The organism is Mycobacterium sp. SMC-17 (assembly GCF_045310915.1).
Lineage (GTDB): Bacteria > Actinomycetota > Actinomycetes > Mycobacteriales > Mycobacteriaceae > Mycobacterium.
Window position 1 is genome coordinate 1 of the sequence record NZ_JBJIAK010000019.1, and the last position, 105,192, is coordinate 105,192.

The following is a 105,192-nucleotide window of genomic DNA, read 5'->3' on the forward strand; positions in this document are numbered from 1 at the left end:
ACACCCCAGCCCAACGCCTAGCCGCGCTCTTGAACCAAGCCGCCTAGCCACGTTGCACTAATCGATTGACTTTGAGCGTCGGTTGATGGCTGACATTTCTCTGTCGGGTGATGCCTGACAGTGTTTCGGCTGATGCTTTACTCCTGCTTCGGTTGATCCTTGACACTCCCTGAATGAGGGAGTTGAGCGTGGCTGAGCAGCGGTATCAGACGGTGCTGGCAGTGATCAGTGATGGGTTGTCGGTGACGCAGGCGGCCGAGAAGGCGGGGGTGTCGCGTCAGACGGTGCATGCCTGGTTGGCCCGGTATGAGGCCGAGGGTTTGGACGGGTTGGTTGATCGGTCGCATCGGCCGGTGTCGTGTCCGCATCAGATGTCAGCCGAGGTTGAAGCGGCGGTGCTGGAGTTGCGGCGCTCACGTCCGTATTGGGGGCCGCGGCGGTTGGTGTTCGAGCTGACCAAACGCAAGGTGTCACCGGTGCCCTCGGAGTCGGCGGTGTACCGGGCGTTGGTGCGGTCGGGGTTGATCGATCCGCGGTTGCGCGACCGGCGGGCCCGCAAGTGGAAACGCTGGGAGCGGGGCGCGCCGATGGAGTTGTGGCAGATGGATGTCGTCGGTGGGTTCCCGCTGGCCGACGGGACCAGCGCCAAGGCCTTGACCGGGATCGACGACCACTCCCGGATGTGCGTGTGCGCCCGGCTGATGACTCGCGAGCGCACCCGCGCGGTGTGCGATGGACTGCGCGGTGCGTTGGCGACCTACGGCTCACCAGAACAGATCCTGACCGACAACGGCAAGGTGTTCACCGGCCGGTTCAACCATCCACCGGTGGAGGTGCTCTTTGATGCGATCTGCCGCGAGCACGGCATCGAGCACTTGTTGACCCAGCCGCGCTCGCCGACCACTACAGGCAAGATCGAGCGGTTTCACCGGAGTCTGCGCGCGGAATTCCTTTCTACCGCAGCACCTTTCCCCAATTTGAAGGCGGCGCAGCAGGCGCTCGATGAGTGGGTGATCGAGTACAACACCGCCCGGCCGCACCAGTCCCTGAAGATGGACACCCCAGCTCAGCGGTTCACCGCATCAGCGCCGGCGGCGGCGCCCTCGAACTCCACGGCTGCGCGCGAGCACCAGCGCCAGGGCTCAGATTGGGTCTCGCGGCGGGTCACCACCAACGGGGTGGTGTGCGTGTCGTGGCAGCAGGTCAGTATCGGCAGGCACTGGGCCGGGCAACGCTGCGACGTTCATGTCGACGGGGACCTGCTGAGGTTCTGGGTCGGTGAGCAATTGGTCAAAACCGCAGCCCGCAACAGCACCGGGGCGGTACGAAACAAGAAGGCCTGCCGCACCCGCGAACAGGCCTGACCACCAACACGAGTGTCAAGGATCAACCGAAACAGATCCGTCACCCATCAACCGAAGTCCGACATGGGGTCGCTGCGTCGAACGTGTGGCTTGCCGAGATTCCGTCTCGCGTGTCGCCTCGTCAGCCGCCACGCTCGACGTAGGACGCTAGCCCGGCAGGTAGATCAGCCGGGCCATCACCACCGTGATCACCATGGTCAGCGCCAGCAGCGGCACGCCGACCTTCGCGTAATCCGAGAACCGGTAGCCGCCCGGCTCCATCACCAGCATGTTGGTCGGCGACGACACCGGCGTCACGAACGCGGCCGAACAGGCGATGGCGACCGTCATCGCGAATCCCTGCGGCGAGACGTGCAATGCCTGCGCCGCTTCGATGGCCACGGGCGCGATCAGCACGGCGGTCGCCGAGTTCGAGATGAACAAGGCGACCACCGCCGTCACCAGGAACACCACCGCGAGCATGCCGGTCGGACCGAGGCTGCCCAACGTGTCGACCAGGTGACCGGCGATCAGCGTCGTCGTCCCGGTCTTGGCCAGCGCCGTGGCCAACGGCAGCATCCCGGCGATCAGGACGAGCGTGCTCCAGCTGATCAACCGGTAGATGCTGTCGACGCGAACGCAGCCCGCCCCGACCATGGCCAGTGCCCCGAGCAGCGCCGCATCGGCGCTGGGCAGCCAGCCGAACGCCATGCACGTGACCATCGCGATGAGGATGACCACTGCGGCACGACCCCGGCCCGGCGCCACCAACCGCTGCTGATACTCGGCGGGCAGGTTCAACAGGATGAAGTTCCGGCGCGAATCGCTGAGCCGCTCGATGTCGTCCCAGTTGCCGCCCACCAACATCGCGTCACCGAAGTCAAGGGTGCGGCCCGACAGGTCCGCGGTGATGCTCTGGCCGCGGTGCCGGACCGCCAGGACCGTCACGTTATGGGCAGCGGCCAGATCGAGCTCGCCGAGCGTCATGCCGATCGACTTCGACTCGGGTGCCAGCATCACCTCGGCCACCCCGACGTTCTGCAGCACTTCGCGGCGCTCGTCTTCGGCACGCGGGCCGGTGACCTGACAGCGCAGGTCGGCCGCCACCGCGGCGGTCTGCTGTTCATCGACGAGCGTGAAGACCAGATCGCCTGCCTCGAAGACGGTTTCCGGCCGCGCCGACAGGTATTGCGCCGGGCCGCGGGTGTGCTTCTCGAAGCCGAGAAGATCGAGGCCGTAACGCTCGCGCAGCGGTTGGCGTTGCGCCGCAACCGATTGCCCCACCAGTGGTGAGTCAGCGGATACGTGCAGCAGGTGCCAGCGGGGCCGCAGCCCGTAGGACGCGATGACGTCGAAGGTGGAGGGTTGCTGTGCGTCGGCCACTCCGGTCCGGTTGCGGCTCAAGAGGTTACGCCCGACCAGGAGCATGAAAACAAGACTGACCGCGAGCGTGACGACACCGAACGGCGTGAAGCCGAAGAAGCCGAGCGTCGGCGTGATGCCGCGCTGACTGAGGATGCCCTCGATGATGATGTTCGGCGACGACGCGATCGACGTCATCATGCCGCTGATCATGACGGCGACGCACAAGGGCATGAGCATGCGTTTGCGGTTCAAACCCGTTGCGGCCGTGACGGTCAGCACCACGGGGATCAGCATCGAGACGATCGCCGACGAGTTCATGACCGACCCGATACCGGCCGACAGGACCATGATCAGCGCGACCAGCCGCGACTCGCTGCGGCCGCCGACCTTGACGACGAACTCACCGAGCCGCTGGGTGATCCCGGTGTTGACCAAGCCCGCGCTGACGATGAATATGCCGGCCAACAGAATCACCACGGGCGAACCGAAGCCGGCCAGCGCCTCGGTCGGCGTCAGCACGCCGGTGCTCATCAACGCGACGACGACCAGTACTCCGACGATGTCGGCGCGCGGACGGCCCCACACGAACAGGCCGATGGCGCCGGCCAGGATGCCGACAACGATCCACATCTGATGAGTCACTGGCGAACCTGAACGACGCCGACCGATACGAACACCCTTGATCAATAACATTCGCCGCCACGGATCGGTCGGAGATGCCCCGAATCCGGAGCGCACGTCGCCGCCACGCTATTGCCCCAGCACGCATTCGACCGTCGAAAAACTACGCATTGTTCAGGAATTTCCGCAGTCGTACAGTCAAGCTGGCAACCACATTTCTGGAGGTCCAGACATGCCTGTGGACGAAGACAAGCTGAACCAATTTCTCGGCATGGCGATCGGCGACATGGGTGCCGCGATCAGTGCCGGCCTGGTCCTGATCGGGGACCGGCTCGGGCTGTACAAGGCCCTGGCGACTGGGCCGCTCACGGCCACGCAGCTGGCCGAGAAGACCGGCACCGTGGAGCGGTACGTGCGCGAGTGGCTGGCCAACCAGGCCGCCGGCGGCTACGTCCAGTTCGATCCGGGCAGCGGCATGTGGTCGATGAGCGCGGAGCAGGCCGCCTGCCTCGCCGACCCGAACGGCCCCGTCGATATCCCCGGCGCCTACAACATCGTCGAAGCGGTGTTCCACGTCCTCGACCGCACGACCGAGAACTTCAAAACCGGCGCCGGCCTGGAATGGGGCGAGCACCATCCGTGCCTGTTCGCCGGCACCGAGCGGTTCTTCCGCGCCGGCTACAACGCCGAACTCGTCGGCTCCTGGCTGCCGGCACTGGACGGCGCGATCGAACGCCTCGAGTCCGGGGCCAAGGCAGCCGACGTCGGCTGCGGCCACGGCGTCAGCACGATCCTGATGGCGAAGACGTACCCGAACTCGACGTTCATCGGCTACGACTACCACCCCGAGTCGATACACGTCGCGACCGAACGCGCGGCGGAAGCCGGGGTGACGAACGCGCGCTTCGAGGTCGCCGATGCAACAAGCTACGCGGACAACGGTTTTGACCTGATCGCGTTCTTCGACTGCCTGCACGACATGGGCGATCCGGTCGGCGCCATGCGGCACACCCGGGCCGCGCTCAACGACGACGGCATCTCGATGATCGTCGAGCCGTTCGCCGGGGATCACGTGCAGGACAACATGAATCCGATCGGCCGCATGATGTACGGCGCGTCATCGCAGATCTGTGTACCGGTGTCACTCGCCCGCAACGGGCCGGCGCTCGGCGCGCAGGCCGGCGAGGCCAGGCTGCGCGACGTCGTCGTCGACAAGAGCGGCTTCACGCGGTTCCGGCGCGCCACCGAGACGCCGTTCAACCTCGTCTTCGAAGCACGGCCGTAACGGCGTCAGGGAATCAGGATGTAGCTCATCCCGGGGATGTGCTGGGTGTCGCGGGTCCACCAGGCGAACGGCCCGCCGTGGGACTCGTTGTTCATCTCGGTGATGTTGATCCAGCGGCCGGACACCGAATTCACCCAGGCCACGTGGCCGTACTGGCTCACCCCGGGCAGTTCGGCGGGGTACACCGCGATGGACCGGGCCTGCGGTTCGTCCACGACCGTCCAGCCGCGGGACCGTGCCGCGTCCGCCCAGACCTTGGCGTTGCCGTGGATGTCCGGGTAGTAGCCCACGTTCTGGAAGGCCATCTGCAGCGCACCCCACGTGCACTGACCCGGCCAGCCGGAGTTCGAGGCCTGTACCGCGCCCATGGTCCGCGCGGGGCCGGCGTACTGCTGGCCGGCGGGCTGACCGGTCTGCTGACCGTAGGACATGGGGTCGACGTACGACGCCGAGTCGGCGTTGCTCGGGGGCGCCGCCGCCACCCCCGCGCCCGCGATCAGAGCGGCCGCGAGCATGACACCCGCATACGACTTGAAGCTCATTGCGTACATCCGTCCCCCCGATCAAGCGAACGAACCGATGCTTGGATCAAATCACAATTCGGTCACGATTAGACACGAATTCAAAAACATTGCTTGGCAAACTGTCAAGTTTTGCTCAAGACATGCTGATCAGGGGGCCGGAAGAAGTTACCGGTTCAGGCGGAATTGCAGGTTGTTGCGCACCGCGGGCCATTCGACATCGAGGATCGAATACACCACGGTGTCCCGGCGGGAGCCGTCACTGAGCAACTGATGTGAGCGCAGTACCCCGTCGAGCTTGGCTCCGAGCCGCTCAATTGCCGCGCGACTCGCCGAGTTGAAGAAGTGGGTTCGCAGCTCCACTGCTATACAGTCGAGCGCTTCAAAAGCGTGCCAGAGCAGCAGCAGCTTGGCTTCGGTGTTCACCCCGGTCCGGCGAACCGACTCCACGTACCAGGTGGCGCCGATCTCCAGGCGGCGGTTGGGACCGTCCACATTGAGATAGCTGGACGACCCGATGAGCCGGCCGTCGAGCGCGCGCACGACGAACGTCAGCCCGGTGTCTGGATGCTGCACCGCCAACCGTGCCTGCACCCATTCCGCTGCCGTCGCCGGCGAGGGCGCGGACGTGAACCACAACCGGCCCAGGTCTTCATCGGCGGCGGCCGCGGCGATCTCGGGGATGTGATCGGTGGTGAGCGGCTCCAGCGTCACCCACCGCTGCCCCGTCAGCACGACGGGCTCGACGAACCCCATCACGACCGCCAGGCGACGACGGAGGCCAGCACCGACAGCACGATCGCCAGCACCGCCGACACCAGACCGATGTACAGCCCGTACGACGCGACCACCGGGCTGTGCACGTACAGCACGTGATACCAGACCCCGAGCGCCGTCAGCCCGGCCGAAAGCACCAGGGCCACAACGGAAGCCGCGCGCGACGAGAGCCGGCGCGCGGCCATCGTGGCCGCCACGAGCAGGCATGAGGACAACAGGACCATCAGCTGCCCGACACCGAAACCCGGTGGCGGCACAGTGATGTGCCCGACCTTCCCGCCGATGGCGTTCGCGTGCCCCGCCGGGCTCGACAGCCACGGCAACCAGGCACTGACCAACAGCACCAACGCGCACAGCGCGACGATCCAGGCGGGCCGCAACCGTTCCATGACAAGAGCGTATCGACCGTCCGGCGGGCCGACGCAGCTGATCAGCCGTAGCCTCAAGTGCCATGACCGATCTCCCCGATTGGGCGCGGCAGCTCGACCTGTCGCCGCATCCGGAAGGCGGCTGGTACCGCGAGACCTGGCGCAGCGACCTGACCGTCCCCCGATCCGCGCTGCCCGCGCAGTATTCCGGCCCGCGCAGCGCCGGGACCGCGATCCTGTTCCTGCTGATGCCCGGACAGCAATCCGCCTGGCACACCGTGCACAGCGCCGAGCTGTGGCTGTTCCACCGCGGCAGTCCGCTGCTGCTGGAGGTCGGGCCGGAGCAGGCGACCGCGGACACCGTGCTGCTCGGGGCGGACATTGCGGCGGGCGAACGGCCGCAGGCGCTGGTCCCGCCGGGGCACTGGCAGCGGGCACGCCCCCGTGACGACGAACCCACGCTGGTGAGCTGTGTCGTGGTGCCCGGCTTCGACTTCGCCGACTTCGCGCTGGTTGGTCAGTAGGCCACATGCAGGGGCACGTCATCGTCTGCGGCACCGACGCGCTGGCCAACCGGATCGCCGAGGGTCTGCAGGCGGCGGGTGCCACCGTCGTGACGATCCACGAACCCGCCGGCCTCAAGGCGGCCATCGTCACCAGCGCCGCCGCCATCGTGTGCGCCGGCGACGACGACGCCGTCAACCTCGAAATCGCGCTGCTGGCAAGGGAACTCAACCCCACAGTCCGGGTGGTGACCCGGCTGGCCAACAGCGTGCTGCGCGCAGCGGTGGCGCAGGACAACGGACCGGGCGCAGTTCTCGACGTCGCCGACCTGGCCGCGCCGTCGGTCGTCGAGGCCTGCCTGGCCCGCACGACCCACACCATCTCGGTGGCCGGCGTGGACTACGTCATCTCCGGCACCGACGCCCCGCGCGACGCCACACTGCGGGAGATGTTCGGTGACCTGGCGCCCGTGGCCGTCGTCCGCGGGGAGAACTCGGGCGCACCTGGCGAGGTGACGCCTTGTCCCGGTAGGGATTTCGAGGTGCGCGCCGGCGACTGGACCGCCATGATCGGCACCGCCGACGAACTCGCGGACGCCGGCATCACGGTGCCGCGCCCGCTGAGCAACCGAACCCACCGCCCATGGCCGCGCCGCGTGATCGACACCCTGCGCGTCCTGCGCGACGACATCAACCCCATCTTCTGGTGGGCCCTGGGCACATCGATGTCCCTGCTGCTCGGGTCGACCGTGCTGCTGCGTTTCGCCTATCACAACCCGGCCGGCATGAGCTGGATCGATGCGCTGTACTTCTCCACCGAGACCATCGCGACGGTCGGCTACGGCGATTTCAGCTTCATGCATCAACCAACCTGGTTGCGGCTGTGGGGCATTGGGCTCATGTTCGCCGGCGTCACCACCACCGCGATCCTGGTCGCGTTCGTCGCCGACGCGCTGCTGTCCCGTCGGCTCGGCAACTCGTCGGGGCGCCGGCGGGTGCAGCACCTGCGCAACCACATCGTCGTGGTGGGCCTCGGCTCCTTCGGTATCCGGGTGGTCAGCGACCTGGTTGCGGCCGGCTACGACGTCGCCGTCATCGAACGGGACGAGACCAACCGGTTCCTGGCGCAGGCCGCCCAACTGGATGTCCCGGTGATCTTCGGCGACGCGACCCTGCGCCAGACGCTCGAGCTCGCCCGCCTGGACCGGGCGCGCGCCATCGCGGTGCTGACGCAGGACGACATGGTCAACATCGAGACCGGCATCGTGCTGCGCGAGATGCTCAGTCCCCGGGTGCTGCCGGAAATCGACCGGCCCGACGTCCCACTGGTGCTGCGGATCTACGACCGCACCCTCGGAGCGGCGGTGGCGGGGCGCTTCGGCTTCGCGCACGTCCGGTCGACGGTCGAGCTGGCGGCCCCGTGGTTCGTCGGCGCGGCGATGGGACTACAGGTCTTGGGCACCTTCTCGGTGGGCCAGCAGTCGTTCATGGTGGGCGGCGTCCACATCGACGCGGGCAGCGCGCTCGACGGGATGCGGATGGCGGAGGTGCCGACGCAGATTCGGGTCATCGCCATCGCGCGGGCGGGCACCACGCTGCAGCGGCCGCGGCGCGACGCCCAACTGTGCGCCGGCGACACCGCGTATCTGGTCGGTCCGTACCGCGAACTGATCGAGACGCTGCTGACCGGCCAGCGGACGCCGTAGCGCCACGTCAGGCCGCGATCATCAGATCGATGGACAGCTGGTCGCAGATGGCGTGGGTGGTGGGCCAGTCACCACGCTGCGTCGCGCGGGCCAGTTCCTCGGTCAATGGGCTCTGCACATCCAGTTCGGCGAGCCAGCCCGCGACCGTCGCCGCCAAGCGGTCCGCCGTGACGCCTACGGCGTGGCGATCGTGGAGCTGGTCGACGATCTCGTAGGTCGACCCATCGGTGATGGTCGCGGGGTGCTGGTGCCGCCAGTGGATGTTCATATCGGTAGGAGCACCGAGCGGGCCGGATCGGGACAGTTTTTTGCGCCGAAAATGAGCTTGTGTCCGAGAATCCGTGGGATCTTCGGACACAAGCTCAGGCTCGCCGGTCAGTCCTTCAGCGACGACAGGTTGAACGCCGCGCCCGTCGGGTCGGTGACGGCCGCCAGCCGGCCGTACGGGGTGTCCTCGGCGGCGCGCACCACGGAGCCGCCGTTGGCGGTGATCAGTTCGATGGTCTTGTCGACGTCGTCGCTGCCGAGGAAGACGTTCCACGTGGAACGGTCCAGGCCGGGAATGACGGAGCCGTCCATGACGCCGATCAGCGGCTCGCCATCGAAGATGGCGTTGCTGTATCGGAACTCGGGGCTGTCGGCCTCGACCTGCAGCTCCCAGCCGAACACCGTCGTGTAGAACTCGGTGGCCTTGGCGAAGTCGGTCGTGGTCAGCTGGAACCACACCGGGGCGCCGGCCTCCTCGTACGCCTCGAAGCCCTGGTGCCCGGTCGGCTGCCACAGGCCGAAGAAGGCGCCCGTCGGGTCGGTCAGCATGGCCATCCAGCCCTTCTCGGGCACCTCCATGGCCGGGATGCAGTTGGTGGCGCCGGCGGCGACGGCAGCGTCGATGGTGGCCTGGATGTCAGCGGTGTGCAGGTACACGGTCCACGCGTCGGGGGCGTTCCACGCCGGGTCGCTCGCCATCATGCCGCCGACGTAGCGGCCGTCGCGCCGGGCGTTGATGTAGCCGCCGTAGTCGGGTCCCGGGTTTTCGTAGTCCCAGCCCAGCACGGTGCGGTAAAACCCCTGGGCGCCAGCCACATCCGAGGTGGCGAGGTCGATCCAGATGGGCGCGCCCAGTGGGGTCGCGGTACGAGTGGCCATGGTGTTCTCCCTAGACGAGTGACGGAGTGGTCACCGATACAGACAAGCACCCCGCGGAAAACTCATCGCGGCGGCGTCGACAAGAAAAAGGTGGCGAGAATTCGAGAATTCTCGCCACCTTCGTCTGACGGGCCTACACCGACGCGAACAGCGCCTTGAACTTCTCCAGTGACTGGTGGATGTCGGACCGCAGTGCAGCCGCCACCACCATGCCGATGGGGCCGAACAGGGCCGGGCCACCGAGGTGGATGTCGAAGGCCACCTTGGAACCGTCGCCGGCCGGCGTGATCTTGGCCATCAACTTGACCCTGACCCCACCCTTGCCGATGCCGTTGAGCGTGAGCGACGCCGGCGGGTTGTAATGCACGATGGTCCAGTCGACCCGGTTCAGCATGCCCTTGACCTCGACGACGGACGAGATCTGCGTGCCCTTGCCCAAGGTCTCGGGCAAGGGGCTGCGCCACAGCCGGTGGATCGACAGCCAGTCGTCGTAACGGGAGAGGTCCGACGCTGCCTCCCAGGCCTTTTCGGGCGACAGCGGTACTTCGATGGAACTTGAGAGCTTTGCCATGACTACTGCTGTTCTTGCGTCCCCTCGGCAGGAGCCTCAGCAGCAGGCTGGTCTCCTGCGACGGCCTTCTTCGCCGCTTCCTGGGCGCTGTCGACCGCGCCCTTGAACTTGCCTTCGGTCTTCTCGTCGACGATGTCGCCGACCTTCTCGATAGCGGCCTCGACCTTGTCGGCGTTCTGCGCCGCCAGGTCCTTCACCTTGTCCAGAAATCCCATGATTCCCACCCTATCTATTGCCGGATTGTCCGGTGAACGTGCTCATTCTTCATTGCTCTTCGGTTCGCCACAACCGTCGCGGCTCGCCCAGCCAGCGGCCCTGCAGCCACCACAACACCTCGATCGCACCGGCGCCCACCAGCCCGATTCCGACGGCCGCCGAGGTCAGCGCCAGGTTCGACGGATCGAGCATGAACTGTTGCTGCGCCCAGGGAATCGAAAAAATCACCACATATGCCAACGCCGACGCGGCGACCAGCGCGACGCGCCACCACTGGTACGGCCGTGCCACCACAGCCAGCACCCACACCGCCGACACCAGCAGCGTGATCAGCGCCGCGGTGGACGCCTGGTTCTGCTCGACCGCGTCCGCGTACTTCCCGTGATAGGCCAGCAGGTAGGAGGCGAACGTCGCGGCACCCACCACCAGGCCCGACGGCAGCGCGGCCGTCATCACCCGGCGCACGAAACCGTGGTGTGCGCGTTCATTGTTCGGAGCCAGCGACAGGATGAACGCCGGAATGCCGATGGTGAACCACGCCGCGATGGTGACGTGAATGGGCTGGAACGGATACAGCACCGGCTCGGTGCCGAAGAACCTGGCCGACAGGCCCGCCAGACCCACCAGAACCGCCAACAGCACCGAGTAGACCGTCTTGGTGAGGAACAGGTTCGAGACGCGCTCGATGTTGCCGATCACCCGGCGGCCCTCCCCCACCACATACGGCAGGGTGGCGAACTTGTTGTCCAGCAAGACGATCTGCGCGACGGCCCGCGTCGCCGAGCTGCCCGATCCCATCGCGACACCGATGTCGGCGTCCTTGAGGGCCAGCACGTCGTTGACGCCGTCGCCGGTCATCGCGACGGTGTGGCCACGCGATTGCAGGGCATGCACCATGGCGCGCTTCTGGTCCGGCCGGACCCGGCCGAACGTGGTGTATTCGCTGACGGTTTCGGCCAACTGCTCCGGATCGTCCGGGAGCCGGCGGGCGTCGAGGGTCTCGCCGTCCAGTCCCAGCGAACGGGCCACCGCACCCACCGACACCGCATTGTCGCCGGAGATCACCTTGACCGAGACATGTTGCTGCGCAAAGTAGTCCAGCGTCTCACCGGCATCGGGACGGACACGCTGCTCCAGCGTCACCAGCGCCGCGGGAGTCACGGCACCGGGCGCGTCGGGTGCGTCGACGGGGCGGTCCGAGGAGCCGAGCAGCAACACCCGCAGGCCCTGGGCGCCGATCTGTTCGGCCTGCTCGGCTTCGGGGGAACCGGCCTCGAGCAGGACGTCGGGCGCGCCGAGCACCCAGTTGCCGTGCTCGCCGTAGGACACCCCGCTCCATTTGGTCGCCGATTTGAACGGCGCGCTGGCGGTCTGCGTCCAGCCCGGCGGCAGTTTGTATGCCTCGGCGATGGCGGCCATGCTGGCATTCGGCCGGACGTCGTCGGCCGCCATCTGCGCGAGTACGGACGCGGCGTCGTCCGCGGTGAAGGTGCTGAGATCGCTGACCCGCATACCGTTTTCGGTCAGGGTCCCGGTCTTGTCGGCGCACACCACGTCGACGCGGGCCAGACCTTCGATGGCCGGCAGCTCCTGCACCAGGCACTGCCGCCGGCCCAGGCGGACCACGCCGACGGCGAACGCCAGCGACGTCATCAGCACCAGACCTTCGGGCACCATCGGCACCAGGGCACCGACCGTCCGCAGTACCGATTCCTTCCAGCCGACGCCGGTGACGGTGAACAGCTGGGTGTAGATGATCAGCGCACCGGCCGGCCAGAGCAGGTAGGTGATGAACCGCAGAATGGTGTTGATACCGCTGCGCAGCTCGGACTTCACCAGGGTGAATTTGCTTGCCTCGGCGGCCAATTGGGCGGCGTATGCCGCGCGCCCGACTTTGGTGGCGCGGTAGGAACCGCTACCGGCGACCACGAAGCTGCCCGACATGACGGTGTCGCCGGCGCTCTTGTCGATGGCGTCGGCCTCACCGGTGAGCAGTGACTCGTCGACCTCGAGGTTGGCCGCTTCCAGCACGACGCCGTCGACCACGATCTGATCGCCGGGGCCGAGTTCGATGACGTCGTCGAGCACGACCTCGCCGGCGGGGCGTTCCTGAGTGCCGGACTGCCTGCGCACCACCGGTTTTGCCTGGCCGACGATGGCCAGCCGGTCGAGGGTCTGCTTGGCCCGCAGCTCCTGGATGATGCCGATGGCACTGTTGGCGACGATCAGCAGCCCGAACAGCCCGTTGATGACCGAGCCCGTCGCCAGGACGATCAGGAACAGCGTGCCGAGAATCGCGTTGATCCGCGTGAAGACGTTGGCGCGGATGATCTCCGAGACACTGCGGGCCGCCCGCGTCGGGACGTCGTTGGTCTGGCCGGCGGCGACGCGCTGGGCGACGTCGGCATCCGACAGACCGGCGAGATCCGTCGTGACGCTGCGTTCCGGATCGTCGACAGTCACCCGTCATCCCCCTTTTACGTCGGGATTTGTGCACGAAAATCCGCGGCAGGCGCGGAAAATCGTGCACAAATCGCTATTGAGACGGCCGCCACCACTCGTCGAGCCCCGGTAACCGCGCCGGCTCCACCCGTTGGCCCGGCATCGGGACGGCCACATCCACCGATTCGTCACGGGCGGCGATGATCATCCGCTCGACCGGCTCGGACCACGGGTGTGGCGCCAGGCGGAACGTCGCCCAGTGGATCGGCACCAGCAGGCCACTGTCGGTCACGTCACGATGCGCCCGCACCGCGAACTCGGGATTCATGTGGATGTCCGGCCAGCCCGGGTGGTACGCGCCGATGGGCATGAGGGTCAGGTCGAACGGCCCGTAGTCGGCGCCGATGTCCCCGAAGCTCTTGGTGTAGCCGGTGTCGCCGCCGAAGAACGCCCGGTGCTGCGGGCCGATCAACGCCCACGACGCCCACAGGGTGGTGTTGCGCGTCAGGAACCGTCCCGAGAAGTGCCGGGCCGGGGTGCAGACCAGGGTCAGCTCGCCGAGCGTGGCGCTCTGGTTCCAGTCGAGTTCGACGATGCGCTCGGCCGGGATGCCCCAGAACCGCAGGTGCGCGCCGATCCCCAGCGGCACGAAGAACTTGGCCCGCTGCATGCCGGCCAGCTGCGTGACGGTGTCGATATCGAGGTGGTCGTAGTGGTCGTGGCTGATGATCACCGCGTCCACGGCCGGCAGTGCCTCCAGCGGCGCCGGCACCTCGTGGAGTCGCTGCGGACCCACCCGGCGCGACGGCGAGCACCGTCGGCTCCACACCGGGTCCGCCAGCACGCGGTAGCCGTCGATCTCGATCAGCGCCGAGGAGTGCCCGTACCAGGTGACCGCGAGGTCCCCGGCGGGGAGCCCGGGATCGGGCACCACCAGCGGGATGGGCATCGGCGGACGCTGGACCGCGCTGCTGGTCAGCAGTTCACGGACCAGGCCGGCCTGCTGTTCGCGCGTCAGCTCGGTACCGGACGGCGGCTCGAGGTTGACGAACACCCCGTCGTGATAGTTGGGCGAATCGGCGGCCACCGCGTTGATGTCCGCGGGGCCGGCACCGAGTGCGGCGGGCGTGCCGTTGAGCGCCCGCAAGACCCAGCCACCGGCTGCCAGCGCCGCCGTTCCCCACATCAGCCGCAGTGCCCGTCGCAGCATCAGGCGCCCTGGAACCGCGGCGCCCGCTTCTCGAACCGGGCCACCTGCGCCTCGATCACGTCGGGGCTGGCCCAGGCCTTGTTGAACATGCGGGTGTGTTCGCCGCGCACGTTGTCGTAGGCACCGTCGTCGTTGAGCACGCGCTTGGAGTGCGCCAGCGACAGCGGCGCGTAGCCGGCGATCTCGGCGGCCCAGGCCTGGGCGTCGGCCAGCGTGCCGGTGCGGTTGACCATGCCGGTCTGCAGCGCGGTCTCCAGCTCGAGACGCTCGGCCGCGAGCAGCATGGCGCGGGCGCGGCCGTGGCCGACCAGGGACGTCAGCCGGCGGATGCTCCAGTTGTCCAGGGCCAGACCGTATTTGGCGATGGGGAACTGGAAGAACACGCCCGGCGCGGCAACCCGCAGGTCGCAGATCATGGCGAGGATGACGCCGGCGCCGATCGCGGGGCCGTTGAGCGCCGCGATGATCGGGATCGGGCTCGCGTCGATCGCCAGGTTCAGGGCCAGGGCCTTGTCCGGCAGTTCCTTGGCCACTCCCTCGGCGTCGGACAGGTCGGCGCCCGCGCTGAACACGGTGCCCTGCCCGGTCAGCACGATCGCGCGGGTGTCCGACGGCGAGGCCTTCTCGATTTCTTCGCGGACGCCGTCGACGAGCGCGGCGTTCAGCGCGTTGCGCCGCTCCGGGCGCTGCATTTCCAGGGTCAGGACATTGCCGTCCCGCGTCACTCCGATCATTGGGCCAGCCTAGGCGGTGCCACGATCGAGCGCCGAGCCGCGTTGCGGAGTGCCGCCGGTGTTCAGGTGCGACGATGGGGCGCGTGCCGCCCACTGCGCCCGAACAACCCAGGGCGAATCAGTTCGCTCATCTGTTGACGCTCGTCGCGGCCAACGCGATTCCCGCGGTCGGCTGGTTCACGCAGGAGTGGTCCGCGGCGACGACGTTGATCGTCTATTGGTTCGAGACCGTCGCCGGGTTGCTGTTCATCTACGCCCGCGGCGTTCTCCAGCAGCGGTGGAACCCGCGCCGCGGCCATTTCCGGTACGAAGCGCCGCAGTCGAAGGGGCCGGTGCGGACGCGAGGAGCAATCGAGTCACGAGCCAAGCCCGGTTCCTTCATCAAGGGGTTCTTCTTCATCAACGCGGTGTTCTGTGCGGCGCACGGCGTCTTCATCGCGGTGATCCTGTTGATCCTCACGCACAACGGGAACGCCGAGCTGGTGGGCCTCGACTGGCGCAGCGCGGGCATCGGCTGCCTGCAGATGCTCGTCATCGTCGCGGTCGATTTCCTCGTGGATGTGCCGTACCTGCGCCGCTGGTCGTTCGGACTGCTCGAGCAGACCGCCAACCGGAGCTTCGGGCGGGTCGGCGTGGTGCATCTCGCGCTGATCTTCGGCATCTTCGCCGCCGCGGTGACCAACTCCCCCGCCCGGATGTTCGGGGTGTTCGTCGTGCTGAAGACGCTGTACTCCCTGGCCTCGGCGCTGCCGATGTACGAGCCGGCCACCCCGCCGAAGTGGCTGAGCGGGGCGATGAACCGGATCCGGCGCGAGCCCGAGGGACAGCGGTTCGAAGACATGTGGGTGAAGGATCAGGCCGCCGAGGTCAGGCGCCGGACACGAAACGACGAAGTGTGGACCGGGGCCGGACGGTAGCCGACTAGCCTGACCCGGGTGAGTCGGACCGGAGCCCGTCAGTTCTTCGACGCCATCCTCGACGACGGATCGTTCCGCAGCTGGGACGGACCGCCCCTGGAGGTGGCCGTCACCGACGATTACCGCGCCGAACTGGCCGACGCGACGCTGCGCACCGGACTGGACGAGTCCGTCCTGACCGGCGAGGGCACCGTCTCCGGCCGGCGGGTGGCCGTGGTGGCCTGCGAATTCGACTTCCTGGCCGGCTCGATCGGGGTGGCCGCGGCCGAGCGGATCACCGCTTCCGTGCAGCGCGCGACGGCGCTCGGATTGCCGCTGATCGCCTCGCCGTCATCGGGCGGGACGCGCATGCAGGAAGGCACCGTCGCATTCCTGCAGATGGTGAAGATCGCCGCGGCCGTCGAGCTGCACAAGAAAGCGCACCTGCCGTACCTGGTGTATCTGCGGCACCCGACGACCGGCGGAGTGTTCGCGTCCTGGGGATCGCTCGGGCACCTCACCGCGGCCGAACCGGGCGCGCTGATCGGGTTCCTCGGTCCGCGGGTGTACGAGCACCTCTACGGCGAGCCGTTCCCTGACGGCGTGCAGACCGCCGAGCACCTGTTCGCCCATGGCGTGATCGACAGCGTCGTCCCGCTCGACAAGCTGCGCGGCGTCGTGAATCGGGTTTTGACGGTGGTCGCGGACCCGCCCGACCCAGGGATTTGTGCACGAAAATCCGCGGTGGGCGCGGAAAATCGTGCACAAATCGCTGAGGTGCCGGCGTGGGAGTCGGTGGAGGCGTCGCGGCGCGCGGACCGGCCGGGCGTGGACTACCTGCTGGCGCACGGGGCGACCGACCGGGTGCTGCTGTCCGGGACCGGGCGCGGCGAATCGGGGACGACGCTGCTGGCGCTGGCCCGGTTCGGCGGGCAGCCCGCGGTGGTGGTCGGTCAGCGGCGGGTGATCGGTGGTCTCGTCGGGCCGCGCGCGCTGCGGGAGGCCCGCCGCGGCATGGCACTTGCGGCCGGCTTGCAGCTGCCGCTGGTGCTGGTGATCGACACCGCCGGGCCCGCGCTGTCTCGGCAGGCCGAGGAGGACGGGCTGGCCGGCGAGATCGCGTTGTGCCTCGCCGAACTCGTCACGCTCGATACGCCGACGGTGTCGGTGCTGCTGGGTCAGGGCAGCGGTGGGCCGGCCCTGGCGATGGTCCCGGCCGACCGGGTGCTCGCCGCGCAGAATGGCTGGCTGGCTCCGCTGCCGCCGGAAGGCGCGAGCGCCATCGTCTACCGCGACGTCGACCATGCCCCGGAACTTGCTGCCGCGCAAGGTGTTCGGTCCGCGGATCTGTTGACGGCCGGCATCGTCGACGTGATCGTGCCCGAGGAAACCGACGCCGCCGACGACCCGGCCGGGTTCACCGCGCGGATGTCTGCCGCCATCGCTGCCGAGCTGCACGCGCTGCACACCGTGCCCGCCGCACAGCGGCTCGGGGTGCGGCTGCAGCGCTACCGGCGGATCGGCGTCCCCGACAGCTGATCAGGCCTCGTCGAGATAGCGCTGCAGCGTCGGCGCGAGCCAGTGGACGAGGTCGCCGTCGCTCATCGCGACGATGGGCGGCAGCTTGAGCACGAACCGGCACATCGCCATCCCGAGCACCTGAGTGGCGATCAGCCCGGCGCAGCGTGCGGGATCGGTGGGTTCGAGCCGCGCGATGGCGGGCCGCAGCTGGTCGGCGAAGATGCTCTGCATGCGCTGCGCCGCATCGGCATTCGTGGTCGACGAGCGCAGCAGTACGATCAGCCCCTCGTCCTGCGTCCAGCGGTCGAGGAAATGCGTGACCAGCGCAGCGCCGAGTTCGGCCTTCGGGACGCCTGACAGGTCGGGGAAGCGCAGGTCGAATTCGGCTGCCGCGGCGAACAATTGGTCCTTGTTGCCGAAGTACCGCATCACCATCGACGGGTCGATGTGCGCGTCCGCGGCGATGGCCCTGATGGTGGCCGCCTGGTAGCCGGTCGTCGCGAACCGCTCCCGGGCGGCGGCGAGGATCACGGCCTTGGTCTCTTCTGACGATCTACGCATGCCAACAACTGTATGCCAACACTTGTTGACTTCAGCGCCGAAAGGCGCAACCATTGTTATGCCAACAACTGTTGGCATACGCGGAAGGAGACGCAGATGACCGACACCGATGTCCTGATCGTCGGAGCAGGCCCCACCGGATTGGCCCTCGCCGCCGCGCTACAGGCCCGCGGTGTCGACGCCCTGGTGGTCGACCGCCTGGCCGCGGGCGCCAACACGTCACGCGCCGCAGTGGCGAACGCCCGCACGCTGGAGGTGCTCGAAGAACTGGCCGTCTCCGAACGCCTGGTTGAGCTGGGCATTCCGGCTCCGCGGTTCACCATCCGCGATGGCCACCGGACCCTGATCCCGGTCGACTTCAGCACGCTGCCGACCCGCTACCCCTACAGCCTGATGGTGCCGCAGTGCACCACCGAGCAGGTGCTGCTCGACCGCCTGGCCGAGCTCGGCGGCAAGGTGATCCGGCCGAAGACGCTGACCGGCGTGACGCAGGACGCCCGCGGCGTCACGGCGCAGTTCGAGGACGGCGACGTCATCCGGGCGCGGTACCTCGTCGGCGCCGACGGCATGCACAGCGTCGTGCGGGAGCAGGCTGGAATCGGGTTCAGCGGCGGGCAGTACGGGCAGTCGTTCGCCCTGGCCGACGTCCGCCTCAGCGGCGACGTCACCGACGACGAGGTGATCCTGTTCTGGGCGTCCACCGGGCTGACGGTCGTCGCGCCGCTACCCGGCGGCACGTACCGGATCGTGGCGCCCGTCGACTCGGCGCCCGAGGAACCGTCGGTCGCCTTCGTCCAGAACCTGCTCGACACCCGCGCCTTCGGGCCCGGCCGGGTGACGGTGACCGGCGTCGAGTGGGGCTCCCGGTTCCGGGTGCACCACCGGGTCGCCGACAGCTACCGGGCCGGCCGGGTACTGCTCGCCGGCGACGCCGCCCACGTGCACAGCCCCGCCGGCGGCCAGGGCATGAACCTGGGTATCCAGGACGCCCTCGCGTTGAGTCAGGCACTGGCAACGGCTTTGGCGACGGGACGCGACGCGGTACTTGACGAGTACAGCGCGGCCCGACGCCCCCTCGCGCAGCAAGTCGTGACACTGACCGACCGCCTGACCCGGCTGGCCACCTTGCCCGCACCGGTCCGCCCGATCCGGAACCTGGCGATCGGGCTGGCGGGCCGTGTTCCTGCCGTGCGAAATCAGTTGGCGTGGCGGCTCTCCGGGCTCTCCAACCGCTGAGCGGTCCCCGACAGCGGAAAGCCGGGCCTGGTCTTCGGGGGTGACCAGGCCCGGCAGCTCATTTCCCGCTCAGCCGTTGCAGCAGTGCGACTTCTTCGGCGACGGCGGCACATTCAGCGCCGGATTGCGATCGAAGAAGCTGACCGGCTTGAGCTTGAATCCGGCGTAGTCCACCGGCATCACGGGCCAGTCCTCGGGCCGCGGGAAGTGCGTCAGCCCGAAGGTGTGCCACACCACGATGTCCTCGCCCTCGATGTTGCGGTCCTGCGCGACGTACGACGGCAGGCCGGCATCGCCCGGATGCTGGTTGACGAACTGACCGGCCGGATACCGCTCTGCCGGATCGTATTTCGTCACCCACAGGTGCTTGGTCGCGAAGGCCGCGCGCTTGGCGATGGAGCTCGACGGATCGGCCAGCAACGTGGGCTGCCCCTCGGGATGCAGCGCATAGCCGACGTTCTGGCCCAATCGGTTCTGCTTGGTCGGGTTCGTGATGTGCCAGACCCGGGCCTTGAGGTTGTCGGCGGTGCGCATGGCTTCGAGCTCGTGCGTCAGTTTGGTCTTCTGCGGGCGGAAGGCGTTGCCCCACGGGTTCTCCGGTCCCATCGGGACACCGATGGCGTCGACTTCCTCGACGGTGTTGGTGAGCCCGTCGACCGCCATGTCCAGCCGCGCCGAGAACATGTGCTGATGGAACGGCGCGCCCAGGCCCGGTGCCATCTCGGTGGAAAAGCCTTCCGGCCCACGGTAAGCCGATGCGAACACGATGCCGGTGGCCTTGGCCTCCAGCTCGATGGTGCCGTCGAGGTAGAGGTACCAGTAGAAGCCGTAGTCGTAGTTGCCGATGGTGAGGAAGAACGAGATCACCAGACGCCGCGACCGCCGGACCTCGGCCATGCCGTTGAACATGTCGGTGTGCTTCCACAGCACGCCGTAGTCCTCCTCGTGCAGGCAGATCGCATTCTTCATCAGTTTGGGCTCGCCGTTCTCGTCGGCGATGGTGACGTCGAAGTACTTGATCTCGCCGAGGCAGTCGCAGCCCAGTTCGAGGGCATTGGTGTAGCGGCCGAACAGGTACTCCCCCTGGTCGAAGTAGTTCTGCCAGTAGCGGACCGGTGACGGATCGGCATACGGCACCACCATCTCGGCGATGGACGCGCGGTACACCACCGGCCGCCCGTCGATCGACAGCTGGTGCAGCGTCAGGCCCTCACGGACGTCGAAGCCGAAGCGGAAAGACCAATCGGCCCAAGTGATCTGGTTGCCGTCGACGGTGAAGCTCGCACCCTCGGGCTGGGTGATCTCGATGGGCTTGAGGTCGGTGCGGGCCGGGACGGCATGCGGCGCGGCATCCCACTCGCCGCGTTCGGTGGGCAGCGGCAGCTCGATCTCGTCGATCACCTTGACGACCTTGCGGCCCGTGAGGTCCACGTAGGCGACGACGCCGTCGATGGGGTGCGCCCACGGCAGGTCGGCGGCGTCGTACTGGTAGAACGCCAGCACCCGGACGATGCGCCGGCCGACCTCGTCCTCGTGACCGAAGACGCCGGCCGACAGCGGAACCGCCCGCACGTCAGTCGGATTCAGCTCGCGCTTGGTCATGGCCTCGATCCATTCGGGACAGTCGAGCAGGAACGACTCGATGTCCTCGAACTCCTGGTCCAGGATCGGCACATGGCCGTCACAGGTGCTGTCGATCGCCACCTCACTGACGACGCGGCCCTCGGTCACCGACACCACCAGATCGGAGCCCTGGCCGGTGGCGCGGTCCAGCAGCAGCACCCGGGCCCGACGGTCCATGGCGGCACCGGGGCGGAAGGCCAGCACCTCGCTCTTGTGCGGCTCCTCCAGTGCGACGAACACGAAGCGGACGCTGTCGCCGAGCAGGCCGTGCGCGTCGACGATGCGGCGTGCGGCGCGGATCTCGTCGGCGCTCAGCGGGGTGAGCGGGTGGTCGGGAACTGTGGTCACCTGAGGTTCAATAGTGGCAGTCATCGTGCGATCTCCTTTGCGATATCAGGGTTTTCGTTGTTTTGAGTTCCGGCGTGCGGTCGCATCACCGCGACCGCGATGCCGCCGGCGAAGGCACCGACCAGTAGGACGCCGATGATCGCGGCCAAGGTTCCGGAGCCACCGACCAGCAGCGGCAGGTTGACGGCGGTCATCACCGACAGCACTGCCAGACCGGCGAAGCCGAGGCTCGGCGCGATGACGGTGTGCCACGGCCGGGTGTCGAGTCGGGTGCGGCGGAAGTAGACGACGACGGCCGCGGATGTCAGCGTCATCAGCACGACGATGCCCACCGACGCGGCGCCGACGAACCACGTGAACACCTGGGTCACCGGGTCCAGGCCGGCCAGGACCGAGGCCGCGACCAGCACCAGCGCCGAGAGGGTCTGGGCGAACGAGGCGACGTGCGGGGAGTCGTGCCGCGGGTGGGAGCGGCCGCAGCGCCCGGGCAGTGCCCGGCTGTTGCCGAGCGAGAAGATGTAGCGGGCCAGCACGTTGTGGAAGGACAGCAGCGCCGCGAAAAGGCTTGTGATCAAGAAGATCTGGACCAGGTCGCCGGCCACCGCACCGACGTAGTGGGTCGCGGTCTCGGTGAGCATGGTCGCGGGGTTCTTCGTCGCCTCGTCGACCGCGCCGGCGTCACCCCACGCGCTGACCAGCGCCCAGCTGCTGAGCGCGTAGAAGCCACCGATCAGCAGCAGCGCGGCGTACGTCGCCCGCGGGATGGTCCGCACCGGGTCACGGGCCTCGTCGCGGAACACCGCCGTCGCCTCGAAACCGATGTAGCCCGCCAGCGCGAAGATCAGGGCGATGCCCGGCGCCCCGGAGAAGAAGTTCCCCGAATGCAGCACGGCCGTCGAAAGCCCTTGTGCGCCGCCATGTCCGATGACCGCGGCGTTGATCACCAGCACGATGCCGACCTCGCAGACCAGCAGGACACCGAGCACCTTGCCCGACAGCTCGATGTGCCGGTAACCCAGGAATCCGGTGACCGCCATCATCAGCAGCGCGTAGAGATACCACGGCACGGCGGGTCCGCCGTGGGCGGTGACGAGCTCGTTGATGGACGCACCGATGTAGCCGTACACCCCGACCTGGACCGCGGTGTAGGACAGCAGCGCCAGGAACGCGGCACCGAGCCCGGCATGCCGGCCGAAGCCGTGCGCGATGTAGGTGTAGAACGCGCCGGCGCCCGTGATGTGGCGGGCCATGGCGGTGAAACCGACCGCGAACAGCAGCAGCACCGCGGTGCAGACGACGTACGAACCCGGGTAGGCCGCCCCGTTGCCGGCGGCGATGCCGATCGGGAAGGTGCCGGCGACGACGGTCAGCGGAGCGGCGGCGGCGACGACCATGAACACGATCGCCACCGGGCCGAGCCGGCCCGTCAATCGATTGGGCTGAGCGCCGGTGCTTCGACCGGCATCGAGAACTGCGTCAGTTGTCATGACAGCACCTTCGCTGGAATTGAATGTAAATTGGTTGCGGTGCGGTAAGGCTTGAGTGAGTTCAAATGAGAATTGCCGAATGGGCGAATTCTCATTTGACGCCCGAATTCACAGCGCGATGTTGATGGCTTTCGTCTGGGTGTATTCGGCGATGGCGCCCTCACCGAGTTCACGGCCCCAGCCCGATTGTTTGTAGCCGCCGAACGGCAGCGCGGTATCGAACGCGTTGTGGCAGTTGACCCACACCGTGCCGGCCTTGATCTGCTGCGCCACCCGGTGCGCGGTCGAGACGTCGCGCGTCCACACGCTGGCGGCCAGCCCGTAGGGGGTGTCGTTGGCGGCTTCGCGCACGCCGCGGTCGCGGTTGAAGGGCACGGCCACGGCGACCGGCCCGAAGATCTCCTCCTGGTAGACGTTGAAGTCGCGGTGCACGTCGACCAGCAGCGTGGGCTGCACGTAGAAGCCGCTCTCGCCGTGCCGGCCGCCGCCGGCCAGGGCCCGTGCGCCCTGCGCGATGCCGTCGTCGAGGTAGCCGGTGACCTTGGTGAGCTGCTCGCGCGAGACCAGCGGGCCGATGTCGTTGGTGGGGTCCAGCCCGGGCCCGATCCGCAGGCCGGCCGCGTGCTCGGCGACGCCCTGGGTGAACTCGTCGAAGATGGCGTCCTCGACCAGCAGCCGGGTGCCGGCCGTGCAGGTCTGGCCGTGGTTGAACAGGAAGCCGCCGGCCACGCCGGGAATCGCGGCTTCGAGATCGGCGTCGGCGAACACCACCTGCGGGCTCTTGCCGCCCAGTTCCAGCGAGACCTTCTTGAGATTGCCCGATGCGGCGTTGACGATCTTCTTGCCCACCTCGGTGGAGCCGGTGAAGGCCACCTTGTCGACGCCGTCGTGTGCCGAGAGTGCCGCGCCGACGTCACCGAAGCCGGTCAGCAGGTTGAACACCCCGGCCGGGACGCCGGCCTCGGCGATGACCTCGGCGAGCAGCACCGCGGTCAGCGGCGTCTGCTCAGCGGGCTTGAGGATGACGGTGTTCCCGCAGGCCAGGGCCGGTGCGACTTTGAACGCGGCCATGACCAGCGGGAAGTTCCACGGGGTGATCTGGGCGCAGACACCGACGGGCTCACGCAGCGTGAAGGCGTGGAACTTGGCGCCCGGCGCCCACGGCACCGATACCGGCACGGTGCGGCCCTCGATCTTGGTGGCCCAGCCGGCGTAGTAGTAGAAGATCTCCGCGGCCCAGGTGACATCGACGGCCTTGGCGACGGCGACGGACTTGCCGTTGTCGATGCTCTCGAGTTCGGCGAACTGATCGGCCCGGGCCGTGATGCCCTCGGCGATGCGCCAGATCATGCGCTGCCGCTCGGCGGGCGTCATGGTCGGCCACGGGCCGTCCTCGAAAGCCCGGCGTGCCGCCCGCACTGCCCGCTCGACGTCTTCGGCGTCGCTGTGCGGGACCGTCGTGATGACCTGCTCGGTGGCGGGGTCGACGGTGTCGAACCGCCGGCCGGACGCCGATTCGACCCACTGTCCGTCGACGTACATCTGCTGCGGACGGGAAATGAAATCGGCGGTCCGCGGGTCCAGATCGGTACTGAGCGTGGCTGTCATGGAAATCATGTTTACGCACTGATGTGGTGCGCGTCACCACTAATTCCGAATGGGTATTTCGCGAATTCGGATTCTCATTTGAAATGGCTCCGGCATTCTCATTCGGGCCGCTCGATAATCGCAGTTCGTGTCGATTTCCGGACCCGCAGTCGGCCGCACCGAGGCCGGCCGGGTCTCCGATTCTCATTTGAAGATTTTCGATGTTTACCCGACAACGCTGCCGAGGCCGGCGGCCATCGGCTACCTTCCGACAAATGGGCCCCACCCGAACCATCCGGAGCCGCTCGCCGGTCGCCGGGCTTCAGCGCGCGCAGCTGACGTTCACCCAGGTTCTCGGGCAGTCGGTGTCGGCGGTGGCGCCGTCGGCCGTGATGGTCACGCTGCCCGCGCTGGTCCTGCCGGCGGCCGGCCACACCACGATCGCGGTGTTCATCCTGACCGCGCTCATGATGACCGCGGTCGGGTACTGCATCACGCAGTTCTCCACGCGCATGGTCGCGGTGAGCGGGCTGTACAGCTACACCGTCAAGGGCCTCGGCCCGGTTCCCGGTGTCGCGGCGGGCTGGTCGCTGGTCGTCGGCTATGCCGCCGCCGCGATGGCGAGCGCGCTCGGCGCGGCCGGCTACCTGGCGACGCTCTTGGGCCGCGTCGGGGTGCCGGCAGGCAAACCCGTCATCGCCGGCCTGACCGTACTGGTCGGCGCCGCCGCACTGATCCTCATGGTGCGGGGCATCAGGCTGTCGGCGCGCATCTCGCTCGCCGTCGAGCTGTTCGCGATCGTGGTGGCCGGGGTGGTGTTGATGATTGCCTTCGGCGGGGCCGTGACCGGCAGTGCCGCATCACCGAAAACCGTTGCGGAAGCGCCACATTCCGCGCTGGGTTTCGCGCTGTTGCTCGCGATCACCTCATACGTGGGCTTCGAGAGCGCCAGTACCGTGGCCCGCGAGGCGCAGCGCCCGTTCGTCACCGTCAGCCGGGCCATCCGCTGGACGCCGCTGGCGCTGGGGGCGCTGTACACGTTCGCCGCCGTCCTGCAGACCACCGGCACGATCCAGACCCGCACCGGTTCGACGCCCATCGTGCTCTCCCTCCCCGACTCGGCCGACACCTTGGCCGGCGCGCTGTCCGTCGCGATGGAGGTCGGCATCACCGCGTCGTGGATCGCATGCGTGATCGGCTCCACCACCGCGCTGTCCCGGACGCTGTTCGCGATGGGACGCGAGGGCCTGCTGCCGGACGCCCTCGGCCACGCCCACCCCCGCTATCGCACGCCGCACGTCGCACTCACCGTCGCGATGCCGGTGATCGTCGCGGTGCCGGTCGCCTACCTGTTCGCCGCGGAGTCCAGCCGCGACGTCCTCGTCGGGCTGCTGGCGGTGTCGGCCCACGGTTACATCGTGGCGTATCTGCTGGTGTGTCTGGCCACTCCGGCATTTCTGCGCCGGATCGGCGAGCTCACCACCGTGCCACTGATCGTCGGACTGGCCACCGCCGCCATCATGATCGCGATCATCGTCTGGGCCGCGCTGACCGTGGCATCGCCGGTGTGGATCGCCACCGCCGTCTACTCCGCGCTGCTGGCACTGGGTTTGGCGGCATTCCTGGCCCGCCGACGGCAGATTCCCGACCTCGCCGAACGGGTCGGGGTGTTCGACGAAACGGTCGCCGGTGACGTCTTCGCCGACTACAACCCGTGGGAGGTGCGCCGGTGAGCCCCGCCGACGGTGCGCTGTCGGGTCGCCAGCCCAAGGCCGTCCAGAGCGCCCTTCAGGTGCTCGAAGCCGTGGCCCTGGCGGGCACCGGGGTCACCGCGAAAGACATCGCCGAGCACCTGTCCATGCCGTCGGCCACCACCTACCGGCTGCTGAATCTCCTTGTCGCCGACGGTTACATCGTGCGGCTGCCGGATCTGTCGGGCTTCGCGCTGGGCCCGCGGATGGGCCTGCTGATCGATGCCGCGGTCTCCCCCACCGTGTGCACCAAGGCCCGCGAGACGTTGGCCGAGCTGCGGCTGTCGGTGCGCTTCGGGGTGCACCTGTTCTACTTCACGAACACCTCGGTGCGCCTCGCCGACGCCGACGGCGAATACCCGCCGCCCGCAGACGAATCGGTGCTCAACCGGCACCTGCACGCCAGTGCCGTCGGCAAGCTGCTGCTCGCCGAGAAGCACGATGCCGAGACGCTGCTCGCCCTCAACCCGGCGACGCTCACCGACCGCACCATCGCCTCGAAATCCGCTCTGGCCGAACAGCTCGCCGAGGTCCGGGAGCGCGGCTACGCCGTCCAGACCGGGGAGCTGCGGGCCGATTCGGCGTGTGTCGCGGTGCCGGTCCGGTCGGCCACCGCCACCTTGGTGGCCGCGGTGGCCATGTCGGGACGGGCCGAGCAGGAGCAGCTCCTGCGGAAGCAGATTCCGGTGTTGCAGGACTGCGCAACCCAATTGGCGCCGCTGCTGGCGTGAGGCCGATCAGAAAGGGATCGAGGCGATCATCGCCCCGGCCCCGGTGACCAGGCTGTCCTTCTTCAGCGTCGTGCCGAAGTACTTCGCGTGCGGGTCGACCACCACCCGCTGGTCGTCGTGATGCAGCGCCAGCACCTCCCGGGCCATCCGGGAGAACGGGATCTTCTCTGGTCCACCGATATTGATCACATGGTTGCGCGGCGGCTCGATCGAGACCTCGGCCAGGTAGGCCGCCACCTCGTCGGCCGCGATCGGTTGAATCAGCGCATCCGGCACCCGCACATCGTGCTCGTCGCCCTCATCGGTGTCGATCTCGACGACCATCGACTCGACGATCGCCTTCGCGAACTCATGGAACTGCGTGGCCCGCACGATCGTGTAGGGCAACCCGGACGCCTCGATGATCTGCTCTTGCGCGACCTTCGCCCGCATGTAGCCACTGTCCGGCAGGGCGTCGACGCCCACGATCGACAGTGCGACATAGTGGCCGACCCCGGCCGCCTGTGCCGCGGCCACCAGATTGGTGGTCGACCGGACGAAGAAATCCATCACATCCTCGTCGGCGAAGGACGGCGAGTTCGTGACGTCGACGAGGGCCTCGGCGCCCGCCAAGGCCTTGGCGAGGCCCGCCCCGCTGAGCACATCGACACCGGAGCGCCGGGACACGGCGACCACGTCCTCGCCTTCCCGCGTCAGGAGATCGACGAGCAGGGTCCCGATGAGGCCACTGGCCCCGATCACTGTCACCTTCACTGTGCCAACACCTTTCGCCGTCGCCACGCCGACACGGGAGCCGGACCTGTCAGCCTACGTCGCACGCCGCGCCGCAGGTTGCGAAACCGGCATCCGGGGACATCTCGGCGGCCTGCGCGCTCGGCCCGGCGCGGATCCGCCACCGCTGCGGCCGACTCCCGTATTGCGGAACGACGCAACACAATTGATGCCCCGCTCACGTGACGGTGCCCGGCACCGGCTGCGAGTCCCGCACCTGAGCGTTTGCGGTATTGACGCGTGCGTCGCTACTGTGCGACAGTCGGCGAGGACGAATCGGGATACGCACAGCAATGCAATGCATCGGACGGTCAGCGTGGTAAATCGGCTGTTTACAGTGCATCAATTGGTCGTTCTGCTGCAGTCCGCAAATCAAGTCGAGTTGCTGCTCACCGCGGCGGCGGGGACGGCGTCGATCGTCACGGCGGTACGCGGCCCGGCGGACGATGTTGCTGGCATCGGACCGGAGCGTCGGCACACTGCCTTGTGTACCTGCAAGGACGGCGACACCTCGCACTGCCCCGCACGCGATTCACTGTGAGCCGTAGGTGGGCGCGGCACCACCGGCACCGCGCCCACTTCCGTCAGCCGCTGATCGCCTCGGCGACCTTCACCCCGACCAGCACCACAGCCACCAGCAGGTAACCGCGCAATGCGACCATGCCGGCCACCCGCAGCGGCGACCAGGCGGGCCGGTCCAGGGTGTCCAGCGCGGGCGTGCGGAAGCTGTCCCGCTCCTGGTTCCGCAGCGCCTTCCGGACGGTGCGGTCGTCGGGTTGGTCGTCCAGATCCTCCACCTGCTCCGGGTCCAGGCCGCCCAGCTCCGCGGCCACGTCGACAGCGGCCTGCTTCCGTTGCCGGTGCCGCGATCGCGCCGTCGCACCGGCGATGACTCCGCCGCCGAGCATGCCGACGCCGACTCCGACCCCGAAGCCCCACTCGAGTTGCGCGGCAGTCAGATTCGGGAAGAACGTCGCCGCCGTCAGGGCCAGCGACAGCAGCACCAGCGCCCACACGATCACGCCGGCCATGATGTTCTGCCGCATGGTGTTGACCCACGGGCCCAGCACCGCCTTGTCGTTGCACAGCAGCACCAGGAACACCGTCGCAGAGGGCAGCAGCACCCCGGCCAGCGCCTGCACACCCTGGGTCAGCAGGCCCAGCACGTGATCCGGGCTGAACGACACCGCGGCCGCCACCGCGAGCAGTGCCGCGTAGCCCAGGTAGAAGGCGGGCGCCTCGCTGACTTTCCAGTGCAGCGAGTGCCGCTTGCCCATGGTGTCGCCCAGAGCGTAGGTGGTGGCGAGGCCGACGGCGTTGGCCCCGATGAGCGAGGCGTCCAGCAGCAGGATGGCGAAAAGCGCACCCGCGGTGGGCGACACGTGCCGGCCCAGCTGAGTTGCCACGTCACCGGCGTCGGTGAAGTTGCCGGCCGCGGCACTGCCGCCGAGCCCGAACGCGGCGGCGGCCATGATCGCGACCGCACCCACCATCACCACGACGATGCCGATCCACAGATCGACCCGCTCGTAACGAATCCACTTGGGGGTCAACCGCTTGTCGACGATGTTGGACTGCTGGAAGAACAGCTGCCACGGCGCGACGGTGGTGCCGACGATCGCCACGATCAGCAGCAAGAGCGTCGAGTTGAGGCCGCCCGGGAATGACGGGATCAGGCCCTTCGCGGTTTCGGTCGCGGACGGGTGCACGATGAACGCCAGCGGGAAGATCACGATGTTGACCGCGATCAGCGCGAAAATGAAACGCTCCCAACGGCGGAACGAACCACCGGCCACCACGGCAAACAGCAGCACGGCCGCGAGCGGCACCGAGATCGCCTTGGGCAGCCCGAAGTAGTTCAACGCCATGGACACCCCGACGAATTCTGTGACGATGGTCAACGCGTTGACGATGAACAGGTCGCCGACGCTGAAGGCGCCCCAGAACTTGCCGAACCGCGCGAAGATCAGGCGGGCGTGCCCCACCCCGGCGACGGCACCGAGCCGGACCACCATCTCCTGGTTGACGTACAGCACCGGAATCAGCAGTGCCAGTGTCCACATGAGCGCCATGCCGTAGTTCTGGCCGGCCTGGGCGTAGGTCGCGACGCCGCCGGCGTCGTTGTCCCCGACCATGACGATGAGGCCGGGTCCCATCACCACGAGCAGCATCTTCAACCGCTGCAGGCGGCTGCGACCGGTGGCGGTCTCGTCGGTGCGGATGGTGCCGAGGGCGCCGACGATGTCGCCGACGTGCGCGGTGTCGAGCACCGGGGTGCTCGGTGAATCACGTTGCCGCGCTGACGTTTCGCCGGCGGGCCGCGGGGTACGGGCAAACAGGGCCATGTCGAGATTCCTCCCGGGAAAATGGCAGCACAACAGGGGTCCGCCCACCGGAATCGGTGGGCGGACCGTGCGGCCGAACGGATCAGAAGTTGGGGTGCGCCCCGAGAGACGCCGAGATCACCGCGAGCGGCGTGTGCGACAACTGCAGGTTGTGCCGTTCCTGCGGGGTCAGGTGCGTGCGGCTGTGCACCAGCCGGGCAATGCGGCGGACGGTGCGGTTGCGAAATACGGTCATGACAGAGCTCCTGTCGGGATCGGACTCCCGTGGCCTGTCGGTCAGGCGGAACCGGCCGGTCGGCAGGATAACGGGAGTGCTCGGATGCTGGTGTCTACGTGGTGTTTTCGTCCCAAACTGGAACTGTCGCCATCGCCAGATCTCACGTCGTACCTCACCTCCTAGCCGTCGGGCCCACCTCGGGGCAGCTATCCCATGACAACACAAAAGGGAGATGGCAGCGAACCCATACCCATTAAAAGGCTGTTAAAACCATGCGCTGCCGCACCCCTCTCGTCAGAGCTTCGGCACTGGACGACGTAATCCACCGCGGTGGATAGCCACTTTGGGTAACCCCTTAATCCGGGGAGACCTGTCCTGACCCTGGGCGTCTCTCGACGTCGTCGGATCAGTGGCTTCTGTTCGTCCAGGAGCCTCGCCTAGCGAGGTGCTGACGTAGCCAAGGTAACCCGGGCGCGTAGACCCGTCAACTCGATTGTCCGGAACATTCCCCGCGAGCGTGCCAAGAGATCGCGATTTCGTCGAGAACAGGGCCTGCCTGCACATTCGCGGCGAGAAAACCTCGCGCTATGGCTGCTCGAGACCGAAGATGCGGATGCTCTCGGCGCGCATGTCGACCTTGCGGACCTTGCCGGTGATGGTCATCGGGAACTCGTCGACGATGTGTACGTAGCGCGGAATCTTGAAGTGCGCCAGCCGATCCGCGGTGAATTCGCGGATGGCGGCGGCGTCCAGCGGCGCCGCGCCGGGCCGCAGCCGCAGCCACGCGCAGATCTCCTCGCCGTAGCGGGCGTCGGGCACGCCGATCACCTGGGCATCCTCGATGTCCGGGTGGGTGTACAGGAACTCCTCGATCTCGCGCGGGTACACGTTCTCGCCGCCGCGGATCACCATGTCCTTGGTACGGCCGACGATGGCGCAGTAGCCGTCGGCCCGCATCACCGCGAGATCACCGGTGTGCATCCAGCCCTCGGAATCGATGGCCTCCCGGGTCTTTTCGTCGTTGTTCCAGTAGCCCAGCATGACCGAATAACCGCGCGTGCAGAACTCCCCCGGTTCGCCGCGCTCCACCGTCTCGCCGGTTTCCGGGTTGACGACCTTGACCTCGAGATGCGGATGCGCCCGGCCGATAGTCGCGGTGCGGCGGTCCAGGTCGTCGTCGATCAGCGTCTGGCACGACACCGGCGACGTCTCCGTCATGCCGTAGCAGATCGCGACCTCGGCCATGTGCATGTCGGAGACGCAGTGCTTCATCACCTCGACGGGGCATACCGAGCCGGCCATGATGCCGGTACGCAGGCTCGACAGGTCCCGCCCGGTGAACGACGGATGGTTCTGCATCGCGATGAACATCGTCGGCACGCCGTAGACGCCGGCGCACTGCTCGGCCTCGATGGCATCGAGGGTGGCCGCCGGGTCGAACCCGGGGGCCGGGATCACCACGGACGCACCATGACTCATGCAGCCGAGCACACCCATCACCATGCCGAAGCAGTGGTAGAACGGCACCGGGATACACAACCGCTCCCCCGCCCGGAGGTTGATCCCTTCAGTCGTGAAGTAGCCGTTGTTCAGGATGTTGCGGTGCGACAGCGTCGCACCTTTCGGGAACCCGGTTGTGCCCGAGGTGTATTGGATGTTGATCGGGTCGGTGTTGGACAGGGAGGCATGCCGGGCCGCCAAGGCGTCGGCGCCGACCGCCGCGCTGTCGGCACGCAACCGCTCCCAGTCCGGGCCGTCCAGGAAGACGACGTCCGTCAGGTCCGGAACCTGGGGACGGACCTCGTCGATCATCGCCACGTAGTCCGACGTCTTGAACGACGTCGCCGAGATCAGCATCCGCATCCCGGATTGGTTGAGCGCGTAGGCAAGTTCGTGCACCCGGTATGCCGGATTCACGTTGACCAGGATGGCGCCGATCTTGGCCGTCGCCAGCTGCGTCACGATCCACTGCGCGCAGTTCGGCGACCAGACACCGACGCGGTCCCCCTTCTCGATGCCGCGGGCCATCAGGCCGCGGGCGATCAGGTCGACCTCGACGTTGAGTTCGGCATACGTGTACCGCAGTCCCTGTCCGCGGTCGACCAACGCGAGCGTGTCCGGATGGGCCGCGACGGTGCGCTCGAAGTTGGTCCCGATGGTCTCCTCCAGGATCGGGGTGTCGGTGGGGCCCGCGTCGTAGCTCAGCATCAGTTCACCAAATCCTCATAGCGGTATTCCGATGCGATCGGGGTGCCGGCCGCATGCGCTTGATCTTCGCGCTTGCGCAGGTCAACGCGCCGGATCTTGCCGGAAATCGTCTTGGGCAGATCGAAGAATTCCACCCGCCGAACCTTGAGGTACGGCGCCAGGTGGTCCCGCGCGAATTCCATGATCGCCCGCGCGGTGTCCGCATCGGCACTCCAGCCGTCTGCCAGGCAGACGTACGCCTTCGGCACGGCGAGCCGGGTGTCGTCGGGCTGCGGCACCACCGCGGCTTCCACCACCGCGGGATGCTCGATGAGCACGCTCTCCAATTCGAAGGGCGACACCTTGTAGTCCGACGACTTGAACACGTCATCGGTGCGGCCGATGTACGTGATGTAGCCGTCGTCGTCGCGGGAGGCCACGTCGCCGGTGTGGTAGTAACCGCCGGCCATGACGGCCGCATTGCGTTGCGGGTCAGCGAGATAACCCGTCATCAGATTGAGCGGCCGCGCGCCCAGCTCGAGGCAGATCTCGCCCTCGTCGGCCGGCTCGCCGGTCACCGGGTCGACCAGCACCACGGGCACACCCGGCATCGGCCGGCCCATCGATCCGGCCTTGACAGGCTGGCCCGGGGTGTTGCCGACCAGCAGGGTGGTCTCGGTCTGGCCGAAGCCGTCCCGGATGGTCAGGCCCCAGGCATCCTGCACCTTGGCGATGACATCGGGGTTCAGCGGTTCACCGGCGCCCAGAATCTCGCGCAGCCCTTCGGGTTTGGCGCCGAGGTCGGCCTGGATCAACATCCGCCACACGGTCGGCGGCGCGCAGAAGGTGTTGACGCCGGCGCGGCGCAGCTGTGCCATGAGCGCGGCGGCGTCGAAGCGGCTGTAGTTGTAGACGAAGATCGTCGCCTCGGCGATCCACGGCGCGAACACACAACTCCAGGCGTGCTTGGCCCAGCCCGGCGAGCTGATCGCCAGATGGATGTCACCGGGCGTCACCCCGATCCAGGCCATCGTGGACAGGTGGCCGACGGGATACGAAATCTGCGAGTGCTCAACGAGTTTGGGCTTGCTGGTGGTGCCCGAGGTGAAGTAGACCAGCAGCGGGTCGTCGACGTCGGTGACGGCGCGGAACGGACCGGCCGAAACCGCTTGGTACGCATCGACGTAGCGGTGCCAGCCGGGCACCGAATCCCCGACGACGATGCCGGTGTACTGCCCGTCGACGGACGCGAACTTGTCCGCGTCCGCGGCATTGGTCACCACGAAGCCCGCGCCGCCGCGGGTGATCCGGTCGGCCAGGTCGGCCGGGCCCAGTGCCCCGGTCGTCGGCATCACCACCGCGCCGAGCTTGGCCACCGCGAGCATCGACTCCCACAGCTCGACCTGGTTGCCCAGCATGACGATGACGCGGTCGCCCTTGCCCACGCCCAGCGACTGCAGCCAGGTCGCGACCTGGTCGGACCGGTCGGCCATCTCGGCGAAGGTGTAGCGCTGCTCGTCACCGCCTTCTTCGGTGATCCAGAGCGCCGTCTGCCCGGCCCGTTCGGGGCAGCGGGCGATCACGTCGAACCAGTCGGTGGCCCAGTTGAACGTGCCGGTCAGCCGCGGCCAGCTGAACGAATCGACGGCCTGCGAGTAGTCGCCGATCGACACCACGAGCCGGTCCCGGGCCGCTCGATACTGCTCGGTGTTGGTCGTGATCACAGCCTCTGTCGCCATGAACGTAGGATCTACGTCACACCCATCCGCCCGCTACCCCCGAAAGAGGGTACTGACCGTGACGACCGGCCCGTCCCTGCTGCGCCCGCGCGATACCGACGCGGTCCGCGCTGAGCTGCGGCGTCTCGGCTCCGAGGGCGCGGTGCCGGTGATGTTCGGCGGCGAGGTGCACGACGACGCGCTGCTGATCACGGAGTTCTACGGCACCCGCGGCGGCGGTCTCCGCGGGTTGACGGTGCGCTCGATGTGCGGGCTCGGCGGGGCCAGCATGGTCTCGGGTCAGCCGCTCGCGGTGGCCGACTACCGGCACGCACCGTCCATCACCCACGACTACGACATGCCCGTGCTGTCGGAGGGCATCCGGTCGGTGCTGGCGGTACCGGTCGTGGTCGATGGCCGGGCCCGGGCGGTGCTCTACGGCGCCTACCGGTCCAGCGCACCTTTCGGCGGGCGGACCGTCGACCTGATCATGGCGTCGGCGCAGCGCCTGTCGGACGAACTGACGATCCGCGACGAAGTGGACCGCCGGCTGCGGCTGCAGCAGGCCCCGGCCGCCGACACGGCGGTCAACACCGAACACATCCGCCAGGTGCACGCCGAGCTGCGACGGCTGGCGGCCGGAAACGCGCCCGTCGCACCGAGCGATCTCGGCGGCCTCGCCGACCGGCTGGCCGAGGCCCTGGCCGGTGGGCCCGCACCGGCCGGTCCGCTCAGCCCGCGTGAACTCGACGTGCTGGCGCAGATCGCACTGGGCTGCACCAATACCGAAGCCGCCCAGCGGCTTTCCCTCAAACCCGAGACCGTCAAGAGCTATCTGCGCAGTGCCGCGACGAAACTCGGCACCCACAGCCGGCACGAGGCGGTCTCGAAGGCGCGGCAGCTGCGGCTGATTCCCTGACCGGTCAGGCCAGCGAGTCGATCCAGGCGCGGTGCAGCGCCGCGTACCGGCCGTTCTGGGCGACCAGGTCGTCGGGCGCACCGTCTTCGACGATGCGGCCGCCGTCGAGGACCAGGACCCGGTCCGCGGACTGCACGGTGGAGAGCCGGTGCGCGATCACGAGCGCGGTCCGCCCGGCCAGCACGGTCGCCAGCGCGCGCTGCACCAGCCGCTCGGTCGGGATGTCCAGCGACGACGTCGCCTCGTCGAGGATCAGCACCTTGGGGTCGGCCAGGAACGCGCGGGCGAACGCGACCAACTGGCGCTGCCCCGCCGACAGCCGCCCGCCCCGATTGGCGACGTCGGTGTCGTAACCGTCCGGCAGATTGTCGATGAACCGGTCCGCGCCAACGGCTTCCGCGGCCGCGCGGACCTCGGCGTCGGTGGCGTCGGGGCGCCCGAACCGGATGTTGTCGGCGACGGTGCCGGCGAACATGAAGTTCTCCTGCGTCACCATCACGACGTGCTGACGCAGCTCGGTCTGGGCGATGGACCGCAGGTCGATGCCGTCGAGGGTGACGGTGCCGGTCACCGGATCGTAGAAACGCGCGATGAGCTTGGCGATGGTGGTCTTGCCCGCGCCGGTGGCACCGACGAGGGCGACGGTCTGCCCGGCGGGCACCGTCAGATTCAGTTCGGGCAGCACCGGCCGCTGCGGGGTGTAGCCGAAGCTGACGCCCCGAAAAGCGATGTCGCCCTTGACCGTCGTCAGCGGCACGGGGTCGGCGGGGTCCATGATGGCCGGCTGCTGCGCGAGCACCCCGGCCAGCTTCTCGAGCGCCGACGCCGCCGACTGGAAGGTGTTGAAGAACTGCGAAATCTCCTGCATCGGTTCGAAGAACATGCGCAGGTACAGCAGGAAGGCCGTCAGCGTGCCGATCGTCATGCGGCCGTGCAGCACCAGGTAGCCGCCGTACAGCAGCACCACCGAGGTGGTGACGTTGCCGATGAGTTTGACCGCGGGCATGAACACCGCGAGCAGGGTCATGGTGCGTTCGTTGATGACGCGGTAGTCGTCGACGACGTCGTCGAAGATCTCCTGGTTGCGCGGCTCGCGCCGGTAGGCCTGCACCGCTTTGATGCCCGTCATGGTTTCGACGAACTGGACGATCACCAGCGCCGCGCGTTCCCGGACGGTGCGGTACGTCTTCGATGATTCGCGCCGGAACCAGGCGACCAGCAGCACCAGGAGCGGGAAGGCACCCAGGCACATCAGGCCCAGCCGCACGTCGAGCGTGACGAGCAGGACCGCGGTGCCGCCCAGGGTGAGTACGGCGGTGATGAGGCTGTCGAAACCCGTCGACAGCATGGTCTGGATGGCTTCGATGTCGTTGGTGGAACGGCTCACCACGCGGCCCGAGGTGTAGCGGTCGTGGAAGGCGACGTCGAGGCGCTGGAACTGCCGGAACACCCGGCGCCGCAGCTCCAGCAGCACCTTCTGCCCGATGCGGCCCGACCTGTTCAGGAAGAACAGCCGGAACGTGGCCTGCAGCACCACGACGCCACACAGGGCCGCGACGATCTGCAGCAGTTCACGGGCCGGCCCGCCCTGCAGGATCGGCGGGATGCCGTGGTCGATGCCGCGCTGCACGAGCAGCGGAACCGACAGGCGCGCACCGTTTTCGACGACGACGACCAGCGCCAGTAGTAGGACCGCGAACCGGTACGGCTTCAGCAACGATCCCAGCAGGGACCGCGCCTCACGACGCCGCGAGACGTTCTCGTCGATGGGCAGGTTCTCGACCTTGTCGACCGTCTGGCCGCGCCAGCTCTCGGTGCTCATCGCCGCCGTACCTCTTCGGACTCATCCGTCTGCTCCAGATACAGCTGCTCGAGCCGCTCGCGTTCGGCGTCCTGCTCCCAATCGCAGCTGCGCTCGCAACCGTCGTCGAGCTCGTCGTCGGCGGACAGCAGGTACCGGTATTCCGGTGCCTGCTCGAGCAATTCGGCGTGGGTACCGATGCGGGTGATGGTGCCGTCCTGCAGCAGCGCCACCCGGTCGGCCAGCAGCACGGTGGACGCACGGTGCGCCACTACGATGCCCGTCACCGACGTCAGCACCCGCCGCAGTGCGACGGTGACCTCCGCTTCGGTGTGCATGTCCAGGGCCGACAGGGTGTCGTCGAGCACCAGCAGCGAGGGCGCGGCCAGGATGGCCCGGGCCAGCGAAAGACGTTGCCGCTGACCACCGGACAGGCTCATGCCCTGCTCACCGATGCGGGTGTCGAGCCCGAACGGCAGGTCGTAGACGAATTGGGCGGCGGCGATGTCGATGGCCTCGCGAATCTCGGCGTCGGTCGCCGGGTTGTCGGCGCCGCGACCGAGGGTGAGGTTCTCGACGACCGACATCGAGAACAGCGTCGGGTCCTCGAAGGCGGTGGCCACGGCGGTCCGCAGGGCGGGCAGCGACAGTTCGCGGATGTCTCGTCCGTCGAGCAGGATCGCGCCCTCGGTGACGTCGTACAGCCGTGAGAACAGTGCGGCGAGAACCGATTTGCCGGAGCCGGTGGCGCCGACGAGCGCCAGCGTCTGCCCCGGCTCGACCGTCACCGACACGTGGCGCAGCGCCCAGTCGTCAGGTTCGGCGTCGGGGAAACGGAAGCCGACGTCACGCAGTTCCAGGTGCCCGCCGCGCGGCACGGTGGTGACCGGTCCGTCGCTGATATCCACTGGCGCGTCGAAGATCTCGGCGACCCGATTGGCGGCCGTCATGGACTCCTGCATCATCGACAGCAGGAAGCCCAGCGACGCGATGGGCCACACCAGCGACAGCATCATGGTGATGAACGCGACGAGCGTGCCCATCGTGACCTGACCGTGGCCGGCCGCGTACGCACCGAACCCGAGCACGAAGATCAGCGTCAGGTTGGGGATGACCTCGAGCAGCGTCCAGAAGCGCGCCGACACCGCCACCTTGCCGACCTCGGCGTCGTACAGGGCCGTCGCCCGCTCGTCGAACCGCTGGTAGACGTAGTCCTCGCGGCCGAACGACTTGATCACCCGCAGGCCCAGGGCCGACTCTTCGACATGCGTTGCGACATGGCCGGATTGGTCCTGCGCCTGCCGCGACAGCACGGTGAACTGCCGCTCGAACCGGAAGATCGTGACGGACACCGGCAGCACCGACGCCAGCACCACCACACCCAGCGGCCAGTACATGGTCAGCAGGATGCCGGTCACCACGATGATCTGAATCGTGTTGAGCACCAAGAACAGCAGGCCGAAGCCGAGGAATTGGCGAATGGTGCCAAGGTCGTTCATCACCCGCGACAGCAATTGCCCGGACTGCCACTGCCGGTGGAACGACATGGGCAGGATCTGCAGGCGCGCGTACAACTCCTTGCGGATGTCGGCCTCGACGCCCATGGTCGCGCGGGCCCCGAGCCAGCGCCGGATGAACCACAGCACCGCCTCGACGAGCCCCAATGTGAGCGCGGCCGAACCGAGCACCCACAGGCCCGGCTGGTCCTGGTGCCGCACCGGGCCGTCGATCACGGCCTTGGTCACCAATGGGATGGACACCGTCACGCCCAGACCGGCGAACGCCGTGAGCAGCATGGCGGCCCAGCGTCCGCGGTACGGCCGCAGATACGGCAGCAGGCGCAGCAGGTCCGCCGACGCACGTCGACGCTGCGGCACCGGAGCGATCGCCGGAGCCGAATGCAGGGGCTGGGCTACATCAGACACAACAACTTCCATGCTCGCACGTGCCACCGACATACCCGGTGCGCGGCGCCACGACCAGGTCAGATGAAACCCAGGTACCCGACCAGACCGGCCGCGGCGACCACGATCAGCGGATTCAGCTTGGTGCGCATGAAGATCACGGTGCACACCGCGGTGACGGTGTAGGCGCGCCAGTCATGGTCGGCGGCACGGCTCATGACCAGCGACGCCGCCAGGATGAGGCCGACCGTGAGCGGGGCGAAACCCTTCTCGACCGCGCGGCGCAGTTTGGAGCGTTCGGCCTTCTGCCAGATCAACGTGATGATGTAGACGAAACCGGCGGCCGGCACCACCATCGCGACCATCGAGACGACACCGCCGATGATCGCGCCGGGAATCCCGCCCTCTTTCAGGCCGGCGCCGTAGCCGACCATCGACACGATCAGGATGCTCGGGCCCGGCGCGGTCTGCGAGATGGAGAACAGGTCGGCGAACTGGTTGTCGGTCAGCCAGTGCCTGCCGTTGACGGCGTTGATGTGCATTTCCGGCAGCACGACGTTGCCGCCGCCGATGGACAGCAGCGACAGCATGCCGAACAGCCCGATGAGCTGGATGTAGGTGGAAAGCGCCGCGGTACTCATCGTGGGGTGCTCATGCTGCTGTGGCGCGATCCCGCGGCCCTGGGTCGTTGCCGCGCTCCCGCGGCCACGCCCAGATCAGACTGAGCGGGGCCAGGATCGCGAGCGTCCCCAGCAGTGGGAACCGCAGCACGCCGTTCAGCACGAAGGCGCCGGCGAACAGCAGCACCGGCACGACGCCCGTCAGGCACTTCTGGCCCGTCTTGAGCACCATCGTCAGGGTCAGGGCCACCGCGGCCGCCGACGCGCCGTGCAACACGCCCTTGACCGCGGGCACTTCCTTGAACCGGAAGTAGGCGAACGACAGCACCAGCACGATGACCAGAGGCATGGCGCACAAGCCGAATACCGCGGCGGCGGCACCGGGAAAGCCACGCATCTTGGTGCCGGCGAACACCGCCATGTTCACCTGGTTGGCGCCGGGCAGGATGCGGCACATCGTTGTGGCCGAGAGGAACTCGGCGTCCCCGAGCCAGCCCTTCTCGACGACCAGCACCTCGCGCGACCAGGCCGACAGCCCGCCGCCGAACGACGCCAGCGCGATGTGGTTGAACGTCAGGACCAACTCGAACAACGAAACCCGTTGGGCCGTCGAGTCGATCTGCTCACTCATGGACGAGCTCGGGGTCGTGCGGGAAGTCGTCTTCGCGGTGCTGCGACGAATCCAGCGGATCCGGCGGCTCGTAGTGGTGCGAGGTCTCCCAGTCGGCGTCGAACACCTGCGACAGCTGCGCGACGGCGTCCGGGTCCTTGACCATCACGCCCAGTTCGCGGCGCAGGTCGAAAGCGCTGCGGTCGATGTTCATCGAGCCCACGAGGGCCTCATGGTCATCGACGATGACCAGCTTGGCGTGCACCCGCAGGTTCTTCTGCTTGCGCACCTTCGCGCCGAACCGGCGCAGGGTCCGCAGCGAGGCGAACGTGTCGAGGATGTCCCAGTCGCTGATGCCGTGCTTGCCACCGCACAGCACATGGACATTCACGCCCCGGCCCACCGCCGCCGCGATGTGGTCGAGGATGACGGCGTCGACGTACTTCGGGTGCTGGATGCGCAGCCGGTGTTCGGCGGTGTCGATGAATTTCGCCATGTGGTAGCGGGAATTCGAATTGCTCCACAGCAGCCCGTGATACTGCGACGGCTCCCAGTCGGTGTGGGACCAGTCGGCGTCGAACACCTCGACGATCTGCGCGACGTGGTCCGGCTCGGTGGTGATGAAGCCGTAGTCCCGGGTAAGGGTGAAGTACTTCTCGCACAGGTTGAACGTCGCCACGAGCGCCGCCGTCTCGTCGACCACGATCGACTTCTCGTGCGTCACGTAGAACGTCGGATTGGACCACTGGACGTTGACACCGGCAGCCGAGAATTGTTCGAACGTCTCGTCATTGGCGCGGTCCCCGCCCGAGCGGGCCGGGTTCAGCATGACGCGCACCGCGACACCCGCCTGATGCCGCTCGATCACGGCCGCCACGAGGGACGGCTCGGTGAACGTGAATTGCTTGATGAGCAACGACTTCTGCGCCGATGCGAGGAAATCCCGCACCGGCTGCACGCCATCATCGGGTTGGACGATGACTCGCGGCGACACAGGCCCCATAAGCGCCGGATGCTAGCACCGAATAGTGGCTGCCAGACGTGCCTCCGTCAATAACAGTGGGCCATCGGGCAAGATGAGGCACATGGATAGCGGAAGCGCCTCCCCCCGCCTGCTCGTAGTCGACGACGACCCGGACGTGCTGGCCTCATTGGAGCGTGGCCTGCGGCTGTCCGGCTTCGAGGTGTCGACCGCCGTCGACGGCGCCGAAGCCCTGCGCAGTGCCACCGAATTCCGGCCGGACGCCATCATTCTGGACATCAACATGCCGGTGCTCGACGGCGTCAGCGTCGTCACCGCGCTGCGCGCCATGGACAACGACGTGCCGGTGTGTGTGCTCTCGGCCCGCAGCTCGGTCGACGACCGGGTGGCGGGGCTGGAAGCCGGCGCCGACGACTACCTGGTCAAGCCGTTCGTGCTGGCCGAGCTCGTGGCGCGCGTCAAGGCGCTGCTGCGCCGCCGCGGTGCGACGGCGACGTTCTCGTCGGAGACCATCTCGGTCGGGCCGCTCGAGGTCGACATCCCGGGCCGGCGGGCCCGCGTCAACGGCGCCGATGTCGACCTGACCAAGCGCGAGTTCGACCTGCTGGCCGTGCTGGCCGAGCACAAGACCGCCGTGCTGTCCCGCGCCCAGCTGCTGGAGCTGGTGTGGGGCTATGACTTCGCCGCCGACACCAACGTCGTCGACGTGTTCATCGGCTACCTGCGCCGCAAGCTGGAGGCCAACGGTGCGCCGCGACTGTTGCACACGGTCCGCGGCGTGGGGTTCGTGCTCAGGCAGCAGTGATGAGCGCCTGCGCGAAGAACAGAGTGCACTGATGAGCGCCTGCGCGAAGAACCGAGTGCGCTGATGAGCGCCTGCGCGAAGAACCGGCAGCGGTAGGCCGTGAACATCCTGGCGCGCGTCTTCCGTCGCACTCCGTCGCTGCAGTCGCGCGTCGCGTTCGCCACCGGTATCGCCGCGGCCATCGTGGTCGGGATCGTCGGCACCATCGTGTGGATCGGCATCACCAACGACCGCAAGGAACGCCTGGACCGGCGCCTCGACGAGGCCGCGGGGTTCGCGATCCCGTTCCTGCCGCGCGGGCTCGACGAGATTCCGCGGCCACCGCACGACGAGAACGTCGTCATCACCGCACGCCGGAACGGCCAGGTCAGTTCGAACTCGAATGTCGTGCTGCCCGAGCTGCCCGTCGGCTACGCCGATACCCAGGTCAACGGGGTCCGGTACCGGGTGCGGACGGTGCAGATCCACATGCCGGACCCGATGCTGGTGGCGGTCGGCGCCACGTACGACGCGACGATCGTCGACACCAACAATCTGCACCGCCGGGTGATCGCGTTGTGCGCGTTCGCCATTGGCGCGGCCGCCGTCGCGGGCTGGGCGCTGGCCGCGTTCGCGGTGCGTCCCCTCAAACGGCTGGCGCAGCAGACGCGCGACATCGATCCGGAGGGCCAGGACGGGCAGGCCCCGCACATCGACGTCCGCGGCGCCACCGAGGCCGTCGAAATCGCTGACGCCGTCAAGGGTCTGGTGGACCGCGTGTGGGAGGAGAAGGGCCGGACGAAGGCCGCGCTGGCGTCGGCGCGGGACTTCGCGGCGGTGTCGGCGCACGAGCTGCGCACCCCGCTCACCGCGATGCGTACCAACGTCGAAATCCTGAGCACGCTCGACCTGCCCGACGAGCAGCGCAAGGAAGTACTGAGCGACATCGTGCGCACGCAGTCGCGCATCGAGACCACACTGTGGGCGCTGGAGCGGCTGGCACAGGGCGAGCTGTCCACCGTCGATGACCATGTGCCCGTGGACATCACCGAACTCCTGGACCGCGCCGCGCACGACGCCATGCGCGTGTACCCGGACCTGGAGGTGTCGCTGGTACCGGCGCCGACGATCATCATTGTGGGACTGCCTGCCGGACTGCGGCTTTCGGTCGACAACGCGATCGCCAACGCCGTCAAGCACGGCGGTGCGTCGAAAGTTCAGCTGTCGGCGGTCAGTTCGCGCGCCGGGGTCGAGATCGCCGTCGACGACGACGGCTGCGGCGTGCCCGAAGAGGAACGCCTGAAGGTCTTCGGACGGTTCAACCGGGGTTCCACGGCGTCGCACTCGGGCTCCGGGCTGGGCCTGGCGCTCGTGGCCCAGCAGGCTGAATTGCACGGCGGCACGGCGACATTGGAGACCAGTCCACTCGGCGGGACGCGGCTGCTGCTACGGCTGCCCGGGCATCACTAGCCCGCCGCGAATGTGCAGCCGGCTCGCAATCTCCGACAATTGCCGATCTGTGTGCACGCTCGCGGCGCGGTGAACGCGGGCCTGCTCAGCCGACGGTGATCTCGACCCGCCGGTTCTTCGCGCGGCCTTCTTCGGTGCCGTTGTCAGCGATCGGGTTGGCGGAGCCGGCGCCGCGGGCCGTCATCTTCGCCGCCAGCACACCGTTCGAAACCAGCGCGGCGGCAACGGCTTTGGCCCGGGTGTCACTCAGCTTGAGGTTGACGGCGTCGCTGCCCTGGTTGTCGGTGTAGCCGATCACGGTGACCGCACCGTTCGGGCAGCCGGCCCGGATCTTGTCGGCGACCTGCACCAGCAGCCGGCGGGACTCCCCCGTCATCTGCGATCCGCCGGTGACGAAACTGATCGGGGTGCGCAGCAGTTCGGTGACGTCGGCCTGCACCTTCGCGCACGGGCCACCGGCCGGGGCCGGGGCGGGGGCGGACGTGGGCGCGGGAGCCGACGAGGGCGCCTGCGCAGGCGGCGCCACTGGACCACCCGGCGCCGGGATCTGAATGTTGTTGGCCAGCTTCGCGCCGGGGAACGACAGCGCTGCGGCGCTCTGCACCTCGCCGGCGACGTCGAGGTTGGGCGCCGTCCCCATCAGCGTGATGGTGGCGCCGTCGATGGACAGCCCGAAATCGGCGATGGCATCGGCCGCGGAGAGCACGTTGCCGATGGCCGCCATGTCCGGGGTCCCGGCGCCGTCGACGACGGTCGTCTTGTCGTTGAAGGTGGCGTTCAGCCACTGCGCTTTCACCGCGGCGGCCAGTTCGGACTTCGACCGGGTGTTGGCGAGGCTGCCCGTCAGCGTGACGGTGTTGCCGTCGCGGGTCAGCGCGAACGGCGCGGAGGTCAATTCGGGCTGCTGTGCCGGTGTCGGTACCGCCGAGGCCGCGATGGAACTCGGGGCCCGGTGCTCGTCGGAGGTGCCGAACACCACCCAGCCGACGGCGGCGACGACGGCCACCACCACAGCCAGCGCCGCCACCCTGCCGCGCGTGCCGAGGCGACGGACGCTGCCGGACGGCTCGATGACGTCAGCTGTTTCCGGCATTGCAAAACCCTCCCTGAAACACGTTCGAGCCTAGAGCCCGACAGCTGTGGGGACGGCACGTTGCCGCCATGACACGCCACAACCGCCGGGCTCTAAGCCCGACAGCAAGTCGATCAGGTCAGCGGACGCCGACGAGGTCGATGACGAAGATCAGCGTCTTGCCGGACAGGCGGTGCCCACCACCGGCGGGGCCGTAGGCCTGTGCGGGCGGGATGGTCAGCTTGCGCCGGCCGCCCACGCGCATCCCGGGGATGCCGTCCTGCCAGCCCTGGATCAGGCCGCGCAGGGGGAATTCGATGGTCTCGCCGCGGTTCCAGGAGCTGTCGAACTCCTCACCGGTGTCGTACTCGACGCCCACGTAGTGGACCGTGACGTTGCCGCCGGGCACCGCCTCGGCACCGTCGCCGACGATGACGTCCTCGATCACCAACGTCTCAGGTGCCGGGCCGTCCGGGAATTCGATCTCAGGTTTGGTGTTTGCCACGGGACCACCGTAGTCGGGCACCTGCCGCGGGTGGACAGGAACCGCACCCCTAGTGGCGGCGCAGCCGGCTCAGCAGGTCACGGAGCGTAGCGAGCTCGTCGGCGTCCAACGTGGCAAAGACGGGCGGCGCCGGGTCATCGATCTGGCCGATGCCGCGCAGCACCGCGCCACCGGCGTCCGTCAGCGACACCAGTTTGCAGCGCCGGTTCTCCGGATCCGGTTGGCGCACAACCAGTCCGCGCTCTTCGAGATCATTGATCGCGACGGTGGTGGCCGGCGCGTCCATGCCGGTCGCGGCGGCGATCTCTTTGGCCGTCATGGCCTTGGCATCCAGCCGGCGCAGAATCCGGGCCCGGCTGAAGGGCAGTCCGGTCTGCTCGACCACCGCGCGTTTCCAGCTGTCGCGGTTCTCGACCACGACGGCGGCCATGGTCTGCCAGACCTCGTCGGCCAGCGGATCAGTGGACACCGGCCGGCTCCGGCTCACGCGATCCCTCGATCAGTGGCGCCAGCCGCTCCGCGGAGCGCAGGGCACGCGGCGAGGTCGAGAAGAAGCCGAGGACGGCGACCGCGACGCCGATCGCGACGCACATCCACCACAACGGCCGGGCCTGCGTGGCGAAGTCGACGCCGCTGCCGGCCAGGGCCGAGCCGGCGATCGAACCGCACAGTGCCACACCGATACTCACGCCCACCTGGCGGCTGGTGGACGTCACCGCAGCCGCGGCGCCGGCGCGCTCCACCGGCATGCCGCTCACCGCGGCGTTGGTCACTGGCGCGTTCATCATCGCGAACCCTATGCCGTACACCGCGAAAATGACGACCACTCGCCACATGGGCGTCGTCGCCGTCAGCGTCGTCAGCATGAGGGCGGCCGAGGCCATCAGGACACCGGCGACCATCAGTGACGGCCGGGCACCGTAGCGGCCGACGATCCGTCCCGACAACGGCGAAAAAACCAGGGCACCAATGGCGATGGGCAGATAGATGATGCCGGTGTGCATGGCCGAGTAGTGCCGTTCGTTCTGCAGGTAGAACGACATCATGAACAGGAACGCGCCCCAGCCGGTCAGCGCCATCACGGCCGTGACGGTGGCGCCGGCGAACGGGATGCTGCGGAAGAAGCGCAGATCGATGAACGGGTCGTGGCGCCGGCGCTCGTAGCGCAGGAAGCCGACGAGGGCGACCGCGGCCAGCACCGCGATGGCCACGGTGCGGGGGTGGCCCCAGCCCATCCCCGGCCCCTCGATGAGGGTGAAGACCAGGCTGAACAGGAACACCACCGCGAGCCCCTGGCCGATCGGGTCGACATCGCGCATGGTGCCCGACTTGCTCTCGGGGACGAAGATCGCGGTCAGCACGATGGCGGCCAGACAGATCGGCAGGTTGATCCAGAACACCGACCGCCAGCCGACGGCGTGGATCAGCAGGCCACCGACGGTCGGGCCCAGCGCCATCGAGATGCCGACGACCGCGCCCCAGAAACCGAGTGCCCGGGCCCGTTCCACCCTGTCGGTGAAGACCTGCGAAATGATCGAGAGGGCAACAGGATTGAGCATCGAGCCGCCGATGCCCTGTACCAGGCGGGCGGCGATCAACGCGTCCGCGGTCGGCGCGAGGCTGCACAGCAGTGAACCGCACGCGAAGATCGTCAGGCCGATCTGGAACACCCGCCGCCGGCCGAACCGGTCACCGGCGGCGCCGGAGAGCATCAGCAGCGACGCCAGCACCAGCGTGTAGACGTCGACGACCCACTGCATCTGGGCGGCGCTCGCGCCGAGGTCGCGGCGGATCGACGGGATGGCGACGTTCACGATGGTGGAGTCCATCGACACGATCAGCAGACTCAGGCAGCAGGAGATCAGGATGATCGTCTTGCGCCGTGAGGTGAGCGCGTCGATAGTTGTATTCACACAACCATTGTGAAACTACAACCGTTGCCGAGGCAATGGAGTTTCGGCGTGACATTGGCGACATGGGCAGGACGCGCACGCTCGGCGCCCGCGAGCGGCCTCGAACTGCGCGCAAAAGGCGGCGTGTTGCCGTACAAACACGGCCGCTCGCGGGAAAAGAGAACGCGGCAAGCTCGCGGGAAAAGAGCGGGAAAAAGAGAAAGCCCCTCGCGCACTGTGCGCGAGGGGCCGTCTCGGTGAAACTCAGTGGTTGGGGTAGTCCCGCTCGGTGTAGCCGGTGTAAATCTGGCGCGGGCGGCCGATCTTGGTGCCCGGGTCGGCGCTCATCTCGCGCCAGTGCGCGATCCAGCCCGGCAGGCGGCCGAGCGCGAACAGCACGGTGAACATGCGGGTCGGGAAGCCCATGGCCCGGTAGATCACGCCGGTGTAGTAGTCGACGTTCGGGTAGAGCTTGCGCTCGACGAAGAAGTCGTCGGTGAGGGCGATCTCCTCCAGCGACTTGGCGATGTCCAGCAGCTCGTCGTCGCCGCCCAGCTTGCCGAGGATCTTGTCGGCCTGCTCCTTGACGATGCGCGCCCGCGGGTCGTAGTTCTTGTAGACCCGGTGGCCGAAGCCCATGAGCTTGACGCCGTCTTCGCGGTTCTTGACCTTCTTGACGAAGTCGCGGACGTCGCCGTGCTCGCTGCGGATCTTCTCCAGCATCTCCAGCACCGCCTGGTTGGCGCCGCCGTGCAGCGGGCCCCACAGCGCGTTGATGCCGCCGGAGATCGAGGTGAACAGGTTGGCCTGCGACGAGCCGACCAGGCGCACCGTCGACGTCGAGCAGTTCTGCTCGTGGTCGGCGTGCAGGATGAACAGCATGTCCAGGGCGCGGACCAGCTCCGGGTCCACCTGGTACGGCTCGGCCGGCAGGCCGAACGTCATGCGCAGGAAGTTCTCGACCAGGTTCAGCGAGTTGTCCGGGTACAGGAACGGCTGACCGACCGACTTCTTGTAGGCGTAGGCCGCGATGGTCGGCAGCTTGGCCAGCAGGCGGATGGTCGACAGCTCGACCTGCTCGGGATCCTTCGGATCGAGCGAGTCCTGGTAGTAGGCGCTCAGCGCGTTGGCCGCCGACGACAGCACCGGCATCGGGTGCGCGTTGCGCGGGAAGCCGTCGAAGAACCGCTTGAGGTCCTCGTGCAGCAGGGTGTGCCGCTGGATCTTGGTGGTGAACGCCTCGAGTTCGGCGGCCGTCGGCAGCTCCCCGTAGATCAGCAGGTAGCTGACCTCGATGAAGTTCGACTTCTCGGCGAGCTGCTCGATCGGGTACCCGCGGTAGCGCAGGATGCCGGCGTCACCGTCGATGTAGGTGATGGCGCTCTTGGTGGCCGAGGTATTGACGAAACCACCGTCGTACGTGGTGTAGCCGGTCTTGGACAGCAGCGAGCCGAGCTCGATGCCGTCCGATCCCTCGGTGGCGCGCACGATCTTGAGATCGACCTCGCCCCCGGGATACCGGAGGTTGGCTACGTCGTCAGAGCTGGAGGTGTCGGCCACTTGAACCCCTTTTGCGGTGTCGACTTGCAGTGTCGGCAGGTGAAACGTCCGGGACTAGACGGTAGTCGTTAAGAGAACTATGTGCTTGCTCGGGTCGCCATAACCCCGCTGTCAAGCATCAGTTGCGAGCCACCGAATAGCGCACGAACGCCGGCACCACCACGACCGAGATGATGACGCCGACCACCACCAGGACGCCGCCACCGGTCGCGGCCACCATGGTCCCCACCACCGCGGCGGCCGCGCCGTGCACCGCGTCAGCAATCCGCGGACCGCCCGCGACCACCACGGTGAAGACGCCCTGCAAACGGCCCCGCAGCTCGTCGGAGGCGGCTTCCTGCAGGATCGTGCTCCGGAACACCGCCGAGACCATGTCCGCGGCACCGCCGACGGCCAGCAGCACCAGGGCGATCCAGAGGAAGCCGTCCGGCCGGCCGGTCGCGTGGCCGACCGCCAGCCCGAAACCGGCCATCGCCGCGCCCCACACGACGATCGAGACGACCACCGCCAGGCCCTGCCTACGGACCCGGGGCAGCCACCCCGAGAAGACTCCGCCGGCAACCGCGCCGACCGCCATGGCCGCCGACAACAGCGCCATCGCGGTTCCGCCGGCGACCGGCCCGCCGAAGTTCTCGTGGGCCATCTGCGGGAACAGCGCCCGCGGCATGCCGAGGATCATCGCGATGAGATCGACCACGAAAGACATCAGGACGACGCGGTTGCCCGACAGGTAGCGGAAACCGTCGAGCACGGCGGCGAAGCCCCAGCGTGAAGTGTCGTCGTCGGGCGAGTGCTCCGGTGGCATCGGCGTGAGCCGGAACGTGGCCCAGATCGGCGCGATCGTGGTGAGGGCGTCGATGAAGTACAGCGTCGACAGGTCCACCCAGCGCAGCAGCACGCCGGCCAGCAGCGGGCCGATGATCGCGCCCGCCTGGAAAACCGTCATGTTGAGCGAGTTGGCGGCCGGCAGCTGCTCGGCCGGCAGCATCCGCGGGATGGCGGCCGAGCGGGTCGGTGAGTTGATGGCATAGAACGCCTGCTGCACCGACAGCAGGCACAGCACCAGCCAGACGTTGTTCAGCCCGGCGGCGGCCTGCACCCACAACAGCACCGACGCGACCGCCAGCCCGCAGGACGCGATGATCAGCAGCCGCCGGCGGTCCATCGCGTCGGCCCAGGCGCCGCCCCACAGGCCGAACACGATCAGCGGCACCACGCTGAACACGCCCGCCAGGCCGACGTACGCCGAGTTCTGCGTCAGCGCGTACAGCTGGACGGGCACCGCGAAGATCGTCAGGTTGGCGCCGATCACCGTGACGACGCTGGACCCCCACAGGCGGCGGTAGTCGGGGTTGCGCAGTGGTGTGGTGTCGGCGATCAGACCTTTCAGGGCTGGAGCCGTTCGATCCGGTCGCCGGTGATGCGAATTCTGTTGTGCACGCGGTTCTCTCGACCCTGCCAGAACTCGATCACTTCCGGGGCGATGAGGTAGCCGCCCCAGTTCGGCGGCACCGGCACCTCCGGCACGTCGGCGAATCGCTCGGTCACGTCACGCAACTGTTCCAGCAGCGCCGCCCGCGAGGCAATCGATTTTGACTGGTGCGACGCCCACGCGCCCAGCTGCGAACCACGCGGCCGCTTCGACCAGTACTCGGCGGTGTGCGCCGCGTCGACCTTCGTCACCGGACCACGGATGTGGATCTGACGGCCCAGCAGGTACCAGGGGAACGTCGCCGACGCGTAGGGCACCGCCGCCAGCTGCTCGCCCTTGTCGGAGTCGTAGTTGGTGTAGAAGGAGATGCCCGTCTCTTCGATCGATTTGCACAGCACCGACCTGGTGACGGGGTGGCCCTGCGCATCGACGGTGCCCAGCACCATCGCGTTGGGTTCGGAGACCCCGGCCTGCACCGCGTCGGACATCCAGTCGCGGAACAACGCCAGCCAGCCCCGGTCCAGCCAGTCGACGTCGAGGTCGACGCTGCCGTCCTTCTCTGTCGAGCCGTATTCGACCCGCATCCGGGCCAGATGATCTGCCGACTGCTCCACGTGATCGGATGCCATGATCGGCGACGGTACGCCCATGCGGTGACACAATGCAGACATGGCGCCCGACGCACCCCCGGACCATTCAGTATTCGTCTCGGCGGCAACAGCTTTCGCGGACCTGGTGGCACAGATCCCGGCCACGGCGTGGGACGGTCCGGGACTCGGTGACTGGGACCTGCGGGCGCTGGTCGGGCACACCTCACGGTCACTGATCACCGTCAGCACCTACCTGCGCACACCCGCCGACCGGGAGGATGTGACCGGACCGGCGCACTACTACGCGCTGATGCGCGCCTACGCCGCCGGCAGCCCCGACATCGTCGAACGCGGGCGGGAGGCCGGGCGCAATCTTGGGACGGATCCCGCGGCCACAGTCGCCGACCTGCTGGCCCAGGTGCGGACCGACCTGGACACGGCGGGCGACCCCCTGATCGCCGTGATCGGCGGCCTGGGCATCCGGCTCAGCAACTACCTGCCGACCCGGGTGTTCGAGCTGACGGTGCACAGCCTCGACATCACGCGGGCCACCGGCATCGATTTCACGCTGCCCGACGAGGCACTGCGCGACGCCACCGTGCTGGCGGCGCAGATCGCGGCGCTGACCGGTCAGGCCGCCGCAGTGCTGCCCGCGCTCACCGGACGCGGCGCTCTACCTGCCGGTTTCTCCGTCGTCTGACCGTTTGTTACCGGCCGGTAGCCATCGGTCCACGGGCTAGTGGAACAATTTCGGCATGACAGAGGCAACGTCAGTGTCGACGCCGCAGATCCCCGAGAACTTCGTCGCCGGCCTGGAAGGCGTCGTCGCCTTCACGACCGAGATCGCCGAACCGGACAAGGACGGCGGCGCCCTGCGCTACCGCGGCGTCGACATCGAGGATCTGGTGAGCCACCGCGTCACCTTCGGTGACGTCTGGGCGCTGCTGGTCGACGGTGAGTTCGGCCGGGGCCTGCCGGCCGCCGAGCCCTTCCCGCTGCACGTGCACTCGGGCGACGTCCGCGTCGACGTCCAGGCCGCGCTGCCCACCCTCGCCCCGCTGTGGGGCTTCCAGCCGCTGCTCGACATCGACGATGACACCGCCCGCGAGCAGCTGGCGCTGACGTCGGTGACGGCGCTGTCGTTCGTCGCGCAGTCGGCCCGCGGCATCTACCAGCCCGCGGTGCCGCAGCGCATCGTCGACGAATGCCCCACGGTGACAGCACGTTTCATGACCCGCTGGCAGGGCGAGCCGGATCCGCGGCACATCGAGGCCATCGACGCCTACTGGGTCAGTGCCGCCGAGCACGGCATGAATGCGTCCACGTTCACCGCGCGCGTCATCGCGTCCACCGGGGCCGACGTGCCCGCGTCACTGTCGGGCGCGATCGGCGCCATGAGCGGCCCGCTGCACGGCGGCGCCCCCGCCCGCGTGCTGCCGATGATCGAGGAGACCGAGCGCACCGGCGACGCCCGGGCCGTGGTCAAGGGCATCCTGGACCGCAAGGAAAAGCTGATGGGCTTCGGGCACCGGGTGTACCGCGCCGAGGACCCGCGGGCCCGCGTGCTGCGCGCCACGGCCAAGCGCCTGGACGCACCGCGCTTCGAGGCCGCCGCCGCGCTGGAGCAGGCCGCCCTCGCCGAGCTGCGTGAGCGCCGTCCCGACCGGGCCATCGAGACCAACGTCGAGTTCTGGGCCGCGGTGATCCTGGACTTCGCCCAGGTGCCCAGCGCGATGATGCCCGCCATGTTCACCTGCGGCCGCACCGCGGGCTGGTGCGCCCACATCCTGGAGCAGAAGCGGCTGGGCAAGCTGGTCCGTCCCGCGGCCATCTATGTCGGCCCGCAGCCGCGCCCCGCGGACTCGGTGGCCGGCTGGGACAGCATCGCGCACAGCTGACACTTCAGACCCGTTTTCTTGTCACCGATGAGAAGTAGCGTTGGAGATGGTCATAACGAATGACCCCAATCCACGCAGTACCGCTCTGAGGAGAACACGATGACCGAGTCCCAGACCTTCCTCGCCCCGCACCTCGTCGTCGGCGACGGCGCCGCTGCAATCGACTTCTACGTCAAGGCTTTTGGCGCCACCGAGCTCGGCCGGGTGCCCGGGCCCGACGGCAAGCTCATGCACGCCGCACTGACCATCAACGGGTCGAACGTCTACCTCAACGACGACTTCCCGGAAATGTGTGGCGGCAAGTCGCAGACCCCGACGGCCTTCGGCGGCACGCCCGTCACCATCCACCTGCAGGTGCCCGACGTCGACGCGGCCTACCAGCGCGCCATCGACGCCGGCGCACGCGAACTGATGGCCCCGCAGGACATGTTCTGGGGTGACCGCTACAGCCAGGTGGAGGACCCGTTCGGCCACCACTGGTCGCTGGCGCAGACCGTGCGCGTCGTCAGCCCGGAGGAGATCGCCGAGGCGATGGCGGCCCAGCAGGGCTAGCGACCAGTGATTTGTGCACGATTTTCCGCGGTGACCGCGGAAAATCGTGCACAAACCACTCAGGAGAACGCGCTGAGGAGCCGCTGACGCAGCGTCGGCTTGGGCGCGTTGGCGGCTGCGGCCAGCATGTCGGACACGTCGATGAACTTGTCCCTCGGCCGGTCGGCACCGCCGCGCGCGATCTCGGCCGCGTCGATGGCCCGCCACCCCGCCATGTCGACCACGTCGGGCCGGCGGTCGCGGATGAGCTGTTGCAGCGCAACGGTTTTCGCGGTCGGCTCACTGAGGCGGCTGGCGTTGTAGTCGGCGACCAACCGGTCGACGGTGTGCGCGGCGCACGACTTGTTGGTGCCGATGAAGCCCGTCGGCCCACGCTTGATCCAGCCCGCGACATAGCTGCCGCGGACCGGCTTGCCGGTGGCCGGATCGATGACGCGGCCCTCGTCGTTGGGGACCACGCCAGCGGCATCGTCGAACGGCAGACCACGAATTGCCTTGCCGTGGTAGCCGATTGACGTCAGCACCAGGCCGGCGTCGAGCTGCCGGACCTCGTCGGTGCCGGTCACGGTGAACTCGATGCCGGTGACCTTGTCCGAGCCGAGCACGCGGGCCGGGGTCAGTTCGTAGGCCAGCCGGATGCGCGGGCGGGTCGCCGGCGCGGAGCTGTCGGGCAGCTTGGTGAGGATCTCGAGCTTGTGGCGCGTCAGTGCGTCCGTCTCGGCTTCGAGATCGCGGCGGACCAGCTCGTGGTCGGCGGCGTCGAGCACCACGTCGCACGTCGACGTCAGGCCGATCAGCTCCGGCAGCGTGAACGCCGAATGGATCGGGCCACGACGGGCCACGATGACGACCTCACGCACCTTCGAGTCACGCAGTGCGGCCAGGGCATGGTCCGAAATGTCGTTGCGCGCCAACGCATCCGGATCGGTGGTCAGGATGCGGGCCACGTCGAACGCGACGTTGCCGTTACCGATGATCACCGCCCGCTCGTGGCTCAGGTCGACAGGCAGATGCGAGAACTCGGGGTGCCCGTTGTACCAGGCCACCACCTCGGTCGCGGTTCCGGTTCCGGGCAGCTCCATGCCCTCGATGTCGAGGCGCTTGTCGTTGGGCGCACCGACCGCGTACAGCACGGCGTGGTGGTGCTCCAGCAGCTCGGCGTGCGTGACGTCCCGACCCACCTCGACGTTGAGGTAGAAGTCGAGCCCGCGGCGCTTCGTGATCTGGTCGAACAACCGCGTCACGCCCTTGGTGCTCTGGTGGTCGGGGGCGACCCCGGCACGCACCAGCCCGTAGGGCGTCGGCAGCTTCTCGAAGATGTTGACCCGGACCCCGCGCTGGGTCAGCAACTCGTCAGCGGCATACATGGCGGCCGGGCCGGAGCCCACGATCGCGACGCGCAGCGGACCGTGCGGCCGCTGATCGACCGCCGGGGCGTCGGGCACCGGCGCCAGCTTGGACGTCGGCGGCAGCTTGCCCTCGTACTTCGGGTAGAAGGACGCGTTGAGCTCGATGAACGGCAGCTGCGCTTCGGTCAGCTTGGTGTCCGGCTTGATCGCGCCGACCGGGCAGGCCGTGATGCAGGCACCACAGTCCACGCAGGCGGCGGGATCGATGAACAGCATTTCGGCGGTAGCGAAACCCGGCTCGTCCGGGGACGGGTGAATACAGTTCACCGGGCATGCGAAGACGCATGAACCATCGCTACAGCACGACTGAGTGATGACGTGCGGCATGAGTTACCTAAATGCTCAGGCGGCGACCACGACGTGCTGACGCTGCGGCTCGCTGCGGTACCGGCTCGGCGGGCCGTCGATCTTGCAGATCTTCCACATCAGCTTGGCCAGCGGGTTCATCAGACCGGTGTCGTACGCCAGCATGCGGACGTCGGAGAACATGTTGCGCAGGAACATGCGCGACTCGGGAGCATCGAAGAACAGTTCGTCGCGCACCGAGCGCGGGATGTCGAAGGTCTTCCAGAAGACCCGCGGCGGCACGATGATCGCCGAGCACAGGATGCGCATGGTCAGCGGCACGAACAGCGACAGCCAGAACTTCTTCCAGCGGCTCAGCTCCGGAACGCGCTTGTGCAGGTACTCGTGGGCGAACGAGATGTGCCGGGCTTCCTCGGCCACGTGGATGGCCATGACCCGCTCCATGATCGGGTGCAGCTCAGAGCCCTCACGCAGGATGTTCTTCTGGGTGTGGTCGATGGGCTCCTCGCCGGCGAGCACGCCGAAGAAGAACGGGATGGGCGCCGGGCCGGCGGCCAGCGGGATCAGCGGCTGAATCCACTTGAGCAGCTTGGGCATGCCCGGGACGTCAACCCCCATGTGGTTGACCATCTCCTGGAACATCAGGGTGTGGTTGCCCTCTTCGATGGCCTCGTGGGTGCAGTAGCGGAACTCCGGCGACCCGTTCGGAACCCAGAACGCGTACTCCATCAGGCCGCGGATCAGGATGTTCTCGAAGTGCAGGCCGACCTTGGCGACGTTGGCCTGACGCCACATGCCGATCTCGATCTTGCGTTCCTGCGACTGCGCCTGGTACCACGGGTGGCCACCGAGCGGATCGGTGTCGGGGAGGATCCAGCGCTCGTCGTTGGGCACGACCGCGAACTCGGGAGAGTCCCAGGCGATGTCCTGATACGGGTTGAAGTTGCGCCGCACCGACCCCTCGGACAGCGTGGCAAGCTTCTCCACGTAGACAGTGTCATCCAGCACGTCCATGTTCCGGCGCCAACGACGGATCATCCGGGTACGAGCCATTTTCGAGCCTCCCAAGGCTTTTCTGCCAGCTTTACATTCGGCTGCCTTGTGTCGAACGGTACCGGAGGTACCACCTAAAAACTAGTGCCCGCCGTCACACATCTGGACACCTATTGTGACCGTCATCACACCTGCATGCGGATCTGCCGGGCGAGCAGCCGGATCCCCACGTCACCGGCCGTCGACCTGCAACTACGCTGAGGGTCATGGCTGAGCTCACCATCCCCGCCGACATCAAGCCCGCCGACGGACGCTTCGGCTGCGGCCCGTCCAAGGTTCGCCCCGAGCAGCTGACCGCGCTGGCGGCCGCCGGCGACCTGTTCGGCACCTCGCACCGCCAGGCCCCGGTCAAGAACCTGGTCGGGCGCGTGCGCGACGGCATCAAGCAACTGTTCTCCACCCCCGACGGCTACGAGGTCATCCTCGGCAACGGCGGCTCGACCGCGTTCTGGGACGCCGCCGCGTTCGGCCTGATCGACAAGCGCTCGCTGCACCTCACCTACGGCGAGTTCAGCAGCAAGTTCGCGTCGTGCGTCGCCAAGAACCCGTTTGTCGGCGACCCGATCATCATCAAGGCCGACGCCGGCAGCGCGCCAGCCGTGCAGTCGGACCCCGATGTCGACGTCGTGGCGTGGGCCCACAACGAGACCTCGACGGGTGTCGCGGTGCCGATCCAGCGTCCCGCCGGTGACGCTCTCGTCGCGATCGACGCCACCTCGGCCGCCGGCGGCCTGCCGGTCAACATCGCCGACACCGACGCCTACTACTTCGCGCCGCAGAAGAACTTCGCCTCCGACGGCGGCCTCTGGATCGCCGTGATGAGCCCCGCCGCGCTGGCCCGCGTCGAGCAGATCGCCGCCACCGACCGCTGGGTGCCCGACTTCCTGTCGCTGCCCATCGCGGTCGAGAACAGCCTCAAGAACCAGACCTACAACACCCCGGCGATCGCGACGCTGATCCTGCTCGCCGAGCAACTGGATTGGCTCAACGGCAACGGCGGTCTGGACTGGGCCGTGAAGCGCACCGCCGACTCGTCGCAGCGCCTGTACTCGTGGGCCGAGTCGCGTCCGTTCACCACGCCGTTCGTCGCCGACCCGGCGCTGCGGTCGCAGGTCGTCGGCACCATCGACTTCAACGACGACGTCGACGCCGCCGCGGTCGCAAAGGTGTTGCGCGCCAACGGGATCGTCGACACCGAGCCGTACCGCAAGCTGGGCCGCAACCAGCTGCGCGTGGCCATGTTCCCGGCCGTCGACCCCGACGACATCAGCGCCCTGACGGCGTGCGTCGACTGGGTTGTGGAACGCCTCTGAGCACCACCTGACACGTAACCGAGGCGCGTAGTCCATGAAGGGCTGCGCGCCTCGGTGTGTCAGCACGGTTACGAGTCGATAACGCGCTAGGGTGAGCCGTTAAGCCGCGTCCTAGGAGGTCACCAATGAGGGAACTCAAGGTCGTCGGACTCGACGCCGACGGCAAGCGCATCATCTGCGAAGCCCCCAACGGTTCGGCCACCGCAGACAAGTTTGTCTTGCGCGTCGACAATCGACTGAAGGCCGCCGTCCGCGGCGACCGGGCCGCCATCAATCAGACGGAGATCGAAGTCGAGGTCGAGGTGCCCAACTCCCTGCGCCCCCGTGACATCCAGTCCCGCATCCGGGCCGGCGCCTCCGTCGAGCAGCTCGCCGCAGCCGCGGGCGTGAGCCCGGAGCGCATCATGCGCTTCGCCCACCCGGTGCTGCTGGAGCGCTCCCGCGCCGCCGAACTCGCCAGCGCGTCGCACCCGATCCTGCCCGACGGCCCGTCGGTGCTGACCCTGCTCGAGACGGTGACCGGAGCCCTGATCTCCCGCGGCCTCGACCCCGAAGCCACCAAGTGGGACGCCTGGCGCAACGAGGACAGCCGCTGGACCGTGCAGTTCGGCTGGAAGGCCGGGCGTTCCGACAACGTCGCACACTTCCGGTTCAGCCCCGGCGCCCACGGCGGCACCACGACGGCGTTCGACGACGCCGCGACCGAGCTGATCGACCCGAACTACACCCGCCCGGCCCTGCGGTCGGTCGCACCGCTCGCACAGCTACATTTCGAGGAATCGGTCGCCGAGATCCCGATGCCCGCACATCAGCCGGAACCCGCGCCTGCGCCGGAGCCCGCGCCCGCCCCCGTCGTCGTCATGACGCCGCCCCCGGCCGCTCCCCCGGTGCCCGCCGCGCCGGTGGCCCCGCCGGCACCCGAGCCCATCCCGGCGCCGGAGCCGGCGGCCGTCGTCGAGACCCCCGAGCCGGCCGCTCCCGCCGCGCGTCCGCGCAAGAAGAAGCCCGAAATTCCGGCGTGGGAAGACGTCCTGCTCGGCGTGCGGGCCAACGGCCAGCGCTGACGCTGCGCTTCTCACGTTGACCCTGTACTGAGGGTCCCCCTACTCGCACTTCTGCGCCGTAGTTACAGAATCACGGCGGGGCGGGGCTAACGGCCCAGGGCGATCGCGAGCGTCGCGATCCAGCCCAGCGCCACACCGGCACCGGCACCCCAGACGAACCAGCGCCACACCGGGCGCACGCGCCAGGCCCACACCGTCGGGGCCAGGCCACCGACCGCGACGGCGTTCAAACCGACCGCGAGCAGCGGGTGCACCCGCAGCAGCCCCAGCGACAGGACGATGATGGCGGCGGCCGTCACGGCAGCGACGAACGCCGACACCGTCAGTCCGGTGCCCCACGGCGTCTGCGACGGTGTCGTCATCTGAGCCAATCTAGCCCGCCGTTCGGGCGCGCTCGTAGAACGCCAGCGCGGCGGCCGTGGCGACATTCAGCGAATCGGTGCCCCGCGACATCGGGATGCGCGCCCGCACCTCGCAGGCCCGCATGGTGTGTTCGGTCAGCCCCGGGCCTTCGGCCCCGACGAGCACCCCGACCTTCTCCCCGGCCAGCGGCGCCAGGGCGTCGGCCAGCGGCACGGAGCCCTCCCCCGGCGTCATGGCGATCAGGTGAAAGCCGTTGTCCTGCATTAATTTCAGATCGCCGGGCCAGGACTCCGCGCGGGCGTAGGGCACCAGCAGGGCATGGCCCATCGACACCCGGACCGCGCGGCGGTACAACGGATCGGCGCACCCGGCGCCGAACACCACCGCGTCGACGTCGAGGCCGGCGGCGTTGCGGAAGATCGAGCCCAGGTTCTCGTGGTCGTTGACACCCTCGAGGACCGCGACGGTCCGGGCATCCCGCAGCACGTCGGGCACCGTCAGCTCGACGGGCCGGGGCGCCGCGGCGAGTACGCCGCGGTTGAGGTGGAAGCCGACGACCTCGGCCATCACCTCGGCGCTGGCGCGGTAGTAGGGCACGCCGCAGCCGGCCAGGTCGCCGGACAGTTCGCGGAGCCGGCGATCGGTGCCGAGGAACGCGCGCGGGCTGAACCGCGACGCCAGCATGCGCTGCGCCACCAACACGCCCTCGGCGATCACCAGCCCCTTGCCCGACGGCAGGTCGGGCCGGCGGTCCACGCTGTTGAGGTCGCGGAAATCGTCGAGCCGCGGATCGGCGGGATCGGTGACGTCGACAACGATGATGTCGTCCATCGCGTCGAGGTCTGCGGCAGCGCTCACTGGGCTTCGTCGATGATCGCGAACATCAGGTCAGCGGCGGCCAGCAGGATGCCGCGGTCCTGGCCGGACAGCTTCTCGAGCCGGCCTTGCAGCCATTCCATGCCGGCCCGGCGCTCGGCCTCGAACAGTTCCTCACCGGCCGGGGACACCGCGACCAGCACCTGACGCCGATCGTCGGGATGAGAACTGCGTTCGACCAGCCCGAGTTCGACCAGCGAGGCGATGACGCGCGTCATCGACGGCGGCCGCACGCGCTCCCGGGTGGCCAGCGCGCCCGGCGTCATCGGGCCGTCCTTCGCGAGCGTGGCCAGGGCCGACAACTGTGTCAGGGAAACCGGGGAATCGGGACGACGGAATCGCAACTGCCGCGCCAGCCGCACGACGGCCAGCGACAGGTCATTGGCCAAGCGGTCATCGGCGTCCGTCACGAGCAGATAGCGTACCGATCGATCGACTAGCGTTAGAGGAGATGGCCACGCCCGCGCACGAACATCCGGCGGAACCCGTTCCGCCGGCTCTCCCCGACCGCCTCCTCGACCCGGTTCCGGTGATCGTGGTGATCGCGGCCGGCTGGCTGGTGGCAGTGGTGCTGGCCTTCACCGTCGCGGCGCTGCACGGCTGGCGGCCGGTGACCGTCGCAGGCCTCGGTGTCGGCGTATTGGGGACCTCTATATTTCTGTGGCAACGCAGCGCGGCCCGGCGCGGCGCACGAGGTGCCCAACGCGGCCTGCGCTGACATTCACATCTCGACAAGGGAGAGTCCGATGGCTGGAGAAACACCTCTGCTGCAGGCAGACATCACCATCAACGCGCCGGTGGCCAAGGTCTGGGCTTTGATCTCCGATCTCGACAACATGCCCAAATGGAGCCCGCAGTGTCGGGTGATGAAGGCTGTCGGCGCCGTCAAGGTCGGTACCAAGACCGTCAACCTCAACCGTCGGGGCGCGCTCTTCTGGCCGACGACCTCGACGATCACCGCGGTCGACCCGCAGAAGAAGCTGTCGTTCCGGGTCAACACCAACAACACCCAGTGGACCTACGACCTCGAGCCCGCGGGCACCGGCACCAAGCTGACCGTGAGCCGGCGCGCGGAAGCCGTCAAGCCGATCTCGAGCACGCTGATCAACCGCTTCATGGGCGGCGTGCCCAACTTCGAGGTGGAACTGGTCGAGGGCATGAAGACCTCGCTCGGCCGGATCAAGGCCGCGGCCGAAGGCGCTTAGCCGAGGTCGAGCACGCCGTCGTCGAAAGGCTCGAAGGCCGGTGAGCCGATGGGCTCCGGCGGCGGCGTGTCCGAGTGCGCGCCACAGCCGTACTCCGCGGACACCACACGTCCGTCGGCGGACAGTTCATTGGCGCACACGCCGAACACCAGGCCGAGTGACCCGGACAGCGGCACGTAGAAACCGCAGCCACGGCAGGTCCGGCGGGTGGCCCGGGCCATGGCGGCGTTCGGCCCGTAGTCGCCGTCCTGCCAGCGCTGCGCGGCATCCGTCCGGCCCCAGTCGCTGAGCACCTGCTTGCGGCCGAAACCGACCTCGGCAGCCACCTCGTCCCACTCGGGGTCACCGGAGGCCAGGTAACCGGGCACCAGCCGGGGATCGTTGGGCGGCGGCGCCAGCAGATCGCCCGGGCTCAGATCGCCCGGCTGCACGCGCTCGTTCCACGGCACCCACTGCGGGGCCAGCAGCGCATCAGGTCCCGGCACCAGGACCACTTCGCTGACGGTGGTGTGGTCGGCGCCCGGGTAGGTCGCCAGCACCACTGCCCACTGCCAGCCGTGGTAGCCGGACATCGACGCGAGGAATCGATGGGTCACCGACGCCGGGTCGTCGAAGCTGGCGCCCAGGTAGTCACCGACGACGCCCTCGCCACTGAACTCGATGATCGCGGCGCGGGCCTGGTCGACCGCGCCCATCAGGATCGGGGTCAGGTCGGGCAGCTCGGCCTCTTCTTCGACAGCCGCCGCGGCCTCGGGGGCCGCTTCGGTCGCGGGCGCGTCAGCGGTCTCCGCAACCGGGGCCTCGTCGACGACAGCGTCGGCGGCCGGGGACTCGTCGGCGGCCTGCGGCTCATCGACGGTCTCGGGCACTTCGGCCGATTCCGGTGCCTCGGCGGGAGCTTCGACGGCGTCGACGGATTCCACGGCGGCTTCAGGGGTCGGCACCTCGACCGGCGCCTCGGGCGGCGTCGACTCGTCCGGCGTCACGGCTGCCGATTCGGTGTCATTGGGCATGTCCATCGTGATCAATACTGCCTGACCACCCAGGACAAGGCCACACCGCCTGCCTGCGCGCCGCCGTCGGCAGCATGGGGAACAATCGTGCTCATGAGTGGACCGCGGGATGCCGGGAGGTCGGGGGATCCCCGTTACTACCCGCCGCGCCCACCGCGCCGCGATGACGAAGAGCATCCGGGCATGGCCAATTACCCGAGCGATCCTGGTCAGGCCCGCCGACGGCCGCCGCCGCGGGGGTCGTCGTCGCACAGCGACAACCGCTGGCTGCCGCCGCTCGACGACGATCACCACGACGGCCATGGCTACGACCGTGGATACGACGACGGCTACGACGACCGGCGCCGCGATGACGACGACCGGCGCCGCGGCCCCGCGGGCGGCGAGAAGATCACCGTCACCCGGGCCGCCGCGCAGCGCAGCCGTGAGATGGGCACCAAGGTGTATGGCCTGGTGCACCGGGCCGCGACGGCCGACGGCGCCGACAAATCCGGTCTGACGGCGCTGACGTGGCCCGTCGTCGCGAACAACGCGCTCGACGCGGCGATGGGCATCGCGCTCGCCAACACGCTGTTCTTCGCGGCGGCCTCAGGTGAGTCCAAGAGCAAGGTGGCCCTGTACCTGCTCATCACCATCGCGCCGTTCGCGGTGATCGCCCCGCTCATCGGGCCGGCGCTGGACCGCGTGCAGCACGGCCGGCGCGTCGCCCTTGCGGTGTCGTTCGCGCTGCGCGTGGTGCTGGCGCTGGTGCTGATCGGCAACTACGACGGCGCCACGGGCAGCTATCCCCCGTGGGTGCTCTACCCGTGCGCGCTGGGGATGATGGTGCTGTCCAAGTCGTTCAGCGTGCTGCGCAGCGCCGTGACGCCACGTGTGCTGCCACCGACGATCGACCTGGTCCGGGTCAATTCCCGGCTCACCATGTTCGGGCTGCTCGGTGGCACCGGTCTGGGCGGTGGCGTCGCAGCCGCGTTCGAGTACACCTTCGGCCTGATGCATCTGCCGGGCGCGCTCTACGTCGTCGCCGTCGTGGCGGTCGCGGGCGCCGTCCTGACGATGCGCATCCCCAAGTGGGTCGAGGTCACCGAGGGTGAGGTGCCGGCGACGCTGTCGTATCACGCGCCGACCGAGCAGCTGCGACATCCGCATCACGACAAGTCCCCGCGACAGCCGTTGGGCCGCAACATCATCACGTCACTGTGGGGCAACTGCACCATCAAGGTGCTCGTCGGCTTTCTGTTCCTCTACCCCGCGTTCGTCGCCAAGTCGCACGACGCGGGTGCGTGGGAACAGCTGAAGATCCTCGGCCTCATCGGCGCCGCCGCCGGCATCGGGAACTTCGCCGGCAACATCGCCAGTGCCCGCCTCAAATTGGGGCATCCCGCGCAGGTGGTCGTGCGCGCAACTGTCATCGTCACTGCTGCGGCAATCGCCGCCGCGGTGGCCGGCAACCTGATGGTGGCCGCGGCCGCCGCGCTGATCACCTCGGCCGCCACGGCGATCTCCAAGGCGTCGCTGGACGCCTCGCTGCAGCACGACCTGCCCGAGGCGTCCCGGGCGTCGGCCTTCGGCCGGTCCGAGTCGGTGCTGCAGTTGGCCTGGGTGGTCGGCGGCGCCGTCGGTGTGCTGATCTATACCGACCTCTGGGTCGGGTTCACCGCGGTCAGCGCCCTGCTGATCCCCGGGCTCGCCCAGACCCTCGTGAGCTACAACGGTGGCTCACTGATCCCGGGCTTCGGCGGCAACCGGCCCGTACTCGCCGAGCAGGAAGGACCACGGCCCGATCCCGCGGCAATGCCCGGGGCGCGTCAAGGATGGATATGAAACGAGTTCTCGCGCTGTTGGCAGTGGTCGCGGTGCTGTCGGCGACGGCCACAGGTGTCCTGGTCTGGCGGCTGACGCGGCACCAGGGTCCCGACTTCCCCGAGATCAGCGCCTTCACCGATGGCCAGCTGACGCGCATCGGGCCGTACCGCTACTGCGACGTCCACCTGAAGGCGTGCGACGTCCCCGCGACGACGGGCGAACTGCACGTCACGGCGCGGCACCCCATTCAGCTGTCCGTGCCGCAGCCCGTGGCGCGGGCGCCGTGGGTGCTGCTGCTCGCCTACGAGGACGACGGTTCCACCGTCAGCGAGTTCCGGCCGAACCAGCGGCTGGCCGTGACCATCCCGACCGTCGACCCGCATCACGGCAAGCTGCTCGGGCTCGCCGTCCAACTGCCCACTCTGGCAAGGGATTCCGACGGCAACGAGTTCCCCCTGCCGCACGCCGAATGGTCCGTGCGGACCGTCTGGCCCTGACCTACCCAGCGCCGTGGCCGGCCGGCACCTGTTCACCGTCGCGAACCGGCCCGGGCGGCGTGCCGTCACCGAAAGGCCTGCCGCCCAACGCTTCCCGGCCGTGCGGCGTCAGCCAATTTGCCAGATCGGGACCTTTCGGCACGATCTGCGTCGGATTGATGTCGGCGTGCACGATGTAGTAGTGCTGCTTGATCTGCACGAAGTCGACGGTGTCGCCGAAGCCGGGGGTCTGGAACAGGTCCCGGGCGTACGCCCACAGCACCGGCATCTCGGCGAGCTTGGACCGATTGCACTTGAAGTGCCCGTGATAGACCGGGTCGAACCGGGCCAGCGTGGTGAACAGCCGCACGTCGGCCTCGGTGATGGTGTCCCCCACGAGATACCTTTGGCCGCTGAGCCTTTCGCTCAGCCAGTCCAGCGCGGTGAACAGCCGGTCGTAGGCGGCGTCGTACGCCTCCTGTGATCCCGCGAACCCGCAGCGGTAGACGCCGTTGTTGACCTCGGTGTAGACGCGCTTGGCGACGCTGTCGATCTCGTCGCGCAGATGCTCGGGGTACAGCTGCGGCGCACCGTCGCGGTGGTACGCCGTCCATTCGGTGGACAGGTCCAGCGTCATTTGCGCGAAGTCGTTGGTCACGACGGCACCGGTGGGCACGTCGACGATCGCGGGCACCGTGATGCCCTTGGGGTAGTCCGGGTCGCGCTTGAAGTAGGCGTCCTGCAGCCGCGGGATTTTCAGCACCGGGTCGACGCCGCCGGGATCCAGGTCGAATGTCCAGCTACGCTGATCGTGCGTCGGACCGCAAAAGCCAATGGAGAGAACATCTTCCAGGCCCAGCAGCCGACGGACGATGATGGCGCGGTTGGCCCAGGGACAGGCCCTGGCGACGATCAGCCGATACCGCCCGGGTTCGACGGGGTACCCGTCACGACCGTCGGCCGTGATCCGGGTGCTGATGTAGTTGGTGTCGCGGGTGAACTCAGAACCGGGGTTGACGTAGGTCACATCCCCAGTCTGCCCGCCCAAAGTTGGCTTGTGTGCGAGAAATCAGCCGACTCTCGAACACAAGCCAACCTTCGGCGTGTGAATCAGGCGTCGAGCTCGCGGGCGACGGCCTTGACCACCTCGGACACCTTGCGGGCCGTCTTGCGGTCGGGGTAACGCCCCCGGCGCAGCTCGGACTGAACGACGTCCTCGAGGAGGGTGATCATGTCCGACACCATGCCGTGCAGCTCGTCGGGCGTGTGCTTGTGCTCGGGGGCCGCGGCCTCGCGACGGGTGCGCGACAGGCTCGGCGGCGGGTCGATCAGCTTGAGGCTCAGCGCCTGCGGACCGCGACGCCCGGCCGCGACACCGAACTCGACGCGCTGACCGGCCTTGAGACCTTCAACCCCGGCGGGCAGCGCCGAAGACCGGACGTAGACGTCCTCGCCCTCTTCCTGGGAGAGGAAGCCGAAGCCCTTCTCCGTGTCGTACCACTTAACCCGGCCGCTTGGCACTGGTCTCACCTGCTCGTTCTCAACATACGGTTACATAACGAAAGCGCCCCACCTCCGCAGGACGCGTTGCCGTTGATCCTACTCGGCCACCTCAGATCGCAGCATCCCCATTACTCGGTAGGCTGAAGGTTCTATGTAGAGGAGGTGACATGCGCCTGATCCTGAACATCATCTGGCTGGTTTTCGGCGGCTTCTGGCTGGCGCTCGGCTACTTCCTCGCAGCCCTGATCTGCTTCGTCCTCATCGTCACCATCCCGTTCGGCGTCGCGGCGGCCCGCATCGGCGTCTACGCCCTGTGGCCGTTCGGCCAGACGGTCGTCGACAAGCCCGGACCGCGCCCGGGGGCGCTGGTCGGCAACGTGATCTGGCTGGTGCTGTGCGGCTGGTGGCTGGTGCTCGGCCATATCGCCACCGCCATCGCGCAAGCCATCACCATCGTCGGTATCCCGCTGGCGCTGGCCAACCTCAAGCTGATCCCGGTGTCGCTGCTGCCGCTGGGCAAGCAGATCGTCCCGGTCGACCAGACCCACCCCGCACCAGCCTGGCAGCAATGACACTCACGCCACTCGGCCTCCCGACCATCGCGCGCCCTGTCGGTCCGGCCCCGGCATCCGGGCCGCTGATCGACACGTACGGCCGTGTCGCCGCCGATCTGCGGGTGTCGCTCACCGACCGCTGCAATCTGCGTTGTACCTATTGCATGCCGGCCGAGGGCCTGGACTGGCTGCCCGGCGCCGACCTGCTCACTCCCGAAGAGCTCACCCGGCTGATCCGGGTGGCCGTGACGCGGTTGGGCATCACGGGTGTGCGGTTCACCGGCGGTGAGCCGCTGCTGGTTCCACATCTGGAGGAAGTGGTCGCGGCGACCGCCGCGTTGCAGCCGCGGCCGGCCATGGCCGTGACGACCAACGGCATCGGACTCGCCAAGCGCGCGGCAGCGCTCAAGAAGGCCGGCCTGAATCGCGTCAACGTCTCGCTCGACACCCTGGACCCGGACCGCTTCGCGGCCATCACGCGGCGTCGGCGACTGCCCGAGGTGCTCGACGGCCTGGCCGCCGCAAAGGCGGCGGGGCTGAGTCCGGTCAAGGTCAACGCTGTGCTCGACCCGGAAACCGGCTTGGACGACGCCCCGGCGCTGTTGCGCTTCTGCCTCGAGCACGGGTACCAGCTGCGCATCATCGAGCAGATGCCACTCGACGCCGGGCATCACTGGCAGCGGGGTTCGGTCCTGCAGGCCGACCAGATTCTGGCGGCGCTGCGCCGCGAATTCAGCCTGCGCCCGGACCCGGCGCCGCGGGGTTCCGCCCCGGCCGAGCTGTGGCAGGTGCACGACGACGGCGCGGTGCTCGGCACCGTCGGCGTCATCGCGTCCGTCTCGGCCGCGTTCTGCGGCACGTGCGACCGCACCCGGCTCACGGCCGACGGTCAGGTGCGCAGCTGTCTGTTCTCACAGCAGGAGACGGATCTGCGGGCGTTGCTGCGCGGCGGCGCGGACGACGATGCGGTGGAGGCCGCCTGGCGGGCCGCGATGTGGGCCAAGCCGGCGGGCCATGGAATAAACGATCCGGGTTTCGTCCAGCCGGACCGCCCGATGAGCGCGATCGGCGGCTGACGGTGGCGGATTTGGTGGTGACGGTGCGCTATTTCGCCGCCGCGAAGGCCGCAACCGGAATCGAGACCGAAACGTTGCAGCTCAATGAGGGTGTAACCGTCCGCGATCTGGTGAACTCCATTGGTACACGTGGGGCAGATGTGGCAAAAGTGCTCTCACGCTGCTCATTTCTGCGCGACGGCGTCGCCGTGCGCGATCTGGACACCGCGCTCGCCACGGGCGGGACGCTCGATGTCCTACCCCCCTTCGCCGGCGGCTAATTGTGAAATGCCTCACATAACGAAACGGTAACGACCTGGCTGCGGCGCCCCTGACCGGCATCGATACCTGCGAAAACGCCGAATCAGCCAGCGGCTTTAAAGTCCTCTCATAATTTGCTCGGGCCCGAAACGCCCGAAATCGGTCGAGGTGACGGAACCCACCTGACCCGATACCGTCGTCTCTCAAGCCAGAGCGACCCTTTGGCACCCGCACTTGAAACGCCTAGCTCCATCCATCAGGTGCGGCCGACGACAACCCGTGGATGGAGGCGGGGGACCCAACCGGTCCACCGAGGAAATCAGGACCAGGAGCCTCGGCTCCTTGGGGTGAAGCCTGCTCTGCAGGCCGGGCAACCTCTCCAGCCCGAACCCGACAGCTGACCTCGTAGGCGTTGACGAGAGGACTGCTTTTCCTATGAGTGGACGCCACCGTAAACCCACCACGTCCAGTGTCAGCGTTGCGAAGATCGCCTTCACCGGTGCCGTTCTCGGCGGCGGCAGCATCGCCCTCGCCGCGCAGGCCACCGCCGCAACCGACGGCGAATGGGACCAGGTAGCCCGCTGCGAATCCGGCGGCAACTGGGCCATCAACACCGGCAACGGCTACCAGGGCGGCCTGCAGTTCTCGCCCAGCACCTGGAGCGCCCACGGCGGCGGTGAGTACGCCCCGGCCGCCAACATGGCCAGCAAGGACCAGCAGATCGCGGTTGCCGAGCGCGTGCTGGCCAGCCAGGGCCGCGGCGCATGGCCGGTCTGCGGCACGGGCCTGTCCCGTTCCACCCCGCGCAACGCGGTGAGCACCCCGAAGCCGGCCCCTGCCGTCACGCTGGACAACCCCGAGCTCAACACCCCGGCCGATCCGGCTCCGGTGCAGGACGCCGCCGCTCCGCTGGACGCGCCCGCTCCCGCCCCCGAGGCGCCGGTCATCGTCAACGTCGCGAACGAGGTCCCCGCCCCCGAGGCGCCGGTCCTGGACGTGCCCGAGGCTCCCGCCCCGGCCCCTGAAGCCCCCGTCGTCGAGGCACCGCCCGTCGAAGCTCCCATTGTCGAGGCCTCCGTCGTCGAGGCCCCTGCCCCGGAGGCCCCGGTCGAGGCCGCTCCCGTGATCCAGGCCGCCAACTGGGACACCACCGAAGCTCCCGCCCAGCCCGGTGTCTGGGCCCTGCACGGCAAGCAGGACCTGCCGGTCGATCCGGCTGTCCCGGTTCCGGCCCCGGCTCCGGTTGCTGACGCCGCGGCTCCCGCCCCGGCAGCGCCCGTCGCGCTGCAGACCCCGCCGAACGGCACGCCGCACCTCGCGAGCCCGACCAACCTGCCCCCGGGTTCGACCATGGAGCCGACCGACACGGGCGAGAGCGCCAACATGAGCTACCTGCGGCAGCTCTGGCACGCGGTCCAGAACAACGACATCTCCGGTCGTGACGCCCTGCTAGCCGTCGCCTCGACGCGGACCGGCGGCCCGGAAGCCAGCATCCCGGCCCCGCCGAACGCTCCGGCGCCCGGCCCGGCCCCGATCGTCGACGCCCCTCCGGCTCCGTAATACATACAAAGAGAAATCGCCCCGGTCATCGACCGGGGCGATTCTCGTTTCCGTTGACCCTGTATCCAGGGCGGACAAGCTCGAGTGCGCCGCGCCGTCAGCGCAGGCTCAACACGAAACCGACCGTGACAGCCGTTCACCCTGTATCCAGGGCGGAAAAGCTCGAGTAGGCAGCGCCGTCGGCGCAGGCTCAACTGAGGAGTTCAGGCGGAGCCGACCCACTCTTCGGTGCCGTCGGTGAAGAACTGGTGCTTCCAGACCGGCAGCCGCTCCTTGACGGTGTCGACCAGCAGCGCGCACGTGCGGAAGGCCGCGGCGCGGTGATCGGCCGAAACCGCCGCCACAAGAGCCGCATCCCCGATCTGCAGCACGCCGATCCGGTGACTCACGGCGATGGCCCGCACGCCTTCGGACGCGGCGGCGACGTCGGCGGCCACCTCGGCGAGTACCTGCGCGGCCGACGGGTGCGCCGAGTACTCCAGCCGCGTCACCCCGCGGCCACCGTCGTGGTTGCGTACGACACCGGCGAAGCTCACGACGGCGCCCGCGGCGCTGTGGTCGACCAGCGCCTCGTGGGATGCGACATCGATCGGCGATTCACTGAGGTCGGCGCGCAGCACGATCACCCGGCATGGTCCTTTCCACTGAGCTGGTCGAGCGCGTGGTCCAGAACCCCGGCCAGCACGCCCAGCCCGTCCTTCACTCCCCCGGACGAGCCCGGCAGGTTGACGATCAGCGTCCGGCCGGCGACACCACAGACGCCGCGGGACAGCACCGACGTCGGGACGTGCGGCAGGCCGGACTGCCGGATCGCGTCGGCCAGCCCGGGGATCTGGTAGTCGAGGACCTCGGCGGTGGCCTGCGGGGTGGCATCGGTCGGGGAGATGCCCGTGCCGCCGGAGGTGAGGACGACGTCGACGTCGTCGGCGATGGCGCGGCGCAATTCGGCTCCGACCGGGGCACCGTCGGTGACGACGACCGGCGGGGGCACGTCGAAACCGCGCTCAGCGAGCCAGGCGACGATCAGCGGGCCGGTGCGGTCCTCGTACACGCCGGCGGCGGCCCGGGTGGAGGCGATGACGACACGGGCGGTGCGCCTCATGCTCGTTCCCAGAGGCCGGTCTTCCCGCCCTCCTTGCGCAACACCCGGATGTCGTCGATGCGCGCGGCCGGGTCGACGGCCTTGATCATGTCGTACAGCGTCAGCGCCGCGACGCTGACGGCGGTGAGCGCCTCCATCTCAACGCCGGTGCGATCGGTGGTGCGCACGGTCGCGGTGATACCGATGGCGTCACCGCCCGCGCCGGTTTCAAAAGCCACCTCGACCTTGGTCAGCGCCAGCTGGTGGCACAGCGGGATCAGGTCGCTGGTGCGCTTGGCCGCCATGATTCCGGCGACGCGGGCCGTCGCGAGCGCGTCACCTTTGGGCAGGCCACCGCTGGTGATGAGGTCGACGACGTCGGCGCGGGTGTGCAGGACGCCCGCCGCGACGGCGGTGCGCCGGGTGGCGTCCTTGGCGGACACGTCCACCATGTGGGCCGCACCCGATTCGTCCAGGTGCGAGAGCTCCACGGCTACTTGTTGACGACGGTGACCGGGTGCGTGTACGGCAGCGTCTCGGCCGGCAGCGGGAACTCCAATTCGCCGAAAGGCGACAGCGCGCCGGTGCGGTCCGTTGCGAGCTCGCTCACGGCGTGGTCGTCACCGGACACCTCGGGCCAGCCGTTGTCGACGTACTGGTTCTTCTTCTTCTCAGCCACGCAGACATTGTGGCAGGCGCTGCGCCCGCTGGCGAGGCCGGGCGTCCCGGACGCGAGGAGGACAAAGTCACCTGCTTTACGCTGGTCAGCAATGATCGACGAATCCCCGGGTGTGCCGCTGGGCTCCTGGCTGGCCGACATGTCAGACGCACAGCTGGTGCAGCTGCTCAGCGCCCGACCCGACCTCACCCAGCCGCCACCGGCAACCCTGTCGGCGCTGGCGGCCCGGGCCCAGTCCCGGCAATCGGTCAAGGCCGCGACCGACGATCTCGATTTTCTGCAGCTCGCGGTGCTCGACGCCCTGCTGACGCTGCAGGCCACCAGCATCGCCGTGCCGACCGGCGCGCTGTTCAAACTGCTGGCCGGGCGGGCCACCAAGAAGGTCGTCACCTCGGCGCTCGACGAGCTGCGGGCCCGCGGCCTGGTGTGGGGCGCCAATTCGGTGCGGGTGGTCTCGGAGGCGGCGTCGGTGCTGCCGTGGTACCCGGGCCAGGTCACGGTGGAAGACCCCGACGGCGACGGCATCGCCGGGAAGCTGGCCGGCATCGACGCGCCGCAGCGGGAACTGCTGGAGCGGCTGGCCGACGGATCACCGGTCGGCCGTACCAAGGACGCAGCCCCCGGCACTCCGGCCGACCGCCCGGTGCCACAACTCATCGCGGCCGGGCTGCTGCGCCGGATCGATGACGAGACGGTGATCCTGCCGCGGCTGGTCGCGCAGGTGCTGCGGGGCCAGGCGCCTGGGCCGACGACGTTGACGCCGCCGACACCGTCGACTCCCGTGCTGGAGGAGAAGGACGTCGACGCGGCCGCCGCGGGCTCGGCCATCGACCTGCTGCGTGAGGTCGAGCTGGTCCTCGAAACCCTTTCGGCCACACCCGTTCCCGAATTGCGCAGCGGCGGCCTCGGGGTGCGCGATGCCAAGCGGCTGACCAAGGTCACCGGCATCGACGAAGGTCGGCTGTCCCTGATCCTGGAGCTCTGCTCGGCCGCCACACTCATCGCGTCGGGCATGCCCGATTCCGACGACTACGACGACGGCCCCTACTGGGCGCCGACCGTGGGCGCGGACCGCTTCATCGAATCGAGCGCCGCGACGCGGTGGTACCTGCTCGCCAGCACCTGGCTGGACCTGCCGTGCCGGCCCGGCCTGGTCGGCAAACGCGGACCCGACGGCAAACCCTATGCCGCCCTGACCAATTCGCTGTATTCGTCGGCGGCGCCACTGGACCGGCGGCTGCTGCTGACGGTGCTCGCCGAGCTACCACCGGGCACCACCATGGACACCGCCACCGCGTCGGCCGCGATGCTGTGGCGCCGGCCGCGCTGGACCGCACGGCTGCAGCCCGAGCCCACCGACGAATTGCTCACCGAAGCACATGCTTTGGGCATGGTCGGTCGCGGCGCCATTGCCGGACCCATCCGGCTGCTGCTGGCGGGTGCGCCCGAAGAAGAGGTCACGGCCGCGATGGCGGCGGCGCTGCCCGACCCCATCGACCATTTCCTGTTGCAGGCCGACCTGACGGTCGTCGTCCCCGGGCCGCTGGAACGCGACCTCGCCGACCAGCTGGCGACCGTCGCCGACATCGAATCCGCCGGCGCGGCAACGGTCTACCGCATCAGCGAGCAGTCCATCCGGCGCGCCCTGGACACCGGCAAGACCGCCAGCGAGATCCACACCCTGTTCGCCCGGCACTCCAAAACGCCTGTGCCGCAGGGGCTCACCTACCTGATCGACGACGTGGCGCGGCGGCACGGGCAGTTGCGGGTCGGCATGGCGTCGTCGTTCATCCGGTGTGAAGACCCGGCTCTGTTGGCGCAGGCACTTGCCTCCCCCACTCTGGAGCAGTTGAGCCTGCGGGCCCTGGCCCCCACGGTCGCGGTTTCCCCAGCACCGATCGCCGACGTGCTGGCCGGCCTGCGCACTGCGGGCTTCGCCCCGGCCGCCGAGGATTGGTCGGGCACCATCGTCGACCTGCGCCCACTCGGTGCCCGCGTCTCCACGCCCATTCACCGGCGCACGTTCCGGCACCCGCAGGCGCCCAACGAGAAGACGCTCGGCGCCATCGTCGCCGTCCTGCGGCAGACCGGCCGCGGCGGCAACGGCGAGCGACTAGACCCGGCGGCCGCCATCTCACTGCTGACCGACGCCGCGCTGACGCAGTCGTCGGTGGTCATCGGGTACGTCGACGCCGCGGGAGTGGCCACGCAGCGGGTGGTGGCGCCGGTCAACGTCCGCGGCGGCCAGCTGACGGCCTACGACCCGGCCGCCGGGCGGGTCCGCGAATTCGCGATCCACCGGGTGACCTCGGTGGTTGCGCCGGAATAACGCGCGCCGTGGTCCCGTTGCTCTCGCGGGTGGGCGGCCCGGCTCGCGGGGAAATGGACAACTCGCGCGCGTCTGGATAATGGATCGGATGGCTTGCGAGCAATTGATGGAGTGGATGGCGCATGACTGACGGACCCCTGATCGTCCAGTCGGACAAGACCGTGCTGCTCGAGGTCGACCACGAGCAGGCCGGGGCGGCGCGGGCGGCGATCGCGCCGTTCGCCGAGCTGGAGCGTGCGCCCGAGCACGTGCACACCTACCGGATCACGCCGCTGGCGCTGTGGAACGCGCGCGCCGCGGGCCACGATGCCGAGCAGGTCGTCGATGCGCTGGTCAGCTTCTCCCGGTATGCGGTGCCGCAGCCGCTACTGGTCGACATCGTCGACACCATGGGCCGCTACGGGCGCCTGCAGCTGGTGAAGCACCCGGCGCACGGGCTGACGCTGGTAAGCCTGGACCGGGCCGTGCTCGCCGAGGTGCTGCGCAACAAGAAGATCACCCCGATGCTCGGGGCCCAGATCGACGACGACACTGTCATCGTCCACCCGTCCGAGCGCGGCCGGGTCAAGCAGATGCTGCTCAAGATCGGCTGGCCCGCAGAGGATTTGGCAGGCTACGTCAACGGCGAGGCGCACCCGATCGCGCTGGAGCAGGACGGCTGGAAACTGCGTGACTACCAAGAGTTGGCCGCGGATTCGTTCTGGTCGGGCGGCTCGGGGGTCGTGGTCCTGCCGTGTGGCGCGGGCAAGACGATGGTCGGTGCGGCCGCCATGGCGAAGGCCGGCGCGACGACGCTGATCCTGGTCACCAACACCGTCGCGGGCCGGCAGTGGAAGCGCGAGCTGATCGCGCGCACGTCGCTGACCGAGGAGGAGATCGGCGAGTACTCCGGCGAGCGCAAGGAGATTCGGCCCGTCACCATCGCGACGTATCAGGTGATCACGCGCCGCACGAAGGGCGAGTACAAGCACCTCGAGCTGTTCGACAGCCGCGACTGGGGTCTGATCATCTACGACGAGGTGCACCTGCTGCCCGCGCCGGTGTTCCGGATGACGGCAGATCTGCAGTCCCGGCGCCGACTCGGCCTGACCGCCACCTTGATTCGCGAAGACGGCCGTGAGGGCGACGTGTTCTCGCTGATCGGCCCGAAGCGGTACGACGCCCCGTGGAAGGACATCGAGGCGCAGGGCTGGATCGCGCCGGCCGAGTGCGTCGAGGTCCGGGTCACCATGACCGAGAACGAGCGGATGACGTACGCGACGGCCGAGCCCGAGGAGCGCTACAAGCTGTGCTCGACGGCGCACACCAAGATCGCGGTGGTGAAGTCGATCCTGGCCCGGCATCCCGACGAGCCGACCCTGGTGATCGGCGCGTATCTGGACCAGCTGGAGGAACTCGGGCAGGAGTTGGACGCCCCGGTGATCCAGGGCTCGACCAAGAACGCCGAGCGTGAGGCCCTGTTCGACCAGTTCCGGTCGGGCGAGATCCGCACGCTGGTGGTGTCGAAGGTGGCCAACTTCTCCATCGACCTGCCGGAAGCGTCTGTGGCCGTTCAGGTTTCGGGCACGTTCGGGTCACGGCAGGAGGAGGCCCAGCGCCTGGGCCGGCTGCTGCGCCCCAAGGCTGACGGCGGCGGCGCGGTTTTCTACTCGGTGGTCTCGCGCGACAGCCTCGACGCCGAGTACGCCGCACACCGTCAGCGCTTCCTCGCCGAACAGGGCTACGGCTACGTCATCAAGGACGCCGACGACCTGCTGGGACCGGCTATCTAGCCAGTCCCAGCAATCAGGTGCGGCCGTGACCGCCGGGGACTACGCTCGTCGCAGTTCGCCCCACCCGCGGAGGTCACGGATGACGTACGACTACGACTGGCTGGTCATCGGATCCGGTTTCGGCGGCAGCGTCTCGGCGCTGCGGCTGGCCGAAAAGGGTTATCGCGTAGCGATTCTCGAATGCGGCCGCCGCTTCGAGGACGCCGACTTCGCGAACGAGACCAAGGACGCCAAGAACTACTACTGGGCACCGCAGGTCGGGATGCGCGGCATCCTCCGGCTGACACTGTTCAAGGACATCTTCATCGGCTCCGGCTGCGGCGTCGGCGGCGGCAGCCTGGGGTACGCGAACACGCTCTACCGGGCGTTCCCGAATTTCTACGAGAGCCCGCAGTGGAAAGGGCTGGCCGACTGGGAGTCCGAACTCGCGCCGCACTACGACGAGGCGGAGCGCATGCTCGGTGTCGTCGAGTACGACGACGACGGACCGGCGGACCTGCTGTTGAAGGAGTACGGCGAGGCGATCGGCGTCGGCGACACGTACCGGCGGGCACATGTCGGGGTGTTCCTGGGGCAGCCGGGAAAGACGGTGCCGGACCCGTACTTCGGTGGCGACGGCCCCGACCGCACGGGGTGCATCAAGTGTGGTTCGTGCATGGTCGGCTGCCGCCACGGCGCCAAGAACACCTTGCGGAAGAACTATCTGTGGTTCGCCGAGAAACTCGGCGTGCAGATTTTCAGCGAGCGCGCGGTGACCGACATCAAGCCGCTCGACGCCGACGGTTCGGCGGGATACGAAGTGACACACCAGAAGAGCGGCGCGTGGGGCAAGCGCACTGCCGAGAAGCTGCGCGCCCGTGGCGTCGTCGTCGCAGCCGGCGCGCTGGGCACCAACCGCCTCCTGCAGCGCTGCAAGCTCAGCGGTTCACTGCCCAACATCTCCGATCGGCTCGGCTATGTGGTGCGTACCAACAGTGAATCGATCATGGCGGTGATGGCGCCCAAGGACTACCCCGACGACTTCACGCACTCGATCGCGATCACCTCGAGCATCTACACCGACCCGTCCACGCACATCGAGGTCGTCACCTACGGCAAGGGCGGCGACACCCAGTCGCTGCTGTTCAATCTGATGATCGAGGCGGGCAAGCGGGGCACCCGGCCGCTGCACTTCCTGGCCGCCGCCGCGAAGAACCCGAAAGCGGCGCTGGCGGCCTGGAAGATCAAGGACACGTCGCGGCGCGTGATCATCCTGCTGGTCATGCAGTCCATCGACAACGCGATGCGCCTCAAGGTGAAGATGCGCCTCCCCAACGGCAACGTCGCCCTGACGACCGAGCAGGACCCCGACAACCCCAATCCCGACTTCGTGCCGGCCGCCTACGACGCGGCAAAATGGTTTGCCCGCCGCATGGGCGGCGTCGCGTATTCCGGTGTGACAGAAGGCATTTTCGCGATCCCGTCGACAGCGCACATCCTCGGCGGCGCGGTGATCGGCGAGTCCCCCGAGACCGGTGTCGTCGACAGCCGCAACCACGTCTTCGGCTACGAGAACCTGCTGGTCACCGACGGTGCGGCCGTCCCGGCGAATGTGGGCGCCAATCCGAGCCTGACGATCACCGCGCTCGCCGAGCGCGCGATGACGTTCATCCCGGCTAACGCGCCGGCTGTTTGACGACGGTCAGCAGCACCACCGAGTCGGCGAGCGCCTTCAGGCTGTGCCGGGTGGACGGGATGATGAGATGGTCGCCGGCCATGCCGTCCCAACTGGCCTGTTCGGCGACGAGGCGCACCCGGCCCTGCAGCACCTGAAGCGTGGCCTCGCCGGGGCTCTCGTGCTCGCCCAACTCGTTGCCGTCGGCGAGAGCGATCAGCGTCTGCCGCAATGCATGCTCGTGGCCGCCGAAGACCGTGTGAGCGCTGCGCCCGCCATTTCCATCGCGCGCGATGTCCAGATGCCGGCGGGCCAGCGCGGTCAGCGAGATTTTCTCCATGCCTCAAATATCCGCTTCAGCAATGCCCGCCGGAACCGTTTGACGGTTTAAATCACGCGCAGCGAATCCCCCTCGCCCGGGAAGCGACGACGCAGTGCGTCGAGCATCCGCTGCACCTCCAGCACCCTCCGGCGCAGGGCCAGCAGAGCGTCCGTCGGGGACTCCACTGCCGCCTGCGCGGTGGCTTGCGCGCGCCGCGATCGCCGCTCCAACACCGTCATCTGGTCTTCCAGATCAGCGATCTCGTCGAGCAGCAGTGCCGCGAACAGGCGCGATTGAGCCAGGTCCGCGCGGTGGGCGGGCCGGGCCTCGGCATCGAACCGCGACCGCCCACCCACGGCGCCGGGGCGCACCGTGCGCCGGGTGGCCGTGGCATTGGAAGGGATCGGCACCGGGGCGGCTCGGCGTCCGGTTTCGCGCATCGTCGGCAACATGGCGCAATGATCACCGAGACTGCACCTTTGCGCTACCAGCCGTTCATCTTCCGGACCGCAATCGGACACCTTCGAGGAAAGGCTCAGCGGAGCGCGGTGGGCCGCCCGAAGCGGGCCGGCACGCCCGGTGAGAACAACGCGCGCAACGGCGGTCCCACCGGCACCACACCGCTGGCGGGCACCAGATCGTCGGTCAGCTCGACCACCTCGGCCTGGCGCAGCGGCCAGGTGGGATGTTCGTTGGGCACCCACCAGGTCCGGCCGGCCTTGCGGGTGTGCGCGCCCCACCGCGCGGTCAGCCACACCTCCAACGGCGTGGGGTCGACGGGTGCGCCGATGGCCAGCTCCGCCAGGGTCCGCAGGCCGCGCTCCGGCCACCGGCGCGTGCCCGCGTAGGTGATCCGGTCAGCGGTGCGGGTGACGCGCAATTTGGCCCAGGTGTACGGCACGCCCATACCGAGCCGCGTCGCCCCGACGACCGCGAGCCGCGTCGTCTCCAGCGACCGGAACAGCACCCCGTGCCGGCCTGCAGCGTCCACCGAATAGAGCCGCACGTTGGTTTCGGCGAAGGTCCCGAAGTACGGCAGCGGCACACCGCCGGCCACCGCCGACCGGTGCATGACGAACGGCACCAGGCCGACGTACGTCAGCCCGTCGGAGAAGATGTCCGGCGCGGTGCCGGGCGGGTACAGGTGCGCGACGCTCGCCGGATCGACGGGCCAGTGCAGGAACGTGAGGTCACCCCAGAACTGTTCGACCCACACCGGCGGCCGCAGCGGCGGTGCGTCGACCAGAAACCGGTCCATGCTCGCTAGTCACTGAGTGCGGGGATGACGTCGCGTTCGAACGCCTCGATGCTCGACCTGTCGTAGGCGGCCTCCGGGAAGTACACGATGGCGTACTCGCTGCCGAGATCCTTGATCTTCCGCAGCGTCTCGATGACCTGTTCGGTTGTGCCGCAAGCGGAGTCGGGCGAGGTCAGGTTCTTGACCATCGCGTCGACGGCTGCTTCGTGCGCGACGGTGACCTGGCGGTCCCGGATCCGGGCGATGCGCGCGGCGACGTCGGCCTCGGACTCCCCGATCACCACGTTGAAGTTGGCCGAGCGGACGATGCCGTCGTAGTCGGTGCCGACCTCACGGCAATGCTGTTGCAGGACTTCGGATTTGTGCGCGAAGCCATCGGGCTCGGAGGTGAAGTTGGTGTACTGCGCGTACTTCGCGGCGATCTTGAGTGTCACCTTCTCACCGCCGCCCGCAATCCACAGCGGAATGCCCTTGTCCTGCAACGGCTTGGGCTGCACGATGGCGCCGTCGACCTGGTAATGCCTGCCGTCGAAGCTCACGACGCCGTCACGCCAGGCGGTGCGCATGATCTGCACGCCTTCGCCGAGCCGGGCGAGTCGCACACCGGCCGACGGGAAGCCGTAACCGTAAGCGCGCCATTCGTGTTCGTACCAGCCGCCACCGATGCCCATCTGCACCCGGCCGCCGGAGATGATGTCGGTGGTCGCCGCCACCTTCGCCAGATACGCCGGGTTGCGGTAGCTGATCGCCGTACACATCTGGCCCAGCTTGATCCGCGAGGTCGTGGCGGCGTATGCCGCCATCAGCGTCCACGCCTCGTGCGTGGCCTCTGCCGTCGGCATCGGCACGGTGTGGAAATGGTCGTAGACCCACAGCGAATCCCAGGGTCCGGCGTCGGCGTAGGTGGCGAGGTCACGCATCACCTGCCATTGGTCCTGTGGCGCGATCCCCACCAGATCGAGTCGCCAACCTTGCGGGATGAACAATCCGAAGCGCATGGTCCCGACTTTATGCAATACGTGCGGGCCGCTCCACGAAACGGCGTCGGGAACCCTCACGGCCCGGGCTTAGGCTGAAGACCATGGCACCCGAATTGCGCGTCGATCCGCAGGTTCTGACGGCCGCGGCGAGCACCATGGCGTCGTGCGGCTCCGCGGTCGGCGGAGCCAAGCCGGGAGAATCGCTGAATTCGGCCGCGGCCGGCATGTCCGGGCTCGCCTCCGGCGCCGCCTGTCAGCGTGTCGGCCCGGTGCTGAACACCGATTGCGAGAACCTCGGCAAGGCCGTCACCGGCTTCGCCGACTCGCTGCGCACCGCGGCCGCCAACTACCAGAGCACCGACGCCGCGGCGGGCAACGCCATCGGCACGACGATGCCGGGACGCTGATCAGCCCGGCAGGCGGTTGTTGATCCGCAGGCCCGCGAACAGCGCGAGCACCAGCACGAAGAACCCGACGCGCGTCCAACTGCCGCTGGCGTCGCCGCGGATGGTCTGGTAGCCGATCTGCTCCTGCAGATTGGCATACACACGGGTCAACTGATCGAGGGTCTCGGCGCGGAACGACTCGCCGCCGGTGACCTTCGCGATCTTCTGCAGCGACAGGTCATCGGTCGGGACCGGCACTTCCTGCCCCTCGTAGGTGATGACACCCGACGGTGTACCGAACGAGATGGTCGAGATCACGACGTCCTGGTCCTTGGCCGCGCGGGCCGCCGTCAGTGCGCCGCGCGGGTCGTTCGGGTCCGCCGGCACGGTTTCCTTACCGTCCGACATCAGCACGATGTGCGCGGGCGGCGGACCGTCACCGCCGCCCATGACCGCGTCGAGCGTGGCGATGGCCTGCAAGGCCGTGAAGATGCCCTCGCCGGTCGCGGTGCGCGGCGACGGCTCCAGGGTGTCGATGGTGCGCGCCACGACGTCGTGATCGCTGGTCGGCGCGACCAGCATCGTTGCGCTGGACGAGAATTGGACGAGGCCGACGCTGATCCCGGTCGTCAGGCCCTTGACGAACGTCTTGCCGGCGCTTTTCGCCGCCTCGATGCGGCTGGGCTTGACGTCGGTGGCGATCATCGATTCGGAGACGTCGATGACGAGCATGACGACGGCGCGGTTACGCGGAATCCGGATGTCGTGGGTCGGCCCGGCCATGGCGGTGGTGAGCAGAACCAGAGAGATCACCAGCAGCACCGCCGGCAGGTGCCGCCAGCGCGAGCGCGTCTTGGGACGGGCCGCGACGACCTGTTCGAGCAGTTCGGTGTTGGCGAACCGCAGCACCCGCTTGCGACGGGCCTTGCGCAGCAGCAGGTAGATCGCGACGGCGCCGACGACGGCGATCAGGTACAGGAAGAACCAGGCACTCGAGAACCCGGACAGCGTCAGTGGCCCGATAAAGGGGATCTCCAACAGGCACTCTCCGTTGCGTTCGGCGTCGTCGCTCGGACCGATATGGGGCAATCGTACCGACGCCGACGAGTGCGGTACCGGATGCGGCCGGCGCCGGACGCGAACGGCCCCTCAGTCCGGCAGTCCGAGCGCGGCCATCGCGCCGTCGACCGCCGCTCGCCGCAGCTGGTCGGCCGGCACGTCCGGGAACTGCAGGCAGCAGTCCTGCAGGCCGCCGAACGCGATGACGGCCCGGGTGGCTTGTTCGAGGGTGGGCCGACGTCCGAAGACCAGCTTGCCCAGCCGCTCGCGCCACGCCAGCATGCTGTCGATCAGTCCCAGGTCGGCCAGCGTTGTCAGTTCGGTGACGATGAGCATGAGGTCGGCGCGGTGCCGGTAGTGGAAGTCGAAGTAGCCCTGCAACAGCTCACGCGGGGTGGCGCGGGCCGAGCCGCGCAGGCGTTCGCGGGCAGCGACGAATTCCTCGCCCTCCTCGACCAGCGGCTGCAGGATGCTGCGCACGAGGTCCTCACGCGAGCTGAAGTGGTAGTAGAGCGCGGGTTTACTGATGCCGAGCCGATCGGCGATGTCCTGCAGGCTGGTCCGCTGCACGCCCTTCTGACTGAATAGCTCGCGCGCCACATCCTGGATGCGCACACGGGTCTCGGAAGGGGTTCTCGCCACGTAGCCACCCTAACTTACTTAACGGGCGGTAAGCTGACCCGACATCCACTTACCGACCGTTAAGTAAATGCGGAGGAATCCATGAAAGTGCTCATCTCCGGCGCCAGCATCGCCGGCCCGGTCCTGGCCTACTGGCTGTCCCGCAACGGATTCGATGTGACGGTCGTCGAACGTGCACCGGCCCTGCGCAAGACCGGCGGCCATGCCGTCGACCTCTTCCGGCCGGCCATGGAAATCTCCGAACGGATGGGCGTACTGGGGCGCATCGAGGCCCGGGCCACCGGGACGACCGCGCTCACCGTCAACCGCCCACCACGCACCCGCTGGACCCACATCGACTACGTCAAACTCATCGCGGCCATGTCCGACCGGCACGTCGAGATCATGCGCGACGACCTCAGCCAGGCGTACTACGACGCCGTCCGCGACGACGCCGAGTTCCGCTTCGGGGATCAGATCACGTCCATCACCGACGCCGGCGAGGTGACGTTCGAGAACGGTGCGCCCGAGCGCTACGACCTGGTGGTCGGCGCCGACGGGCTGCACTCGGGGCTCCGGCAACTGGTCTTCGGCGACCAGGTTCGGGAACGGTTCCTCGGCGGCTATCTGGCCGTGGTGTCGGTGCCGAAAATGCTTGCGCCCAAAGGTGAGATGAGCGGCTACCTGGCGCCGCGGAAGATGGCCATGGTGTACAGCGCCGACCACCTCGAGGACGCCCGGGCGGTGTTCCTGTTTCGCACCGACGAGCCGCTGGACTACCACTACCGCGACATCGCAGCTCAGCAGCGCCACCTGCGGGCGGCGTTCGCCGGCCTGGTTCCCGAAGTCGACCATTGGCTGCGCGAGGTGGACCACACCCCGGCGTTCTACTTCGACGCCATCACCCAACTGGAGATGAGCACCTGGTCGCGGGGGCGGGTCACGTTGGTCGGTGACGCGGGGTATTGCCCCGGCCCTGCTGTCGGCGGGAGCACGAGCCTGGCGGTGTACGGCGCATACGTCTTGGCCCACGCGTTGTCCGCGGCTCGCGGCGATCACACTGCCGCGTTCGCCGCCTACGAGCGCACCATGGCCGCGCCGGTGGCCGGCAGCCGCACCATGGCGCGCGTCAACGCCAGGACCATCGTGCCCGGATCTGATTGGGGCGCACGAACACTCGTCGGCGTCGCGCGGACCATCTCGGTGTTGCCGCGGGGCCTGACCGGGCGCCTGGCCCGGCTCAACGCGAAGGGCGTCCGGCTGTACGACACCATGCCGCTGCCCGACTGACGTCTGCGCGTGTGGCCGAAGCCGCTGCGGTGTCACCCTTTTTCGCTACGTTGGGTTCATGGCCCTTTCCAAGGATGAACGCGAACAATTTCTGGCCGAACCACACATCGGGGCACTGTCGGTCAACGCCGGCCCGGACCGCGGTCCCCTGACGTTGCCGATCTGGTACCAATACAGCCCCGGCGGCAAGCTCTGGCTGCTCACCGGGCTCGGCTCCCGTAAACACAAGCTGATCGAGGCGGCCGGGCACGTGTCGCTGATGGCCGAGCGGCTGGAGCCGACGGTCCGCTACGTCGCGGTCGACGGCCCGGTGCTCAGCATCGAGACCGGCACCGATGAACAGCTGGTCGAGATGGCCGAGCGGTACCTCGGCAAGGAGAAGGCCCCGGCCTACCTCGAGATCGCCCGGCGCGAGCACGGCCCCAGCGTGACCGTCACCGTCGACCCGAAGCACTGGCTGTCGGCCGACCTCGGGGCGCTGTGATGCCATGTCCTCCCGACAGCGACTGTTCCGGGTCTTCTACCGGCTCGGATTCACCCCGTGGGACGGGCATCCACTGGCCACCAGTCTGCGCGAGCTGGTCGAGGGTGACGGTGCCCTGACGCCGGGCACCGCGCTCGACATCGGCTGCGGCACCGGCGACAACGCGTTGTATCTGGCCGGGCTCGGCTGGGACGTCACCGGCATCGACTACGTCGCGACGGCGGTGCAGAAGGCGCGGGCCAAGGCCGCCAAGCGGGACGTCACGGCGCCGGGCGCGGTGCGGTTCGACCAGGCCGATGCCACCCGGCTCACCGGGCAGGGCATCGGCGCCGATTTCACGCTGATCGTCGACAACGGGTGCCTGCACGGCATGAGCGCGGACGACCGTGACGCTTACGTCGGCGAGGTGACGGCGGTCGCCGCCGCGGACGCGCGCCTGCTGATCGTCGCGTTCGTGCCGGGCGCCTCGTTCGGGGTGCCGGGGATCGATCCGGCCGAGGTGGAGCGGCGCTTCGCGCTCGGGTGGACGCTGCTCGACAGCGGTGACGAGCCGGGCTTGGACCACAACGGAAAGAACCCGGCGCGGTACTACTTGTTCGCCCGGCGCCGTACCTGAGGTTTCGCGGCCAGACTTTGCCGGCATCGGGCCGTCAGTCGCCGGGCGTAGCGTGGCCACATGGGCGAACTTTCTGACGATGTGATCGCGTTTCTGTCCGAGGGCACGCGCACCGCGGTGCTCGGCTGGGTGGCGGCCGACGGCCGGCCGCTGGCCGCACCCGTGTGGTTCGTGGTGGACGGCGGCGAGCTGGTGTTCAACACCGGCAAGGACACCGCCAAGGGTCGGGCGTTGGCCCGCGACCCACGCGTGGTGCTGTGCGTCGACGACACGTCCCCGCCCTTTTCGTTCGTCCAAATTCAGGGCGTCGCGGCGATCAGTGAGGACCCCGACGAGCTGCTCGACATCGCCACGCGTACCGGCGGCCGCTACATGGGCGCTGACCGCGCCGAGGAATACGGCCGCCGCAACGGTGTCCCCGGCGAGCTGGTGGTCCGGGTCAAACCGACGAAAGTCATTGCCGCATTTGACGTGGCGGATTGAGGACGCCATGACCGACCTGTCTGCATTCGCCGAGCTGTCCGCGCGGGATCACGGGCTGGTTGTGCTGAACACGCTGCGTGGTGACGGCAGCATCCAGTCGTCGGTGGTCAATGCCGGCGTGCTGCCACATCCGACGACCGGGGAGCCGGTCGTGGCGCTCGTCGCCATCGGATCAACCCGCAAGCTGCGCAATCTGCGGGCCGACCCGCGCACTTCGGTCGTCGCGCACGCGGGGTGGCAGTGGTTGACGGTCGAAGGCACGGCGGAGGTCATCGGGCCTGACGACACCGATGCCGAGACGCTGAGGGTGTTGTTGCGCAACGTCTTTACCGCCGCCGGCGGCACCCACGACGACTGGGACACGTACGACCGCGTCATGCGGGACGAGGGCCGCGCCGCGGTGCTCATCTCACCGACGCGGGTGTACTCGAACCCCGCACGCTGACCTCGAACCCGCCGCCGGGGTGACCTGACAAGACTCGGTTCGGTTGCCTTACTGTCAGGTTTCTAAACTGCCGGCATGGGCCGGCCACAGATCAGCACCGCCACCGTTCGCCGCGGCCTCTCGGCCGCCCGGGTCAAACTCACGGCGCCGGAGGCCATGCGGCCCGTGCTCAACCTCATGAAGGGTGCCGATCCGGCGAAGGACGTCAGTGCGGCCCGGCTGGGACTGTCCCTGCTGTGGCTGGCCGACGACGTCATCGCCGCGGTGAACCGCAAGCTCGAACGCGTCAACATCTCGGAAGCCAAGCTCGATGTCCTGATGATCTTCGCGGCACAGCTCGCCCAACCAGAAGCCGAATGGACTGTCCGCCAGACCCCCAGCGGGATCGCCGAGTACTTCGGCATCACCAAGGCCAGCGCCACCGGTCTCATCGACTGGCTGGAGAACCGGAAGCTGGTCACCCGGACCCGGCATGCCACCGACCGCCGCAGCACACCGGTCCGCATCACACCCGAAGGGGAAAAGCTTGTCGCCGAAGCGCTTCCGGTCCTCGAGCAGGCGTGCGGCGGGCTCATCGACGTGCTGAGCGAGCGCGAGCGCCGGGACCTGCAGCGCATCCTCGACAAACTGTGGATTCACGTGAAGGCACCCCAGGCGACAGACTGCGGCACCTGACCAGCCACCACCATGCATCCGCGTCACCCCACCAACGCAAAACCCCCAAATCCCTTGGGATTTGGGGGTTTTTGGTGGTGCTAGAGGCTAGCTCTCCAGCGAGGCCGGCGGCAGGAAGCGGTCGCCGTACTTGGCGGCCAGTTCCTTGGCACGGGCCACGAAGGCCTCCTTGCCGACGCCGAGCTCGCCCTGGTAACCAACGATGAACTGCGCCGAACCACCGGTGTACGGCGGGAAGCCGATACCCATGATCGAGCCGATGTTCGCGTCCGCGGTCGAGGTCAGCACGCCCTCGTCGAGGCACTTCTGCGTCTCGAGCGCCTCAGCGAACAGCATGCGGTCGATCATGTCCTGCAGCGGCAGTTCGGTCGTACCCGAGTTGAAGGCGTCCTTCAGCCCCGGCCACAGCTGGGTGCGCTTGCCGTCGACGTACTCGTAGAAGCCCGCGCCCTTCAGACGCGACGGGCGACCGAGCTCGATCATCTTCTCGACGACAGCCTCGGCCGGGTGCGCGACGTGGGTGCCACCGGCAGCCTCGACGCCTTCCTTGGTGGCGACAGCGATCTTGTGCATGAGCTCGAGGTTGAGCTCATCCGAAAGCTGCAGCGGCGCAGCCGGGTAACCGGCCTGCGAACCGGCCTGCTCGATGGACGCGGGCGCAACGCCCTCGCCCAGCATGGCCAGCGCCTCGTTGACGAAGGTGCCGATCACGCGCGAGGTGAAGAAGCCACGGCTGTCGTTGACAACGATCGGGGTCTTCTTGATGGCCAGGGTGTAGTCGAACACCCGGGCCAGCGCCTCGTCAGAGGTCTTCTCGCCCTTGATGATCTCCACCAGCGGCATCTTGTCGACAGGCGAGAAGAAGTGGATACCGATGAAGTCCTCCTGGCGCTTCACGCCGGTCGCCAGACCGGTGATCGGCAGTGTGGAGGTGTTCGAGCCGAGCAGCGCGTTGGGTTCGACGATGTCCTCGATCTCCTGGAACACCTTGTGCTTGAGTTCCTGGTTCTCGAACACGGCCTCGATGACGAAGTCGACGCCCTTGAGGTCCTGCGGATCGGCCGTCGGGGTGATCCGGGCCAGCAGCGCGTCGGACTTCTCCTGCGTGGTCTTGCCACGCTCGAGGGCCTTGGCCTCGATCTTCTCGGAGTAGTTCTTGCCCTTGTCGGCGGCTTCCTGCGTGACGTCCTTGAGGACGACCTCGTAGCCGGCCTTGGCCGAGACGTAGGCGATACCGGCGCCCATCATGCCCGCGCCCAGCACACCGATCTTCTTGATGTCCTGCTTGGCGATGCCCTCGGGACGCGAGGCGCCACCGTTGATGGCCTGCAGGTCCAGGAAGAACGCCTGGATCATGTTCTTCGCGGTCTGGCCGGTGACCAGGCTGGTGAAGTAGCGGCTCTCGATGCGCGACGCGGTGTCGAAGTCGACCTGCGCACCCTCGACAGCGGCATCCAGGATGGCGCGCGGCGCGGGCATCGGGGCGCCCTTGAGCTGCTTCTTCAGCAGCGCCGGGAACGACGGCAGGATGCCGGCCAGGCCCGGGCTCGACGGGGTGCCACCGGGCATCTTGTAGCCCTTGACGTCCCACGGCTGCACGCCACCCTCGGGGTTGGCCTTGATCCAAGCCTTGGCGGCCGGGATCAGTTCCTCGACGGTGTCGACGAGCTCGTCGACCAGGCCGGTGGCCTGCGCCTTGGCCGGGGTGAAGCGGGTGCCCTGGCTCAGGACCTCCATGAAGGCCTTCTGGATGCCAAACATGCGCACGGTGCGGGCGACGCCGCCACCGCCGGGCAGCAGGCCCAGGGTGACCTCGGGCAGGCCGATCTGGCTGCCGCGGACGTCGGCCGCGATGCGGTGGTGGCACGCGAGGGCGATCTCCAGGCCACCACCGAGAGCGGCGCCGTTGATGGCGGCGACGACGGGCTTGCCCAGGGTCTCCAGGGCGCGCAGGTCGGCCTTGATGTCCTCGACCATGGAGAACGCCTCGCCGGCGTCGTCCGGGCCGATCTGCATCATGCCCTTGAGGTCACCGCCGGCGAAGAAGGTCTTCTTCGCGCTGGTGATTACGACACCGGTGATGGAGTCCTTCTCGGCAAGCAGGCTCTGCACCGCGTAGTGCATCGACTCCTTGTAGTGCTCGTTCATGACGTTGGCCGAACCGGTCGGGTCGTCCATGGTCAGGGTGACGATGCCGTCGGCATCCTTGTCCCACTGAATTGTCTTCTCAGCCATTGTTTTTCGATTCTCCCTAGACGCGCTCGATGATGGTGGCCACGCCCATGCCGCCGCCGATACACAGCGTGACCAGCGCACGCTTGGCACCGCGGCGCTCGAGCTCGTCGACCATGGTTCCGGTGATCATGGCGCCGGTGGCGCCCAGCGGGTGGCCCATCGCGATGGCGCCACCGTTGACGTTCAGCTTCTCGTCCGGGATGTTCAGGTCCTTCTGGAACTTCAGGACGACCGAGGCGAAGGCCTCGTTGATCTCGAACAGGTCGATGTCATCGACCGTCAGGCCGGCACGGTCCAGCACCTTCTTGGTGGCCGGGGTCGGGCCGGTCAGCATGATGACCGGGTCGGCACCGCTGGTGGCGGTGGCCACGATGCGGGCGCGCGGGGTCAGGCCCTGCGACTTGCCGGCAGCCTCGGAACCGATCAGCACCAGGGCGGCGCCGTCGACGATGCCCGAGCTGTTGCCACCGTGGTGGACGTGGTCGATCTTCTCGACGTAGTGGTACTTCTGCAGCGCCACGTCGTCGAAGCCGCCCATGGCGCCCAGGCCCGCGAACGCGGAGTTCAGCTTGCCCAGGCTCTCCAGGGTGGTGCCCGGACGCATGTGCTCGTCGTGGTCCAGGATGGTCAGGCCGTTCTGGTCCTTGACCGGGATGACCGACTTGGCGAAGTAGCCGCCCGACCACGCTGCGGCGGCCTTCTCCTGCGAGCGCACGGCGTAGGCGTCGACGTCCTCGCGCGAGAAGCCCTCGATGGTGGCGATCAGGTCGGCGCCGATGCCCTGCGGGACGAAGCCGATGCGGTAGTTGGTCTCGGGGTCACCGGCCCACGCGCCGCCGTCCGAACCCATCGGGACGCGGCTCATGGACTCGACACCACCGGCGTACACCAGGTCGTCCCAGCCGGAACGGACCTTCTGGGCGGCCAGGTTCACGGCCTCCAGGCCGGAAGCGCAGAAACGGTTGAGCTGGAAACCACCGGTGGTCTCGGGCAGCTTGGCCACGAGCGCGGCGGTGCGGGCGATGTCGCCGCCCTGGTCACCGACGGGCGAGACGACGCCCATGATGACGTCGCTGATCAGGTTCTCGTCCAGATCGGGATTGCGACGACGCATTTCGTCGATCAGGCCGACGATCAGGTTGACCGGCTTGACCTCGTTCAGTGCACCGTTGCGCTGCTTGCCACGGGGCGTGCGAATGGCCTCATAGATGAAGGCTTCTTCGGACATGTGTTTGCTCCAGGTCCTATTGAGATGGGGTTGTGGGTGCATCCACCGGCAGGTAGACGGTCCCCTGCCCGGAAGCGTAACAGGCCCTCCCAACCAGGTGGTTGGGAGAGTGACCAGACCAACGCAAAAGGCCACCTACCGCACGTCCGCGTGAACCTGACGTGCAATAAGTGGCCCTTGGCCAAAGAGTGGCCGCTGCGCCTGGAGTTAGGCGACAGCCTCGGTGAGGAACGGATAGTCGGTGTAGCCGACGCGACCCGACGCGTAGAACGTCGCCACATCCGGCTCGTTGAGCTCGGCCCCCAGGACCAGCCGGTCGACCAGGTCGGGATTGGCCAGGAAGGACCGCCCGACCGCGGCGGCACTGATGGCACCCAGGTCGACGAAGCTGTTGAGCTGGCAGAAATCGGTGCCAGAGCCCCGGCCCGTGTTGAGCACGAACGTCCCCGACCACAGCGCGCGGATCGCACCGAACAGGTCGGCGGTGGGATCGATGACGACATGCAGGTAGGCAATACCGAGCGGGTCAATCCGGTTCAGCAGGGCCTCGTACGTGCTGAACGCGTCGTTCTCATGCATGTCGCCGGCGGGGTTTCCGGGGGATATCCGCAACCCGACCCGGCCGGCGCCGATCTCGGCAACGACGGCTTCGACGACCTCGGCGGTCAGCCGGGCCCGGTTCTCCGGCGATCCGCCGTACGCATCGGTGCGCTGGTTGACCACATCGGACGCGAACTCGTGCAACAGGTAACCGTTGGCGCCGTGAATCTCCACGCCGTCCATCCCGGCGTCGACCGCGCGGCGTGCGGCGGCACGGAAGTCGGCGACGATGCCGGGGAGCTCCTCGATGTCGAGTGCCCGCGGGATCTCCAACGGCTTCTTGCCTGTGGGAGTGTGCGTGACCATGTCGGCGGCGATGGCCGACGGCGCGACCGGCTGGGCCCCGCTGATCTCCGAATGCGCCATGCGGCCGACGTGCCACAGCTGCACGAACATCTTTCCGCCGGCATCGTGTACGGCCTGCGCGATCCCGGCCCACTTCGCCTGGTGCCCGTCGGTGTACATGCCGGGGGTGTTCATGTAGGCGCCGTTGGCGCTGCGCGAGACGGCCGTGGCCTCGGAGATGATGATCCCGGCGCCGGCGCGCTGCGAGTAGTACTCGGCCGCCAGGTCCGACGGTGTGCCGTCGGCGTCGGCCCGCGACCGGGTCAGCGGTGCCATGAACAGGCGGTTGGTGGCCGACGTGTCTCCGACCTGAACGGGCTTGAGCAGCGCGGCGTCGGGGGACAGACGGAAGGGTGCGGCAGTCACGGAGTAGGCAACCGCCGCACGGCGCCGGTTCATTCCCGACTGTGGTCAACAGCGCCGAATGTTGGCTTGTGTTCGGCTGTTTCGTGGTGACTCGTCGAACACGAGCCGACACTCGGCGGAATCAGGCGACGGACTTCACGAACTCGGCGACCTCGCCGACCGCACGACGGGCGTCGGGGTTCGAGAAGGCGAAGGCCTGGAAGACGTGGACGGCGCGGTCGAAGACCTGCAGCCGCACCGGCACGCCCGCCGCCGCGAGGCGCTCGGCCAGCAGCTCCGAGTCGGGGCGCAGCGCCTCTTCCGAACCCACCTGCAGCAGGAACGGGCCGAGGCCGCGCAGGTCGGCATCGACCGGGGACGGGGTCGCTTCGCGCCCGCCGTTACGCAGCAGGAAGACCTCGTTGATCATCCGGAGGAAGTCGACGGGGAACATGGCATCTGGAACGCGTGCGGCTGCTTCGTATTTCGGCGTCATGTCGCTGTCGGTGGCAGCGGACAGGAGCACACAGCCGGCGGGCGGCATCATGCCCAGGTCGCGCACCGTCACGGCCGTCATGGCCGCGATGAAGCCGCCGGCCGAGTCGCCGGCGAGCACGATGTTCTCGGGCTTCACGCCCTGCGCCAGCACGTAGCGGTAGGCGTCGACACCGTCCTCGACCGCGTCCTCGACGAGGTTGCGCGGGCAGAGCCGGTACCCGACGCTCAGGGCCCGCGCGCGGCTGTCGCGGGCGATGTGGCTGACGAGCGGCCGGTGGCTGTTGATGCCGAGCGCGATGAACGCCGAACCGTGGAAGTAGATGATGACGCGGCCGGCGGGGTGGTCTCGTTCCAGACCCATTCCGCCGGGCAATTGGGCAGCTCGATCTTCTCGGTGCGCGATCCCCGCACCGCGGGCATCCAGTTCGTCACCCGCTCGGAACCGTCGTACGCGCGGCCCAGCAGGACCTGCGGGAATCGCGTGTTGATGGCCAGCATGAGTTTGGTCAGGAGGAACAGCAGCGGCTTCACGGCTCGCAGCAGGTAGGACTCGGCGACCGAGTGCCAGTTGGCCTTACCCATCCATTCCGGGCCCGCGTAGGTGACGGGCTCGGGCACAGAGTTCTCGGCGGGATCGTCGATCCGTTCGGCACTGGTCATCGGTACTCCTTTTGCGACGTTGCAGTGCCAACACTAGATCAGCTAACCAAAACCGGCTCTGGCTCGACGTGCTGAGATCGAGTCGGCACGGCACGATAGGCAGGTGTCGGACCCCCACCATCGCATCGCGGCGGATGCGCTCGAGCGCATCGACACCCTGTTGTCCCGCGTCGACGCCGACCTCGCGGCGCGGTTTCCGGGGGACGGCCCAGCCGCTCAGCCGATCCATACCGTCTATGTCAGCGCGGCCGACGCGACGCCCGATACTCCCGCGCAGTGGGGTCAAGCGGCGCTCGAACTGCTGGACCGGCACCCGGAGGTCTTCGCCGAACTGGGCGACGAGATCACGGTGGCGTTGGTGCGCGACCAGCTCACCGCCGCGCCCATTGCCGACTTGCGACTGGATTTCGAGGACGGCTACGGCCACCGCGGCGACGACGTAGAGGATCGCGACGCGGCGCGGGCGGCGGCGACCCTGCCCGCACTCGGGTTGAGCCACAGCGGGATTCGCATCAAGGGACTGACGACCGCAGAGCGCCGCCGGGCCCTGCGCACCCTCGAATTGGTGCTCGACGCCGGTGCAATCGACGGCTTCGTCTTCACCGTGCCGAAACTGCGTGCGGCCGAACAGGTCACCGCGGCGGTCTGGCTGTGCGAGGCATTGGAGACCGCACACGGTCTGCCAGAGCACACGCTGCGCTTCGAGCTGCAGATCGAGAGCCCGCAGGCGGTCCTCGGCCCCGACGGGACCGCGACCGTCGCCCGCGCCATCCAGCTCGCCGATGGACGGTGCAGCGGATTGCATTACGGTACATACGATTACAGCGCCGCCTGCGGTATCGCACCGCAGCACCAGGCGCTCGATCACCCGGTGGCCGACCACGCCAAGGCGGTGATGCAGACCGCCGCCGCGCAAACCGGCGTCTGGGTCGCCGACGGCTCGACGCAGGTGGCCCCGGTCGGCTCCGAAGAGCAAGTGGTGCAGGCGATCCGGCGCCACCATCGGCTCGTCACCCGGTCCCTCGAGCGCGGTTTCTACCAGGGGTGGGACATGCACCCCGGTCACCTGGTGACCCGGTGGCTGGCCACCTTCACGTTCTTTCGGGCCGCCATGTCCGCCGCGGCGCCCCGGCTGCAGGCCTACCTCGACCGCAGCGGCGGCCCGATCGTCGATGAACCCGCGACCGCCGAGGCGCTGGCGGCGGTGGTGCTGCGCGGGCTGGACTGCGGCGCGTTCGGCGCTGACGACGTACTCGCGTTCGCGCCCGGCGCTACCGTCGACGTGCTACGAAACCTCAAGAACCGGAAGCTGCCATGACTGAATCACTGCCCGACTTCACCTGGCTGCCCGACCTCGCGCTGCGGAGCCTCGGCGGGGCGGTGATCTGGGCCAACGACGACTTGTTCGCCGAGAAGGAGAACCTCATCTCCCCTGGCCCGTCGGTGTATCGGCCGGCCTCGTTCGGTCACAAGGGGCAGGTGTACGACGGTTGGGAGACGCGGCGTCGTCGCGACGAAGGCCACGACACCGCGATCGTGCGGCTCGGTGTGCCGGGCGTCATCCGCGGCGTGGTGGTCGACACCGCGTGGTTCAAGGGCAACTATCCGCCGGCCGTCTCCGTCGATGCCATCGAGGTCGACGGCTACCCCACCGCCGAACAGCTGGCCGTCGACCCCGGCTGGGTACCGCTCATCGAGCGCTCGCGCGTGTACGGCGACACCCGTAACAACTTCGAGGTCTCCTCGGAACAGCGCTGGACGCATGTACGGCTCAACATCTACCCGGACGGCGGGGTGGCGCGGCTGCGGGTGCACGGAGAAGGCCGCCCCGACAAGCGATTCCTCGGTGTCGGCCCGTTGGACCTGGCGGCGCTGGAGAACGGCGGTCTGGTGCTCGACGCCTCGAATCGCTTCTACAGCTCACCGCAGAATCTGATCTTCCCTGGACAGGCCCAGGTGATGGGTGACGGCTGGGAAACCGCCCGGCGCCGTGACGATTCCAACGACTGGGTGCGCATCCGGCTCGCCGGACCGGGCCGGGTGCGGCTCGCCGAGATCGACACGTCGTACTTCATCGGCAACAGCCCCGGGGCCGCGGCGCTGACCGGATTGCGCGCCGACGGGCAGTGGATCGATCTGCTGCCCCGCACCGACCTGCTGCCCGACACGCGGCACCGTTTCCTCATCGACACCGCTGACGTGGTGTCCGAGGCCCGACTGGACATCTACCCGGACGGCGGGCTGGCCCGGCTGCGGCTGTTCGGGGACCTCGCGTGAGTTACCCACGCGACCTGGTGGGTTATGGCCGCACCCCGCCGGACCCGCAGTGGCCGGGCGGCGCCGCCATTGCCGTGCAGTTCGTCCTCAATTATGAAGAGGGCGGCGAGAACAACGTGCTCGACGGGGATCCGGCCTCGGAGACGTTCCTGTCCGAGATGACGCCGGCCGAGGCGTTCCCCAACCGGCACATGAGCATGGAGTCGCTCTACGAGTACGGCTCGCGCGCCGGATTATGGCGGATACTCAGGATTTTCGAGCGACGAGGTATCCCGCTGACCATCTTCGCGGTGGCGCGGGCACTGCAGCGCAACCCGGAGGCACTGGCCGCGTTCGGTGAACTCGGGCACGAGATCGCCTGTCACGGACTGCGGTGGAAGTCCTACCAGCTGATCGACCGCGACACCGAACGCGAGCACATGGCGGAGGCGGTACGGATCCTGACCGAGCTCACCGGTGCCGCGCCGCTGGGCTGGTACACCGGCCGGGACTCACCGCACACGCGGGAGCTGGTGGTCGAGCATGGCGGGTTCGTGTACGACTCGGACTCTTACGCCGACGATCTGCCGTATTGGGTGCAGGTGGCCGATACCGACCATCTGGTGGTGCCGTACACGCTCGACACCAACGACATGCGATTCGCTTCTCCCGCAGGCTTTTCCAACGGCGAGGAGTTCTTCGCCCATCTGCGTGACGCGTTCGACGTCCTCTATGCCGAGGGTCTGGGCGGCAGCCCGAAGATGCTCTCGGTCGGGTTGCACTGCAGACTGGTCGGCCGCCCGGCCCGCAGTGCGGCGCTGGAACGATTCCTGGACCACGTGCAGCGTCATGACCGGGTGTGGCTGGCCCGGCGCATCGACATCGCCGAGCATTGGCGCGCCGTGCACCCGGCCGGTTAGCCGTCGCGCCGCGCGGTGTACTGCTTGGCGGGCGGCGTCGCGAACTCGCCACGTTTGCCGGTGCGCAGACCCATCCGCACCAATGCCTGCACCGTCAACGTCGCCGCGCTCACCCCGTCGACCACCGGCACCCCGAGTTCTGCCGTGATGGCCGCGCACATCTCGGCCATGCCCGCGCACCCCAGGACGATGGCGTCGGAGCCGTCGGACTCCAACGCATCGCGGCATGCCTCGGTGATGACCTTGCGTGCCGTCGGGTCTGCCTCGAGGTCGAGCACCGGAATGTCGCAGGCATGGATACCCAGGCAGAACCGTTGCATCCCATAGCGTTCCGCCAGATCGGCGGCGCGGCCCATGGTGCGCGACAACGTCGTCACCACCGAGAAACCCCGGCCGAGGTGGCTGGCCGTCTGCATGGCGGCCTCGGCGATGCCGATGACGGGCCCGGCCGCGACCTCCCGCGCCGCGTCCAGTCCCGGATCGCCGAAGCACGCGATCACATATCCGTCGACCCCGGCCTGTTCGCCGCGCCGGATCGCCTCCAGCAGACCCGGCACACTCATCGCCTCGTCGTAGTGGCTTTCGATGGAGGGCGGACCGAATTCGGATGTCACGGCAACGATCTCGACACCGGAACCGGCCACTGCTTGTGCGCAGCGGCCGATCCCGGCGGTCATCGACGTGGTGGTGTTGGGGTTGATGACCCAAATCCGGCTCATCCCAAGGACTCCCGCACGGTCACGCCACGGATTCGGCGACGAACCGGTCGCGGACGGCCAGTACCCGGTAGATACCGAGGGCGACGCCGCAGCCGATGAACCAGCTGTACTGGGCCGCGGTGTGCATGCCGTACACGCTGCCCGCCAGTAGCACCGGCAGTGCCGCGAGCACCGCGCCGGCCACGGTCGCGATGACCGCGACCTTGTTGTAGCCCTTGGTGTACCAGTACTTTCCGGACTCGGCCATGGTGAACAGGTCGTCGATGACCACCTTCTGCTTACGCACCAGGTAGAAGTCGGCGAGCAGCACACCGAACAGCGGTCCGATGAAGGCGCCCAGGGTCTCCAGCGTGTAGTGGATCACCTCCGGGTTGTTGTAGAGGTTCCACGGCGTGATCAGAACCGAGCCCACCGCGGCGATCATGCCGCCGGCGCGCCAGCTGATGCGCTGCGGGCTGACGTTGGAGAAGTCGAACGCCGGGCTGATGAAGTTGGCGACGATGTTGATGCCGATGGTGGCGATGGTGAAGGTCAACGCGCCCAGCACTATTGCGAAGGTGCTGTCGATGCGGGCCACGGTCTGCACGGGGTCGGTGAGCAGTTCGCCGAACACCGGCAGCGTCAGCGATGCGGTGACCACCACCAGCACGGAGAACACCAGGAAGTTGACCGGCAGCCCGAGGAAGTTGCCCTTCTTGACCGCGGCGAACGACTTGCCGTAGCGGGAGAAGTCGCCGAAGTTCAGCATCGGACCGGAGAAGTAGGACACCACCAGCGCGATGGCGCCGAGCATCACCGGAATCGAATCCAGGCCGGTGTACTTGACCTCGCCGAGGTTGAGATCGATTGCGCCCCAGCCGGCTTTGTAGATGAGGTAACCGCACAGGACGAACATGACGACGTAGACGGCGGGTCCGCAGAAGTCGATGAACCTGCGGATCGCCTCCATACCGCGCCAGAAGACGCAGGCCTGCAACACCCACAGCAGCAGGAAGCTGGCCCAGCCCAGCACCGGCAGACCGAGGAAGCCGTGGGTGGCGAGGTCGGCGTACGGGGCCAGTCCCGGAAACAGCTTGAGCAGCACGACATCCAGGGCGGCCGACGCCAGGTAGGTCTGGATGCCGTACCAGGCCACCGCGATCAGTCCACGGATGACGGCCGGGATGTTCGCCCCCAGCACACCGAATGCGGTACGACAGATCACCGGATACGGCACGCCGGCAACCTGGCTGGGCTTGGCGACCAGGTTGCACAGGAAGTAGACGAGGGTGATGCCGATCAGCAGTGCCACAAGCACCTGCCAACTGGCCAGGCCGAGGGCGAACAGGCTGCCCGCGGTCACATAGCCACCGACGCTGTGCACGTCGGACATCCAGAACGCGAAGATGTTGTACGAGCCCCAGCTCTGCTTGCCCAGCGGGGCCAGGTCCTCATTGGTCAGTCTGGGGTCGTAATCCGGTTTGATGACGCCGCCGCCGACGGGGTGGCCGGCGGCCTCGACGATGTCACCTGCGCCGATCACCGCGCCCGGTGGGGTCAGGTCCTTGGGAACGAGGGTGTCAGTCATGCTCGAAAACGCTAAAAAAGCAACGTTTCCCTGCTGTTTCCCCTGAGATATGCCGCAATTGCGGAAAAGATATATGTTCGCCGCTACGCCAGCAGCCCGGTGTCCGTGGGCAGTTTGGCGATCACCGCGTTGAGCCGGACGGCATGGTTTTCCGCGACGGCGATCAGGCGCTCGGCGTCACCGGCGACGAACGCGTCGACCATCGCGCAATGATCCGCATGCAGGTCCGCCCGGTCGTCACGGCTGACATGCAGCATCGACTGCACGGGTTCGGTGACATTCCACGCCGCCTCCAGCATGTGCAGCAGCCGATACATGCGCGACGGTCGGGTGAGCGCGGCATGCAGTTCCCGGCTCTGCCGGTGGTAAGCGCCCGCGTCATCGTCGCGAATCGCCTGCTGCAGCCTGACATTGACCGCGACCGCGGCCGCGCGGTCGGCATCGGTGGCGTTGGCCACGGCGACGCCCAGCGACGCCGACTCCAAAGCCTCACGCACGATGTACATTTCGCGGAGCTCCTGCGGCGTCAGCAGGGCCACGGTGTAACCGAAGTTGAGCCGGTGCTCCACCAGCCCCTCCCCGATGAGCGTCTTCAGCGCCTCCCGTACCGGAATCTGGCTGACGCCGAACACGTCCGCCACGTCGGCCAAGGGGATCGGCGTACCGGGCGGCACGCCGCCGTCGAGGACAGCACGGCGCAGTTCATTGAGCACCCCTTGCTGTGACGGCGCGGCCCGATCCGCCACCAGCTGTCCGAGCAGGACGGAACGCCGGTGGGGCCGCATATCCGCACACTAGGTCGGCGTTGTTGCCGAACCGGTTTCGGTGACGTTTCGGCCTGGTTAGCGAATCACGTGTTAAGCACGGCGTGGGCGGCGTTGTAGCCCGGGATGAAGTTGACGGCCGGGCCGCCGTGGCAGCCGGCGCCGCCCAGGTAGACGCCTTCGACCGGCAGCTCCTGGTCGAGATACCCGCGCGGGCCGGGCCGGTTGGGCCCCATCTGCTCGGGGTGGATCAGGCCGTGGCAGTAGTCGCCGCCGGGAGCACCGAACATCCGGTCCATGTGCCGCGGCGTGAACGTCGTGTGCCGCAGGATGAGCTTCTCGAAGTTGGGTGCCACGCGGGTGATCTTGTCGATGACGCGTTGTCCCATCTCGCGTTTCATCGAGCCATAGTCACCGCCGCCTTCGACCGGGAACCACAGCGCGAACGCCGACGACGCGTGCTTGCCGGGCGGTGCCAGCTCGGGATCCAGCACCGACGGAATCTGCCAGGCGATGGACGGATCGGCCGGCACTATTCCACAGCGCGCGGCGTCATATTGCTGCTGCAGTTCCTCGGGTGTGCTGAAAAGGCCGATGGTGCCCTGTAATTCGGGGTTGTTCAGAATCTCGTACGGCTCGGCGAACTCGGGAATGCCGTCGAGGGCAAAGTGCATCTGCAGGTAGCTGCCGCGGTGGTCGACGCGCGTGTAGCGGGCCCGGACGTCGTCAGGCGCGGCGGCACCGAGCAGGCGGTCCACGGTCACCGATGGTGCGAGTGACGAGACCACCACGGGCGCAGCGATTTCCGTGCCGTCCTCCAGCCGGACGCCGGTGACCCGCCCGTCGTCGACGGTGACGGCGGCGACGGCACTGCGCAGCCGGACCTCGCCGCCGTGCGCCACGAACGTGTCCTCGAGGTGCTTGGTCAGCGCGCCGATGCCGCCCTTGAGCTTTCGCATCAGCGACGCACCGTCGGTCGGCACCGCGAGGCCGAAGGCCAGCGCGGCGGCACTGCCGGGGGTGGCCGGTCCGCGGTAGGTGGAGTTGCACGCCAGCACCGACAGCATGCCGCGGATGGCGCCGTGCTTGTCCTTGTCGGGCAGGTAGCGGTCCAGGACGTCGGTCACCGAGCCGAAGAGCATGTCGGTGATGGCCGACCGCTCGAATTCGTTTGTGGCACAGGCATACATCTCGTCGTACGTCTTGGGCGGCAGTCCGGCGTCGAACCGGCCGAGGGCCCGGGCGGGTGCCATGCTCCAGGCCATCAGCCCGGCCATGCCGTTGACGGCCTCGGCGCCGTGCACCTCGTTCATGTGCGTGAGCAGCTTCATGGGATCGGAGTAGAAGAGGAACGGCTCGTCGCCGATCCCCCGCATGTTCACCGACATGACTTCCAGTTCGACACTCGGCACCTCGTCGAGGCCCAGCTCCTGGCTGACCTTGAGCGACGTCGGGAACTGCTCCGAGCCGGCGATCTCGAACTTGAAGCCGTCGAAGAGCTCCACGGTCGAGGCCATGCCGCCCGCGTAGAGCTTGGCTTCCAGACAGAGCGTGCGCAGGCCCGCTTTCTGGAGCAGCACCGCCGAAGCCAGCCCGTTGTGCCCTGCTCCCACCACGATTGCGTCGAATTGCGCCATTTCCGCAGAGTCGCACCCGCGCATAGTTTTGTCAATAGTGACAAAACTTGCCGACGGAGGTCAGACGGGCCCGGCGGCCAGCTGATCCAGTGCCTGGTGACACATGCGCGCCAGATCCGCCAGCGACCGCTCGGCGCCCAGCATCCACACCTCCATGGCCCCGAACACCGCGGCGGCGATGGTCCGCGACGTCACCGCGATGCGCAGCAGGTCATCCGACCCGCCGCGCCGCGCCAGATGCTCGGCGATGGCATCGGCGAAGTCCGCCTCGACCTGCCGGATGTGGCTGACGATCCGGTCGGCGTCGAGTTCCTGCTCGCGCAGCGCAGCGATCTTGGTGACGGCGCCGAAGTCGTACGGAAAGGCGAAGATCGCGGCCTGAACAGCCGCCAGCACCGGCTCGTCCGCGGGTCGCCCGGCGAGCGCGGTCCGAAACCAGTGCAGACCGGCGTCGTAGTCGGCGAACAGCAGCTCGTGCTTGGACGTGAAGTGCCGGTAGAACGTGCGCAGCGAGACACCGGCGTCGGCGGCGATCTCCTCGGCCGTGGTGCCCTCGACACCCTGCGCCAGAAATCGGACCAACGCCGCCTGTTGCAGCGCCTCACGCGTGCGTTCACTACGTACGGTCTGCGGCGGCCGGGGCATCCCAGTACGGTACCGCAGAATGTTTTGTCATGATTGACAAAACATTTCGCGGCGAGCAGACTCCGCTGACATGGTCTCGCTCATCGTCCACGCCGTCCTCGGACTGATCACGATCGCGTTCATCGTCAAGCTCAATCCTGCCGTCTTCCGCAAGCCCGCCGACGGACCCGCGTTCTCGGCACTCGAGTCGGCCTACTACGTGATCGGCATCGCCTCGATAGCGCTCGGCTACTACTTCAACACCAAGTTCGTCATGGAATACCAACCGCCAGGCGGCAATCCGATCACCGGTCCAGGCAGCTGGTCGGACTACATCCGGCTGATGTTCGTCAACCCCGCGGCGTCCTCGGCCGGCCAGGACTACACCATCATCAACGTCATCCTGCTGCCGCTGTTCACCATCGCCGACGGGCTGCGACGCGGCATCCGGCACCCGTGGCTGTTCTTCGTCAGCAGCCTGTTCACCAGTTGCGCATTCGCGCTGGCGTTCTACTTCGCCGTCATCGCGCGGCAGCAGCGGCACGAGCGCACCGTCGACCACGTCAGGAGTTCTGCGACAATCCAGGGGTGACGCCACCGGGGATGGCCGCCCGCCTGCGGCCCTACGCCTCCACGATCTTCGCCGAGATGTCGGCGCTGGCCGCCCGGGTCGGCGCCGTCAACCTCGGCCAGGGTTTTCCCGACGAGGACGGCCCGGCGCCCATGCTGACGGTGGCGCAGCAGGCCATCGCGGACGGCGTCAACCAGTACCCGCCCGGCCCGGGCATCCCCGCGCTGCGCCAGGCCATCGCCGCCCAGCGCAAGCGGCACTACGGCATCGACTACGACCCGGACACCGAGGTACTGGTCACCGTCGGCGGCACCGAGGCCATCGCGTCGGCAGTGATCGGGCTGGTCGAACCGGGCTCTGAAGTGCTGATCATCGCGCCCTTCTACGACTCCTACTCCCCCGTGATCGCCATGGCCGGCTGCCGCCGCGTCGTCGTTCCGCTGGCGCCCGACGGCCACGGCTTCGCCATCGACATCGACCGGCTTCGCGCCGCGATCACGCCCCGGACCCGCGCCCTGATCCTGAACTCACCGCACAACCCGACCGGCATGGTCGCCAGCGACGACGAGCTGAAGGCCATCGCCGCGCTCGCCATCGAGCACGACCTCCTGGTCATCACCGACGAGGTCTACGAGCAGCTGACGTTCGACGGTCATCAGCACCGGCCGCTGGCGGGGTACCCCGGCATGGCCGCGCGCACCGTCACCATCTCCAGCGCCGCCAAGATGTTCAACTGCACCGGCTGGAAGATCGGCTGGGCGTGCGGGCCCGCCGACCTGATCGCCGGGGTCCGCGCCGCCAAGCAATATCTGACGTACGTCGGCGGCGCGCCGTTCCAGCCGGCCGTCGCGCACGCGCTGGACCACGAGGACGCCTGGGTCGCGGCGCTGCGAAAGTCCTACCGCGGCAAGCGGGACCGGTTGGCCGGTGCCCTGACCGACATCGGCTTCGACGTGCACGACAGCTTCGGCACCTACTTCCTGTGCGCCGATCCCCGGCCGCTGGGGTACGACGACAGCACCGCATTCTGCGCCGCGCTACCCGAGCGCGTCGGCGTCGCGGCCATCCCCATGTCGGCATTCCTCGATCCCGACTCGCCTGACTCCGCCGGCTGGAATCACCTGGTGCGCTTCGCCTTCTGCAAACGCGACGACACCCTCGACGAGGCCATCAGCCGCCTCCGCACCCTGTGATTTGTGCACGATTTTCCGCGGTCGGCGCGGAAAATCGTGCACAAATCCCTAGGTGTCCTGGGTGAGGAGCCCGGTGTCGGTGGGCAGGGTGCCGATCGCGGCGTCGACGCTGTCGTTGTGCCGCTGCGCAATGGCACTGAGGCGCTCGGTGTCCCGGGCCAGGAACGCCTCGAGCATCTCCTCGTGATCGCCGTTGAGCTTGGCTCGGTCGTCCGGCGTCACATGCATCATGGCCTGCACGGGTTCGATCATGTTCCAGGACATTTCGAGGATGTGCAGCAGCCGGTGCATGCCGGACGGGCGCACCAGCGCCATGTGGAAGTTGCGGCTCTCCCGCTGGAACGCCGCGCCGTCGGAGTCCCGAATCGCTTGCGCCATCCGGTCATTGGCTTCGATCGCCAATGTCCGCTCGTGATCGGACGCCTTCTGCGCGGCCATCGCAAGCGCCGCACCCTCCAACGCCGCGCGCACGACGTACATCTCGTGCAGTTCCTGCTTCGTCATCCGGGCGACGGTGTACCCCGAGTTGGGCCGGTGCGTCACCAGGCCCTCGCTGATGAGCGTCTTGAGTGCCTCGCGGACGGGGATGTGGCTCACGCCGAACAGTTCGGCGACCTCGGTCAGCGGCACCGGGGTTCCCGGGGGCGCGTCACCGCGCAGGATCACCCGGCGCAGCTCGGTCACCACGGTCTGCTGCGGCCCGCCGTTCCGCACCACCACCAGCTTCTCCAACAACGGAGAAGGTGGGCGGTCGGTCATACGAACCCCCTGTCGACAGACTGTGGACTACCCGTAGAGGCGAGTCACCCGGGCCCGCAGCCGGTCGACCGCAGCATCGAGCACCAGTTTGCGGGCTCGGCGCAACAGGAACTCGGGAATGGGAGCGACGAGGTCCACGATGATGTCGAATCGCACCCGGGTCCGGTCGCCCTCGCGAGTCAGTTTGTACTCGGCATGTTGCCCACGCTGCTGGAAGGTGTCGGCCGCGTCCCACACCACCCAGTCATCACCCCAGTGGTACTCCAGGAGCTCCTTGTCGGTGATGCCCATGATCTTCACGGTCGCTTTGACATGGTGCGGACGACCGTCGGGATACCGATCCAGTACCTGTAGTTCCCGGTGCAAGCTGCGCCATTGCGACGCCTCGTCCATGTCGGCCAGCGCATCCATGATGGCTTCGGGCGAGGCGTCGATCACCAGCTCTCGGGACGCCATAACTGCCATAAGGGCAAATTTAGTCCTCTCCACCGGCCTCGGGTAGAGAATGCGTCAGCTAACTTCCAAAACTGTTACCAACCGACCTCGTCGATCGGGGTGGTCTGCTGCGGCGGGGCACCGACGGGGCCCGACGGAGTCCGCGAGAAGCGCGGCGCGGGGGCGGCCTGGTCCACACCGTCGACGGTGACGATCGTCGACCTGGCCCGGAGGTGCTCGCCGGCGGCGGCCTCGGTCCAGGTGAGCACGGGAGTGACGCAGGCGTCGGTCCCGGCGAATGTCTCGGTCCACTCGACGCGGGTCCGGCTCGCGAACCGGGCAGCAAAGATGTCGCGCATCTCGTCGTAGCGCGCGAGGTCGAACTGGTTCGGCACCTCGGCGGGATCCAGGCCCAGGCCCACAAGTAGCTGAGCGAAGAACTGCGGCTCGATGGAGCCCACCGCCATGTAGCCGCCGTCGGAGGTCTCGTAGACGCGGTAGTACGGGGCGCCGCCGTCCAGGAGGAACGACTCGCGCTGGTCCTTCATCACGCCGGTGGACTTCATGGTCCACATCATCTGGGCCAGCATGCTGACACCGTCGACCATCGCCGCGTCGACGACCTGGCCCCGGCCGGACTGTTCGCGTTCGTACAGCGCGGTGACGATGCCGATGAGCGTCAGCATCGAACCGCCGCCGAAGTCGGCGACCAGGTTCAGCGGCGCCACCGGCGGCCGGTCGCGGTAGCCGATGGCCGACAGCGCACCGGTCTGCGACAGGTAGTTGATGTCATGGCCCGCGGTCTGAGCGAGCGGTCCGTCCTGCCCCCAGCCGGTGATCCGGGCGAAGATCAGGCGGGGGTTGACGGCCTCGCATTCGGCCGGCCCGATGCCGAGGCGCTCGCAGGTGCCGGGACGGAAACAGTCAAGCAGCACATCGGCTTTCGCGGCCAGGGCCAGCAGCGCGGCCGGGTCGGACTTGACGTCGAGGTCGACGATCCGCTTGCCGCGGTGCAGCAGGTCGACGTTCTCGGCCGGCATCGTCAGCCCGCCGGGACGCCGCACCCGCACCACGTCGGCGCCGAGGTCCGCCAGCATCATGGCGGTGTGCGGCCCGGGGCCGATTCCGCCGAGTTCGATCACCTTGACTCCGGCCAATGGCCCCGCATTCGTCATCCCGCGACGTTAGCCCATGGGCCGGAGCGGCTGAATCCCGGTGTGCGTCAGCCCTTCTTGTTCTTGGCCATGAACTTCTTCAGCCCCTCGGTGGCGGTCTCGGCGCCACCGCTGACGCTGCGCTTGAGCAGGAAGCCCGGGATGGGCACCACCGGGTCGACGGTGATCTCGAACTTCACCTTGGTCTTGTTGCCGGCCGGGGTCAGCGTGTACTTGGCTTCCTGCTTCTTCAGCGACGACGACCTGATCAGCACCCAGCTGCCCGTCAGGTCGGTCCAGGTGTATTCAAGGATCTGGTCGTCGGCCATACCGGCGGCCTTGATGGTCATCTTGGCCTGCTTCGGCCGGCCGTTCTCGTAGGTGTCGAGGACCTCGGCCTTGGTGTACTGCGGCGACCACACGGGTGTCTGCGCAAGATCTGCGATGACATCCATGATCTCTTCAGGGGTTGCCTCGATGGTCACTTCGTGCGACGCGCTGACTGCCATGGCGCGACCATAGACCACGGGACCACGCGCCGTGCCCAGATGGTGCAACCAGCGGGACGACCCGCTAGTGGATGTCCGCCTGGATCTTCGCGGCGATGTCGGCGGCCGCCGTCACCGGCGCCTTGGGCGTGCAGGCTTCGACATCGATGATCAGGTTCTCGACGCGCTGCAGAACGTGTTGGCACCAACGTGTTTCGGGCCCGGTGCCGCGCATGATGGGCATCGCGAGTTTGGTGTCGGTGCGCTCCAGGTCGCCGGACAGCCACTTCGGTAACGGCTTGTCGTTGAGCCGGATGTTCACGTGGTGGTTGGTGCACTTGGCCCACCGCTCGGCCGACCGGTTGAAGAAGTTCCGGGCCGCATCGGTTGTCGGGTAGTAAACGACCGACTGCGCCGCCAGGTAGTCCCATTGGTCGCTGTCGGGCACCTGCAACGTCTGCTGCCGCACGGCCTTCCAATCCTGGCCGCTCTTGAGGTCGTTGCCGTCCTTGGAGTAGATGACGGACTCGTCGATCTGCCACACACCGAGGCAGTTCAGGTTCGGCAGCAGGTTGCGGTGGTCGTCCATCCCGTCTTTCGGCGGACGGCCCACCATGCCGGTGACCCCCATCGTCTTGTTCATCTCATCGGGTGTCAGCAGCAGGCTGTCGATGCCCGACTCGGCCACCGTCGTCGGCTTGGCTGGTGTCGGTGTGCCGGCCTTGCCGCCGCACGCCGCCAAGGCCAGGCACAGCACGGCGACGCCGAAGGCGTGTCGCTTCACGTGTTCCTTATTATATCCGCATTATATCCGCGCGCTCAGGCGTGCGTGCCGGCCGCGGCGCAGCCGCGCTGGACGGCCTCGGCATTGGTGTTGACCTCGGTGGCGGTGCTGTCGAGGCTGCCGCCCGTCATGCCGATGCCCATCTTCACGAGCAGCTTGGCGGCGCCGTACGACCAGGACCGCATGGGGTCGGCGATTGCCGGGTTCAGGCCCGGGGTGTTCGCGGCATCCATCGCGACCGCCGAGGACTGCCGCAGAGTGGTCCGGCCGGCCACATTGCTCTGGTGGACGTAGGGGTCGTTGGCGTCGAGGCTGTCGGCGAAGCCCTCGTAGCCCGAGGCCGCACTGTCGAGCGCGGTCGCGAACTGCGAGCACGCGGCGACCGCGGCCGGGTCGGCGTTCGACGACGTCACGCCCGTCGACTGCACCCCGGCGCCGGCATCGATCGGGCCGACCGGCCCGGCTTCATCGTCGGCCGCAGCGGTGGGCAGGTACATCGCCCCTGCGCCGAAGACGGCAGCAGATGCGACAACCAGACGTACCCAGGTGCGTGAAGACTTCACCGTTTTCCTCCAAGTCATTCGGTGCGATTGCCGCGTCCACCGGACATGAGTCACCCGGCAATGACGGACGCTCGGCGTTCGACCCTCTCACGGTCAGGCGTGTACATGGCCAGTTGGTTAACACAAGACAAACCGGCGATTTCCAATCTCCGTCGGTTGTATTTCACTACTGGACCAATGACCCAGATCACACTCGCCGAACTGGGCATTCAATAGCCGGCTACCACGACAAATGACTCCAGCAATACACGCATATTCCGGTGTTGCCCACTGGTTGATAACGCAAGGGCAAGTTTTTGCAGTCCGTTAACCGGCTCTTCGCAGTTGAGGGTGTAGAGGTCATCGGCGCGTCGTTGCCGGGATAGGGGTCGAGGTCTCTCGAAGATGAAGGTTCCTACACGCCTCATCCGAAAGACCTCGACGTGCCTGACGCTACCGGTAGGGCGGGCTTCGCCCGCGCTGACCTGACTACTTTCTGCCGCCTCGACGACCTCGGGTTGGAGGTGACCGGCCAGCAA

Annotated in this window: 104 protein-coding genes, 1 pseudogene and 2 riboswitches; of the genes and pseudogenes, 40 read left to right on the forward strand and 65 right to left on the reverse strand. The window is 68.1% G+C overall.

Annotated elements, in window-relative coordinates:
* Positions 1-173 precede the first annotated feature (173 nt).
* The gene (locus ACJH7A_RS14160; RefSeq protein ID WP_212813116.1) at positions 174-1,364 is read left to right on the forward strand and encodes an IS481 family transposase; all 1,191 of its coding nucleotides are present in this window, start codon (positions 174-176) and stop codon (positions 1,362-1,364) included.
* Between the two features lie 147 nt (positions 1,365-1,511).
* Here the strand turns inward: ACJH7A_RS14160 and ACJH7A_RS14165 are convergent, their stop codons facing one another.
* Positions 1,512-3,350 carry an SLC13 family permease gene (locus ACJH7A_RS14165; RefSeq protein ID WP_212813118.1) on the reverse strand — a complete coding sequence of 613 codons (1,839 nt, stop codon included), beginning with the start codon at positions 3,348-3,350 and terminating at the stop codon, positions 1,512-1,514.
* 211 nt (positions 3,351-3,561) lie between these two features.
* Between ACJH7A_RS14165 and ACJH7A_RS14170 the strand changes: the two genes are divergently transcribed.
* On the forward strand, positions 3,562-4,614 hold the full coding sequence (locus ACJH7A_RS14170) for a class I SAM-dependent methyltransferase (protein WP_406802167.1): 1,053 nt from the start codon (positions 3,562-3,564) through the stop codon (positions 4,612-4,614).
* A gap of 5 nt (positions 4,615-4,619) precedes the next feature.
* On the opposite strand, the gene ACJH7A_RS14175 is transcribed toward ACJH7A_RS14170, so the two are convergent.
* The 3 genes from ACJH7A_RS14175 to ACJH7A_RS14185 all read right to left on the reverse strand — a co-directional run bounded on the left by ACJH7A_RS14175 (position 4,620) and on the right by ACJH7A_RS14185 (position 6,301).
* Positions 4,620-5,156 (reverse strand): CHAP domain-containing protein, encoded by a 537-nt coding sequence (locus ACJH7A_RS14175; protein ID WP_406775876.1) that lies wholly within the window; start codon positions 5,154-5,156, stop codon positions 4,620-4,622.
* Positions 5,157-5,303: 147 nt separating this feature from the next.
* A complete protein-coding gene (locus tag ACJH7A_RS14180) occupies positions 5,304-5,894 on the reverse strand; it encodes a GNAT family N-acetyltransferase (protein ID WP_318986755.1) in 591 nt (196 codons plus the stop codon).
* Positions 5,891-6,301 (reverse strand): hypothetical protein, encoded by a 411-nt coding sequence (locus ACJH7A_RS14185; protein ID WP_406802168.1) that lies wholly within the window; start codon positions 6,299-6,301, stop codon positions 5,891-5,893. Before ACJH7A_RS14185 ends, ACJH7A_RS14180 begins: the two co-directional genes overlap by 4 nt.
* Before the next feature lie 62 nt (positions 6,302-6,363).
* Here ACJH7A_RS14185 and ACJH7A_RS14190 point away from each other — a divergent pair, with 62 nt between their 5' ends.
* A complete protein-coding gene (locus ACJH7A_RS14190) occupies positions 6,364-6,804 on the forward strand; it encodes a cupin domain-containing protein (RefSeq protein WP_406802169.1) in 441 nt (146 codons plus the stop codon).
* Positions 6,805-6,809: 5 nt separating this feature from the next.
* Positions 6,810-8,489 carry an NAD-binding protein gene (locus tag ACJH7A_RS14195; protein WP_406802170.1) on the forward strand — a complete coding sequence of 560 codons (1,680 nt, stop codon included), beginning with the start codon at positions 6,810-6,812 and terminating at the stop codon, positions 8,487-8,489.
* Positions 8,490-8,496: 7 nt separating this feature from the next.
* Here ACJH7A_RS14195 and ACJH7A_RS14200 read toward each other — a convergent pair whose 3' ends face one another.
* From ACJH7A_RS14200 to ACJH7A_RS14230, 7 genes are all read right to left on the reverse strand, one after another.
* Positions 8,497-8,757 (reverse strand): hypothetical protein, encoded by a 261-nt coding sequence (locus tag ACJH7A_RS14200; RefSeq protein WP_406802171.1) that lies wholly within the window; start codon positions 8,755-8,757, stop codon positions 8,497-8,499.
* A gap of 107 nt (positions 8,758-8,864) precedes the next feature.
* Complete coding sequence (locus ACJH7A_RS14205; RefSeq protein ID WP_406802172.1) at positions 8,865-9,635, reverse strand: VOC family protein; 771 nt, start codon at positions 9,633-9,635, stop codon at positions 8,865-8,867.
* Between the two features lie 133 nt (positions 9,636-9,768).
* On the reverse strand, positions 9,769-10,206 hold the full coding sequence (locus tag ACJH7A_RS14210) for an SRPBCC family protein (RefSeq protein ID WP_406802173.1): 438 nt from the start codon (positions 10,204-10,206) through the stop codon (positions 9,769-9,771).
* 2 nt (positions 10,207-10,208) lie between these two features.
* Positions 10,209-10,421, reverse strand: a complete 213-nt coding sequence (locus tag ACJH7A_RS14215; protein ID WP_212813150.1) for an antitoxin — start codon at positions 10,419-10,421, stop codon at positions 10,209-10,211.
* 49 nt (positions 10,422-10,470) lie between these two features.
* Positions 10,471-12,885, reverse strand: coding sequence for an HAD-IC family P-type ATPase (locus ACJH7A_RS14220; RefSeq protein WP_406802174.1), 2,415 nt, complete (start codon positions 12,883-12,885; stop codon positions 10,471-10,473).
* A gap of 73 nt (positions 12,886-12,958) precedes the next feature.
* Positions 12,959-14,074 carry an MBL fold metallo-hydrolase gene (locus tag ACJH7A_RS14225; RefSeq protein WP_226520663.1) on the reverse strand — a complete coding sequence of 372 codons (1,116 nt, stop codon included), beginning with the start codon at positions 14,072-14,074 and terminating at the stop codon, positions 12,959-12,961.
* Entirely contained in the window at positions 14,074-14,808 is a 735-nt protein-coding gene (locus ACJH7A_RS14230; protein WP_226520662.1) for an enoyl-CoA hydratase, read from the reverse strand. The genes ACJH7A_RS14225 and ACJH7A_RS14230 overlap by 1 nt, the downstream gene beginning before the upstream one ends.
* 74 nt (positions 14,809-14,882) lie before the next feature.
* On the opposite strand from ACJH7A_RS14230, the gene ACJH7A_RS14235 reads away from it, so the two are divergent.
* A complete protein-coding gene (locus tag ACJH7A_RS14235) occupies positions 14,883-15,725 on the forward strand; it encodes a DUF6498-containing protein (RefSeq protein WP_346414800.1) in 843 nt (280 codons plus the stop codon).
* Positions 15,726-15,743: 18 nt separating this feature from the next.
* Positions 15,744-17,243, forward strand: a complete 1,500-nt coding sequence (locus tag ACJH7A_RS14240) for a carboxyl transferase domain-containing protein (protein WP_406802175.1) — start codon at positions 15,744-15,746, stop codon at positions 17,241-17,243.
* Here ACJH7A_RS14240 and ACJH7A_RS14245 read toward each other — a convergent pair whose 3' ends face one another.
* Positions 17,244-17,786 carry a TetR family transcriptional regulator gene (locus tag ACJH7A_RS14245; RefSeq protein ID WP_406802176.1) on the reverse strand — a complete coding sequence of 181 codons (543 nt, stop codon included), beginning with the start codon at positions 17,784-17,786 and terminating at the stop codon, positions 17,244-17,246.
* Between the two features lie 96 nt (positions 17,787-17,882).
* Between ACJH7A_RS14245 and ACJH7A_RS14250 the strand changes: the two genes are divergently transcribed.
* Positions 17,883-19,022: an FAD-dependent monooxygenase gene (locus tag ACJH7A_RS14250; protein WP_406802177.1), complete on the forward strand. Its 1,140-nt coding sequence runs from the start codon at positions 17,883-17,885 to the stop codon at positions 19,020-19,022.
* A 69-nt stretch (positions 19,023-19,091) separates the two neighbouring features.
* Here ACJH7A_RS14250 and ACJH7A_RS14255 read toward each other — a convergent pair whose 3' ends face one another.
* From ACJH7A_RS14255 to ACJH7A_RS14265, 3 genes are all read right to left on the reverse strand, one after another.
* Positions 19,092-21,017 carry a primary-amine oxidase gene (locus ACJH7A_RS14255; protein WP_406802178.1) on the reverse strand — a complete coding sequence of 642 codons (1,926 nt, stop codon included), beginning with the start codon at positions 21,015-21,017 and terminating at the stop codon, positions 19,092-19,094.
* Positions 21,014-22,480 (reverse strand): APC family permease, encoded by a 1,467-nt coding sequence (locus ACJH7A_RS14260; RefSeq protein ID WP_406802179.1) that lies wholly within the window; start codon positions 22,478-22,480, stop codon positions 21,014-21,016. The genes ACJH7A_RS14255 and ACJH7A_RS14260 overlap by 4 nt, the downstream gene beginning before the upstream one ends.
* A 108-nt stretch (positions 22,481-22,588) precedes the next feature.
* The gene (locus ACJH7A_RS14265; protein ID WP_406802180.1) at positions 22,589-24,088 is read right to left on the reverse strand and encodes an aldehyde dehydrogenase family protein; all 1,500 of its coding nucleotides are present in this window, start codon (positions 24,086-24,088) and stop codon (positions 22,589-22,591) included.
* Between the two features lie 254 nt (positions 24,089-24,342).
* Between ACJH7A_RS14265 and ACJH7A_RS14270 the strand changes: the two genes are divergently transcribed.
* Both ACJH7A_RS14270 and ACJH7A_RS14275 read left to right on the forward strand, forming a co-directional pair.
* Positions 24,343-25,800, forward strand: a complete 1,458-nt coding sequence (locus ACJH7A_RS14270) for an APC family permease (RefSeq protein WP_406802181.1) — start codon at positions 24,343-24,345, stop codon at positions 25,798-25,800.
* Positions 25,797-26,549, forward strand: a complete 753-nt coding sequence (locus ACJH7A_RS14275) for an IclR family transcriptional regulator (RefSeq protein WP_406802182.1) — start codon at positions 25,797-25,799, stop codon at positions 26,547-26,549. The genes ACJH7A_RS14270 and ACJH7A_RS14275 overlap by 4 nt, the downstream gene beginning before the upstream one ends.
* Before the next feature lie 6 nt (positions 26,550-26,555).
* On the opposite strand, the gene ACJH7A_RS14280 is transcribed toward ACJH7A_RS14275, so the two are convergent.
* The 5 genes from ACJH7A_RS14280 to ACJH7A_RS14300 form a co-directional block, all read right to left on the reverse strand.
* Positions 26,556-27,302: an SDR family oxidoreductase gene (locus tag ACJH7A_RS14280; protein WP_406802183.1), complete on the reverse strand. Its 747-nt coding sequence runs from the start codon at positions 27,300-27,302 to the stop codon at positions 26,556-26,558.
* 602 nt (positions 27,303-27,904) lie between these two features.
* The gene (locus tag ACJH7A_RS14285) at positions 27,905-29,665 is read right to left on the reverse strand and encodes an NRAMP family divalent metal transporter (protein ID WP_406802184.1); all 1,761 of its coding nucleotides are present in this window, start codon (positions 29,663-29,665) and stop codon (positions 27,905-27,907) included.
* Between the two features lie 82 nt (positions 29,666-29,747).
* Positions 29,748-29,900, reverse strand: a complete 153-nt coding sequence (locus tag ACJH7A_RS14290; protein ID WP_346414790.1) for a hypothetical protein — start codon at positions 29,898-29,900, stop codon at positions 29,748-29,750.
* 261 nt (positions 29,901-30,161) lie between these two features.
* Positions 30,162-30,334, reverse strand: a riboswitch (M-box (ykoK) riboswitch).
* 133 nt (positions 30,335-30,467) lie between these two features.
* Positions 30,468-32,090: an AMP-binding protein gene (locus ACJH7A_RS14295; protein WP_406802185.1), complete on the reverse strand. Its 1,623-nt coding sequence runs from the start codon at positions 32,088-32,090 to the stop codon at positions 30,468-30,470.
* Positions 32,090-33,790: an AMP-binding protein gene (locus ACJH7A_RS14300; protein ID WP_406802204.1), complete on the reverse strand. Its 1,701-nt coding sequence runs from the start codon at positions 33,788-33,790 to the stop codon at positions 32,090-32,092. The genes ACJH7A_RS14295 and ACJH7A_RS14300 overlap by 1 nt, the downstream gene beginning before the upstream one ends.
* Positions 33,791-33,866: 76 nt before the next feature.
* Between ACJH7A_RS14300 and ACJH7A_RS14305 the strand changes: the two genes are divergently transcribed.
* A complete protein-coding gene (locus tag ACJH7A_RS14305) occupies positions 33,867-34,706 on the forward strand; it encodes a LuxR C-terminal-related transcriptional regulator (protein ID WP_226520648.1) in 840 nt (279 codons plus the stop codon).
* Between the two features lie 4 nt (positions 34,707-34,710).
* Here the strand turns inward: ACJH7A_RS14305 and ACJH7A_RS14310 are convergent, their stop codons facing one another.
* From ACJH7A_RS14310 to ACJH7A_RS14330, 5 genes are read right to left on the reverse strand one after another with little or no spacing between them, the layout of a single operon-like run.
* Entirely contained in the window at positions 34,711-36,528 is a 1,818-nt protein-coding gene (locus tag ACJH7A_RS14310; RefSeq protein ID WP_406802186.1) for an ABC transporter ATP-binding protein, read from the reverse strand.
* On the reverse strand, positions 36,525-38,444 hold the full coding sequence (locus ACJH7A_RS14315) for an ABC transporter ATP-binding protein (RefSeq protein ID WP_406802187.1): 1,920 nt from the start codon (positions 38,442-38,444) through the stop codon (positions 36,525-36,527). Before ACJH7A_RS14315 ends, ACJH7A_RS14310 begins: the two co-directional genes overlap by 4 nt.
* Positions 38,445-38,491: 47 nt before the next feature.
* Positions 38,492-39,052, reverse strand: coding sequence for a chromate transporter (locus ACJH7A_RS14320; protein WP_406802188.1), 561 nt, complete (start codon positions 39,050-39,052; stop codon positions 38,492-38,494).
* Positions 39,053-39,062: 10 nt separating this feature from the next.
* Positions 39,063-39,662, reverse strand: a complete 600-nt coding sequence (locus ACJH7A_RS14325; RefSeq protein WP_406802189.1) for a chromate transporter — start codon at positions 39,660-39,662, stop codon at positions 39,063-39,065.
* A complete protein-coding gene (locus ACJH7A_RS14330) occupies positions 39,655-40,644 on the reverse strand; it encodes a phosphatidylserine/phosphatidylglycerophosphate/cardiolipin synthase family protein (RefSeq protein WP_133426552.1) in 990 nt (329 codons plus the stop codon). Before ACJH7A_RS14330 ends, ACJH7A_RS14325 begins: the two co-directional genes overlap by 8 nt.
* A gap of 73 nt (positions 40,645-40,717) precedes the next feature.
* Between ACJH7A_RS14330 and ACJH7A_RS14335 the strand changes: the two genes are divergently transcribed.
* Together ACJH7A_RS14335 and ACJH7A_RS14340 are read left to right on the forward strand one after the other, a co-directional pair.
* A complete protein-coding gene (locus ACJH7A_RS14335) occupies positions 40,718-41,428 on the forward strand; it encodes a response regulator transcription factor (protein ID WP_029104649.1) in 711 nt (236 codons plus the stop codon).
* Positions 41,429-41,527: 99 nt separating this feature from the next.
* Positions 41,528-42,877: a HAMP domain-containing sensor histidine kinase gene (locus ACJH7A_RS14340; protein WP_226520642.1), complete on the forward strand. Its 1,350-nt coding sequence runs from the start codon at positions 41,528-41,530 to the stop codon at positions 42,875-42,877.
* A gap of 85 nt (positions 42,878-42,962) precedes the next feature.
* Here the strand turns inward: ACJH7A_RS14340 and ACJH7A_RS14345 are convergent, their stop codons facing one another.
* The 7 genes from ACJH7A_RS14345 to pdxH all read right to left on the reverse strand — a co-directional run bounded on the left by ACJH7A_RS14345 (position 42,963) and on the right by pdxH (position 49,967).
* Positions 42,963-43,970, reverse strand: a complete 1,008-nt coding sequence (locus ACJH7A_RS14345) for an OmpA family protein (protein WP_406802190.1) — start codon at positions 43,968-43,970, stop codon at positions 42,963-42,965.
* A 118-nt stretch (positions 43,971-44,088) separates the two neighbouring features.
* Entirely contained in the window at positions 44,089-44,454 is a 366-nt protein-coding gene (locus ACJH7A_RS14350; RefSeq protein ID WP_036419981.1) for an FKBP-type peptidyl-prolyl cis-trans isomerase, read from the reverse strand.
* 49 nt (positions 44,455-44,503) lie between these two features.
* On the reverse strand, positions 44,504-44,923 hold the full coding sequence (locus tag ACJH7A_RS14355; protein ID WP_053856484.1) for a MarR family winged helix-turn-helix transcriptional regulator: 420 nt from the start codon (positions 44,921-44,923) through the stop codon (positions 44,504-44,506).
* On the reverse strand, positions 44,913-46,367 hold the full coding sequence (locus tag ACJH7A_RS14360) for an MFS transporter (RefSeq protein WP_226520640.1): 1,455 nt from the start codon (positions 46,365-46,367) through the stop codon (positions 44,913-44,915). Before ACJH7A_RS14360 ends, ACJH7A_RS14355 begins: the two co-directional genes overlap by 11 nt.
* A 243-nt stretch (positions 46,368-46,610) precedes the next feature.
* Positions 46,611-47,906, reverse strand: coding sequence for a citrate synthase (locus ACJH7A_RS14365; RefSeq protein ID WP_226520639.1), 1,296 nt, complete (start codon positions 47,904-47,906; stop codon positions 46,611-46,613).
* A 118-nt stretch (positions 47,907-48,024) separates the two neighbouring features.
* Complete coding sequence (locus ACJH7A_RS14370) at positions 48,025-49,296, reverse strand: MFS transporter (RefSeq protein ID WP_406802205.1); 1,272 nt, start codon at positions 49,294-49,296, stop codon at positions 48,025-48,027.
* A complete protein-coding gene (gene pdxH, locus ACJH7A_RS14375; RefSeq protein ID WP_406775864.1) occupies positions 49,293-49,967 on the reverse strand; it encodes a pyridoxamine 5'-phosphate oxidase in 675 nt (224 codons plus the stop codon). Before pdxH ends, ACJH7A_RS14370 begins: the two co-directional genes overlap by 4 nt.
* 40 nt (positions 49,968-50,007) lie before the next feature.
* On the opposite strand from pdxH, the gene ACJH7A_RS14380 reads away from it, so the two are divergent.
* The 3 genes from ACJH7A_RS14380 to ACJH7A_RS14390 all read left to right on the forward strand — a co-directional run bounded on the left by ACJH7A_RS14380 (position 50,008) and on the right by ACJH7A_RS14390 (position 52,378).
* On the forward strand, positions 50,008-50,628 hold the full coding sequence (locus ACJH7A_RS14380) for a maleylpyruvate isomerase N-terminal domain-containing protein (RefSeq protein WP_406775863.1): 621 nt from the start codon (positions 50,008-50,010) through the stop codon (positions 50,626-50,628).
* A 55-nt stretch (positions 50,629-50,683) separates the two neighbouring features.
* Positions 50,684-51,826 (forward strand): citrate synthase 2, encoded by a 1,143-nt coding sequence (locus ACJH7A_RS14385; RefSeq protein WP_406775862.1) that lies wholly within the window; start codon positions 50,684-50,686, stop codon positions 51,824-51,826.
* A 99-nt stretch (positions 51,827-51,925) separates the two neighbouring features.
* Complete coding sequence (locus ACJH7A_RS14390; RefSeq protein ID WP_020098902.1) at positions 51,926-52,378, forward strand: VOC family protein; 453 nt, start codon at positions 51,926-51,928, stop codon at positions 52,376-52,378.
* Positions 52,379-52,437: 59 nt separating this feature from the next.
* Here ACJH7A_RS14390 and ACJH7A_RS14395 read toward each other — a convergent pair whose 3' ends face one another.
* Positions 52,438-54,114, reverse strand: coding sequence for an FAD-dependent oxidoreductase (locus ACJH7A_RS14395; RefSeq protein WP_406802191.1), 1,677 nt, complete (start codon positions 54,112-54,114; stop codon positions 52,438-52,440).
* Positions 54,115-54,129: 15 nt separating this feature from the next.
* Positions 54,130-55,146 (reverse strand): diiron oxygenase, encoded by a 1,017-nt coding sequence (locus ACJH7A_RS14400; protein WP_060998957.1) that lies wholly within the window; start codon positions 55,144-55,146, stop codon positions 54,130-54,132.
* A gap of 206 nt (positions 55,147-55,352) precedes the next feature.
* Between ACJH7A_RS14400 and serC the strand changes: the two genes are divergently transcribed.
* Together serC and sepH are read left to right on the forward strand one after the other, a co-directional pair.
* A complete protein-coding gene (gene serC, locus ACJH7A_RS14405) occupies positions 55,353-56,459 on the forward strand; it encodes a phosphoserine transaminase (RefSeq protein ID WP_020098899.1) in 1,107 nt (368 codons plus the stop codon).
* Between the two features lie 125 nt (positions 56,460-56,584).
* Positions 56,585-57,523 (forward strand): septation protein SepH, encoded by a 939-nt coding sequence (sepH, locus tag ACJH7A_RS14410; RefSeq protein ID WP_212813192.1) that lies wholly within the window; start codon positions 56,585-56,587, stop codon positions 57,521-57,523.
* 86 nt (positions 57,524-57,609) lie between these two features.
* Here the strand turns inward: sepH and ACJH7A_RS14415 are convergent, their stop codons facing one another.
* From ACJH7A_RS14415 to ACJH7A_RS14425, 3 genes are read right to left on the reverse strand one after another with little or no spacing between them, the layout of a single operon-like run.
* Positions 57,610-57,885, reverse strand: a complete 276-nt coding sequence (locus tag ACJH7A_RS14415) for a DUF2537 domain-containing protein (protein WP_212813194.1) — start codon at positions 57,883-57,885, stop codon at positions 57,610-57,612.
* Positions 57,886-57,895: 10 nt separating this feature from the next.
* Complete coding sequence (locus tag ACJH7A_RS14420; protein ID WP_212814974.1) at positions 57,896-58,717, reverse strand: RNA methyltransferase; 822 nt, start codon at positions 58,715-58,717, stop codon at positions 57,896-57,898.
* Positions 58,718-58,740: 23 nt separating this feature from the next.
* Positions 58,741-59,172 (reverse strand): MarR family winged helix-turn-helix transcriptional regulator, encoded by a 432-nt coding sequence (locus ACJH7A_RS14425; RefSeq protein ID WP_212813196.1) that lies wholly within the window; start codon positions 59,170-59,172, stop codon positions 58,741-58,743.
* 41 nt (positions 59,173-59,213) lie between these two features.
* Here ACJH7A_RS14425 and ACJH7A_RS14430 point away from each other — a divergent pair, with 41 nt between their 5' ends.
* Together ACJH7A_RS14430 and ACJH7A_RS14435 are read left to right on the forward strand one after the other, a co-directional pair.
* Positions 59,214-59,480 (forward strand): DUF2530 domain-containing protein, encoded by a 267-nt coding sequence (locus tag ACJH7A_RS14430; RefSeq protein WP_212813198.1) that lies wholly within the window; start codon positions 59,214-59,216, stop codon positions 59,478-59,480.
* 28 nt (positions 59,481-59,508) lie between these two features.
* Positions 59,509-59,967 (forward strand): SRPBCC family protein, encoded by a 459-nt coding sequence (locus tag ACJH7A_RS14435; RefSeq protein ID WP_406802192.1) that lies wholly within the window; start codon positions 59,509-59,511, stop codon positions 59,965-59,967.
* Here the strand turns inward: ACJH7A_RS14435 and ACJH7A_RS14440 are convergent.
* Positions 59,964-60,662 carry a DUF3027 domain-containing protein gene (locus ACJH7A_RS14440; RefSeq protein ID WP_234789681.1) on the reverse strand — a complete coding sequence of 233 codons (699 nt, stop codon included), beginning with the start codon at positions 60,660-60,662 and terminating at the stop codon, positions 59,964-59,966. The two genes, ACJH7A_RS14435 and ACJH7A_RS14440, sit on opposite strands and share 4 nt — an antisense overlap.
* Positions 60,663-61,163: 501 nt before the next feature.
* Between ACJH7A_RS14440 and ACJH7A_RS14445 the strand changes: the two genes are divergently transcribed.
* Together ACJH7A_RS14445 and ACJH7A_RS14450 are read left to right on the forward strand one after the other, a co-directional pair.
* Positions 61,164-62,804: an MFS transporter gene (locus ACJH7A_RS14445; RefSeq protein WP_064859310.1), complete on the forward strand. Its 1,641-nt coding sequence runs from the start codon at positions 61,164-61,166 to the stop codon at positions 62,802-62,804.
* Positions 62,801-63,283: a DUF2771 domain-containing protein gene (locus ACJH7A_RS14450; RefSeq protein WP_060998943.1), complete on the forward strand. Its 483-nt coding sequence runs from the start codon at positions 62,801-62,803 to the stop codon at positions 63,281-63,283. Before ACJH7A_RS14445 ends, ACJH7A_RS14450 begins: the two co-directional genes overlap by 4 nt.
* 1 nt (position 63,284) lies before the next feature.
* Here the strand turns inward: ACJH7A_RS14450 and ACJH7A_RS14455 are convergent, their stop codons facing one another.
* Complete coding sequence (locus ACJH7A_RS14455; RefSeq protein WP_318986770.1) at positions 63,285-64,289, reverse strand: glutathione S-transferase C-terminal domain-containing protein; 1,005 nt, start codon at positions 64,287-64,289, stop codon at positions 63,285-63,287.
* Between the two features lie 83 nt (positions 64,290-64,372).
* Positions 64,373-64,783: a cold-shock protein gene (locus ACJH7A_RS14460; RefSeq protein WP_053854517.1), complete on the reverse strand. Its 411-nt coding sequence runs from the start codon at positions 64,781-64,783 to the stop codon at positions 64,373-64,375.
* Between the two features lie 149 nt (positions 64,784-64,932).
* Here ACJH7A_RS14460 and ACJH7A_RS14465 point away from each other — a divergent pair, with 149 nt between their 5' ends.
* The 4 genes from ACJH7A_RS14465 (at position 64,933) to ACJH7A_RS14480 (ending at position 68,195) form a co-directional block, all read left to right on the forward strand.
* On the forward strand, positions 64,933-65,337 hold the full coding sequence (locus ACJH7A_RS14465; RefSeq protein ID WP_064859312.1) for a YccF domain-containing protein: 405 nt from the start codon (positions 64,933-64,935) through the stop codon (positions 65,335-65,337).
* Positions 65,334-66,395, forward strand: a complete 1,062-nt coding sequence (gene moaA, locus ACJH7A_RS14470; RefSeq protein WP_133426537.1) for a GTP 3',8-cyclase MoaA — start codon at positions 65,334-65,336, stop codon at positions 66,393-66,395. The genes ACJH7A_RS14465 and moaA overlap by 4 nt, the downstream gene beginning before the upstream one ends.
* A gap of 2 nt (positions 66,396-66,397) precedes the next feature.
* Positions 66,398-66,655 (forward strand): MoaD/ThiS family protein, encoded by a 258-nt coding sequence (locus tag ACJH7A_RS14475; protein ID WP_082934726.1) that lies wholly within the window; start codon positions 66,398-66,400, stop codon positions 66,653-66,655.
* A gap of 210 nt (positions 66,656-66,865) precedes the next feature.
* A riboswitch (cyclic di-AMP (ydaO/yuaA leader) is annotated at positions 66,866-67,062 on the forward strand.
* 8 nt (positions 67,063-67,070) lie between these two features.
* Positions 67,071-68,195 (forward strand): transglycosylase family protein, encoded by a 1,125-nt coding sequence (locus ACJH7A_RS14480; RefSeq protein ID WP_406802193.1) that lies wholly within the window; start codon positions 67,071-67,073, stop codon positions 68,193-68,195.
* Positions 68,196-68,398: 203 nt separating this feature from the next.
* On the opposite strand, the gene ACJH7A_RS14485 is transcribed toward ACJH7A_RS14480, so the two are convergent.
* The 4 genes from ACJH7A_RS14485 to ACJH7A_RS14500 are packed head-to-tail and all read right to left on the reverse strand — an operon-like array spanning position 68,399 to position 69,955.
* Positions 68,399-68,821, reverse strand: coding sequence for a molybdenum cofactor biosynthesis protein MoaE (locus ACJH7A_RS14485; RefSeq protein WP_406802194.1), 423 nt, complete (start codon positions 68,819-68,821; stop codon positions 68,399-68,401).
* A complete protein-coding gene (locus ACJH7A_RS14490) occupies positions 68,818-69,297 on the reverse strand; it encodes a molybdenum cofactor biosynthesis protein B (protein WP_406802195.1) in 480 nt (159 codons plus the stop codon). Before ACJH7A_RS14490 ends, ACJH7A_RS14485 begins: the two co-directional genes overlap by 4 nt.
* Positions 69,294-69,767 carry a cyclic pyranopterin monophosphate synthase MoaC gene (moaC, locus tag ACJH7A_RS14495; protein ID WP_073697812.1) on the reverse strand — a complete coding sequence of 158 codons (474 nt, stop codon included), beginning with the start codon at positions 69,765-69,767 and terminating at the stop codon, positions 69,294-69,296. The genes ACJH7A_RS14490 and moaC overlap by 4 nt, the downstream gene beginning before the upstream one ends.
* A 2-nt stretch (positions 69,768-69,769) precedes the next feature.
* The gene (locus ACJH7A_RS14500; RefSeq protein ID WP_142239794.1) at positions 69,770-69,955 is read right to left on the reverse strand and encodes a hypothetical protein; all 186 of its coding nucleotides are present in this window, start codon (positions 69,953-69,955) and stop codon (positions 69,770-69,772) included.
* Between the two features lie 91 nt (positions 69,956-70,046).
* Between ACJH7A_RS14500 and ACJH7A_RS14505 the strand changes: the two genes are divergently transcribed.
* From ACJH7A_RS14505 to ACJH7A_RS14515, 3 genes are all read left to right on the forward strand, one after another.
* The gene (locus ACJH7A_RS14505; protein ID WP_406802196.1) at positions 70,047-72,284 is read left to right on the forward strand and encodes a helicase-associated domain-containing protein; all 2,238 of its coding nucleotides are present in this window, start codon (positions 70,047-70,049) and stop codon (positions 72,282-72,284) included.
* 122 nt (positions 72,285-72,406) lie between these two features.
* Complete coding sequence (locus tag ACJH7A_RS14510; RefSeq protein WP_020098878.1) at positions 72,407-74,056, forward strand: DNA repair helicase XPB; 1,650 nt, start codon at positions 72,407-72,409, stop codon at positions 74,054-74,056.
* Between the two features lie 79 nt (positions 74,057-74,135).
* Positions 74,136-75,731, forward strand: a complete 1,596-nt coding sequence (locus tag ACJH7A_RS14515) for a GMC family oxidoreductase (protein WP_346416335.1) — start codon at positions 74,136-74,138, stop codon at positions 75,729-75,731.
* On the opposite strand, the gene ACJH7A_RS14520 is transcribed toward ACJH7A_RS14515, so the two are convergent.
* The 4 genes from ACJH7A_RS14520 to ACJH7A_RS14535 all read right to left on the reverse strand — a co-directional run bounded on the left by ACJH7A_RS14520 (position 75,712) and on the right by ACJH7A_RS14535 (position 78,288).
* Positions 75,712-76,050 (reverse strand): cupin domain-containing protein, encoded by a 339-nt coding sequence (locus tag ACJH7A_RS14520; protein WP_346416334.1) that lies wholly within the window; start codon positions 76,048-76,050, stop codon positions 75,712-75,714. The two genes, ACJH7A_RS14515 and ACJH7A_RS14520, sit on opposite strands and share 20 nt — an antisense overlap.
* A gap of 47 nt (positions 76,051-76,097) precedes the next feature.
* Entirely contained in the window at positions 76,098-76,484 is a 387-nt protein-coding gene (locus tag ACJH7A_RS14525) for a hypothetical protein (protein WP_346416333.1), read from the reverse strand.
* A gap of 83 nt (positions 76,485-76,567) precedes the next feature.
* On the reverse strand, positions 76,568-77,290 hold the full coding sequence (locus ACJH7A_RS14530; protein ID WP_406802197.1) for a YqjF family protein: 723 nt from the start codon (positions 77,288-77,290) through the stop codon (positions 76,568-76,570).
* A gap of 5 nt (positions 77,291-77,295) precedes the next feature.
* Positions 77,296-78,288, reverse strand: coding sequence for an LLM class F420-dependent oxidoreductase (locus ACJH7A_RS14535; RefSeq protein ID WP_406776055.1), 993 nt, complete (start codon positions 78,286-78,288; stop codon positions 77,296-77,298).
* A gap of 83 nt (positions 78,289-78,371) precedes the next feature.
* Here ACJH7A_RS14535 and ACJH7A_RS14540 point away from each other — a divergent pair, with 83 nt between their 5' ends.
* Positions 78,372-78,677, forward strand: coding sequence for a type VII secretion target (locus ACJH7A_RS14540; protein ID WP_406776054.1), 306 nt, complete (start codon positions 78,372-78,374; stop codon positions 78,675-78,677).
* Here ACJH7A_RS14540 and ACJH7A_RS14545 read toward each other — a convergent pair whose 3' ends face one another.
* Both ACJH7A_RS14545 and ACJH7A_RS14550 read right to left on the reverse strand, forming a co-directional pair.
* Positions 78,678-79,694, reverse strand: coding sequence for a VWA domain-containing protein (locus ACJH7A_RS14545; protein ID WP_318986778.1), 1,017 nt, complete (start codon positions 79,692-79,694; stop codon positions 78,678-78,680). It lies immediately after the preceding gene.
* Positions 79,695-79,805: 111 nt separating this feature from the next.
* Positions 79,806-80,357 (reverse strand): TetR/AcrR family transcriptional regulator, encoded by a 552-nt coding sequence (locus ACJH7A_RS14550; protein WP_406802198.1) that lies wholly within the window; start codon positions 80,355-80,357, stop codon positions 79,806-79,808.
* Positions 80,358-80,438: 81 nt separating this feature from the next.
* Here ACJH7A_RS14550 and ACJH7A_RS14555 point away from each other — a divergent pair, with 81 nt between their 5' ends.
* From ACJH7A_RS14555 to ACJH7A_RS14580, 6 genes are all read left to right on the forward strand, one after another.
* Positions 80,439-81,626, forward strand: coding sequence for an FAD-dependent monooxygenase (locus ACJH7A_RS14555; protein ID WP_406802199.1), 1,188 nt, complete (start codon positions 80,439-80,441; stop codon positions 81,624-81,626).
* Positions 81,627-81,684: 58 nt separating this feature from the next.
* Entirely contained in the window at positions 81,685-82,110 is a 426-nt protein-coding gene (locus ACJH7A_RS14560) for a pyridoxamine 5'-phosphate oxidase family protein (RefSeq protein WP_212813242.1), read from the forward strand.
* Between the two features lie 4 nt (positions 82,111-82,114).
* On the forward strand, positions 82,115-82,726 hold the full coding sequence (locus ACJH7A_RS14565) for a bifunctional 2-polyprenyl-6-hydroxyphenol methylase/3-demethylubiquinol 3-O-methyltransferase UbiG (RefSeq protein ID WP_212813243.1): 612 nt from the start codon (positions 82,115-82,117) through the stop codon (positions 82,724-82,726).
* Positions 82,727-82,786: 60 nt separating this feature from the next.
* Positions 82,787-83,209, forward strand: a complete 423-nt coding sequence (locus ACJH7A_RS14570) for a PPOX class F420-dependent oxidoreductase (RefSeq protein WP_212813245.1) — start codon at positions 82,787-82,789, stop codon at positions 83,207-83,209.
* Positions 83,210-83,216: 7 nt separating this feature from the next.
* The gene (locus tag ACJH7A_RS14575) at positions 83,217-83,654 is read left to right on the forward strand and encodes a TIGR03618 family F420-dependent PPOX class oxidoreductase (RefSeq protein ID WP_212813247.1); all 438 of its coding nucleotides are present in this window, start codon (positions 83,217-83,219) and stop codon (positions 83,652-83,654) included.
* Positions 83,655-83,729: 75 nt separating this feature from the next.
* Complete coding sequence (locus tag ACJH7A_RS14580; RefSeq protein WP_212813249.1) at positions 83,730-84,329, forward strand: MarR family winged helix-turn-helix transcriptional regulator; 600 nt, start codon at positions 83,730-83,732, stop codon at positions 84,327-84,329.
* Between the two features lie 87 nt (positions 84,330-84,416).
* Here the strand turns inward: ACJH7A_RS14580 and ACJH7A_RS14585 are convergent, their stop codons facing one another.
* From ACJH7A_RS14585 to ACJH7A_RS14600, 4 genes and pseudogenes are all read right to left on the reverse strand, one after another.
* Positions 84,417-86,564, reverse strand: coding sequence for a 3-hydroxyacyl-CoA dehydrogenase NAD-binding domain-containing protein (locus tag ACJH7A_RS14585; RefSeq protein ID WP_071286727.1), 2,148 nt, complete (start codon positions 86,562-86,564; stop codon positions 84,417-84,419).
* A 16-nt stretch (positions 86,565-86,580) separates the two neighbouring features.
* Positions 86,581-87,792 (reverse strand): acetyl-CoA C-acetyltransferase, encoded by a 1,212-nt coding sequence (locus tag ACJH7A_RS14590; protein ID WP_064859744.1) that lies wholly within the window; start codon positions 87,790-87,792, stop codon positions 86,581-86,583.
* A gap of 207 nt (positions 87,793-87,999) precedes the next feature.
* The gene (locus ACJH7A_RS14595; RefSeq protein WP_346416326.1) at positions 88,000-89,136 is read right to left on the reverse strand and encodes an alkene reductase; all 1,137 of its coding nucleotides are present in this window, start codon (positions 89,134-89,136) and stop codon (positions 88,000-88,002) included.
* A gap of 88 nt (positions 89,137-89,224) precedes the next feature.
* A pseudogene (locus tag ACJH7A_RS14600) lies at positions 89,225-90,240 on the reverse strand (alpha/beta hydrolase).
* A 103-nt stretch (positions 90,241-90,343) separates the two neighbouring features.
* On the opposite strand from ACJH7A_RS14600, the gene ACJH7A_RS14605 reads away from it, so the two are divergent.
* Genes ACJH7A_RS14605 through puuE form a run of 3 tightly spaced genes read left to right on the forward strand, consistent with a single transcriptional unit; the run spans position 90,344 to position 93,416 of the window.
* On the forward strand, positions 90,344-91,558 hold the full coding sequence (locus ACJH7A_RS14605; RefSeq protein WP_406802200.1) for a DUF6986 family protein: 1,215 nt from the start codon (positions 90,344-90,346) through the stop codon (positions 91,556-91,558).
* Positions 91,555-92,517: an allantoicase gene (gene alc / locus ACJH7A_RS14610; RefSeq protein ID WP_406802201.1), complete on the forward strand. Its 963-nt coding sequence runs from the start codon at positions 91,555-91,557 to the stop codon at positions 92,515-92,517. Before ACJH7A_RS14605 ends, alc begins: the two co-directional genes overlap by 4 nt.
* Positions 92,514-93,416 (forward strand): allantoinase PuuE, encoded by a 903-nt coding sequence (puuE, locus tag ACJH7A_RS14615; protein ID WP_061004839.1) that lies wholly within the window; start codon positions 92,514-92,516, stop codon positions 93,414-93,416. Before alc ends, puuE begins: the two co-directional genes overlap by 4 nt.
* Here the strand turns inward: puuE and ACJH7A_RS14620 are convergent.
* The 5 genes from ACJH7A_RS14620 to ACJH7A_RS14640 form a co-directional block, all read right to left on the reverse strand.
* Entirely contained in the window at positions 93,413-94,135 is a 723-nt protein-coding gene (locus ACJH7A_RS14620) for an aspartate/glutamate racemase family protein (RefSeq protein WP_212813267.1), read from the reverse strand. The two genes, puuE and ACJH7A_RS14620, sit on opposite strands and share 4 nt — an antisense overlap.
* Before the next feature lie 19 nt (positions 94,136-94,154).
* Positions 94,155-95,702, reverse strand: a complete 1,548-nt coding sequence (locus ACJH7A_RS14625) for an NCS1 family nucleobase:cation symporter-1 (protein ID WP_212813269.1) — start codon at positions 95,700-95,702, stop codon at positions 94,155-94,157.
* An 83-nt stretch (positions 95,703-95,785) separates the two neighbouring features.
* Positions 95,786-96,487, reverse strand: coding sequence for a GntR family transcriptional regulator (locus ACJH7A_RS14630; protein ID WP_071286734.1), 702 nt, complete (start codon positions 96,485-96,487; stop codon positions 95,786-95,788).
* A 65-nt stretch (positions 96,488-96,552) separates the two neighbouring features.
* A complete protein-coding gene (locus ACJH7A_RS14635; protein ID WP_406802202.1) occupies positions 96,553-98,103 on the reverse strand; it encodes a phytoene desaturase family protein in 1,551 nt (516 codons plus the stop codon).
* A gap of 60 nt (positions 98,104-98,163) precedes the next feature.
* Positions 98,164-98,748 carry a TetR/AcrR family transcriptional regulator gene (locus ACJH7A_RS14640; protein WP_346416319.1) on the reverse strand — a complete coding sequence of 195 codons (585 nt, stop codon included), beginning with the start codon at positions 98,746-98,748 and terminating at the stop codon, positions 98,164-98,166.
* A gap of 70 nt (positions 98,749-98,818) precedes the next feature.
* Here ACJH7A_RS14640 and ACJH7A_RS14645 point away from each other — a divergent pair, with 70 nt between their 5' ends.
* The gene (locus ACJH7A_RS14645; RefSeq protein ID WP_346416318.1) at positions 98,819-99,319 is read left to right on the forward strand and encodes a DUF2834 domain-containing protein; all 501 of its coding nucleotides are present in this window, start codon (positions 98,819-98,821) and stop codon (positions 99,317-99,319) included.
* A gap of 11 nt (positions 99,320-99,330) precedes the next feature.
* Positions 99,331-100,491, forward strand: a complete 1,161-nt coding sequence (locus ACJH7A_RS14650; RefSeq protein WP_346416343.1) for a pyridoxal phosphate-dependent aminotransferase — start codon at positions 99,331-99,333, stop codon at positions 100,489-100,491.
* A 48-nt stretch (positions 100,492-100,539) separates the two neighbouring features.
* Here the strand turns inward: ACJH7A_RS14650 and ACJH7A_RS14655 are convergent, their stop codons facing one another.
* The 6 genes from ACJH7A_RS14655 to ACJH7A_RS14680 form a co-directional block, all read right to left on the reverse strand.
* Positions 100,540-101,250, reverse strand: coding sequence for a GntR family transcriptional regulator (locus ACJH7A_RS14655; RefSeq protein ID WP_346416317.1), 711 nt, complete (start codon positions 101,248-101,250; stop codon positions 100,540-100,542).
* A 27-nt stretch (positions 101,251-101,277) separates the two neighbouring features.
* Positions 101,278-101,715, reverse strand: a complete 438-nt coding sequence (locus ACJH7A_RS14660; RefSeq protein ID WP_029104636.1) for an SRPBCC family protein — start codon at positions 101,713-101,715, stop codon at positions 101,278-101,280.
* 65 nt (positions 101,716-101,780) lie between these two features.
* Positions 101,781-102,860: a CaiB/BaiF CoA-transferase family protein gene (locus ACJH7A_RS14665; RefSeq protein WP_346416316.1), complete on the reverse strand. Its 1,080-nt coding sequence runs from the start codon at positions 102,858-102,860 to the stop codon at positions 101,781-101,783.
* Positions 102,861-102,907: 47 nt separating this feature from the next.
* Positions 102,908-103,348: an SRPBCC family protein gene (locus ACJH7A_RS14670; RefSeq protein ID WP_133426512.1), complete on the reverse strand. Its 441-nt coding sequence runs from the start codon at positions 103,346-103,348 to the stop codon at positions 102,908-102,910.
* Between the two features lie 64 nt (positions 103,349-103,412).
* Positions 103,413-104,111: a sensor domain-containing protein gene (locus ACJH7A_RS14675; protein ID WP_346416315.1), complete on the reverse strand. Its 699-nt coding sequence runs from the start codon at positions 104,109-104,111 to the stop codon at positions 103,413-103,415.
* Positions 104,112-104,146: 35 nt separating this feature from the next.
* Positions 104,147-104,674, reverse strand: coding sequence for a hypothetical protein (locus ACJH7A_RS14680; protein ID WP_406802203.1), 528 nt, complete (start codon positions 104,672-104,674; stop codon positions 104,147-104,149).
* Between the last annotated feature and the right edge of the window lie 518 nt (positions 104,675-105,192).

Coding starts and splice junctions, on each gene's coding strand:
- ACJH7A_RS14160 (WP_212813116.1), top strand. CDS start 174: ATGAGGGAGTTGAGCGTGGCTGAGCAGCGGTATCAGACGGTGCTGGCA.
- ACJH7A_RS14170 (WP_406802167.1), top strand. CDS start 3,562: ATGCCTGTGGACGAAGACAAGCTGAACCAATTTCTCGGCATGGCGATC.
- ACJH7A_RS14175 (WP_406775876.1), bottom strand. CDS start 5,156: ATGAGCTTCAAGTCGTATGCGGGTGTCATGCTCGCGGCCGCTCTGATC.
- ACJH7A_RS14185 (WP_406802168.1), bottom strand. CDS start 6,301: ATGGAACGGTTGCGGCCCGCCTGGATCGTCGCGCTGTGCGCGTTGGTG.
- ACJH7A_RS14190 (WP_406802169.1), top strand. CDS start 6,364: ATGACCGATCTCCCCGATTGGGCGCGGCAGCTCGACCTGTCGCCGCAT.
- ACJH7A_RS14195 (WP_406802170.1), top strand. CDS start 6,810: ATGCAGGGGCACGTCATCGTCTGCGGCACCGACGCGCTGGCCAACCGG.
- ACJH7A_RS14200 (WP_406802171.1), bottom strand. CDS start 8,757: ATGAACATCCACTGGCGGCACCAGCACCCCGCGACCATCACCGATGGG.
- ACJH7A_RS14205 (WP_406802172.1), bottom strand. CDS start 9,635: ATGGCCACTCGTACCGCGACCCCACTGGGCGCGCCCATCTGGATCGAC.
- ACJH7A_RS14210 (WP_406802173.1), bottom strand. CDS start 10,206: ATGGCAAAGCTCTCAAGTTCCATCGAAGTACCGCTGTCGCCCGAAAAG.
- ACJH7A_RS14215 (WP_212813150.1), bottom strand. CDS start 10,421: ATGGGATTTCTGGACAAGGTGAAGGACCTGGCGGCGCAGAACGCCGAC.
- ACJH7A_RS14225 (WP_226520663.1), bottom strand. CDS start 14,074: ATGCTGCGACGGGCACTGCGGCTGATGTGGGGAACGGCGGCGCTGGCA.
- ACJH7A_RS14230 (WP_226520662.1), bottom strand. CDS start 14,808: ATGATCGGAGTGACGCGGGACGGCAATGTCCTGACCCTGGAAATGCAG.
- ACJH7A_RS14235 (WP_346414800.1), top strand. CDS start 14,883: ATGGGGCGCGTGCCGCCCACTGCGCCCGAACAACCCAGGGCGAATCAG.
- ACJH7A_RS14245 (WP_406802176.1), bottom strand. CDS start 17,786: ATGCGTAGATCGTCAGAAGAGACCAAGGCCGTGATCCTCGCCGCCGCC.
- ACJH7A_RS14250 (WP_406802177.1), top strand. CDS start 17,883: ATGACCGACACCGATGTCCTGATCGTCGGAGCAGGCCCCACCGGATTG.
- ACJH7A_RS14255 (WP_406802178.1), bottom strand. CDS start 21,017: ATGACTGCCACTATTGAACCTCAGGTGACCACAGTTCCCGACCACCCG.
- ACJH7A_RS14260 (WP_406802179.1), bottom strand. CDS start 22,480: ATGACAACTGACGCAGTTCTCGATGCCGGTCGAAGCACCGGCGCTCAG.
- ACJH7A_RS14265 (WP_406802180.1), bottom strand. CDS start 24,088: ATGACAGCCACGCTCAGTACCGATCTGGACCCGCGGACCGCCGATTTC.
- ACJH7A_RS14270 (WP_406802181.1), top strand. CDS start 24,343: ATGGGCCCCACCCGAACCATCCGGAGCCGCTCGCCGGTCGCCGGGCTT.
- ACJH7A_RS14285 (WP_406802184.1), bottom strand. CDS start 29,665: ATGGCCCTGTTTGCCCGTACCCCGCGGCCCGCCGGCGAAACGTCAGCG.
- ACJH7A_RS14290 (WP_346414790.1), bottom strand. CDS start 29,900: ATGACCGTATTTCGCAACCGCACCGTCCGCCGCATTGCCCGGCTGGTG.
- ACJH7A_RS14295 (WP_406802185.1), bottom strand. CDS start 32,090: ATGCTGAGCTACGACGCGGGCCCCACCGACACCCCGATCCTGGAGGAG.
- ACJH7A_RS14310 (WP_406802186.1), bottom strand. CDS start 36,528: ATGAGCACCGAGAGCTGGCGCGGCCAGACGGTCGACAAGGTCGAGAAC.
- ACJH7A_RS14315 (WP_406802187.1), bottom strand. CDS start 38,444: ATGGAAGTTGTTGTGTCTGATGTAGCCCAGCCCCTGCATTCGGCTCCG.
- ACJH7A_RS14320 (WP_406802188.1), bottom strand. CDS start 39,052: ATGAGTACCGCGGCGCTTTCCACCTACATCCAGCTCATCGGGCTGTTC.
- ACJH7A_RS14325 (WP_406802189.1), bottom strand. CDS start 39,662: ATGAGTGAGCAGATCGACTCGACGGCCCAACGGGTTTCGTTGTTCGAG.
- ACJH7A_RS14330 (WP_133426552.1), bottom strand. CDS start 40,644: ATGGGGCCTGTGTCGCCGCGAGTCATCGTCCAACCCGATGATGGCGTG.
- ACJH7A_RS14335 (WP_029104649.1), top strand. CDS start 40,718: ATGAGGCACATGGATAGCGGAAGCGCCTCCCCCCGCCTGCTCGTAGTC.
- ACJH7A_RS14345 (WP_406802190.1), bottom strand. CDS start 43,970: ATGCCGGAAACAGCTGACGTCATCGAGCCGTCCGGCAGCGTCCGTCGC.
- pdxH (WP_406775864.1), bottom strand. CDS start 49,967: ATGGCATCCGATCACGTGGAGCAGTCGGCAGATCATCTGGCCCGGATG.
- ACJH7A_RS14380 (WP_406775863.1), top strand. CDS start 50,008: ATGGCGCCCGACGCACCCCCGGACCATTCAGTATTCGTCTCGGCGGCA.
- ACJH7A_RS14385 (WP_406775862.1), top strand. CDS start 50,684: ATGACAGAGGCAACGTCAGTGTCGACGCCGCAGATCCCCGAGAACTTC.
- ACJH7A_RS14390 (WP_020098902.1), top strand. CDS start 51,926: ATGACCGAGTCCCAGACCTTCCTCGCCCCGCACCTCGTCGTCGGCGAC.
- ACJH7A_RS14395 (WP_406802191.1), bottom strand. CDS start 54,114: ATGCCGCACGTCATCACTCAGTCGTGCTGTAGCGATGGTTCATGCGTC.
- ACJH7A_RS14400 (WP_060998957.1), bottom strand. CDS start 55,146: ATGGCTCGTACCCGGATGATCCGTCGTTGGCGCCGGAACATGGACGTG.
- serC (WP_020098899.1), top strand. CDS start 55,353: ATGGCTGAGCTCACCATCCCCGCCGACATCAAGCCCGCCGACGGACGC.
- sepH (WP_212813192.1), top strand. CDS start 56,585: ATGAGGGAACTCAAGGTCGTCGGACTCGACGCCGACGGCAAGCGCATC.
- ACJH7A_RS14415 (WP_212813194.1), bottom strand. CDS start 57,885: ATGACGACACCGTCGCAGACGCCGTGGGGCACCGGACTGACGGTGTCG.
- ACJH7A_RS14420 (WP_212814974.1), bottom strand. CDS start 58,717: ATGGACGACATCATCGTTGTCGACGTCACCGATCCCGCCGATCCGCGG.
- ACJH7A_RS14430 (WP_212813198.1), top strand. CDS start 59,214: ATGGCCACGCCCGCGCACGAACATCCGGCGGAACCCGTTCCGCCGGCT.
- ACJH7A_RS14435 (WP_406802192.1), top strand. CDS start 59,509: ATGGCTGGAGAAACACCTCTGCTGCAGGCAGACATCACCATCAACGCG.
- ACJH7A_RS14440 (WP_234789681.1), bottom strand. CDS start 60,662: ATGGGCGCGGTCGACCAGGCCCGCGCCGCGATCATCGAGTTCAGTGGC.
- ACJH7A_RS14445 (WP_064859310.1), top strand. CDS start 61,164: ATGGCCAATTACCCGAGCGATCCTGGTCAGGCCCGCCGACGGCCGCCG.
- ACJH7A_RS14450 (WP_060998943.1), top strand. CDS start 62,801: ATGAAACGAGTTCTCGCGCTGTTGGCAGTGGTCGCGGTGCTGTCGGCG.
- ACJH7A_RS14465 (WP_064859312.1), top strand. CDS start 64,933: ATGCGCCTGATCCTGAACATCATCTGGCTGGTTTTCGGCGGCTTCTGG.
- moaA (WP_133426537.1), top strand. CDS start 65,334: ATGACACTCACGCCACTCGGCCTCCCGACCATCGCGCGCCCTGTCGGT.
- ACJH7A_RS14480 (WP_406802193.1), top strand. CDS start 67,071: ATGAGTGGACGCCACCGTAAACCCACCACGTCCAGTGTCAGCGTTGCG.
- ACJH7A_RS14490 (WP_406802195.1), bottom strand. CDS start 69,297: ATGAGGCGCACCGCCCGTGTCGTCATCGCCTCCACCCGGGCCGCCGCC.
- ACJH7A_RS14505 (WP_406802196.1), top strand. CDS start 70,047: ATGATCGACGAATCCCCGGGTGTGCCGCTGGGCTCCTGGCTGGCCGAC.
- ACJH7A_RS14510 (WP_020098878.1), top strand. CDS start 72,407: ATGACTGACGGACCCCTGATCGTCCAGTCGGACAAGACCGTGCTGCTC.
- ACJH7A_RS14515 (WP_346416335.1), top strand. CDS start 74,136: ATGACGTACGACTACGACTGGCTGGTCATCGGATCCGGTTTCGGCGGC.
- ACJH7A_RS14520 (WP_346416334.1), bottom strand. CDS start 76,050: ATGGAGAAAATCTCGCTGACCGCGCTGGCCCGCCGGCATCTGGACATC.
- ACJH7A_RS14525 (WP_346416333.1), bottom strand. CDS start 76,484: ATGTTGCCGACGATGCGCGAAACCGGACGCCGAGCCGCCCCGGTGCCG.
- ACJH7A_RS14530 (WP_406802197.1), bottom strand. CDS start 77,290: ATGGACCGGTTTCTGGTCGACGCACCGCCGCTGCGGCCGCCGGTGTGG.
- ACJH7A_RS14535 (WP_406776055.1), bottom strand. CDS start 78,288: ATGCGCTTCGGATTGTTCATCCCGCAAGGTTGGCGACTCGATCTGGTG.
- ACJH7A_RS14540 (WP_406776054.1), top strand. CDS start 78,372: ATGGCACCCGAATTGCGCGTCGATCCGCAGGTTCTGACGGCCGCGGCG.
- ACJH7A_RS14555 (WP_406802199.1), top strand. CDS start 80,439: ATGAAAGTGCTCATCTCCGGCGCCAGCATCGCCGGCCCGGTCCTGGCC.
- ACJH7A_RS14560 (WP_212813242.1), top strand. CDS start 81,685: ATGGCCCTTTCCAAGGATGAACGCGAACAATTTCTGGCCGAACCACAC.
- ACJH7A_RS14565 (WP_212813243.1), top strand. CDS start 82,115: ATGTCCTCCCGACAGCGACTGTTCCGGGTCTTCTACCGGCTCGGATTC.
- ACJH7A_RS14570 (WP_212813245.1), top strand. CDS start 82,787: ATGGGCGAACTTTCTGACGATGTGATCGCGTTTCTGTCCGAGGGCACG.
- ACJH7A_RS14575 (WP_212813247.1), top strand. CDS start 83,217: ATGACCGACCTGTCTGCATTCGCCGAGCTGTCCGCGCGGGATCACGGG.
- ACJH7A_RS14580 (WP_212813249.1), top strand. CDS start 83,730: ATGGGCCGGCCACAGATCAGCACCGCCACCGTTCGCCGCGGCCTCTCG.
- ACJH7A_RS14585 (WP_071286727.1), bottom strand. CDS start 86,564: ATGGCTGAGAAGACAATTCAGTGGGACAAGGATGCCGACGGCATCGTC.
- ACJH7A_RS14590 (WP_064859744.1), bottom strand. CDS start 87,792: ATGTCCGAAGAAGCCTTCATCTATGAGGCCATTCGCACGCCCCGTGGC.
- ACJH7A_RS14595 (WP_346416326.1), bottom strand. CDS start 89,136: ATGAACCGGCGCCGTGCGGCGGTTGCCTACTCCGTGACTGCCGCACCC.
- alc (WP_406802201.1), top strand. CDS start 91,555: ATGACTGAATCACTGCCCGACTTCACCTGGCTGCCCGACCTCGCGCTG.
- ACJH7A_RS14620 (WP_212813267.1), bottom strand. CDS start 94,135: ATGAGCCGGATTTGGGTCATCAACCCCAACACCACCACGTCGATGACC.
- ACJH7A_RS14625 (WP_212813269.1), bottom strand. CDS start 95,702: ATGACTGACACCCTCGTTCCCAAGGACCTGACCCCACCGGGCGCGGTG.
- ACJH7A_RS14630 (WP_071286734.1), bottom strand. CDS start 96,487: ATGCGGCCCCACCGGCGTTCCGTCCTGCTCGGACAGCTGGTGGCGGAT.
- ACJH7A_RS14635 (WP_406802202.1), bottom strand. CDS start 98,103: ATGGCGCAATTCGACGCAATCGTGGTGGGAGCAGGGCACAACGGGCTG.
- ACJH7A_RS14640 (WP_346416319.1), bottom strand. CDS start 98,748: ATGCCCCGGCCGCCGCAGACCGTACGTAGTGAACGCACGCGTGAGGCG.
- ACJH7A_RS14645 (WP_346416318.1), top strand. CDS start 98,819: ATGGTCTCGCTCATCGTCCACGCCGTCCTCGGACTGATCACGATCGCG.
- ACJH7A_RS14650 (WP_346416343.1), top strand. CDS start 99,331: ATGGCCGCCCGCCTGCGGCCCTACGCCTCCACGATCTTCGCCGAGATG.
- ACJH7A_RS14655 (WP_346416317.1), bottom strand. CDS start 101,250: ATGACCGACCGCCCACCTTCTCCGTTGTTGGAGAAGCTGGTGGTGGTG.
- ACJH7A_RS14660 (WP_029104636.1), bottom strand. CDS start 101,715: ATGGCAGTTATGGCGTCCCGAGAGCTGGTGATCGACGCCTCGCCCGAA.
- ACJH7A_RS14665 (WP_346416316.1), bottom strand. CDS start 102,860: ATGACGAATGCGGGGCCATTGGCCGGAGTCAAGGTGATCGAACTCGGC.
- ACJH7A_RS14670 (WP_133426512.1), bottom strand. CDS start 103,348: ATGGCAGTCAGCGCGTCGCACGAAGTGACCATCGAGGCAACCCCTGAA.